The sequence below is a fragment of the Chryseobacterium capnotolerans genome, assembly GCF_021278965.1.
In the GTDB taxonomy this organism is placed as follows: Bacteria; Bacteroidota; Bacteroidia; order Flavobacteriales; family Weeksellaceae; genus Chryseobacterium; species Chryseobacterium capnotolerans.
Genome location: NZ_CP065589.1, coordinates 235,686 through 351,028, shown reverse-complemented (window position 1 = coordinate 351,028; position 115,343 = coordinate 235,686). Strand labels below are relative to the sequence as shown.

The following is a 115,343-nucleotide window of genomic DNA, read 5'->3' as shown; positions in this document are numbered from 1 at the left end:
TCTCTTAAAATTGCTGCTGTAAAAGCTCCAGGATTCGGAGACAGAAGAAAAGCAATGTTAGAAGATATCGCGATCCTTACAGGTGGACAGGTGATTTCTGAAGAGCAAGGTTTCACTATGGAAAACATCTCTTTAGATATGCTTGGAACTGCTGAAAAAGTAACGATCGACAAAGACAACACAACGGTTGTAAACGGTGGTGGTGACGAAGCGAAAATCAAAGGAAGAGTAGCTCAGATCAAAGCTCAGATGGAAACTACAACTTCTGACTACGACAGAGAAAAACTTCAGGAAAGATTAGCTAAGTTAGCTGGTGGTGTTGCTGTACTTTACGTAGGTGCTGCTTCTGAAGTTGAAATGAAAGAGAAAAAAGACAGAGTTGATGATGCCCTTCACGCTACAAGAGCAGCTGTTGAAGAAGGTATTGTTGCAGGTGGTGGTGTTGCTTTAGTAAGAGCAATCTCAGCTTTAGATAACCTTACAGGAATCAATTCTGATGAAACTACAGGGATCAAAATCGTTAAGAGAGCTATCGAGGAGCCATTAAGACAAATCGTTGCTAACGCAGGAGGTGAAGGTTCTGTAATCGTTGCTAAAGTAGCAGAAGGAACAGGTGACTTCGGATACAATGCGAAAACTGACGAGTATGTAAACATGCTTGAAGCAGGAATCATTGACCCAACTAAAGTAACAAGAGTTGCCCTTGAAAACGCAGCTTCTGTATCTGGAATGCTTCTTACAACTGAATGTGTAATCACTGAAGTGAAGAGCGCGGAACCAGCTATGCCAATGGGTGGTGGAATGCCAGGAATGATGTAACAACGTGTCGTTGAGACAAATTTAATATACTAACCGTTCTGCTTTTGTAGAGCGGTTTTTTTGTTTAATTCTGATTTTATTAGTAAAATAGTATATTTAGATTTTTAATTAATAACCAAAAAAATAGATAGAATCTAAACAAGATTAGCACAATTGTATATTATGCAATCTGTAATTTGAATGCTATCTGCAATTTTACCAGAATGAAACGTATACTACAATTTACATTATTGATTAGCTCAATTAGCTTATTTTCTCAAAATTTAGAGAAAAAAATTTCAAACGAAATTTGTACCTGTTTAGGGGATGTAGAGAAACTAAAAGATCCCGAAAAGAAATTGGATGAGTGTTTCCGAAAAAGTTTTAAAAATAATGATACTGAAATCATTCAAAAATTTAATTCTCCTCAGAATACAAGTACAAAAGACTTTGAAGATTATTACGTTTCTATCGAAGGACTTTTATTAAGTAATTGTAAAAGTTTTTTAGATTACAGAAAAAAAGAATTTATCCGCGAAAAACAAGAAAGCATCTCTAATTGTGACGATATTAAAACAGGAATTTACTATTATGAAACGCTGCAAAAAAGAGAAAAATCGTATCTGACATTTACAAAAAATGAAGTTATCGAAACAAGAAAAAATAATGTTTATACAATTAATAAAATTGAATGGACTGATAAATGTACCTACAAATTAAATCTGCTGGAAACAAATAGTAATTATGATGAAACATATCTCAAAAATAAATCACTAATTTTCAATGTAATTGAAAATTCTCCAACATACTTTGTTGTACAAACTGAATATTTTGAAAATGGAGGCTTAAATAATGTGAAAATTTTTAAACTTCCTTTTACCAATGAATAAAAACTACTTAGCATTAGCAAAATACAGAGCCACTGGTGAGTATGTTCAAATGCTTGAAGCAGGAATCATTAATCCAACTAAAGTAACAAAAGTTGCCCTTGAAAACGCACCTTCTGTATCTGGAAAGCTTTTAACAACTGAAGTTAAGAGTGCTGAAGTTAAGAGCGCTGAACCAGCTATGTCAATGGGTGGAGGAATGCCAGGAATGATGTAATAGCTAGTCACGAAGACAAATTTAATATATAAACCGTTCTGCTTTTGTGGAGCGGTTTTTTGTTTGAAATTCAGCAACTCATTATAAAAATTTTATTTATTTGTATTAAGGTTGTTTTTATATATTTGTGAGTTAGCATAAGCATCTCAAAAACAAACCATTGAATGAAATTTTTTAAAACTCTATTTTTGTTAATTATAATTTTCGCCGGAATTTTAATAAGTACAAAGTTAAAATTAACTGTTGAAAGTGCTGAATTTAATGCAAATTATGAAAACATGTATCCCCCAAACTGCTTCATAAAATTTGAAAACAAAAAATACCTTATTACACAAAAATATAAATACAAGTATAAAATACTTAGTGAATATTGGTTTGTAGCCAGCGAAGGTTTTGCTGTTCAAAAATTTCAATTTCCTTTTGAAATGAATTATAGTAATGATCAAAAAGGAGATATCATATTAAAATACTTTGAAAACGAAGAATTCATTAAATTCAATTCACGAAAATATAATATTACGGAAAAAAGGAATGATACAATTATTTCAAAAACAGCTGATGGCAAACTTATTATATTTATTAACGAATAAGGAAAGTACTATTATTCAAAATCTTACGGGTTATCAATTCCACAATTAAAGTAACAAGAGTAGCCCTTGAAAACGCAGCTTCTGTATCTGAAATGCTTCTTACTACTGAATGTGTTATCACTGAAGTAAAGAGCGCTGAACCAGCTATGCCAATGGGTAGTGGAATGCCAGGAATGATGTAATAGCAAGTCGCTAAGACAAATTTAATATATAACCCGTTCTGCTTTTGTAGAGCGGTTTTTTATTTTGTAAATAACTCCTTTGTTTATAATTTATTATATACTATTGCGTTTATCCAAAAACAACTAAAAATAAACCGCTGTTTAACAAGCAATTGTACAATACACATATGAAATAAGCGCAATAATATATATGTGATATTTGCGCAATACGTAAATTTGGATGTTAGCAGAAATTTTAAACCAATAATGCGTAATGAAACAAATTTTACAAATTTTAATCTTATTAATTATTTTTTCTTGTAACAAAATTGGAGTTTCTAAAACTGAAGTTGAAGCGGTTGATAAAGTTCTTCAATTTTATGGTGGGCAAGTAAATCGTTCAATAGGATTTAAAATCGCAAATGGAAAAAAAGCAAATTATTTTGAATTGCAAGTAAGTAAAAGTGATTTATTGAATAATGAACAAAGATATCTAACAGAGCAAGCTGGAAATATTGCTTATATATTTTACACCAATTTAAAAGATGAGAAGTCAAATTATAATGAAATACAAGTTAAAATCGATTTAGATAATGGAACTTCTCAAGAATATAATTTTTCCACCACAGAATTGAAAGAAATTGAAGAGTTATATCCTGAAATTGAAAAAACAAATAATTTTATTAGAGATGCTGATTATAAATCTCTTATTAGAGATGCTGATTATAAATCTCTTGCAACTCAAAATGGAGAAATTGGTGTTACTGAAAATTCATTAAAAAATGTCTTTGATCAACGAATATCAGAATTTGGAGATATTAAACAAATTCAAAATCAAGGATTTAGTTTCCATAAATCTGAATATCGTGGAGATTTTATAAATGTAAAAGAAGTATTACTTTTTGACAAAAAAGTAGTAACAATGATTTTAAGTTATGATCGTAAAACAAAAAAATTAATTGCAATCCATTAACCATAAAAAAAACTTCTGCTAACGTTGTATTGGCAAAATGCGGGGTTCAACCAAATTGAAAGAGTTGCCCTTGAAAACGCAGCTTCTGTATCTGGAATGCTTTTAACAACTGAATGTGTTATCACTGAAGTAAAGAGCGCTGAACCAGCTATGCCAATGGGTGGTGGAATGCCAGAAATGATGTAGTAGCAAGTCGCTAAGACAAATTTAATATATAAACCGTTCTGCTTTTTGTGGAGCGGTTTTTTTGTCTTTATGGTTTTCCGTAAAGAAATGTTATTAATTTATCAATATATTTAATGATATAAAATCATAGAGTAAATAAAGGTAATTTACTCCTTTAAACTTTTAATCAACTATAGACCATAAATGAAAACTGAAATTAGCAAAATTATTAAAGACGAGAATCTTAAAGGTTTAGTGACTGATATTAATGAAGTTTTTTTAGACTCATTCTTAGAAAGTGGTATAATAAAAGATATTCCAATTTTGGGATTAGTATCTAAGGTAATTAATATCGGCAATACAATTCAAGAAAGACTTTATACAAAGAAATTATTAACATTCTTAAAACAGCTTGAAGATACAAAGCCAGAAGATAGAGAAAAAGAAATTAATAAAATAGATGAAAATGAAAACTATAAAACTAAAGTAGGTGAAAAACTATTATATATTATTAATGAAACTGATGACTGTGAAAAAGCTGAATATATTGGAATTTTGTTCAAATGGTTTTTAGAACAGGAACTTGAATATGTAGATTTTATTAGATGTGTAGATTGTATTAATAAAACTAATATTATTGATTTAAATTTTTTTATTAAAGAATCTTTTATTGAAAGTTATATCAATTCCAACATTGAAAATTATTTAAATACTGGATTAATCAATCAAGAATATAAAAATCCATTAAATGAAATTAATAAAAATAGATTAATCACTCATGAAAAAGCACAAATAAAATATAGTATTTCTAGATCTGGAATCTATATTAGAAAATATTTAAAATAAATAAATAATTCACAATTTCATAAACTTCTGAAAGCAAATTACCTATAAGTTTTAATATTATCTATGAATTTATCTGACAATATTTTAAATAATTTACAAAACCTCAAAAGCAAATGTTTTTTATGTTTTTGTACTTTAGACAAATCCAATTCTTCAAAGGAACATGTAATACCTAAATGGTTATTTAAAAAATTTAATCACGATGATGATGGAATGAAACTTGGAAACCATACAAATTTAAGATATAAGCAACTTACAATCCCAGCGTGTAAGAATTGTAATAATTCTATACTGAGCCAAATTGAGGAAACTTTCATTTCAATTTTAGATAATTCTTTTAAAAATTTATCGCTAGCAGAAGAATTAATAATTGCCCAATGGACATTGAAAATAATGCTTGGTACTATTTTGAAAGAAATGTCACTTGAAAAAGACATTAAAAAAGTAGGTGAAAAAATACTTTCATTTGATCAAGTTAAAGAATTATTACCCCTATTTATTTTACTTCATTCTATTTTCTATGAAACTGAATTAAAAAATAGAAAACCTTGGTCTTTGTTTATAACAAGTTTTGAAACTGAAAATTATGATTATCACTCACACTCATTTTTTAAAACAGCGAGTTTTAAATTCGGAAAAATAGGCTTCATTATAACATTTGATGATAGTTCATTTTATCAAGTAGCTGCTCAAAATTTTGAATTTAATAAATTAAGTGATATGCAATTTATTGAATTAACATATACTTTTTTTGCTCTAAGAAATTCTGAGACTAAAATTCTAATATCGAAAAAAGAATTGATTGCTAATAAATTAATAATTTCAAGTAAAAAACACTATCACAAACCAAAAATAACCTATAATACAAAGTATAAAAATACACTAAATTATTTGTTAAATGTTCACAAAATGAGATTTAACAAATAAATTCTAAATCTCCGCTGTTCAAAGTTTTCCGACTTTGATCCAATAAAACTAAGCTCCGAAGTCTTTAGACTTCGGAGCTTAGTTTTATTCTATTTTAAAATCAAACAATTCTTGAGGATGAACTTCTAAGCCTTTAGCTAGTTCCTGAATTGTTGAAATTCTTAAATCAACTTCTCCTTTTTCGATTTTGCTGATATTGCTATGGTCTACATCACATTTCTGAGCTAACTCCCGATAGCTTAATCCCATCTTCTTTCTAAATTTTTCAACTCTTTTACCAAAAGCGATTCTAAATTCAATTCTATCCATTGCAATACCATTATCAGAGCAATTTGGAAAGTTTACAATAAAAAACTGTAGTTGAATTAACCTACAATTCAAAAATTATATTATATTTGTACAATAAGCTACAATAAATGTAGCTTTGCGATACTTCAAAAAAATATAGAAGCTATTGCTTAGAATCTCGACTTGAAAACTGGTAATTTAAAAGCAACGAGAAGATAAGCAAGAAGCTCACGACCTAGGCGTGGGCTCTCTTATCTGTTGCACGGTATACCAGTACCTCAAGTCGGATATTGTAGAGTCTCATGCCGTTTTTATTTTCATGCTGATCTGTTTTTCTACAATCATCTTTTTCTAAGCCTGCTTTACAACATAAAGTATCATGATACGGTACAATGGGGTGTACAATCCATTGCGGCTTTCGGGCTTTTAGAAAAACACAAATTCTATCCTATTCATTCGGCTTTTATAGACAGGAAGTTCAGGCATTGCAGGGCTTACTTCTTTACTGTCGGGTAAAATCGTACAACAAAAAATACACACTCATGAAAAAAAACAGAACAAACTTTCAATCCCGGCTTGGGAAAGGCCGGAAGAAGCATTACGAGTTACAGCAGATAGAAACATTTTTTCAGCTCAATGACTTGATAGCTACCAAAGAGCTTTTAAACATCATTATGAGCTATGCCCTTAAAAGAAATAGCCGGATAAAAGAAGAACCTTCTGTCATTTATCATTTTCATCAGGCGATGCGTTCATTTGTCTGTGCAGGCTACTTTTTAATGCTGAAGGAAAAGAAATTGTTTATCAATACTCAGTTGGAAGATGTTTCACCATTGGTTCTTGGTTTGCTTTCTGAGAAAGAATACCAAAATCCGCTGCTGGTCTTTAAAAAAGCTTTCAAAGAATACAGCGTCAAAGAATTTGATTATTTTATTTCCGGGATGGTCTACTTCTCAATGGGTATCTATGACAAGCTTCCGGAAAGGAACATGATCAGCCCCTATATACATTTGATTAAAATGCTGGATGCAGCGTATCTTATTGTTGAAAGGAGAAGGAAGAAATAAAAAACTTCCCAGCTACGCAAGGTTTCCCGACTTTGAGCCGATAACATAAAAATAGACCTTAAAAAAGCTCCAAAGTCAGGAGACTTCGGAGAGCAAAGTCGTCTACGTGATTACATGTTGTGTTGTTAATTCGGATTGAACTGAATATTAAAATACTTTAAATAATCCTCTATTGGTTCCAATCCCATTTCTTTTCTTCTTTCGTTTACAGTTTCAGGATTTTCTAATTTATACAATTTACCATTTTCTATTTGTGAACCATATATTTGGGGTTTTCCTTCGTCCATTAACATCCTATCTTTCATCAATGCATATTGCTGTTTAGATAAGTCTCCATTTTTTACCGCTTTCTCTATTTGTGGAAAATACTTTTTTCTGATTTCTTTAGTACTATGTTGCAGACCCAACCAGATTGCATCCATGTGTTTTTGATCCACCTCCTTTAATGTAGGCATACCACACTTTTCAATAATGCTAATCACTAATTCCTGATTCCTGTGATCTTCTTTAGCGTATTTGATGAGTTCATTTGATTTTCTAATCCTTTGGTCACTTTCAAAAACTTCGCTCAAGATTTGATTTTTTTTGCTGCAATCTACTTCAATAATATCTACTGAACCTACATAGACAAATTTATCCCTATTCATATAAAGGAATATTGATATCATTACAACAAGAGCGGTTAATATGCTAAATAATATTTTTTTTATTTTCATTTCTATTTTTGTGTCATAATCCAAAATAGATTGACCATTTTTGGTTAAAAATTAATTGTAAAAATAAGAAAAAATAGAGCCCTCAAAATCAAAAAAAATGATCTGATATAAACTCAGCTTCTTAATGATATAAAAATCACTTCTCCTTTATTTTCTTTCTATGCTTCAAACCAAAATTAATTAAAGCATTAACCACATCTTCGGTTTCTTCGGCATGTGTGGTAAGTGCATACGAAACGGTAACAGGTTTGGTGTTATTAACCGTTCGGGTGATCAGTAAATTATCTTCCAGTTCCAGCAGCACTTTGGATAAAACTTTTGGACTTATTCCCTGAGCTGTTTCCTGCAAATCTTTGAACCGCATTGTTTCGTAATGATACAAATTATGCAGAATACAGAATTTCCATTTGCCGCCCAATAATTCAATGGCATCTTTAAGGGCCAAGATCTGTTCTTTACTGATGTCATTTTTTTTAGTACTCATACAATTGTTACTTTCCAAAAGGTAACGGATAGTAAAGGTAAAGTTTCTTTCAGATAATTTTACACGGTAAAAAAATTAAAAATGAAAGTAACCGTAATTGCCAACATTTCAGCTAATGGTAAAGTATTATTATCCGACAATCCACACCATCAATTACCACCAGAGGCAATGGAGTTTTATTTAACATTCGCAAAAAAAGTGGGGAACCTTGTCATAGGCTTTAAAACCTTTGAAAATTTTTTAACCTTCCCACAGGAAGTCAGAGACCATTTCAGCGGAATAGAAATCGTAATACTCTCTGAAAAACCTTCCGCATCAAAAGACTACAAGACGGTTAAAAGTCCTGAAGAAGCTATTGAATATATGGCAGAAAAAGGCTGGCACGAAATGGCAGTTGGCGGTGGAACAGGTGCTTTTAATGCTTTTATAGACAAAGATTTAGTAACGGACATTTATTTTAATATTCATCCACTCATCACAGGAGTTGGCGGTATTTTAGGAAGCAGCAGTGAACTGAATTCAAAATTTAAACATAAAGACTATCAACTTAAAGAAGGTTTCATTCAACTGCATCTAAGCAAAGAAGACTAAATAACAATAAGCTAAAAAGGTGAATACATTCTAGATGTATTCTGGATGAAAAAAATATGAATAGCAAAACCAATAAAGCCCCTACCAAGTAACAAACAGGACTAAAATAAAATTTACACAATTGTATATTGACACAATGCGTAAATTTGGATGTTAGCATTATCATAAAGCCAATCGCAACCATAGACAAACAAGAATTAATGACAGAGAAATTTCCGACTATAAACAGTACCCTTTCCCCCAATGAACTTGGCCAACTTATTCAACAAAAATATAAACTAAGCGACAAAACCGAATGCAGCATTTTCCGATTGGCGATGAACCATTTGTATATCGTTCAGGATGTCGAACAGAAATATGTTTTCAGAGTTTACACCCACAATTGGCGGACAAAATCAGAAATTGAAGAAGAATTAAGATTATTGGTTCACTTAAAAGAAAATGACAGGCAGATTGCTTATCCAATTACCAACAAATCGGGCGAATATGTACAAGAAATTGAAGCACCTGAAGGAAAAAGATTTGGTGTTTTGTTTTCATACGCCAAAGGAGTAAAGACTGCAAAATTTTCACCTCAAACAAGTTTTCTCATTGGACAGGCATTAGCCAAAGTTCATCAATCGACAAAAGGTTTTGAACTCAAAAGAATGTCTTACAATAGTCAGAACCTTCTTACAAAACCTGTTTTAAGAATAAAAGAATTCTTTAATAGAAACACCAGCGAAATTGAATTTTTAGAAAAACTATCTGCTTTTTTAACTCTGAAAATTGACAATATTGACCAACAGAACATGAGATATGGAAGTGTACATCTTGATGTTTGGTTTGACAATCTGCACATTGAAGGTGAAAATGAAATAACATTTTTTGATTTTGATTTTTGTGGCAACGGCTATTTATGTTTTGATATTTCTTATTTCCTGTTTCAGTTACTGACAACCCATTTAAACGAAGAAGAGTATCAAGAAAAAGCAGAAAGTTTTTTGAAAGGTTACGAAACGATAACTGAAATCAGTACTGAAGAAAAACAGTTTTTACCTTTTGCCTGTTTAGCCATTATGACCTATTATATCAGTGTACAGTGCGATAGATTTGATTATTGGACCAATATTTTTATGAACGAAGACCATTTAAAAAGAATGGTTGGAAACTTGAAACGATGGATTATTTACAACAAAATTGAGATTGGATAATAAACCTACAATGAGAAAATAACAAACGGCTAACAAAAGTCGTGAAACCAAATATAAATTATATCTTTTACCCAAACACATCCTATGCATTTCAGAGGTATTTTAAAATTTTATTTATTATTTTTTTTCGTGGCTTGCTTCGAAAATAAATCTAAAACTGAATATTCAAAACCAGTTACAGAAACCATTTCGCAGCAAGATAATAGAAAATTTGAAAAATATCCCGCACAATATGAATTACAAGACAGCATACACCTCACTTATATTAAAAATGAGTTTTATAGAAACCAATTTGGATTTCTCTATGAAAAAACGACTGCGCAAAGAGATATTAACGGACAATTAAAAGATGTTGAATATTTTAATGGTGTTATTTCACAGGAAATTGATCCAGATTCATTTTAACAGATCGGAAACTCTTGGTTTGCAAAAGACTATAAAAATGTATACTATTCCAGACCTACAAGTGGGGGAAGAGAGATTACAAAAGTAGAGCATGCAGATGTCAATACCTTTAAAATTATTGATGGAAACTATAAATATGCTGTTGACAAAGGTAATTTCTTTAATGCCACTGAAAAAATTGAAGGTTTCATTCCTTTAAAAACTGAACAGATAAAAAACAAAGAAGGAAAAGTGATTGAGTTAAAAATGAAAAATAAAAATTTGATCTTGAACCTTAAAAAAGTTCACACAACAAGAGATAAATAATACAGATTGAAACTATAATAGAGTTTAATCCGGTTAAAAAAGAGTTATAGTGCGAAACCTGAGCTGATCACAGATACTTTTTCAGAGGCAATATTCCTTTTACACTCAAACGCAGCTATTTTATATTGATACAAATGAGTACATATCACGCGATTATATTAATTCTTTTTAGTAATATTACCATGGAAACTAATTTTATTTAATGAGTTACAGATTGTATGTTTTTAACAACAGACCTATTAGATCCTGACAGACAAAATACCATTCAAAATATTGATCAGAACCTTGTAGACTTTTTACCCAAAGACTATCTGCATTTTCTACTTGAATATGGAACAGGAACCTATTGTGACGAAGTTTATATAACTTATCCAGATGACAAAAATATTTCTTTGACCTTCAGCAGCTATACAGACCTATGGAAATTGAATGATTTATACAATGAAAATGATTTACTACAATCTGTTCAGATTGGCTCAACGGCCAACGGAGATATTATTTGCGTAACACAAAACAAAAAAGGTAAAATATTTGTTCTGCCCAGGCATTCCACGGAGATTATATCATTTATGGCTTTTGATGAAACCATAAAATACTTTGTTCCAAAAATTTCAAAAACTTATTTCGATCCGATATTTGACAGCAAAACGGAATGCATAAACCTAATAAAATCTGAGAAGGAATTAATTGATATTTTTCCCATCCATGAAGAGTTTTTACGAACATTCACTTTTGATTTTGTAATAAACGAAACAACCCAACCCAAATATTTTTTAAAAGTTTCGGCGGTTGGATTACTTTTGATCTCATTTACAAAAACAGAATTTATATCAAATTTCAAAACCGTTTTATTGAAAATATTCTTTCTATTATGAACTTTTTTAAAAATTATTGAAAAGTATTTTACAACTTCAAAGTCTCCTACTTTGCACTAATAAAATAGATCATCCAAAGTCATCAGATTTCAGTAGTAAAGTTTCTACCCTCTTCAACTTTTTTCTATCTTTAAACCACGATTATTATATTCAAGGCCTAGTATTAAGAAATAAACCTGAATTACTGAAGAAAATCAAATAGAAACAAACACTAAATCTCTTACCATTGAAGACAAAATTATTATTCCTTTCATTCTTGGGCACACTACTAGCCCACGCACAAACCCTTGATTTTAAAAATCTCGTCAATATGTCTGTAGGCAGAGGTGCTGCAACCAGTGTAATCGTAGATGATAATATCTATGTGAGCAACGGATATCAGGACAAAGGTGGTAACTCCAATTATATTGAGAAATATAATATTACGGATAACAAGTGGAGTGTTCTCAATACTGCTCTACTCACCAAAAAATTTGCTAATTCTGAGACTTACGATAATAAAATCTATATTTTTAATGGTTGGGGAAACAGTCATCTTGAAATTGTAGATCTCACAACCAATACCATAACGAAAGGGGCTGTTAATCGTTCCTATACAGGAAATGCAGGTTCTGCGATCCATAATGGCAAAATATATGTATTTGGCGGCAGCGGATTAAACGGGGCCAAAAGCACTGTATTCTCTGATAAATTCCAGTATTATGATATTGCTTCCAATACATGGCATCCATTACCCGACATGCCCACAGCCAGAGAAACAAGGGGCAAAATTGTGAATGATAAGCTTTATGTCATTGGTGGATTTAACGGTACCTCATCCCGCCTGATCAATGTCTACGACCTCAACTCTAATCTCTGGATCAAACAATATACAATGCCTGCTGGTATATCCGGACATTCATTAGCGGTATCCGGTGATAAGATTTTTATTGCAGGAGGCTATAATAATCAAACTTTTCTGGCCTATTTTGATACCACAACCAATAAATTACATCAACTATCATCCAATATGATTCCCAGAAGGCATGCTGTAGCGGAAGTATATAACAATAAACTATACATCATCGGCGGAAGTACAACATCTGCAACCAGCTCAGCTATTAAAAGTATACAGGTGGCAGATATCAGCGAAAGTGTACTTACTGCAAATACAACAAATGATAATAAGGCATTGGAGAAAAAAGTGTATACCAATGCAGCCAAAGATGGCTTTGTAATCAGTAATAAAAATAACAGCAATCAATTTGAATATACTGTTTACTCCACAGATGGCAGCCAGATCAGCAAAGGTTTTGCCTATTATAATAAGACGATAGATTTATCAAGAGTAAAGCGCGGAACTTATATTTTTATGTATAAAGACGAAAAAGGACTTTTGCAGCAGATTAAAATTTTCAGATAGTAATAACAACTTGCAATCCCTGCTACCGTACGATTGTATCATGGCATTAGCTTTTGATTACATCATTAGAATGTTTAATTTATAATACTATATTTCTCATCAATGCAAATATATACATATTATATTGATATAAATCACCTATATATAAGGATTTCCGTAAGGTAAGCTCTGCCGCATGTTTTATTTTTGGCTTTCAATTTTGATTATTAAAAATAAAACAATGAAAAGATTAGTCTTATTATTTACCCTCCTGATTTTTGGAAGTTCATATGCTCAAAACACGCCAATATTTGAAAATGATACCCTCACCACCTCAACAGGCTTCAAGGTATATGAAGGTTTAGACCTGAAAATCGGGACAGGTTCTATGAATGATGGCGATTTTAAGTTTATCAGGACCAATGCCTCTTCCCTATTCAATTATACTTCAACCACAGGATATCAGGGACTGGCCAATCAGGCAAATTCATTTAGAAGAAGTAACTCCGGACTGTCATTCAAAGTAAAAAAAATAATGTCGAGAGGGAATAAAAAAAATGGCTTTGTGTATTATGCTAAAATCGGAAGCGGTCTCATAAATTATGAAATAGATCTTGAAAATGCCATCAGATCAGGTGAGCTGATTGTTCCGGATGAATTTTTACCTAAAGAAAAATCTCAGCGTGTGAATTCGGAAACGAAATATGACAGGCTGAAAAAAATTAAAGAACTAAAAGACTCCGGAGTGCTATCCGAAGAAGAGTTCCAGAAAGAAAAAGATAAAATAATGGCTGAAAAATAGCTTTCATGGATAACCGTTCTGTTTTCAGAGCGGTTTTTATTTTTTGAACTTAATATCTCCCTTCATTATTCAAAGATTTATGGGTAGATTTGTGACATCAATTATGATCCATGAACACTCAAGAAAAGGTAACTATTCTATAGAGTGCAATGAATTTATTTTTTTAAAGAATGAAAACTAAATTTACCATAAAAGCATTTTTACCACTGATACTCTTAATAGTTATTCCCACCTTATTCATAAAAACCGTATTTCTGATCTTTAATGATTCTTATTATGATGGTACTATATTCCCTAAAATTTTTCTTCCCGGAATCCTCATTCTATCTTTTTTAGCCATATTTTTTGGGGAAATTAAACAGAAGTTCATCAGCGTAGAATTTACACCACATGAAATTATTATGAAGCGCTTCATGGGTCTTCAAACAAAATCATATAAAGTTTCTACAATAGAAGGATGGAAATACAGTTATATAAGTACTAGAGGAGGATCTTACGAATATTTATACCTGTATAAAGATGGCCAAAAAGTAGTAAAATTATCTCAGTTTTATCACAAAAACTATGATGAAGTGAAGTATTATGTAAGAACCCTATTCAAAAATTTAGGATATGAAAAATTTTCTTACAAAGATGAGTTTAAAGAAGCTTTCAAATAATAAAAAGCTACTGAGTTTTCTAAATTTTAAAACTGAACATATTTAAGGATGAGATAATGAAAAAAAGTAAATTGTTATTATACCTATAAATTCTACACAAAACCAAAGTTTTGTATATTTAAGAGCTCGCAAAGATATTATAAACAATGCCATGTATAAACATTTCATAATACTTTTTTTAATCATTTCAAGTATTGCAAAATCACAGATTAACATTCAAGAATTGCCAAATGAATGGATAAAAACTAAAATGAGAATGCTTGATGGAAGCAAAGATGTATCAGAACCATTTTTAGAATCAAAGTATCACCGTTGGAAATTCAATGGACAAAAATTATGTACAAGCTCTAATCCAATTACTAGAATTAACGAAAATTGCGTAGAGTATAAAACTGAAAAGAATTTCATTAAGACTTCTGATGAATCCGGCTATGAGATTCTAAAATTAACGCAAGACTCGCTAATCCTAATACAAAGAATTAATAACATCGTTGAGAAAGATAAAGTAAGAAAATATTGGTTTGTAAAATCCTCTATCATTAGAAATAAACTTCTTGATACATTCAAAAAAGATTCTGTTATAATAGCAATCGAATCTTTTTCACCAGTATTTAATGGAAATTTATCCGCAGATATTTCAAAAGAATTTCGTAGTAAGAACAGATTTCCGGCCTTTAATCTGATAGGTAATATTGTTTTTTTTCCTAAAAAAGAAAAACTGGAATTTGAAATTGCTAATACTCGTGAAACACAAGTTATTGAGAATCAAAAAAACATTGATTTCATTAAAGAAACTTTTGGTAAGGCCTATAAAAATTGGAATCTTAATGATTTTAAAATTTTTGATAAAGTCTATTTACCTTTCATAATAAAATGTAATAATGAACAATTTGGTAATGGTTTAAGAGTAACAGGATGCTCAATTTATTATCACATGAACACTGTTGATGATATTAATAAAACTTACAGTATAAGTCTTCAAGATCTCGAATTATCTAATGAAAATTTTCTAAAAGGGCTTAAAGCCATTCAAAATAATAAATATGATAAAGCAATACAATATTTCAATAAATCATACGAAATAGATCATAGAAAGATTGATGCATTATACAATATTGCCAATATTTATTCCTTTCAAAAAGACAATATTAATGAATGTAAATATTTACAGAAATTAAAAGACCTTGAACAAACTGAAGGAATCAATAATTATAACTTAAAATGTTCTGCATTATAAAATCCCACTACGCATAATATAATGACTGAAAAATAGCTTTCATGGATAATCGTTCTGTTTTCAGAGCGGTTTTTATTTTTTTAAATTAATCATATCATCTATGACACCAAATCACGAAAACGGGTAATTGATTCATTAGTTGATCTACAATAACTTTAGGTATTATAATTTTTAAAATTAACTAAAACCAATGGCCATGAAATTCAATTTAATAAAGCTATCAAAAACAAATACAGCCCCTTTTTTAATCGTAAGCTTGCTGTATGTCGTATTGCTTGGATCTCCTTTCATTTATTTTTCAATATTAAAAGGAAATCCACATTCTTCTGTGTCTGCAGAAATTAAAAGCCCTGCCCTTAATGCAGGAAATGCGGATGAAGAAGGATCAGAAATCACGGATGAAGATACAGATGTATCAGATGAGGAGTCTACTTCCCAAACTCCTATTAATATTACAAACTGGGAGACAAATGCGGATTCGAGAGGGTTCATCATGCTTACAAGACTGGCTATATTCAGTTCCATATTAGCCATGGGAGCTCTGGGAGCTGCCGTGAGTTTAATTACAAGAACAAAAAACAATGCTTTACTCACCCATGATGTTACCATTTTTGAAATTGTATCCATTCAAACTGTTGGAGCTATTTTTGCCTTAATCCTTGGATTTATTTTTATGGGAAACCTAATTTCAGGAACCTTGTTTCCTAATCCTATTATTTTCTATCGTATCATATACGTCCCTGCTGCATTTGCCAAACTACTTGTATGGTCTTTTATCGCTGGTTTTTCAGAGCGGCTTGTTCCTCAGCTATTGAATAATCTGATTAATAAATCAAAAACCGATGAGATCAATAATGAAAGTTAAATACTATATAACCCAACCTTAAGCCTCTTTGATTTTTCAAAGGGGTTTTTATTTAGAAAAAACTGATGTAACTTCGGACCACCAATTGATCCAGACAGACAACCTCCAACATTTGTAAAATACTATGAAAAAAACACTTGAATTCCTTACCCAATTAGCAAAAAATAACAACCGCGAATGGTTTACCAAACATAAAACTGAATACGACCTGGTTACTAAAGAAAACAAAGTATTTTTCAATCAGATATATACTGAACTTCAGGAACATGATAATTTAAAAGGGATTCATATTTTCAGGATTTACAGAGATGTTCGTTTTTCCAAAGATCAGACCCCCTATAAAAACAATTTTGGGGTTGGATACTCCCGTTCAAAGCCAATGCTGAGAGGTGGATATTATATTCAACTGGAACCTGGAAATAGTTTTGTTGGTGGTGGATTTTGGGGACCTGAAGCCAAGGATTTACTTCGTATCCGCAAAGAATTTGAAATCAGCACTACGGAAATTGAAAAAATTACTTCTGATAAAACCTTTGTAAAATATTTTGGAGAACTTAAAGGTGAGTCTGTAAAAACAGCTCCACGAGGCTTTGATAAAAACCATCCCGCCATAGACCTCATCAGAAAAAAACAATACATCGTCATGCGGAAATTTACGGATAAAGAAGTTCTTTCTGATCATTTTCAAAAGGAAGTAGTTTTAACCTTACTGGCTATGCGCCCATTCTTTGATTATATGAGTGAAGTTTTGACAACGGATCTTAACGGTGAGCCGTTATTTTAAAATGGGGAGCAATATTATTCAAATTGTTTTATATCAGCCATGAAACTATACCCAATTATTATAATAGTTTGCTTCTTAATGGTTTCCTGCCATAAAAAGGTTAATGACACCGTTGAGCTTGAGAAAAAAATATTTGATGATATTTTCCTCTCAACTGTTGACTCTACGTTGATTGATCTGAGAACTTATACAAAATTTCAATATTCAGAAAAGCAACGGGATTCCATTCAGAAAGATACATTACACCGGGTTGTTGCATTTAATATTTACAATTACAGAGCTTCAGATGATTTTCTGGAAAACATTGATCCAACATATAAATTAGCCAATGATTCTGCCTGGAGTTTTAAATTAGAAAAATACAATTCTTCGAAATACGATTTTAAAAATAGTAATGAACTACCTTTTACAGATAACCTAACTGAATGGAAAAATAAATATCCTAAATTTTCCGGCGGTTTAAGTTTCTCTAAAATTTATTTTGATGAAGCTAAGGAAACCGGAATTTTTGAAGTAAACTATTATTGTAGCACAACATGTGGACTTGGATACTCAGTTTACATCAAAAAAGTAAAAAATAAATGGACCATTTTAAAAGTTAAGAAAACTTGGATCTCATAAAAAATAGTAAAATATTTATCAATAAAAACTAAACATGCAATACCATAAACAATTCTTCTTATTTTTCACCACGCTCCTACTTTTAGCCAATTATACATTTGCGCAGACAAAAAACATCGCAAGGATAGACTCTTTAATGAAATCAGCAAACCAATCCGGAGCTTTTAATGGCAATATTTTAGTATCAAAAAACAATAAAATTATTTACAACGTTTCTTTTGGGTATACAGATGCTACAAAAACGAAAAAACTAACTCCCTACTATAAATTTAATATTGGCTCCATTACCAAAGAGTTTAGTGGTGTAGCATTATTGCAATTACAGGAACAGGGAAAATTGAAAATTGAAGATCCTATTTCCAAATATATTCCGGAATTACCAAAATGGGCCAATGAGGTTTCTCTAAAAGATTTATTGCAATACACGAGTGGCATTCCCAATGTAAATTGGAAAAAAATTAAAAGTAATCAGGATGTTTTCGATGATTTAAAATTAATTGACAAGCTTGATTTTGTTCCGGCAGCTCAATACGATTATAACATGAACAATGTTTTCCTGAGACAATTTATTGTTGAAAAAATCACAGGAATGCCTTACAAAGATTATGTACATAAAAATATTTTCAAGCCATGTAAAATGAATTCGGCTGAAATCACGCCTATTGCTGATGAAAAATTGATTGCAAAAGGATTTAATAGCAAATTAATAGAAGATAAGCCGGATTTTTTAGTGGGTGGAACTTTTTTAACGACAAGTGATTTGCTAAAATTCGTGAATTGCCTTCATTCAAAAAAATTAATCAATGAAAATTCTTTGTTTGAATTGGGACAAAACTTTGATTTGCCGGATACTCAATCCTCTTTGGGAGAGGCTACATTTAAAAACAAAAAATTAGTTGCCCACTCTCATGATGGGAGAGCCGGAAATTATGAAGCTCTTTTGGTTTCTGACCTGAATGAAAATTCTACTATTATTTTGTTGGGAAACAGTTATAATGGAAAATTATTTGAAATTGCTGATGCTATTACAGCCATATTGAAAAAGAGAAACAAATAATAAATACAGATGTTTAAAATCAAAGATAAATTATTTGACATACAGCATGCTTACTTGGATGCTTTTATAAATTCTGATCATCAATTAATTTTTGGATTGCAGATTAAAGCTGTAGGAAAAGATAAAGTTCCTGATAACCAAGATGAAGATCCCGCTGATTTATTTTTTCCGGATGATGAATTATTTTTTAATTCAGAGATATTATTAAAAATTAACCCCAATGAAATAGAAAACTGGAAGGATATTGCCGGAAGAAAAATTGAATGGCAAAATTATCCGGAAGATGAACAGGAACCACATGCGTTATTTTATGTTTATGAACACAATGCAGTCTATAACGCAAAGATTGAATTTAAAAAATCAGGCGAGAAAATAATAGTAAATATCCAAGCTCTTTGTGATATTAATGCTGGAGAAGTATTTTCCGATAATTTACCTTTAGAAGTTGAAACTGAAGTCGACTTTTACGGAATACTTTGTGGCAAAGGTACTACCGAAGAACAATGCAGAATTAAAATAGCTCCTTACCTAAACGGAGATACTTTACAATATGCACGGAATAAGTACGGAGTATCTGTTATGGTTCCACATCATACAAATATGGAAACCAATATGCTCCTATTAGGAGACTATTAATTTTGTTGCACTAGCATAATTTAAAGTGGTATATTTAATCAATACTCATAATCATACAGAATATGGCTCTCAGACGTAAATTCATCGTTATTCTCTCTTTCGTTAGTCAGTTGTTTTTCTCACAGAATAGCAAGAAATATATTGACTCCGTGAGACAGGCATTTCACATTCCTGAGGTAAGCTATGCCGTTATCAATGAAAAAGACATAAAAAGTATAGGCAGCCTTGGTCTTCATGCTGTAAATCTTAAAGATTCGGCTAGTTTGAATGACCGATTCCATATAGGATCCAATACAAAGGCAATGACTGCTTATATGATTGCAAAATATGTAGAAAAAGGAAAAATCAAATGGAGCACAAAATTTTTTGATCTTTTCCCGGAATGGAAAAAGACTTCCCAAAAAGAATATTACAACATTACATTAGAAGAACTCCTTTCCCACCGTGCATTAATTCAGCCTTTCCAGGGAGAAAATGATCCGCAGATTCCTAAGTTTAAAGGAGATCAAGCCTTAAAAAGAAAACAATTTGGAAGATTTGTTCTCACCTTAGTTCCGGCAAACCCAGGTACTGACCATGCCTATGTTTACTCGAATGCAGGTTATACATTAGCTGCTTTAATGATAGAAAAAGTGACTAAAAAAACATGGGAACAATTAATAGATAAGGTTTTTAATGCTGATCTGAATTTAAATATTAAGTTTTCATGGCCCGAAAATCAGAAAGCAAAAGACACCTGGGGACATTCTTTTGAAAATGGACAGCTTGTTCCTGTTCCTTCCACAACAGACTATCACCTTGATTATACTGAACCTGCGGGAGACCTTAATATCAAACTTCCAGATTATATAAAATTCATTCAGATGAATCTGAAAGGATTGAAAGGTGAAAATAACTATTTAAAGGCTTCTACCTATCAGTATATACATGATCATTTTCCACAGTATTCTATGGGCTGGTACAATATATCTGAAAACAACATACAATGGTCTAATCATTCGGGAACTGCCGGAACTTACTATACTTTGGTTCATATTGATAAAACAAATGGTATTGCTTACATTATTTTTACAAATTCTTTCAATGAAGAAACTACTAATGGCGTAAGACTGATAATGCGTTATCTAAAAAAACAATTAAATAGACATGAATAATAAAAACTATGCTACTGAAACAGATCAGAATGAATCTCCAAATAGCAGGCAGGTTACACAACCGGTAATGATTGATAAACTAGCCTGGATCGAATTAAAAAATAAATCTATTCTCTCCACCAAAAGCTACGGAAAAGACAAGTATTATATTCCCGGTGGGAAAAGAGAACCCGGTGAAACAGACGAACAAGCTTTGATCCGCGAAATCCGTGAAGAATTAAGCGTTATAATTGACCCTAAAACACTTCATTATTTCGGAACTTTTGAGGCTCAGGCTCACGGACATACAGAAGGTATCCTTGTAAAAATGACCTGTTATTCAGGAGAATATTCCGGATCACTAAAAACCAACGCTGAAATTGAAGAAATGAAATGGCTTCATTATTCAGACAAAGATAAAATATCAGAAGTGGATCAGTTAATTTTTGATTATTTGCACCAAAATAATTTATTGGATTAATATTATTCTTAGCCCGATTATGGATAGAATATCCGTCTAATTATCTAATTTTGAAGACTACGGCATCCCATTATGATTGATTTAAATCACGTTCAGAAACTCATTGAAAAAGAAATAAGTATTATTTTGAAATTTGTGAGGATTAGAATCTATTTGAAAAAAAATCGATGTAAATTTTAAAAAAAACATACACTACAACAAAACCATGAAACAAAATTTTTTCGCACTATTTTTTTTATTGTCCTTTTGGGCGTTCGGGCAGAAAGTCAATTTCAATATTAAATATTCTGAGCAGTTGGCCGTTTTTGTTTTTGTACAAAACCTTTCTGATCATTATCCGGAAAATGTTTTTAAGACAGCATTCACTCAATCAAAGTATCATACCCAAAAGTATAAGGACCTTATTGTAAAGTTCGAACGGCTTCCTATTGATTACAGTTATTCATTTGATGAATACCCTTATGGCTCAAAAATACCAATGCAGTCCAGGGACATTTTGAAAAAAAATCTTATTGAAACAAATAATTTAAATGATTTTAAGCTCCGTTCCATCGGAATTCTTCCTAATGCTACTCTGCAGAGTCTCTCTGAAATCATTACAATATTTACCCCCATTTACAATGAACTTATTTATGTTCCGAACAAAGCCCAGTTTGAGCCACAGCTAAAGGAAATCAGCAGATATGCCAGTGAAAAAAACATGGAACATTATTTCCAGACAGGTTTATTGTTTTATAATACCCATTGGGATGCTTCTATTCCTTTTGAAATAGCCATGTACCCTTTACCTAATGCAATGGGATTCACAGCACAGGCCTTTTATAATAACTTTATAAGTGCCGTTCAAACCAATTTAAAAGACTATACAGGTTTTTTCAGTGTGATGCTGCATGAAACGTATCACATTCTTAATGACGAACAGTCTCTTGCAGTGAAAAAAGAGATTGCAAAGAACTTTAAAGATAATCCGTCAAAATACAGCAACTATGCCTATCAATTAATGAATGAAGCGCTGGCAACCGCTCTTGGAAACGGATACGTCTATGAAAGCCTTAATGGAAAAACGGACACCAATGATTGGTATTACAGCCAATACATTAATCTGATGGCCAGAAAAATATATCTGACAGTAAAGGAATATATCGCTCAAAAAAAACCTATTGATAAGAATTTTATTGATACCTATATCAAGATTTATGAGGAAAATTTCCCTGGATGGATCAATGAGCTTGACCATATTATGACCTACAGATATATCCTGTCTGAGAATAAAAAAGATTTTAATAAGATAGGCCAAATGTATCCTATGCGTTCAAGTGAGGAATCTGAAACACCCATTACCATGCTCAGTCTTGAAAAAATGAAGAAGACCCCATTAACGAAAATAATCATTATCTCTAAAGATCATAACGAAAAACTTAATCTTGTTAAAAGCCAGTTCAAGGAATTGAGCCAATGGCACTTTAATCCGGACCAAGAATTTAAGTACAAGGTTCTTTTGGATGACAAAAGCCAGCTTTTGATCATCAATCAACAAAAATCGGCCCTGGAGACTTTTTTTGCAAATTCTAAATAAAAAGCAAAAACATGAACATCCATAAACAGATCAGCGAATATATTACAACACAATCTGAACCCAAACGTTCCGATATGCAGGAACTTCATCATCTCATACTGGAACTTATGCCTGAGGGTAAGTTATGGTTTTTGGATGGAAAAAATGATGATGGTAAAACAGTTTCCAATCCCAATATAGGTTACGGATCTCATAGTATGCAATATGCTGATGGAAAAACCAAAGAATTCTACCGGATCGGAATGAGCGCCAATACCACCGGAATATCTGTTTATATTATGGGAATCGATGATAAAACTTATTTAAGCAGAACCTTTGGAAAAGAAATAGGGAAAGCCAGCGTAACCGGATATTGTATTAAATTTAAAGCTTTGAAAGATATCAATATTGAAATCCTTAAAGCGGCTATACAATCTGGCTACAGCCAAAAATTTTAATTTTACTGCAATTTTCATTAACATAAACCATGGAATCTTCAAATAGAATAGCTAATAAACTTACCTTATTTTTCATTTTAGGAATATTAACTCTTCTTATCGGATTGTTTTTCTCCTATACAGCGTTGACCAGTGTTTCTGCAGCAGATGGTCTGGCAGGAATGTATATATTATTAGGATTAATTCCGGTTGTTCTCATCATCATTATAGACAGGATTTGTGTCTGGAAATTTGGTTCCAAAAAAGTGAATAAAATACAGTTCTATATCGCAGGAATATTTGCCTTACTTTTTATCCTGAACTGGATAAGGCTGCAAGCTCAACAATAAACAGATTAAAAAAATGAATAGTAAACATGAAAAAAATATTTAAAATTATAGGAATCACTCTTGGAATCCTTGTATTATTTCTCATAGCCAGCAATTTTATACAGATCAATGAAAGAGAAAACCTTCTTTATAAAATCCAGCAGTATGTAACGTATCATGAAGAAGACTGGAAAAATTATGAAACCAATCAGAAATACCTGGCAGAAAGTCCTACACAGGTCTCTACTACGGTGGTTGCTGAATCCGTAAAAGATTTACACCCTTATAATCTTGATCTTTTAACAGAAAGTGCTAAAGAAGAAGAGTTAAAAAAGATTGAGAATGCTCATTTTGAAAAATTGGTACCCGCGAAAAAAAGCCCGGATGATGAAGATGCCCAGATTGCTCTGATTAAATTAACAGACAGACGTTTGACAGATGTTATCATCAATCAAAAACTAAATATCAAAATCGGTAAATGCTATGAAAATCCTGATAAGGGTGAGAACTACAGCTGTGTAAGCTGTATGATCCTGCTATACAACAGAGAGAAAAAAATTGGCAGGAAGCCCCGGATGGCGAGAACTTTCTTGCCAACTCTTATGATTTTTATCAGGCAGCTGAGGGCGGAGAATGGCAAGCTAAAGATTTATCCATGTTCATCCCTTATGATAATGCTCTTTTTAAAAAATATGAAAAGAAGTAAACTATACCCGTTTCATTATTCTTACACTAAAAAAATTAAGACCATTCTACTCCACAGAATGGTTTTTTGCTTTCATTCCATATTTTTTTGTAGTTTTCCCTTACTAAAAAACGACAGCCATGAAATACTACAAATTTGAAACATTAGTCTATCATTCAAAAACACTCTTTAATTCTGAATCTATCATAGTTTCCAACAGTTTGACACACTTTATTCATTAACCTATATTTTATACAGAATGTCCAGAGAACGGGTTATCAGTACTTTAAAAAAATATTTTACAGATTTTGTATTAATATTTATCAGTGTTATTCTCGCATTTATTTTAACAGAATGGAGTGCTAACCAAGGGGAAAAGGTTTCTCAGTCAAAAATACTTACAGAGATCCATAATGGGCTACAATCTGATACCAAAGATTTTAAAGCCAATAGGGATAATCACAAAATAAGTATTCGGGGAGTTCAGGTTTTTAGAAACTGGACATCGGGAAAACCCGTTCCACAAGATTCCATTGCATTGTATTATTATGCCCTCTTCAGAAACTACACGCCTATCATCAACAAAACGGGGTATGAATCCTTAAAAGCCAACAATTTAAAAACAATAACGAATGATTCGCTTCGGTTTGGTATTATTTCTCTTTATGATTACCATTATCAGATCATAGAAAAACTTGAAAACTCCAATTCGGAGATGCAGGATTTTACTAATTATTTTAAAGCGACCAATGATATTATTCATCCCTATTTAATTTTTGACGAAAAAGGCAATACGAAAGGGCTGCAGCTAACCCATAAACTTTCTGAAAATCAAAAAAAAGAACTGATGAGCTACTTTTGGAGAATGGAACTCAATAAGAAGTTCAAAGTGATGCGATATAATGAAGTTATTAAAAAACAAAATGAACTTCAGAAATCTATAAGTGAAGAATTGAAAAAGGATTAATAATGTACATTCATCATACATTTGAACTAGATAAACATTATTTTTAAGTTCTTATTTTTCAGGTCCAATTTTATATAATTTCACAGCAATATACAATCCCATGAGAACCTTTGTAATCGGAGACATTCACGGATGCTATGATGAGCTTATCGCTCTGACAAAATCCATTAACTTAAAAGATGAAGACCTTCTTGTTTCTTTAGGAGATATTGTAGACAGAGGTAATAAATCTAAAGAGGTATACGAATATTTTAAAAATCGTCCGAATTCAATTGTCCTGATGGGAAACCATGAGAGAAAGCATCTGAATGGAATTTTAAGCTATGCCCAGGAGATTGTAAAAGTACAGTTCGGAGAACAATATGCTGAATTTATTGATTGGCTAAAAACTCTAAACTACTATCACGAAACCGATGATGCCCTTATCATTCATGCCTTTTTTGAACATGATAAAAAAATACAGGAACAAAAAGAAGAAGTTCTCTCTGGTTCCACGTCCGGAGATCGGTATCTAGAGAAAAAATATGCTGAAAACACCTATTGGAATGAATATTATAGAGGCAAGAAACCTATTATTTATGGACATCATGTGGTAGGAGATCATCCCAAAATAATAAACAATACCTATGGAATAGATACAGGAAGCTGTCATGGAAATTATTTAACCGCTATTGAACTCCCGTTATTTCAAATCCATCAGGTAAAAGCACAGAAAGATTATTGGATTGAAGAACAGAAAAAATGGCAGATTCCGGTTCTAAAAAATAAAAACTGGAACGAAATGACCTTCATCGAAATTGATAAACAGCTTACAAAACTGGCTTATATTGAAGATGAAGAAATTATCCGCTTTCTCAATGATTTACGTGAATGGAAAAATCAATTACAAAAGTCATTGAAAAATATCAAAGAAATGATTGATACTATTACTGAATCTATTATGAAATATTCTCCTGATGCATTCAATGTTGAAGCAAAGAAATATTCCTTTAACCGATATATGTATAAAAGCAGATCCAACCGTTTAGAAGTAAAAGATCTGGAAAAATATATTGATACCCCACAAAAGATTTTGGATTTGCAAATAGAGCTTAAAAATATTAAATAAATCATTGGATTTATACATCATGAAATATACATTCCTTCTCTTATCTCTTTTTCTTCCATTACACGTTTTTGCCTGTAAATGTGCTGCTGAACCTAACATAAAAGATTCATTTGAAAATGCTTCTCTTGTTTTTATAGGAGAAATTTATGATGTTTCAGAAGTTCCTAATGGCTTCAAAACATCTCAAAATACGATGAGTAAGGTAAAAATTAATACAATCTATAAGGCAGATCAATTTGAGGATTTTTATAATAAAAATGCAACACTTTTTCATTCTCCACTCCGCTCATGTGATATTTTGTATGCAGAAAAAGGAAAATATCTGATATTTGCCCACATTGATCAAGATACCGGGCTCCTATATTCCGAACATTGCTTCGTACAAAAAAGGCTGGATCAGGTCACCCAGGAAGAATTAAAAGAATTGCACAAACTGAACAATGATTACCTGACTCAATTAAAAACTCCGAATACACCAACAATAACTGCTGACCTTATTGATGAAGATATTAATGTATCTGAAAATATGATAGGAAAGCATATGAAAGAACTTTCCGATATCCGCAGTGAAAATAAAACACTAAAAAAGATAGCCGTTTTTTTTCTCATTGTTATTCTCATACTTTTAATTATAGTTTTGTTGCTGCGTAAAAGAATAAGTTTACTAAAAATTGAAATAAAAAACTGATAATTCATTATCCGATGCTTACAAAACATAAATATCTTTTATTTCCCCTTCTACTCCTTCTTTTCATCTCCTGTAAAGAAAAAATACAGGATGAAACCAACTTTGTTATGTATCAGGTAAATCCTAAAAGACAGGAGGTAAAATTATACTGGAAGAACAGTCAGAATGAAATTCTGAAAAGCATTCGTAACCTTAAATATGAAACAGAATCAGGGAATAAAAAATTACTTTTCGCGATGAACGGCGGAATGTTTGAAGCAGATAATACCCCCAAAGGATTGTATATTGAAAACTTCAAAATCCTTAAACCTATTGACACATTGCAGGGATCCGGAAACTTTTATCTTCAGCCTAATGGAATATTTTATTTAACCCAAAACAATCAACCTGGAATTTCTGAAACTAAAAAATATAAACAAAATCCTTCCATCAAATTTGCGACTCAGTCTGGGCCGATGTTATTGATAGATGGAAAGATCAATAACATCTTTCAAAAAGATTCTAAAAATCTGAATATCAGAAACGGTGTTGGTGTTCTGGACAATGGAGAAATTATTTTTGCCATGTCTAAAAAAGAAGTAAACTTCTATAGTCTAGCTCAGCTTTTTAAAGAAATGGGCTGTAAAAAAGCGTTGTATCTTGACGGTTTTGTTTCCAGGACTTATCTTCCTGAGAAAAGCTGGATTCAGACTGATGGTAACTTCGGAGTGATAATAGGAGTTACAGAATCTAAATAAAACACTTATTTATTAGCTTTTCAAAAACCTAAAAATAGACTATCTTTCATTGTTTTTGAAAAATATCAAAGCATTTACTATTACTATGAAAAAAATTATTCTGGATTTAGCAACCACTTTGGACGGATTTATTGAGGGGCCTAATGGAGAAATCGATTGGTGCATTATGGATGATGATATGAATTTTGAGGGTTTTATATCCGGAATCGATACTATTTTCTATGGGAGAGTAAGCTATGATGCATGGGGAAATTATCAGCCTGATGAAAGCGCTGCACCGGAAGAAATAGAATTCTGGAAAACCATTCATGCAAAGGATAAGTTTGTCTTCTCCAGCCAAAAACGGGAAGATGAGAAAGCCACATTTATTCACTCTGATCTTGTAGAAAAGGTTTCAGAGATCAAAAAACAGGGCGGAAAAGATATCTGGCTCTATGGTGGGGCAAGTCTTATTAAAACCTTTATTCAAAATAACCTGATTGACGTTTACAGAATATCTGTACATCCTGTCGCTTTAGGAAACGGTAAACCACTTTTTGAAGATTTAAAAGAAAGGGTAAATTTAAAACTTGTTAAAACGAATGTCTTTAAATCCGGTGTGGTACAACTTATTTATCAGCCATAATCTGCAAAGCAAGATAATATTCCTTTCAGAAAGCATCTGCCATGCTGTAAAATTAAAGTAAGAACATTAACAAAACTATCTGAATAACAACACAGTGAAGTTCAATATACTTCTGTTTTTGAGTTCGTTTTTTTATTACCTTAGTTGATCATTCTTATTCCTCTTTGATCAATTATTCATCTATTAAACAATCTGGAAAATATGAAATATTACAGTATCTTTCTTCTGCTCTTTTTAATCAGCCAATGGATACCGGCTCAAACAAAACAGGATACGTTGAGCATCAAACAGGCGGTTCTTGATTATATAGAATCCCAGCACTCACTTTCTCCCAGCAGAATGGAGCGTGCTCTTCATCCCCGTATGGTAAAACGTACCTTTTGGAAAGATAAAGCTACAGGCAAAGAATATCTCAGAGAGACCAATACAGAATCTATGATTTTACTGGCTGAAAGTTATAATAAAAAAGGGGATAAATTTCCGGCATCTCCCCAAAAAGAAATTAAACTGCTTGATATTTCCGACAAAACAGCCTCTGTAAAATTAATTGCAGATGAATGGATAGATTATATGCATCTTGCTAAATTAAACGGATCATGGAAAATTGTTAATGTTCTCTGGCAGTACCATGACAGTAAACGCCATGAATAATTGTGGGATTATCTGTTGCTTTAAATAAATTCTAACCATGAATATAAAATTAGACTCCATTATCCTGTATGTACAGAATATCGCATTACTCAAAAACTTTTATGTTGATAATTTTAATTTAAAAGTAATTGAAGAAGATTCCATTTGGGTTTTGATGAATGCCGGCACAGTCAATATCGGACTTCATAAAATCGGAGATCAATACCTGGAGAAAATGGAGACAGGATATCAATTCGATAACAATACTAAACTAGTTTTTGAAGTAGATACAGATATTGAATCAGCAAGAAATGAATTGCTATCGAAAAAAGTTGAGATGAGAGCCATTAAAACTTTTGAAAACTATGATTTCTGGTTATGTGACGGCACAGATCCTGAAGGAAATGTATTTCAGCTAAAATGCAAAAAATAACCTGCTAATTTATATTGAATACCATGAACATAAAGAAAATACTTGGATTTGCATGTTTACTCGCTGCTCAGTTTGTATTGGGCCAAAATATTTCCGTCATTGAAAAACAGCTAAACGAATCCTTTCAAAAAATTAATTATTGGTCTTCCGAAGGCAGAGATCATCAAAGTTCTTATGATTCTTTAGCGGCCGCCAATACAAACTTTGAAAAATTATTAGTCCGGTATACCTCTTCCCAACCTCAAACCATCAGCCATGATTTCAAATCTCTGGAAAAAAATGGACTTATTGTAACAACTTCAGAAGATGGTAAATTCCGGATCTATTCTTGGGATACGTGGACAGGAGGAACTATGCATTTTTTCAGGAATGTATTTCAGCATGAAGCTGGTAAAAAAGTATATTCTAAAGCCGTAGAAATCCAAGGTGAGGGTGATCCCGGATATTATTATTATCAGATCAATGATATTATTTCAGAAAACAAAAAATATTATCTTACTCAAAGTAAAGCGATACTAAGCTCCGGAATGAGCTATCATAATATCAAAGCTTTTTCCATTGATAATGAACAATTGAATGATAAAGCCCAGTTCATCAAAACCCAAAGCGGAATAAAAAATCAGCTGGGTTATGAAGTTGATCTCACAGCTTCTGCCAACAGACAATATGAAGGCCGGGATTACGAGATTGAGTATGACACTAAAAATAAAATCATCAGCATTCCCTTAATACAGGCAGATTCTAAAGTTACCTCTAAGAAAATAAGGTATCAGTTTAAGGGAAAGTATTTTGAGAAAATATAACAACTTTTTAGCTGTAATTAATATTTTCTTTATTTACATCAATTCTTCAAAAAAGATTAAAAAAAATGTCAGAGATTATTAAAATAAAAAATAGAACGAATTGGTTGATAGCCTTTATTATGGGGTTAGCATTAATAGTATGTCTTTTTATTATTTTAATTATAGTTCCTTTGATGTCAGCTGAAGAAAGTTATTTCTTATCTATATTCAGCTATATCACTAAAGTCATTCCTTTTGCAGGATTTTTTACCCTTTTATTATATTTCTGGCTCTGGAACACCTTTGGAAAAACCATTCTTAGTATTGAAACAGATTTCATTACCGTAAAATATAAAAACAAATTATTTACTCGTCCAAAAACATTTCTAAAACAGGAAATTAAAGATATCCAGACAAAAGATCTTACCTTCGAAGAATATAAAAACGGTATTCGTTATCATTTTTCATGGACAGGCTCTACCTACTCTGTTGTACTGGTAAATAAGGATGGTGAAAAAGAATTGTAGATTGGATCACTAGAGAGAAAGCAGATGATATCATTGATAAAATAAAAAAAGTATGGTATTAAAAAATATCAAGCCATGAAAAATATTTTTAGACAGCCAGCAGAACCTTTTTCTTTATTCAGTTATTCTGATTTTCTAATTCTGAGCATAATGTTTCTTATAATCTATTGGATACTCGAAAAGAGAATACTTAGATGGAATGCAATGACTAAAGTAATTTTGGGAATATCCTTATTCCTCATAATTCCCGTTCTGTCCTGTCAGATTGAACTCAATAACGTTCACAATAAATTTGAATTTGTAGAAGCATTCAATGTTTTATATGTATATCTTAAGTTTCCGATATGGTGGATGATCGGATTATTTACTATTCTTTTCATCAGAAAAAAAATGATAAAATCTATATAAATATTCCTCGTATGTCTGCTAAAATCCTTTTATCTGCTTTTATTATGATATCAACTTTTAGTTTTTCCCAGGAAATAAAGGAAAGTGAAAATTTATATATTTTCATTGGTAAAAAAATTAGCGTTGAAGAATTTAATCCCAATACAAAACAAGGAGAAAAAAGAACAAAGGAAGTAGATTCGGAAACAGGAGATACCCTAACTGTTATACATCAATCATATGTAATGGACAATGCATTTCATTGCAAATATTCTGTGATGAAAAATTTAATGAACCGACTTCCGAAAGAAACTGTTGAGTTTAATGCCTATGATCACTATGGGCGCCCAGGTTTTGAAGAATATGAAAATGTAATCCTGTACATTTCTAAAAATAAAAACGGTAATTTTTTCCATCAGAAATACATCTATGATCCGGTTTATAAAATTGATGGCAAATGGGTAGGTTTATTAGTCTCCCCTAATGGCCATAAAAAATTGAAGACATTCGATATCAACAAAGATGATATAATAAAAATAGCATTGGGGAGTTGTGATAAAATATGTCAGAAGATGTATTATCCTTCTCCTTATTTCAAAATTAAAAATGGGTTTGCTTATCCTAAAAAAGCTTTAGAAATCAATGATATCGTTTCCTATAGAAAAACAATTACATTCAAAATTAAAGAGAAAGGAGATCAAAAATAATCACTTATTAATAAAGTCCTTCGCTCGGATTTAAATTTCCTGAATCAAAAACCTTATCTCAATATTGAATCTAATAATAATTTTATTTTGTAAATCAATTTATATTAGAAGTCTAAAATGATTACCATGAAAAAGTTATTTTACATCTTAATTTTAATCATATTGAGCAGCAGTCTAACTGCCCAGACTGAAAACTACAGCCACAGCATCGACCACTTTCGGAAGAACTTTAATACCGGAAAATATGATAAAATTTTTAAAAGTTTTTCTGCTGAAATGAAACAATCATTGCCCAACGAAAAGAATAAAAAGTTTTTCACTGATCTGAAAACGCAAGTCGGAAATATGAAAAATGCGGAATTCATAAGTTATCAACAATCGACTTACGCAGCTTATAAAACACAATTTGATAAAGGAATTCTGGTGGTTAATATTTCATTAGATTCTCAAAATAAAATCAACGGTCTATTTATTAAGCCATATGAAGATCCGGGAAAAATAACCAATGCCCTCACCTCCTATCCAAAAGAAATAGCAGAAACTATTTATTCTACAGCCGTCAAATTTCCTGAAAATACTCAACTCTCTATTGCAATTATTCAAAACGGGAAAACAGATTATTATGGTGTTATAAAAGACCATGACTCTATAAAGCCTGTTGAAAATCAAAATAAGATTTTTGAAATCGGTTCCATTTCAAAAGTATTTACCTCTACTGTTCTCGCTTCCCTGGTAGAAACTAATAAGATAAAGCTTACAGATCCTATCAATTCATATTATTCATTCCCTTTTAAGGACAATAAAAAAATCAGCTTTGAAGAGCTTGCCAATCATACCTCAGGGCTCCCTCGTTTACCTCAAAACCTGGATTTATCAGATCTAAAGAATCCTTATTTAAAATATCATACAAAAGACCTTGAGGATTATCTTAAAAACTTAATGACAATTGAGCATAAAACCTCTAAAGAATCTTCTTACTCTAACCTTGGTGCAGGATTATTGGGTTATACATTAGGACTGTCCCAAAAAACTACATTTCAAAACTTATTGCAAAAAACAGTTTTTGATCAATATGGAATGTCTCAGTCTTTTACCTCTTCTCAACATTTGGGCGATGCACTTATCAAAGGACGTAATATCAATGGAGATCTTGTTTCGAACTGGGACTGGGATGTCCTTTTCGGAGCGGGTGGTATTTTATCCACAACCGGAGACCTTGTAAAGTTTGCAAATGCACAATTTAATCCAAAAAATAAAGAACTGGCTTTAACCAGAAAGCCTACGTTTACAGTAAATGATAAAACAAAAATCGGTTTGGGCTGGCATATTATTACCACCAAAAACAATAAGAAAGTCTTTTTCCACAATGGCGGAACCGGTGGATATTCTTCTTCAATGACTCTTAATATGGAGGATCACACAGCGGTCATTATTCTTTCCAATGTTTCTTCAATCAATGAATCGATTGATCAATTGTGCTTTGAGCTATTAACCCAAACAACAAAAAAATAACTATTCGTTTTTCTTACCGTCGGATGTAACATTATCCCAGAAACAATTGTCTTATAATAAAAATTACATGAGATCTATTCTAACCTGCCTTATGGTACTACTGGCAGCCAATCCTGTTTTTTCACAAAAGACTAAGCAACTTGAACAATTATTAGCGGCTTATGACCAAGCTGGTAAATTCAGTGGAACCATTCTGGTTGCTGAAAAAGGAAAAATTATTTTCGAAAAAAGTTATGGCTATAAAAACGGTCCTAAAAAAGAAAAAAATACCAATAACAGTCTTTATCGGATCTTTTCTACCACAAAAATGTTTACAGCTACAGTTATTCTGAAGCTGGAAGAGGAAGGAAAATTATCGATCAACGACAAGCTTTCCAAATATTATCCTAATTTTCCCAAAGGAGACAGCATCACCATCGCAAACCTTCTTTCTCATACTTCAGGAATTCCCAATGACACCAATTCAGAAAATACGGTAAATGAAGAAACATTCATAAAATTTATTTCTGCAAAACCCCTGAATTTTTCACCCGGTAAACAATGGGATTACTCCAACTCCGGATATTATATTCTTGGATATATTATCAAGAAAGCCTCAGGAATGGATTACGATAAAGCTATTGAAAGCTATATCCTGAAACCGCTGCAGATGAATCATACCGGATTCCATTTTAACAAGGTTACCGATGAAAATAAAGCGCTGGGTTATGATTTTTTATCAGATAACACGTCCAACGAAGCCTTTCGTTTTAAAACAGATCATCCTTTTGCTGCAGGAGCCATGTATTCTACTGTTGAGGATCTCTTCAAATTCAATGAATCTTTTAAAAGCAATACCATTCTAAAAAAGGGAACCATTGAAAAAATGTTTACCCCTTATCTTAATGACCATTACGGATTAGGCAGTGATGTCTTACTTGTTGATGGTAAAAAAAGAATTGGACATGGCGGCGGCGGACCAGGTTACCGAAGCATCTATTACAGAATTCTGGAGGATGATATTTGCTTCATTGCGATGTCAAATTCTACTTTATCCCATACAGATCTCATTGTACCGAAAATTGAAAACATAGTATACAATAAACCGAATAAGATGCCTGCTGTTCCAAAAGTTAATTCACAAGAGTTGAAAAAGCTAGAGGGAATTTATTCTACAGGAGACACTAAATTCTACGTAACCGTTATAGATGGGCAAGTCCTTTTCAGAGAGAAAGGCTATCCAATATGTTCATTATTCCCTATCAGTAATACTTCATTTCAATTGGATGAAAACTTTGCATTTACCTTTAAACCGGATGCAACCGGAAAAAATAACACTGTAATGGTCAAACTTCGCGATGGAAGTATAAAAACAGGAACAAAGACCGCTAATCATTATTTATGGGGAATCATTGGAAATGCCACACCAGGCGGATGGGACGGAAAAGACACCCCATTGCAAGAAGATCTTCAAAACCCAAATCATTATTTTCTTAAAAACTTCCATCTGAAAAAAGGGAATTTAAAATTCAGAGTAGATAACGATTGGGGCTATAATCTGGGGTTAAATAGTGATGGAAAAACCGTTGCTCTTAATGCTTATGATTTTCCGATAGCGGAAGACGGCCAGTATGATATTATTCTGGATATGTCTGATCCTATAAAACCTCAGTATAGTATTACAAAATCAGCATTATAAAAATTAATACAATAAAAACCGTTCAAAATAGAGCGGTTTTTTATTTGAAAATGGATTCATATTTTTCTTATTTTTACATGACAAAAATCACATCACCAAACATTTCATATGCCTCATTTCATTATAGAATGCTCACAGGATATTCTCCAGCAAAGAACTCCGGATGAAATCATGGATGCGGTATACAGTGTGGCAGAGTCAACTGGTTTATTTGCTGTAAATGATATTAAAATAAGGCTGCAGCCCTATCAATATTATCAGCTGGGAGAGCATAAAAAAACTTTCTCCATGTCTTCGGATACATTATGCAGGGACGCAGTACTGAACAAAAAGCTAATCTTTCAAAGCAAATATCAATACGGCTTACAGAATTACTTTCTGACATTTCATTCCTATCAGTTAATATCAGGGAATTTGAAACTGCAACTTATAGCAATAAAGCCCTTATCAATCCTGAAAATAAAAATCATGATCGACATTTCGGACTTTGATTCTCATTGTTAAACCACAAAATATTAATACTATGAGCTTAAAAACTTTAATCAACAAAACCGTTCAGTACAACAACTGGGTAGTCAATAAATACATTGACTGGCTATCCACAAAATCTGATGAACAACTTAACCAGGAAGTAATTTCCAGCTTTCCGACGATCCTGAAAACCTTGCATCATATCTGGCAGACCCAAGAATATTGGTGGAGTTATATTTCTGAAAACAACGATTTCGATTTTGCCAAAACCGCCGCTGAAACCAGTAAAGAAGAAGTGTTCAACAACATAAAAAATAACTCGCAAAAGCTGGTTGATTATGTGGAAAGCTTATCTGAAGAAGATCTATCCGAAAATGTAAAGATAGAATCCCAATGGTTTCAATGTGATTTTTCAAAATATGAATATATCCAACATGTCATTCTTCATGGAACTTACCATAGAGGCCAAATCGTTACAATGGGCCGTAATGTAGGAATCACAGATGCTCCTATGACCGACTTTAACTTCTGGAATATTTACAAAGACAAAGAATAAATCATTTTCATTACAGCTTTTCTGGTATATAACACCATAACATCTGCCTGAATAGCTTATTAAAAAATAGAAGAAATCTTAGAACTTATTTCCGATCATGCCCTTGAAAAACTTGATGAATATTACACAGAATGCCACGTCTGTGGAAAGTATGATGTGGATTTATTTCCTTACCAAGGAAAAGTTATCTTGAAAATGGTGAGATTGATGATGATATTTATGCTGACTGCCAAGATTGCTTATAATCTAAACCCATGACGCATACTTGTAATTTTCTGTATGAAGATACTATTGAAAGGTACCTGCATTTACTTAACCTTTCTTATGTTCAAACTAACGAAGTCAAAATGGTGTTAACAGAAAAATATAACCGTACACTGGATATCCTATTATTTATGCAAAAACCTGATATTCCTTTCTGTTGTGAAAACATTACGGAATTTACAGGTTATCCACAAAATGAAGATGAGCTCTATGAAATCAGTATTCATTATATGTATTGAGAAAACAGCATCAAAGAAAAAAATAAATATTATAATTTTAAAACCTATGGTACCCCAGAGAGTTTAAGAGAAATAGCCACTTTCCAGTGCTCACATTGCAAAAAAATACTTTATCTTTCAATTTACTTAATCCATTTTCTAAACAATTGAATCAATTCATTCAACAAAGATTTCCAACTTTTATAGTTTTCAAAGCTTTATCAATTACCATTCAGAAATAAAAATCAACCATTCGGTCTCTAAAATTTTTTTCCATTCATTTTTTATAATATATTGGTTTAAAAATAACCCATGAAAAAAATTTTCAAATTCTTCAAATACTTTTTACTATCTGTATTGGGTATCATTTTAATTTCTATTCTTTATGTTTTTATTAGTAATACAATTTTTATTGGCGGAAAAGATTCCGAATTTACAGGCTATCTGAAAAACAATCAGGTGTCCGTTAATGATAAAATAGATGATAAATTATTTGATGATAACTTCTATACTTCACAGGTTATCCTTTTGGGTGAAATCCATGGATATGCAGATAATCAGAAGCTGGACCTTAATTTTCTGAAATTTCTAAATCAAAAAACGGGTGTCAAATACTATATAGCTGAGATGGACAGCATTTATTCACATAAGCTAAATCTCTTCCTACATGGAAATACAAAGGACCAAAACCTGCTTAAAGAAGTTGTAGTCGCTGTAAAGAAGAGAATTCCACAACAATCCAGCAAAGAATTAATGGAAAAATGGAATGCTATCTATGATTACAATCAAACCCTAAAAGATTCTTTGAAAATATCCGTCATTGGAATTGATACAGATTTCAATGATAATTCCCGTAAGATCTACAGAGATTCTGCCATGATCGTAAATTTTAAAAACGCAGTAAAAAAACAGCACATTGAACATGAGAAATTCTATGGACTTTTCGGATTTTATCATGTACTTCAGCACGGCGTAAAAAAGATAAGAAACCTTTTGCAGAAGAACTTAAAAACTCTGGTTTTAAAACTTCAAGTATTGTAAGTTATCCTTTAGACAGTGAAATGTATCTTCCAAAAACCACACAATTCCCTACTCCGGAGGATGAGAAAATAGACTGGATCAATGCTGATGGACCATTCATGCTGGTAAAAGGAATTAATGATTTCAAAGATTGGGCCCGCCCCAATGCTATAACATTATTCAAACTCAATGCTAATCATTCTCCTTATCAACAGGCTGATAAATTAATATCCATAAAATCAAGAATGTTTGGAGAAAGCTTCGCACCACAACCCAACACCCATACATTGGATTATTTTCAATATGTTGCGATTACAAGAAATTCAAAAGCACTGACACCAATACAATAATCGTTTAATAATCGGAAACTCATTCAATGAAAAAAATTATTCCATTTTTATCAGCATTTGTCATATTCTCTTGTTCTACAAGGCCTTCATCCTCTATTGTTGATAAAAATTTTGAGTATAACAGATTAGAAAAGGTTGCTGATAGTGTAAAAGTTGAAAACATTGTAATCAACAATCTCTTTAAGCATCAGCTTCTTGCTCATAAAAATCATCAATACGACTCCACAAGGATTGTTAAAAATGTTTATCTGCCTCATAAAAAATTATGGGACAGCTGCTATGCAGTTATTTTTGGGGAAGAGAATGCTCATCTATTCAACAATCCTAAAGGCATGATAGCCTGGAACAAAATCTTTTATGAAAAAAATAAACCGGAGTTGGAAGATAAGGCCAATATTATTTTAAGTATTGATCTTAAAAAACATTTTCAAAATACTCTTACTCAATTCAACAAGCTGGTTCCTTATCAGCCAAAGGCTAAAATAAGTTTACTCTTCACTCCGATCACAGGAATTTCGTTTGGCGGATGCAATGCTGAACAATTTGCCTTAGAACTTAATAATAAAGAGGTAGATATTCTCCACACCCTTGAAAAAGGACTCCCTCATGAATTGAATCATCTGGTGTATGAACACTTCAGAAATGCAGACAGCAACAGAGGATCTGCTTTGGGCCAGACAATAGACGAAGGTTTTGCCTGCTACTTTACCTATGTGTTTTTTAACCGCAAAATGGAGAAATATGAAGCTGTAGAACATATGACAAAAGAGAATTGGAATTGGTATCTCAGAAACGAGAAAGAAATATTTACAAAATTAAAATCTTATTTTTCCGACCGTTCAGGGAATAATCCATTATTAAGAAATGATAAATTCAAGCTATTTCCAGATGCTCCAAAATCTATGAACTATTGGCTGGGATTCAGAATCATTGAAAAATATGTTGAAAAAAATGGTCTGGATTCATGGAAGGACATTTATCATTTAAGTCCTAATGACCTTCTGGAAAAAAGCGGTTATGAAAACTATATAGAAAGCCTGTAGAAGCATACAATTTCAAAATAAACAAGAATTTCCACTTTTATTGCTATTCTTCACATCGGAGGAATACAAAGATTCATGGTTTATGAGTTGATGAATAAAACATGTGGATAACTTTTCATCAGTCAAGCCCATGTCATTAATCAATGTGGATAACTTTTAAACAACAAATATAAATAAATCGCAAAAACATAATAATCAATTATTTAAACACAATAAATATCCACATAAAGTTATTTACATTTATTTTTATTTGTTAATAACTTTATGTGGATAACTTTTTCAGAAACCTCTTATCAGCCTTATTTAGTGTATAAATCATTTATTTTTCCACTAAAAAAACACCACAATTAATTAATCATAAACATTTATAACTGTTTTTTTTGTAATTTTAAAAAACCAATCAAATCACTATGAAAAGAAATACAAAAACAATCAAGTTCCATTTCAAAAAATAAGGAAAACAAAGATTTTCTAGTTAGAAGTACACCACCAGCAATACTTTCCCTTATTATTCTCAATCCGGTGTACAGAGAGATAATGTCAATATCCCGTTGACCATGATCAGTCGCTCACAGCTATTATTGCTGAAAAAGTTATCCACAAAAAATGAAAACAATTTAATACCCTCATTCAATGACAACAACCGACATTCAAAAAAGCATCATCCCTTACATTGGGGAAACAATTCCTTACATTACAATTCCGGAAAATATTATTTTCAATAGGCATACCATAGAAACAGAAATATCCGGTCAGGACTTCAGCCATGAAAATCTTACTCACCTGCTAAAGATATTGGCTTCACTGGGAAGCTGTAGTCTTTACAAATTGTTAAATGACTCTTCTAAAGAAAAAATTTATTTTCTGGGAGAAAAATTAAGGATCAGAAAACTATCCTATAACCCCATCCCTGATACCATTTCCATTACCGGAGGAAGTTATCTGCACTCTACAAGAAAAGGTAAATCCTGTCTTAATGCAAAAGACAAGCAATCGGGAGAAACATTATATTCCTTCGAATTGGATTATTACATTATCAATCAGGATTCATTCAGGTCTTTTTATAAAGATTTTTTCAATGATACCCCTATTGAAAATTATGATGAAAAACTCCCCGAAGGGAAAATAAATAGAACAGACAACCACCATCAGTTTACTATATCCATTATGCCTTTTACTCCGAACCAATGTAAAGGCCATTTTGAAAATTACCCCATTGTTCCTTTTGTTTTCATCACCAATTGTGTGCTGCGAGAAATCTTTAACTTTCTAGGAAACCAAAATATTTATGAAATTGACAGCCTGGAAGGATACGTATCCAAAGCAATGCCTACCGGAACAGAATTTTTAGTGGAAGTTTTTCAGCAAAGATTTTTAAAGAATCTCATCTATTTTAAATGTGAAATAAAAGATACTTCAGGAAATTCTTACGGAGTAATAATTATTAATATTAAATCTGAAACACAGAAATAAAGACAGCCATAACTCTTATACTGTCCCTGAAAAGCGTCAATTTTTTCAGGGATTTTTTTATGATTCGTTCTGTCCAGAAATCTGAATTTATAAGAAAGCACAAAAACAATCGTGGATGAGTTTCTTTAATGAATTTATGAATTGGATGAAAAAAATAACTTCTACTTAATTTCCATCAGTTAATATTTTGTAATTTAAACTTCAGAATATCAATTAAAAACATCCCTAAAAAAACAATGAGAATTATTAAAAACTTATTCATCATCTTATTTTCTTTTGTCATCTTAAGTTGCGGTTCTCAACACTCAAATAACTTTACAGCAAAGGAAATATATACATCTAAAAACCTCATCATTACACAAATTTCAGAAAACGCATTTATCCACACATCCTTTAAACAAACTAATGATTTCGGGAATGTTCCCTGCAATGGGCTTATTGTAAAAAACAGTGGAGAAACAATTGTTTTTGATACTCCTACCAATGACAAAAGTTCAGAAGAATTGATACAATGGATCAATAAAACACTTCATGCAAAGATCAACGCTATTATTCCTACCCATTTTCACGATGATAGTTTAGGTGGTTTACAAGCCTTTCATAATCATAGTATACCTTCATATTCATATTCTAAAACGATTGAATTAGCCAGAGAAAATAATTTTGTCATTCCTCAAAACAGCTTTAACGATTCATTGATATTAAAAGTTGGGAATGAAAAAACAATTAGCAAATTCTTTGGGGAAGGCCATACAAAAGATAATATTGTAGGTTATTTCCCCAAAGAAAATATAGTATTCGGAGGCTGTCTCCTAAAAGAACTGGAAGCCAGCAAAGGATATTTGGGAGATGCCAATGTTTCAACATGGTCTGCCACTGTAGAAAATGTAAAAAAAGAATATCCTAATGTAAAAATTGTGGTTCCGGGGCATGGCGAATATGGAGATCAAAAATTGCTCGACTATACGATTAAACTATTCAAAACTCAATAAAAATACAGAGTTAAAAGGCCCTACAGAAATGAATCTTTTTACTTTCTACCAGCTTTTTGTACCTTAGTTTCTTTAAAATTATTCACACACCAACATAAAATAGAAGTTCTATGGAAAAATACGCAGTTTCTTCAGATAATCAGAAAATTCATTACAAAGAATCCGGAAACGGAAATACAGCGATCATTCTCATCCATGGCTGGCTTGGAAATGCCGAGTGGTGGAGTGACCAACAAAAATATTTCACCCCAAAGCATCATATTATCCAAATAGATCTTGCCGGGCATGGAAAGTCTGATTCTGCCAGAAAAAACTGGACCAGTTCCCAATATGCTGATGATATAAAAGCAGTAGCTGATGCGATAGATGCCCAGGAAATTATCCTTGTTGGACATTCAATGAGTGGTGCTTATGTTCTAGAAGCCTCTTTAAAAATCCCAAAAGTAAAAGCTTTGGTTTTGATAGACACATTGAAAAACCTGGATGAAGCTTTTACCAAGGAACAGGTAGAACAAATATTATCCACTTATCGTTCTGACTTTAAATATGCTGTGGAAAATATTCTTCCCCAATATCTTTTTGCAGAACAAACTCCGCCTGCCGTAAAAGAAAGAGTACAACAAGAGTTCCTTCAAAATGAACCGGAAAAAGCCATCAATGCACTCAAACCTTTATATCAGACAGATTTTAGAAATATTGCGAAGCAGGTTCAGGTTCCCGTACTTGCTATTAACTCTGACGCATCCCCTACCCATCTTGAAAACAACCGTAAGTATCTTAAGGACTACAACTATGTAACGATTACAGGAGTTGGACATTATCCTATGCTTGAAAAACCAGAAGAATTCAATACGATTCTTGAGGAAGTATTACAAAAATTAATCTAAGCACCGGATACAAAGCCATGCAGAATACAAAAATCTTTACAACAGCTTTTGCCAGTGTTTATCCACATTATATTCAAAAAGCAGAAAAAAAGGGGCGGACAAAATCAGAAGTTCATGAGATTATCCATTGGCTGACCGGCTATGATGAACAAGCCATTCAGGAACAGCTGAACAATAGAAATGATTTTAAAACTTTCTTTGAACAAGCTCCTCAGATGAATCCTAAGACATCATTAATCAAAGGAGTGATCTGTGGATACCGTATTGAAGAAATAGAAGATGAACTGATGAGAAATATCCGGTATCTTGATAAACTGATTGATGAACTGGCCAAAGGAAAAAAAGATGGAAAAGATATTAAGGGAATAATTTTAGCTACTCTTCCTTCATCACTCAATAATATTTTAAACTTAGAATCACATCCAATACAAATGACCAGAAAAGAAAGAACAGAGGACATTCTTAAAAAAGAAGGCATTAAAATCAATGTTAACCTTCCTCATATAGAATCTGAAGAGGAAACCCAACTGAGAACACCCAAAGAAATAGCTGCACGCGTGGCTATACTCGCCATTACTAATTTTGTAGCTTTTAATACTATAGATTCAGAAACTGCAACGGATTATATGATAGAATATGATCTTTGGGAATATGTAACCCCTAAAGAAAAAGACTTTCTCTCTGATCCTACGGAAGACAAAAAATTTCAGGAAACCTGGAAATGTGAATGCATCTGGGTTTTACTATGGGCTTTAAAAATAGTAGATACCTTGCCATTTCCTAATGAGTTGTGTGATCTCAATAATATACCTCTTGAAAAATATCCTGTGGGGGGTGACAGGGATCCTAATGACTTTATTAACGCTCATCATGAAATTCGCTCCAAATCCCAAATCCTTGATGCCAGTGACCTATACTACAGATACGATTGGGCTTGTGTAGATGCCAGAATCAACAACAGGGAAATGACTCAGGTACATCCTGGAATCGTCTATGAGAGACACTATGCTTTAAACTGGTTGACAAACTATATGGATCAGGAATGGGACCATATTTCCTGCGATACCTAATGAATTTGAATTCTATACAATAAATGATTAACTATTCATTAGCACAGCAACCGACTGTCAACACCTTATACACTTTAAATGAAAAATATACAGAGAGAAGACATTCAAATTCTCAGCCGGCACAGCAATCTGAGTGAAGAAGATATCAATACTTTACTTAAAGATAATATATACAACAGTAAAGAAGCCTGGCAAAAATTTCTTAAATTATTTTTAATCAGCCTGGGAATTGGGTTTACCGTATCGGGAATCATTTTCTTTTTGCCTATAACTGGGCAGAATTACCAAAGTTTGTAAAAATTGGGTTAACGGAGGCTTTAATAATAGTTACTACAATTTTAGCATTACTTCCCAAAATCAATAACACTATCAGAAATACTATTCTCACCGGAGCTGCTGCCCTTGTGGGAGTTTTGTTTGCCGTTTTCGGGCAGATCTACCAAACCGGTGCAGATGCGTATGACTTCTTTCTCGCATGGACCGTTTTTATAACACTCTGGGTGATCATATCAGATTTTGCTCCTTTATGGCTTCTGTATGTCATTTTAATCAATACCACTCTTGTTCTCTATTCGGAGCAAGTGGCTAAAGACTGGAACGAGAGCATCATTATTCTTTTACTTTTTGCTCTTAATGCAAGCATTTTAATAGGGTCTATTCTTCTTTCCCACTATAAAAAAATAAGCATTCCCAATTGGTTTACCAATATTTTATCTCTGGCTGTTGTGAGTATCTCAACGTTTGGACTTTGTCTTGATTTTGTGGACAGTCACAAGACGTTATTATCCTTTTTAATTCCGCTTAGCATTGCGATCTATACTTTAGGCATCTGGTATGGTTTCAAAACAAAAAACAGCTTTTATTTTGCAATTATTCCGTTGAGCATTGTCATTATTATCTGTTCTTTACTAGTCAGAATGGGAGATCACGAGGCCATACTCTTATTGGTTTTCTTCTTTGTAATCGTAAGCATTACACTGATTATTAAAAACTTAATCAATCTTCAAAAAAAATGGAAAAATGACAAATAGAGAAAATATTAAAAAACTGATGGATTTTCTTCAGGATAAAAGCAGCAGGGAAATTCATTTTGATGAAGAAACCATTATGGCTGCCTATGAAGAAAAAGACACTAATCATCAGTCATTATCTATCAAAATACTATCCATTTTTGGTGGAATAATGGCCTGTCTTGCCTTCTTAGGCTTTATTTTTATGATCCAGATTATCGATTCAGAGATAGGAGCAAGTATATTGGGGGTGATCTGTATTGCAGTATCATCTTTTATCAGTAGAATATCCGGAAAAACAATTGTAGATACTTTGAGTGTCACTTTTTTTATTACCGGTTTTTCACTTCTTGGGATCGGGCTTTCTTCTGAAGGAGATAGTATTTATATAGCATTCATTGCTATTGCACTCTGTACTTTATTTTGGGCTCAAAGCGATATACTCTCTTTTATTTCCATATTGATTATTAACGGAACTATATTCGCATTTGCCCAGAACAATCATATCTTTAACTTAACTTCAGCGATTCTCATATTCCAGGCAGCCGTCAACACTTATTTGTTTTTGCAGGAATCAAAAATAATAACCAAAAATAAAATTTTATCTAAATTGTATGATCCTGTCCGTACAGGAATGGTGTTTTCATTCATACTCACTCTTGCATTTTTAGGATTCGCATCTTTTTTCCGCGTTTCAGAGTATTATTATGATTGGATACCATCTCTTGTGATTGTGATAGCCATACTTTATGTGATATTTCTTCTGTTCAAAACATTACAGATTACCAATACACTTGATCAAATCATTATTTATGGTCTTACAGTTCTGGTTTTATCACCTACTTTATTAACGCCTACTATAGCAGGAGCTATTCTCATTATGCTATTAAGCTTTTATACCAATTATAAAACCGGATTTGTTGTATCCGTCATTGCTTTAATCTCTTTTATCGGAAGGTTTTACTATGATCTTAATTTCACATTACTGACCAAATCTATACTCTTGTTTGCATCAGGAATTATCTTTTTGGCCATTTATTTTTTTACTCACAAAAAACTGACAGCCCATGAAAAAATATAAATGGCTTATCATCATTGTCAATCTTGTTCTCTTATTGATATATTTCAATTATTCTATAGTGGAAAAAGAAACTTTACTAAAGAATGGACAACCTATCTTATTAAAACTGGCTCCTGTTGACCCACGTTCACTGATGCAGGGCGACTATATGACCTTACGCTATGATATTTCCAATAATATAAATGCTGAAAATATCCCAAGTCGTGGTTACTGTGTTATAAAACTTGATACAAATGGCATTGCCCAGCGGGTTCGCTTTCAAAAAAATGCAGTTCCATTGAAAACCGGAGAATACCTCATCAAATATACTTCACCCAACAGCTGGAGGATTAACATCGGAGCAGAATCTTTCTTCTTCCAGGAAGGACATGCTGAAAAATACAGCAAAGCTGCTTATGGCGGAATAAAAACAGACAAAGATGGAAACAGCTTATTAATAGGATTATACGATGATCACTTAAAATTGATCCAATAAAAACCTGTTCATCTTAGAAAAACATACAAAATCCACTCCCAGATGAGAGTGGATTTTTATTTAAAAACCCATCAGCTATTGATAAATCCTATCAAAAAACACTTTCTCATTTCAGAAAACTTTCCGAAATTAGCGACTTGTGCATTAAATGTATTCAATGAAATAAAAAATTTAAATTAATACATACAGTAAAACTTAGTATAAGTTTTCTTCGGGGCAGGGTGAAATTCCCTACCGGCGGTTACAGTCCGCGACTCCTTTCTTTTGAAGGGACTGATTTGGTGAAATTCCAAAACCGACAGTTACAGTCTGGATGGGAGAAGAAAATGAGACATACGGCAAGATCCTTCGTGGGCCCTTGCGGTATTGTATTTCATTTCCATGTACCGAAGACTATTTTAACTTTTAAAAGTAAAATAACATGGAAAAATTATTAGAACAATTCGGAGCAACCTCCAAAGAACGTGTAGAAAAAGCACTTTCAACATTACAACAGGGAAAAGGCATTCTTTTAGTAGACGATGAAAACCGTGAAAACGAGGGTGACATCATCTTTCCCGCTTCCACTATTACAGAACAGGATATGGCACTTTTGATCCGCGAATGCAGCGGCATCGTTTGCTTATGCATTTCCGAAGAAAAAAGTAAGCATCTGAAACTTCGTCCGATGGTGGAAAACAACAATTCAAAAAATCAAACCGCGTTTACCATTTCTATTGAAGCCAGAGAAGGCGTGGAATCCGGAGTTTCGGCTAAAGACCGTGTAACAACCATCAGAACAGCCGTTGCTGAAAATGCACTGGCTGAACACATTGCAAGCCCGGGACACGTATTCCCTCTGATTGCTAAAAAAGATGGAGTATTTGAAAGACGCGGACATACGGAAGGAAGTGTAGACCTTGTAAAAATGGCTAATCTGGGAGACGACGCTGTACTTTGCGAGTTGACCAATGAAGATGGTTCTATGGCAAGACTTCCGGAAATCGTAGACTTTGCCATTAAAAAAGGGATGAGCGTAGTTACCATTGAAGATATCTACGCGTACCGAAAAATGGTAATGAGCAACTAATCTTAAATTCATTTAATGCACAGAATAGCCGCCCGACATTGTTGGGCGGTTTTTTTATTTAATTATTTCGTTAAAAGCCATTTAACATAAAAATTATTTCATTTTTTTAACTAACTTTAATAAAAAATTGGCCATGAAAAAATCGATCCTTCTTCTGTTGGGGGCTTGTGCAATGTTTTCGGCTCAGATTACACTTACAAAAGCTTCCCATGACCCTATCCTCAATGATATTGTCGATAATAGACTCATTACCGGAACTGTGGATAACTCTGCAACCGGAGCCAACGTAACATTTTCAAACGGAAGCCTTACTTTAGGAACGCCCACACTTGTTAGCTATTTAACGCCTTCAGCCAGTGAGATCAGTACTTTTCCCGGCTCTAATATTAAAATGGTTGATGGAGCAACTGCCATACTTTATAAAGCTTCAGCTGCAAAACTAGAGATCACAGGAATTGTAAATCCCCAGGTTACTCTGAATTTAAGCATGGATAACGGGACTTATATCAACTACCCTACTACCTTTGGGCCGGCACAGACAGATACTGCCAAGGGAACATTTATTTCTTCTGTACTCAATGGAATATGTGTGGGTACCACATCTGTTCAAGCGGATGCTTATGGTACATTACTCCTGAATGGGCAGACTTATAATAATGTTCTTAGGGTAAAATTTATCCAGAATTTCACCTTGCATTTACCTATTGACATAACATTTACTAATCCTTTGGGTACTGTTAGCAATACTGTATATTCTTATTATGATGCTGGTCACAGATATCCGTTGCTCAGTTCTACCAACTTAAATATTTCGGTACCTGCCTTAGCAATTAACCAGACAACATCCACTGCCATAGCTTTGAATATGGGAACACTGGCAGTAAGCAATCCTGTCAAAAAAGAAAATTTCAGTGTGTATCCTAATCCCGCTCAGGATTTTATCGGATTCAAAGGAAATACAGAAAATTATTCAAAAGCAAATATTTATAGCTTGGATGGAAGGCTTATTAAGACAGCTGATATAAATTCTGGAAACATACAGGTCTCTGATCTTCCGCCAGCGTCTTATTTTATAGAAATCACTGGAAAAAATTCCGAAACCAAAAAGAATGTAAAATTTATCAAAAAATAATAAAAAATCTCGTTCAAAATTGATGAACGAGATTTTTTTGGTACAATTAATTTAAAGAAGAGCACAAGAAATCCCCTAAAGAACATTCGATCTGTTTTATGCCTTCAAGCATCTTCCAGCCTCCCGCTTCCAACTTCCATCCTCTTAAAATGTCGCAGCCGGAGCTGTATCATTATTCAGCTTTTTCTGAAGTTCAGTTTTCTTACCTTTAGAGAAATCATAGCTTATTCCCAGTATAAACATAGACTTATTGTTCATAATCTGCGTATGAAGCCTGTAATCTACTAAGCTTTCAGACAGACTTTTTGTTTTATATTCCGAAGGCATTCCTATCCAGTACATCCCTGTGGAAAAAGTTAGATTTTTATGTTTATATCGGATAAAAATATTATTTTGATTCTCATTGGTATTCAGGAAAGCGCCGCTAAGACTATATGTTGGAATATTAAACTGATACTGTACAGTAAATTTTTTATATTCTGAAGACAGCACAAAATAATTGGCGAGGTAATTATTTTTAATTACGGTACCGTTACTGGTTTTTACCATTTCGGAAGTAGGTGCTAAATTAGCCTTTATGACCAAAAGATTATTCCCGAAAGGTTTATAAGAACCTGAAAGAAAAGCCCCAACCTGCTGGGAATATTTCCCATTTTCGTAAGTGAGTGCATACCCTCCAAATACATCATCCAATACGTAATATTGATTAATGATCCGATCTGTATACGTATAGAACAGGTTTGCATTAAAATCGAAATATTTATTATTCAGTGAATAAGTAAGGCTATTCGACCATTTCTGCTGGGATTTAAGAAAAGGATTTCCTCTCTGCACAATATTGGGAGCCAGCTGCACAACATTGCTGCTGAGCGCACTACTCCATGGGCTTATGGGCTTATAGCTGCTTGTAAAACGGAGACTTTGATTATTTTTCAGCTGATAAGCCAATACTATTTTGGGAGTAAAAGCCCATTCATCAAAGGTATTTTCTGCACTTTTATTATGGATATTGGTCAACCCTGCCCCAATACGATAGCTGAATTTATCTATTTTTCCTGAAAACTCTGTATAAAGATATTGTTCCAGATAGGTAACCTTATATTGAGAATATCCGGAAAGGTTATTCAGATCATTGGCTATTGAAGATCTGGAAATACGATATCCTGATGAAAGCTTTCCTGCTGCAAAATCATGAATATGCGCCAGTTCACCTACAAAACTAGTCTGTTTCGCCTTCAAAACCATATCATTGTCATACACAGAAACACCAGTTCCCGTCACCCATTCTTTAGCAGTTTCCCAAGTATTGGTAGTATAATCTGAACCTACAACATTGACGCTCAGCTCATCCTTTGTTCCTATTTTTTTAGAATAGTAAAGATCCAACTTAGGAATCACATAATCTGAACCGTTATTCTTAAACATAGAATGCTCCTCACCTGTACCGTCTACCGTAAAAATACTTTGTCCCGCTCCCTTTGAAAACCGGCTGAAAATATCCATATTCAATTTTGCTTGGAAAGCATAATCATCCGGAACCAAACGGGTATATCGCAATGCTACACTCTGAAAAGTATACCCAAAATGATCTTTTCTGTCTTCATTAGAACGATAATGCTGATCATTCAACTGATAATCATAGATACTATTTACCCTTCTGTCTGTGTAATCTCTTAAATTAATGGAATATTCCAATCCGATATCATTCTTACCTTTTGTATAATTAGCATAGGCAGATGCATTCACAAAACCTGTATTGAGCGCTGAAGATCCCTCCGCACCAAAAACATATCCTGTCTCTGTAGATCTTGTGAGAATATTCACCACAATATCTGCCCTTGTTGCCCATCTTGCCGGCGGAATATCATAATATTCCACTTTTACCACTTCACTTGGGGCAACACTTCTGATCTGAAGATCTGTAGCTTCAACTCCGTTGATAAGAAATAAAGTAGTTCCTCCTTTTGTGCTCATAATAGTATTGGAAACTGGGTCCAGCTGCAGTTCAGGAAGGGTCTCAAGCAAATCCTTTGCGTACCGTGCTCTTTCCAATGCTTCCTTATCAAAAGTATACACCGCTTTATCTGCAAACTGCTTCTTACGCTGTGCTTTTACAATGATTTCCTGAAGCTCTTTTGTTTCAGCAGCGCCCACTGTATCATTCTTTATCTCCTGCGAAAAAGTCAGGGTTCCACAGAGAAAGCAAATGGTATATATCGTTTTTTTCATATCAGAACGGATTATACTTTTAGGACAATTCATTCATAAAATCCATTACATTCACTTTAATTTTAAAATTAAAAAATGCCATTATGATTGATATTTTTAATATTTTTTTCTTTAAATCTAAATTATTATGTTAAATTCTGCCCGTTTTTTGCTGTTATTTTTTGACACCACAAAATGTAAGATTATGAAAAAAGTAGTCCTATTCACCTCATGTCTCCTGTTTTCAGTATTTAAGGCACAGGAGAACCAGAACGTTTCCGCTGAGAAGATGAATATCATCAAGACGAATGTTACCGCTTATGCATTCAGGAATATCAACCTGTCTTACGAACGTGCTTTTAACCAATGGTTTTCGCTTAATGTTGGTTTTGGAACTATGCCGGAAGGAAAAGTACCTTTTATCAATGCTTTCCTGAAAGATAAAGATGAAAAAAGATTTGAAAATCTAAAAGTAAAAGCCACCAACTTCACCATTGAACCTAGATTTTATATTGGAAAAGGGTATGGAAAGGGATTCTATTTTGCTCCTTATTATCGTTATTCCGATGTTTCGTCTAATACTTTTGATTTCTACTATGATTATAATGGTCCGGATGGCACCACTTATCAAATTCCATTGAAAGGGCAGGGAAATACCAAAGGAAATAGTGGCGGGCTGATGGTTGGGGTACAGTTCTACCTTACCCGAAGCCAAAATCTGGTTCTTGATTTCTGGATTGCAGGTGCTCATTACGGAAGTGGAAAGGGTGATTTTACCATGACTTCAGACTATATTCTTACTCCGGATATGCAGGCACAATTAAAAAAAGAAATAGAAAATCTGGATATTCCATTTGTAAAGTACTCTGTGGAAACCAATGCCAATGGAGCCAAAATAAAAGTGGACGGACCATGGGCAGGTTTTAGAAGCGGACTTTCTTTGGGATACAGGTTCTAAAGATAACTATGAAAGTAGCAGAGCTGTTCTTTTGGAGGACAGCTTTATTTTTGGTGAAATTTGTATATTGGCGGCATTATAGACCAAGAAAATGATAGAATTGATAGAATTGATCCGGCAAAATAAACTTGCTGAATTTAAACAGGCTCTAAAAGAGCTTGAAGAGCTCCAGATTCATGAATACCTTTATGAAATATTAGATAACAACCCTGTTGAAATCAATGAGGAAAGTTTTTCTCCTTACGGTTATCAGATCGAATTTTTAGAAGGGCTCCAACTTTACAAAGCACTTGAAAAATCTGAAATCAGTTCGGATCATTTAAAGCAATACTCCAATCTTTTGGTTCATCTGGCATTCTTCATGAGTGCTCATATTCAGAATCTTGCTCATGAAGCCATGAGTCAGAATACTTATCTTACGGATCTTAACCATATATACCGTTTTAAAATTTATCCTGAGATCAGAGAAGGCATCCAGGAGCTGATCAATTTACTTAAAGACAGGTCCGGTGAAGAAAAATCCATTGCCAATCTTGCTGCTGCCAAAGCCAAAATAAGCAATTCCATAGACAACATTCTCGAAAAATATCAGATCGGAGAAGATATACTTCAGTTCGCAGAGGCTTTTGAAAAGGTAGGTGAAACTGAAACCGCTGTAAAAATCCATCAGGGAATTATGAACGATTTTGAATGTGAATCGGTAAAATTAAGCTCCGGCATTATTCCTGAAATGACTCATGTAGATGATAGACCTGAAGCCGAAATTGAGATTTTCAATAAAGCTAAAATTAATTTTGAAAGACTAACCGGGCAAAAAGTACAGGAACCCAACCGGATTCATATTACAGAAAGCCGCCAGACTGAAAAAACAGGGGTCTCAACAATCGAAACGGCCCAGTTTGATGAATCCATACATTCTCCTCAGCCTGATCATACTTCTTCTAAGCCATCAGGATTATTGGATAAAGTAAAAAGATTTTTCGGTAAAAACTAATCCTTTTTTATACTTAACATGACCCCATCACCTATTACCACAGGCCAAAGAATTAAAGCCATTGTAGGCGGATCCATCGGAAATCTGGTGGAATGGTATGACTGGTATGCTTATGCGGCGTTTGCCATTTATTTTTCCCATTCCTTCTTTCCGGATTCCGACCTTAATGCACAGCTTATGAATACAGCAGGAATCTTTGCTGTTGGATTTCTCATGCGTCCTATTGGCGGATGGCTGTTTGGAAGCATTGCAGATAAGATTGGAAGAAAAAGAGCCATGACATTATCTGTATTGTTGATGTCGTTCGGTTCACTACTTATCGCCCTCACTCCAACTTATAAATCCATAGGAATTTTTGCTCCGGCATTACTGCTGATTGCCAGGCTGCTCCAAGGATTGAGTGTAGGTGGAGAATATGGAGTTTCGGCGACTTATCTCAGTGAAATGGCAACACAGGACAGAAGAGGTTTTTACTCCAGTTTTCAGTATGTAACATTGATTGGCGGTCAGCTTATCGCATTAGGAATTCAGCTTATTCTGCAAAAATTATTATTAACAGAAGCTCAATTGGAAAATTGGGGCTGGAGAATTCCTTTTGTAATCGGAGCCATGCTTTCTATTATTGCTTTGTACCTCCGTGCTAATCTCCATGAAACCGAAGCTTTTGAAAATAAAAAAGAACTTAATGAAAAAAAGAAAGGAACGGTAAAAGAACTTCTGAAACATCCTAAAGCCTTGCTGACCGTGGTAGGGCTTACATTAGGTGGAACACTTGCCTTTTACACCTATACTACTTATATGCAAAAATTCCTGGTGAATACTGTACATCTTACTAAAGAAGAATCCACTCTTATTTCTTTTATCACATTATTTATATTTGCCTGTCTGCAACCTGTATTTGGTGGATTGTCTGACAAAATCGGAAGACGACCCCTTCTTTTGGGATTCGGTATTCTGGGAACTTTATGTACAGTCCCGCTTTTAACAGCACTTAGTACGACAACTTCCATGTGGAGTGCTTTTTTCCTTATTATGGTGGCACTCATTATTGTAAGTGGATATACTTCTATTAATGCAGTGGTAAAAGCTGAACTTTTTCCTGCTGAGATCAGGGCTCTGGGGGTAGGTCTTCCCTACGCTATTACTGTGGCTGTTTTCGGGGGAACTGCAGAGTATATTGCCCTTTGGTTTAAAAAAATCGGTTCTGAAGAGTATTTCTACTGGTATATTACAGGCTGTATTTTATTTTCTCTGGTAGTGTATATTGGGATGAAGGATACTAAACATACATCAACGCTGGACAAAGATTAGATTTTTTCATCTCTTATTTTCAAGTAAAGATTTAATCACTCTATAAAAAACGTTCGCCGCAGAAAATCTGCGGCGAACGTTATATTTTTAATGATAAGCTTGTTTAAATTTTTCTATCATATTGTCCAGATTATGACGCTGAACATACACAGTCTTCACCTCATCATATCGTGGTGATTTGTAGAAAACTTCATGAAAATCCATGCTTCCGTTTCCTACTTTTACTACTTTCTGTACTTCAATATTAAGTTTTTTCAGTTCGTCTTTAAAGACTTTAAATTCATCTTGGATACTATTACTCATTTATATTTTTTAGTTTTTAGTTAAAAATTCCATTTTTGCCCACCTACCCCATCACTTCCCGGGGTAGCGACTTAAACTTTCAATAAATTTAATAATTATTATCAATATAAACACTATTAAGCCGTTATTTTTTAATTATAAACACTAAAAACACAAAAACTTAATTTATTTCACACCACTAATTAATCACGTATTAGAGAGGAAATATTCTAAAAATTGAGTAAACATCGAACGATTCATGATTTTTATCATATTCTTCCAAGACAAGCTCATTACATAGAAGTTATTTACAAAAAAATTACCCGACGTTTTCCTTTGGTGATAAAGGTTTTCTAATGAGAAAAAATATTTTTTCAAAAAAATAAAAAAAAAACAGTGTAACATTTTAAAAAAGCTCGTCTCTAAAAGACAAATAAACCTTAAAACTTTAGAAATCATGAAAAAATTTACATTCCTTCTTATCATCATGTTATTTTTTGCAGCAGCATGTAATATATTTGGTCAGGAAAAAACATATCCATTTGAGGTAAAAAAAACCGGAAAGGGAAATCAGTCTTTAATTTTGATTCCCGGATTTGCTTCTTCTGGAGATGTATGGAATGAGACTACTGCAAAGTTTGAAAAAGATTTTACCTGTTATACTTTAACTATGGCAGGATTTGCAGGAGCAAAACCTGATGCTGATGCCAGCTTCAAAGATTGGGAAAAAGGAATTGCAGCTTATATAAAAACTCATAAAATTGAAAAACCCATTATCATTGGACATAGTATGGGAGGAGCCCTTGCCCTGGCTATCGCAGCAGATTATCCTGAACTCGTAGGTAAAATTGTTATTGTAGATACTTTACCTTGCCTGGCAGCAATCTCTAATCCTAACTTTAAGTCTAAAGAAAATAACGACTGCTCATCAACCATTAATAAATTGACCACTATGCCTGATGAAGATTTCCGTACAATGCAGACTCAATCTATCCCACGCCTTTTAGCAGATACTTCTATGCAGAGTACAGTGATTGACTGGAGCATGAAATCTGACAGAAAGACATTTGCTAAAATGTACTGTGATTTCTCTAATACCGACCTGAGGGAAACCATCAAAAATATACAATGTCCTTCTCTTATTCTTCTGGAATCTTATTTTGTATTTATGAAACCAGCGATTGAAGCACAATACGCAAATCTTAAAAATGCCAATTTTCAATATTCCACAAAAGGACTGCATTTCATTATGTACGATGATAAAGAGTGGTATTTTAACCAGTTAAACAACTTCTTATCCACAAAATAATGGTATTTGAAGATATTTACGAGCTCTACTGGCAAAAGATATTCCGTTTGTGTATGGGATATGTGAATGATACCGACCTTGCTCAGGATCTTGCCCAGGAAACATTCATTATCGTATGGCAGCAGCTTCCAAAGTTTAGAAATGAATCCAGTATCGGAACATGGATCTTCAGGATTGCTTCCAATAATTGTCTCCGGCAGATTGAAAAGGAAAAAAAATTTTCCAAAGCAGATCTCCCTATCAATCTGGAAGAAAAAAAACAGGAATCTATGGAACCCCAAATCCAACTGCTTTATCAGTTTATTTCAGAGCTGCCGGAAACAGACAGAATTATTATTTCTCTGGAACTGGAAGAAGTAAAGCAGGCAGAAATAGCTCAGATCACAGGCCTTTCGGAAGCCAATATCCGGGTAAAAATTCATAGGATCAAAGAAAAGTTAACACAAAAATTTAAACACAATGAATGCTAATATTGATTTTAAAAATATATGGAAACAACAGACTTCTCCAAAACCTAATATAGAGGAACTTCTTAATAGACTGAAAAAGTTTAAAAATGAAAACCTTCGCAAACTGATCCTCACCAATCTTCTATTGATTGCAACCAGCTTGTGTATTGCTTTTATATGGTATCGTTATCAACCTCAGCTTATCAGCACAAAAATCGGAATCGTACTTGTGATTCTGGCTATGGTTATCTTTTTATTGGCTTACAACCGACTATTGATGGTCTTTTATAAAATTGACAATACCCAATCCAACAGTGAATATCTCAATAATCTATATCTGGTAAAAAATAAGCAGAAGTTTATGCAAACCACCATGCTTAATCTGTATTTTGTGATGCTGTTTCTTGGAATATGCCTATATATGTACGAATATGCTTCGAAAATGTCATCTCTATCCGGAATTTTGGCGTATGTATTAACTTTCCTTTGGATAGCTTTCAACTGGTTTTATATCAGACCTAAAACAATAAAGAAACAACAAGGAAAAGTTGATGAATTAATTAATAAATTTGAAGAAATAAACAATCAGTTAAAGAACTCATGAATTCTGCCACCAATAAAAGCCACTGGGAAAATGTGTATGAAACTAAAAATCCTGACCAGGTAAGCTGGACCCAGGAAAAGCCTCAGACTTCTCTTGATTTTATTCATTCTTTCGGATTGGGAAAAGAAGCGAAAATCATTGATATTGGTGGTGGGGACAGTAATCTGGTTGATTTTCTCCTTGAAGAAGGCTATCAAAACATTACAGTATTAGACATTTCTTCCAAAGCTCTGGAAAAAGCAAAACAAAGATTGGGTGATAATGCTCACAAAGTGAAATGGATTGCTACAGATATTACTACTTTCGAACCTACAGAAACTTACGATATCTGGCATGACAGGGCAGCCTTTCACTTCTTAACAACTCCGGAACAGGTTTCTGCATATATTACTATTGCTGAGAAAAACATAAACAGCTTTATGGTCTTAGGAACATTCTCTAAAAATGGTCCTACCAAGTGTAGTGGGTTGGAAATTCAACAATATGATGAAGAATCGTTATCTGAAAAATTTGACATTGCTTTTGAAAGAATAAAATGCATTACTGAAGACCATATGACCCCTTTTGAGACTACTCAAAATTTTATTTTCTGCAGTTTTAGGAAGCACTGATCGTTATAGTTTTTTTATTTATTTTTGGTGAATAAAAACAACACTTAAATAAATAACTTTGAAAAAACTATTATTTCTGCTTATTACAGCAAGTTTATCTTCTAATTTTTATTCACAGAATGTAGAATTTTTAGAATGCGGAACTGATGAATTAATGAAAAAACATTATGCCAAGTTCCCGAACGAAAAAATCCAGGATGATGCCTTCAATCTGGAATTGTCAAAAATGATTAAAAGCGGCAAACTAGCCGCAAAGAATGGTCAGAATCAGATATACGAAATCCCCATTGTAGTGCATGTTGTAGGTGATGGAAGCCCAATAGGAAACGTTAATAACAAATCTGATGCAGATATTATTGCCTGGGTAAATTATACCAATGGTGTTTTTGCAGGAAATGCATCCAGTGGAATGGCTGCTACAAGTTCTGCCTTGCCTGTGAAATTCGTTTTTGCTAAAATAGATCCTAATTGTAATCCCACTAATGGAATCAATAGAATTGATGCCTCCGGTCTTCCAAAATATGTAAGTGGCGGAGTAAATGACGACAACACGACCAATGCAGTCCCTGCAACAGAAATTACTGCCATGGGGCAATGGGACACCAGCAAGTATTACAATATTTATGTTGTTAAAAAACTGACTTCAAACTCTGGAGGATTAAACGGGTATGCATATTATCCAGGTGGAAACAATGATTACTCTTTTATGGCAACCAGTGCTTCAGCAGTCAATGCACAGACATTGGCTCACGAGTTTGGCCATGCCCTGGGATTAAGACATACCCACGAAGGCTATAATGCTACCACAGGAAACTGCCCTGCCAATACCGACTGTACCTTGAATGGTGATCTGGTTTGTGATACTGAACCTATGAAAAGTCTTTATCACGCTTCTGTTCCCAGAAACTGCCAGACTGGGCAAATCAACCCATGTACCAGCCAGATATATGCTGGCGGAGAAAGAAATGTTATGTCTTATACGTATTGCTTTAGAGACTTGTTCACACAAGGGCAAACAGATCGTGCAACGGCACAACTTCTTCAATACAGACAATCGTTAATCAATTCTCCGGTAGCTTCCAATACAACCATCAATAACAATATATCCCTTACCAATGCTTGTACTCCAACCTCAATAAGCACTCCCGGAAACTATAATATCGGAATTACTGCTGTGAAGTTCGGAAGTATCAGTAATTACTCCAAGAATTACAAAACGGCTTCCAATAATTTCTATGAAGACTTTACAGGAAACTACTGTCTGGGAATTTCGAAAACCGAAATTTACAGCAATACTGCCACTACAATTACTGTTGCACCGGGAACAAGCAATAGTCATACGATAAAAGCCTATATTGATTATAATAATGATGGTCAGTTTAATGAAACTACAGAGCTGATTTTAAACCAAACCGGAGTCACTAATGGTTCATTGGCAACTGCTTCTGTAATTCCACCATCAAATGCTGTCCTTAATACTCCTTTAAGAATGAGGGTCATTGGTGATGCAGGTACTACCATTACATCATGCTATACTCCAAAATATGGCCAAGTGGAAGATTATTCCGTAACCATAGTACCACAGGCTTCATTATCTGTAAATGATATAACTTCAAAGAATAATTCATTCATCACCAAGGATGAAAATTCAATATATGTAAAAGGGGAATCAAAAATTGCGTCATTACATATCTATGATGCATCAGGAAAGCTATTGGTAAACAGAACAGACATCAATGCTTCTGAATTTAGATTTCCTATCAATCAAAAGAGTACCATCATCACAGTGAATGTAGTTCTAAAAGATGGAAAGGTACTGACTAAAAAATTACAATTTTAATTAACTGAAATAAACAAAAAAGAGAGCAACTAGCTCTCTTTTTTTATTTAATATAATCTTATTTAGATTCTTGTTCTTCTTCCATTTCTACTTCATGCCGAAGCTGGGCTTTGTATAGAGTAGCATAATATCCGTTTTTATCCAGAAGATCGAGATGCTTTCCTTCTTCTACAATTTTACCGTGCTCCATTACAATGATCTTATCTGCTTTTTCAATCGTAGAAAGCCTGTGGGCAATAATGATAGAGGTCCTGTTTTTAGTAATTTTTTCTGTAGCTTTCTGAATCAGTTTTTCACTTTCGTGGTCAATGGAGGAAGTGGCTTCATCCAGAATCAGAATTTTAGGATCAGATAAATAAGCTCTCAGGAATGACAATAATTGTCTCTGACCTAAAGAAATTGATGAACCCCTTTCACTCACTACGTAATCATATCCTCCTGGAAGCTGTTCGATAAACTGATCTACTTCAATTTCTTTAGCCCCTGCTTTTATTTTTTCAAGAGTAATACTATCATCACCAAAAGAAAGGTTTTCAAAAATACTTCCGTGGAAAAGGAATACATCCTGCAATACCACTCCGATATGACTTCTGAGGTTATAAAGCTCATAGTCCTTTAAATCTATATCATCAATAAGGATATTACCGGAATTAATATCATATAATCTTGTAATCAAACTGATAATGGTAGACTTCCCTGCCCCTGTTGCTCCCACAATAGCAACCGTTTCGCCAGGATTCACCTTAAAATCAATGCCTTTAAGCACTTCCTGCTTTTCATCATAAGCAAAATGTACTTTCTGGAATTCAATTTTACCGGCAAAGTGATCTTTCTTCACAGTTCCTGTATTGGTCATCGAATTATCTTCATCCATTAATCCCAATACTCTTTCCGCTCCCACAATCCCTCTCTGGATATTATTGAAACGGTCAGCAATCTGCCTTAAAGGGCGAATCAACATGGAGATATACTGAATAAAAGCAATGACCACCCCGGCGCTGATCGTAATATATCCTCCATAAAACAGGATAAATCCTATAAATAATGAAGAAATAAGCTCTACCACCGGAAAGAACAATGAAAAGATGAAAACGGTTCTCAATAATGCTCCTTTCAGGGTAATATTGATATCATCAAATTTTTTAAATTCGGATTCCTGCCTGTTGAATACCTGAATGATCGACATTCCTGCCAGCCTTTCCTGTACAAAAGAGTTTTGGGTAGATGTCCAGTTTCTTTCGTCGCCAAAAGCTTTTTTAAGCCTTTTTTGAAAAAATCTTGTAATAACTACCATTAAAGGCAGTATCGCCAAAGTAATATAACTCAAATGAACATTGGTACTGAACATCATCACCAGCACAAACACGATTCTCAGAATATCCCCGAAAACCATCAGAAATCCGTCAGTATACACTGTTGCAATGGTTTCCACATCCCCTACAGCACGGGTCACCAACTGACCGATTGGAGTTTTATCAAAAAATGATGTTTTAAAATAGATCAGTTTGGAGTATAGTCTTTCACGAATATCACGAATGACATTCTGTGAGATAAAGTTTGAAAAATAAACCAGAAAGAAGTTTAAAACGGTTTCTGCAAACACCAGCCCTACAAGGATATAGATATGTTTCATCATCAAAGCCTTATCCTGAAGCTTGGTGATATCATTATCCACAACCTGCATGGTAAGGTATGGTCTGTAAGTAGAAACTATTGAAAGTATGATGGAGATTACTAAAGTAAGGATGAACCAGGAACGAAACTTCATTCCAATAAAGAACAGCCTTTTTACAATTCCCCAGGTATCTTGTTTTTTCATTATACGAATTGAAGAAAAGAATTAAAATTCTCTGCAAAAATAAGACATTATAAGTTGTTAGCCTTTACAACTTCAACAAATCGTTATAGAAAATATAAGATACCTATCATTTACAGAATGAATATCTTTCGCAGCTACCTTCATTTTTATCGAGTCTGTCGAAAGGTTTATTTTAATTCTGTTATTCTTCCGAACCCTTACCGATCTGTTGAATTTCTATAGAGGGCTTTTGCAGATTCTCTTTCTTATATTTTCTTTCAAGAAGCAGATAAACGCCCCAAACTGCAAGAAGAGAGATTAGCCAACCAATAAGATTAGGGGCAGAAAAACCTGTATAACTTACATTATTCACAGCCTCCGGATCAGTGGAAGCTAAATAAACACCGTAAGACATTCCTAAAATAATCTGGGTTCCCAGGTAAACTCCTATAGCCAGAAGCCCCAGATGCCATTTTACTTTTCCAAATTTTTCTGCTAGGCCTGCATAATATCGGTAAGCACCAATGAGAATAAAAATTGATAACATGATGATAGTTTTTTAGTTTTTTATTTAAAAGTCGTAGCCTACATCCACAAGATACAATCCATGGGCCGGAGCAGAGGTTCCGGCAGCATTACGATTTTTATCTTCAATGACCCTGCGTAAATCTTCAGGTTTTAGTTTTCCTGTACCAATCTCCACCATTGTCCCTACAATGGCACGAACCATATTTCTCAGGAAACGGTTGGCAGAAACCGTAAATTTCAGTTCTGCTCCATTTTGTTCCCATTTTGCAAGATACATTTTGCAGATATTCGTTTTATTATCCGTTTTCAATTTCGCAAAACTGGTAAAATCCTCATATTCAAAAAGGATCTTACAGGCTTCGTTCATTTTATCAATATCTAATGATCTTTTCCAGTGCTGCCAGGCAGATTCCTGGGTAAACGGATTTTTTCCAACGAAATATAATATTCGTAGGTCCTGTAGGTTGCATCAAAGCGGGCATGAAAGTCATCCTTCACCTTGAAAATTCTATCAATGGAAATATCAGGTGGGAGAAAACTGTTCAGCCTTCGTGGGAGCTCGGGACTCAACTCCTGCTCCGTATCAAAATGAGCAAATATTTTTTTAGCATGAACACCGGTATCTGTCCTTCCGGCTCCTGTGGTTTTAATTTCTTCTCTTAAAATGGTGGAAAGTGCTTTTTCCAATTCTTCCTGCACGGAAATAGCGTCGGGCTGTATCTGATAGCCAAAATAATTCTTTCCGTTGTAAGAAAATTCTATAAAGTATCTCAATGTATTGTAATAACTCCACAAAAATACTTTAATTTAACGAAATATTTGTTGAAAAGTCTTTGAGAATATTACTCTAATGCTTATGAAAATTCCTATTTTTGCAATCGTATGAAAAGATGGTACCTTTATCCTTTTTCCCTTGCTTATCATATGGTAACGGGTATCCGAAACACAATGTATGATTTGGGGATTTTTAAGTCGACAAAATTTAAGACACCGATAATCAATGTCGGGAATCTTTCTGTGGGCGGAAGCGGAAAATCACCAATGGTGATGTATCTCGCTCAATATTTATCCAAACATTACAGAACCGGAGTCCTTTCACGAGGCTACGGAAGGTTAACCAAAGGCTACGAGGTTACGAATTATGAAAGCAACTACAAGATTGTAGGGGATGAAGCCATGCAGCTTTTTGAACGTTTTAAAAACCGTTTTGTTATCGCTGTTTCCGAAGAACGTGTTCCTGGCGCTAAAAAAGTGATCGAAGATATGGATCTTGGCGTGCTGATATTGGATGATGCCATGCAGCATCGTGCTATCAAAGCGGGATTCAATATTCTGATGACCGATTTTAATGAGCCGTTTTTTAAAGACTATCTTCTTCCTGCCGGAGATCTTAGAGAATCCAGAGCGGGCTCAAAGAGAGCAGATATCATTATGGTCAGCAAATGCCCTGATGAACTGACGGAGGAAACCAAAAGATATTATATTTCAAGGATCAGACCTTCTTACAACCAAAAAGTATTCTTTTCATCCATTGGTTATGATGAAAATGTATATGGAAAGGATAAAATGCTTCCGGATAACAATCTGAACTATTACGACATTTTACTGATTACCGGAATTGCCAATCCAAAACCATTATTGGAACATCTGGCAAAATTCTCAAAAAGGGTTACCCATCTGAAATTTAGAGATCATCATAATTTCACGGATGATGATATTAAAAAAATCCTTGCAGAGTATAAAAAATTGGGAGAATATAAACTGATATTAACCACAGAGAAGGATTACGTTCGTCTAAAAACTTTTGACTATCTTAGAGAAATTGTTTACTACTGGCCTATCAATGTCATTATTGATAAAAAGGAAGAATTCAATCAAATCATCTTAGATTATGTTAGAAAAAATTAAAGAGACAGCTGATTTCATCAGAAATATCATTCAGGATACTCCTGATTTTGCTGTTGTTTTAGGATCCGGACTTGGAAAACTGCAGAATGAAGTAGAACCGATCCATGTTTTAGAGTACAAAGATATTCCTCATTTTCCACAGACCACAGTGGTAGGACATACCGGAAAACTTATCTATGGAATATTAGAAGGGAAAAAAGTGTTGATGATGAGTGGCCGCTTTCATTACTATGAAGGACATTCTATGGAAACGGTGACCTTTCCTGTAAGAGTTTTTCATCTATTAGGCATTAAAAATCTTATTCTTTCCAATGCTTGTGGTGGAGTAAATCCAGCTTACAGCATTGCAGATATCGTTATTTTAAAAGATCATATCAATATGATGCCTGAACATCCGCTTCGAGGCCAAAATATTGATGAGCTTGGACCACGATTTGTGGATATGAGTGAGCCTTACAGCAAAAAAATGATTGCTGTGGCGGAACAAACTGCTGCAGATAACAATATTAAAGCCCATCAGGGAATCTACGTTGCCCTTCAGGGGCCCACTTTTGAAACTCCTGCTGAATATGGAATGATTAAAGCCATTGGCGGAGATATGGTAGGAATGAGTACCGTGCCAGAGGTCATTGTTGCCAGACACATGGGAATGGATGTATTCTGCATGTCTGTTATTACAGATCTTGGCGGACCGGATATTGCTTTTGCTGTTTCTCATGAAGAAGTTTTAAATGCAGCAAATAAAGCAATGCCGAATGTAATTACCATAGTGAAAGGCTTGATTAAAAACTATCACTAGAGACCACTGTGTCAATCTAAAAAAATATAGCTTACTCTCAGAGGTAATTTATCCTCATCAATATCTATACAAGATCCATAGAAATTGTCAATAATATAAATTTTTCCCATTTCATAAAAAAAACAATCCTGAATTGGCATTCATTGCTTAGTTTTGTGTAAATGAAATTGTAGAATGAGAAAGTTGTTATTAATTTTTATGGTAGGTTTGTTCGGCTTAAGCTATGCACAGAAAACGCCTACTATTCTTAAGACCGGATTTTCCAAAGAAGCCTTACAGCAAAAACTGGAAGATGAGGATGGAAAAACCATTACCATTCAGGAAATTCTTGATCAGCATAAAGGAAAAGTTTTAGTGATTGATTTTTGGGCAGGATGGTGCAGAGATTGTCTTCAGGCACTTCCAAAAGCCGAAATATTAGAAAAAAACAATCCTAATGTTGACTTTGTTTTCCTATCACTGGAAAGATCTAAAGAAGGATTTGACAAGAGTCTTGTAAGATTCAATATGAAAGATAAAGATAATTACTGGTTTGCATCAGGCTGGAAAAATGATTTCAATAATTATGTAGATCTGAACTGGATTCCCAGATATATGATTATTGATCAGAAATCAGCGATTGCAAAATATTATGCGATTTCTCCGGAAGATCCAGAAATCCAACAGACCATTGATAATCTTTTAAAATAATTTTAAAACATCAAAAACCTTGAAGTTTAAACACTCTACTTTTTTATGGAGTGTTTAAACTTCACTTATTTTTTACACCATGACTACAAGAGAAGCTACAGCACAAGATTTAGAAATCCTTTTAACCTTTGAACAGGGAATTGTTTCAGCGGAAAGACCTTTCAACAGTACATTAATTGATGGCGAAATTCATTATTACGATCTGAATGAATTCATACAATCACCTGATGCCACATTAATTGTTGTAGAAAACGATGACGAAATTATTGCTTCAGGGTATGCCCTGATCAAAAAATCAGAGAAAGATTATAATCAATTTAAAAGCTATGCGTACTTAGGCTTTATGTATGTAAAACCAGAATACAGAGGGAAAGGCATCAATAAAATAATTACTGATGAACTTATCAACTGGTCAAAATCCAAAGGAATTTCAGAAATAAGACTGGATGTTTACGCTGAAAATGCATCTGCTGTAAAAGCGTATGAAAAAGCTGGTTTCGAACCTCATCTTCTTACGATGAGACTGAAGCCGTAAAATGCGGGAGGCGGGAAGATGGAGGCAGGAAGTAATTGGAGCCTTATAGACTATTTGTTTTCTTTTTAATTACTTTTCAGTCAATTGACAGAAAGTTGTCTTATGGTCCTCGTTAACTTCCCTCTTCCAGCTTCCTTTCCATAAATACTTCACCATCAATACAGGAATCCATATCTTTGTGATATGGATTTTTCTTTGCCGCTTCGTAAAATTATTCACGTGGATATGGACGCATTTTATGCTTCTGTAGAGCAGCATGACAATCCTTCACTGAAAGGGAAACCTATTGCAGTGGGAGGCCAGCACCGTGGTGTAGTGGCAGCAGCAAGCTATGAAGCCAGAAAATATGGAGTTCGTTCCGCCATGCCTAGTAAAACGGCAAAGGAAAAATGTCCTGACCTGATATTTGTACCTCCTAGATTTACTCGATATAAAGAAATTTCGAAGATGATCCGTGAGATCTTCTATGAATATACCGATCTTGTGGAACCACTTTCCCTGGATGAAGCTTACCTGGATGTCACCGAAAATAAAAAAGAAATAGAATCTGCCAACCAGATCGCCAGAGAAATTCGTCAGAAAATATTTGAGAAGACAGGTTTAACGGCTTCTGCAGGAATTTCTGTGAATAAATTCCTGGCCAAAGTAGCTTCTGACATTAATAAACCTAATGGTCAGAAAACCATTCATCCAGATAAAGTGGAAGGTTTTCTGGAAGAATTACCTGTGGAAAAATTTTATGGTGTAGGAAAGGTTACCGCTAACAAAATGTTTAGTTTAGGCATTTATAAAGGAAAAGATTTAAAGAAAAGACCTTTGGAAGACCTGGTAAGAATCTTTGGAAAATCAGGAAAGCATTATTACAATGTCGTTCGTGGTATTCATACTTCTGAAGTAAAACCTCACCGGATTCAGAAAAGTGTGGCAGTGGAAAGAACTTTTTTTGAAGATCTTTTTGATGAACAGCAGATCAATGAAAAGCTGGAAAGCCTGAGTCAGGAACTTCATCAACGTTTACAAAAAAACAATATTCTAGGACGAACTTTAACCTTAAAAATTAAGTATAAAGATTTTTCTCTTTTTACCAGAAGTATAACCAGAGAAGAATACTTCACATCTCCTGAAGAGTATTTTACTACTGGGAAAAAACTCTGGGAACTTCGCCCTTTTGATAAAGCAGTCCGTTTACTTGGATTGTCACTTTCTCAACTGAATACGGAAGAAAAAAAACTGGTTTCCGTTCAACTAAAAATTCCGTTTAAAGAATTCGAAAATTAACAGGTTATATTTTTTTTGCTAACTTGTATACACCAAATAAGCAAAATTATATGAACCCAACAATGATTCAGTTTTTCCACTGGTACTCTGAAGGTGATGGAAAGCTATGGAAAGAAGCTGAGAAACAGTCTAAATATCTAGCTAAGCTGGGAATAACTTCTGTCTGGTTTCCGCCTGCCTATAAAGGGACAAATGGCGGATATTCGGTAGGATATGACTCCTATGATCTTTATGATCTTGGAGAGTTTGATCAGAAAGGAACTATCCCAACCAAATATGGCACTAAAAAGGAATATTTAAAAGCGATCAAAGCTTTAAAAAAACAAAATATTGAAGTCATTGTAGACATTGTATTGGGACACAAAGCAGGTGGTGATGAACTAGAAAAATTCAATGTTGTAAAAGTGGATGAAGACAACAGGGAAAAAGTAATCTCAGATACATTTGAAATAGAATCCTATACAAAATTCACTTTTCCCGGAAGAGAAAAAAGATATTCAGATTTTGAATGGAATTTCACATGTTTCAGCGGTGTAGATTATGCAGAAGGTATGGAGTCTCATATTTATAAAATACAGTCTGAATATGGTGACAACTGGGAAGAGATGATCCATGATGAAAAGGGGAATTATGATTATCTCATGTATAATGACATTGAGCACAGAAATCCTTTTGTGAGAGAAGAACTCAACAATTGGGCAAAGTGGTATTTTGACGAAACAGATTTTGATGGCGTCCGTCTTGATGCCTTAAAGCATATTTCCTTTGATTTTTATAAAGAATGGCTTACTCTACTTCGCTCCAACACTGGAAAAAATATTTTTGCCGTAGGGGAATACTGGGCTCCGGGATATCTTCATCTGCTTCAAAAATATATTGAAGTAACTGAAGGCTGCATGAGTCTTTTTGACAGTTCATTACAGAATAATTTTCATAATGCATCCAAAGAAGGTGCTTCCTATGATCTCAGAAAAATCTTTGATGAAACACTCACCCAGACAGATCCTTTGCATTCCGTAAGCCTGGTGGCTAATCATGACACACAGCCTCTTCAGGACCTGGAAGCTCCTGTTGAATCATGGTTTAAGCCTATTGCTTATGCTTTGATCTTATTGCGAAAAGATGGTTATCCATGTGTTTTTTATCCGGACTTGTATGGTGCACATTATATCGACAAAGACAGAGCAGGAAATGATCAGGAAATCTTTATACCGAAAATAGATGGTATTGAAGAGCTTCTGAAAGCCAGAAAGGAGTATGCTTATGGGGAACAACGGGACTATTTTGAAGATGCCAATTGTATTGGATGGATCCGTGAAGGAGATGACCATCATACAGGCTGTGCTGTAGTGCTGAGTAATAAAGATTCTTACAACAAACCAATGGAAATGGGAAAACGTTATGCCGGTAAAAAATTTAAAGACCTTTTGAAAAGATTTAAAAATAAAGTAACCATTGATGAAAATGGTTGGGGAGATTTTCCTGTACCTGCCGGAAATGTAAGCGTTTGGATTTCAGAATAAATAAAAAAGCGTACTTCATTAAAAAGTACGCTTTATATTTTATATTTAGGTATTAGCATTTGATACCTCTACAACTCCATAGATCAGGAGCCCACTCACAACAGAAATTATCTTCGTTATAAAAGCAGCAGGTATTGCCTCTGATGATGATTCCGCCATTTACATTTTTAAGTTCCTGACGATCCATTTTTCGTGCACTGAAAGATTTCTTGATTTTCATAATTATTATTTTTTTGAATTTGTAACTCAAATATAAACAATATATTACAATTATTATTCAATATAATCTACCAACACCTTAATATCATCTACCTAATAATCAAATCATAAACAGCAGGAAATAGAATCGTTGAAATATTAAATTCTATGGTTCAATTAAACCTCAACTTTTCTGAGTTCCAGAATTTCTGGACGTTCTGACGAGTCGGATATGTGTCCTGTTCTTGCAAATTCTGCCCAAAGTGCTCTTAGTTTCTTTCCATTGTCGTGAATACGCTCCCAAGGGATATTTTTCAGTAGTTCAGAAGATTTCCAGGCAGATTCATTTCCAAAAATAAGTGGAAGATCAATACAGTGCGGTGCTCCAATATGATTATCTTCTAATCTGGAATACATCCTGAATAGATAAACATTTCCACCGCCTCTGGCATAATTTTCTGCAAATTGTCTGGCCGGAGCACCATAGATCATGTCTGTCGTTTTTTCAACGGTTTTATCCAAGATCTTTAATCCCAATCCTTTCCCTAAATATTTATTTAAAGCTTCTGAAGTTTTGAGATAAAATGCAGTCTCATCATTATTCAAGCCAATCAGAACATCATATTTTTTAGCATTTTCACGCCATTTCTCAACGGACTCTTCTTCTTTGCATAATGGCTGATATCCATATTGGGTCCCAAAAGGCATTGCTGCTTTCAAACCATATTTTATAACAGATGGAACAAACTTTCCGTACTCTTCCATCATTTTATAAACATCTGTCTCATCTTTAATCTCTTCTGTCTTCTTTAAAAATTCAGCAGACATTTTCTGTCTTTTATGCCGTAATCCCAAAGGCGCACTCTGAATAATTACCCGTTGAAATAAATCATCGGCTCCTTCTGATATCATCAGATGTGCTATTGCATCTCCTCCTGAAGACTGCCCAAACAGGGTAACATTTTCCGGATCTCCGCCAAAGTCTGCAATATTACTTTTGATCCATTTTAACGCTTCAATTATATCCAACAGACCTAGATTAGGAGGTCTTTTTTCATCCCCGCCTAAAAAACCAAAGAGCCCCAAGCGATAGGAAACTGTCACCACAATGATATTTTGTTCTTTTACCCATTCTGCAGGATCAGCGGTAGGCAGATCTCCGCACCCAATCTCATGAGAACCGCCATGGATCCAGACGATCACAGCAAGTTTTCCGTTTTCAAGGAATTTATCAGGACGAATTACTGAAAGATATTGGGTAGATTCTTCAGGTTCAAATTCTTCAACCGGTGTTGTTCCTATCATTTTTTCCACAAGCGGACTAAGTTTCTGTGGGCAAACCGGAACTTTATATTCAAGCCTGCTATCAAAAATAAAATGCTCAACCGGAACGGGTTTTTGAAACCTTTTGGAACGGGCATAACGAATACTTTTAGCTCTTATTACTCCCTCTTGCTTCCATCCAGTAATAATGCCAAAACGCGTATTGAATATATGGGTTTCTTTCTGTGGTGATTTCATTTTGAAATGGTGAATGCTTTTACCCTTAAAGATAACCTTGTTTTTCGAAAAAAGAAAATTTATACAGCTAATTAAAACTCAAGATATTAATACAAACACAAAATATTATAATGATATTTCTAATGTGATCTTATATCAATTCAGCGTTTTGTATTGACTTGGAGAAATTCCTACTTTCGTTTTGAATAATCGTGTAAAGTGCTGTGGGTATTTAAAGCCTAAATCATAAGAAATTTCACTGATCGATTTTCCTTGATCCAGTATCTGTTCTTTGGCTATATCTATGAGTTTATTGTGGATCAATTCCTGGGGAGAAATTCCTAATTCTTTTTTTATAAGGTCTCCAAAATAATTTGCTGAAAGGTTCAGTTTTTCTGCAAAGTAATTTACCATAGGAAAACCTATATTTTTTGGATGATCTGATTTTAAATACTCATCAACAAGGTTTTCAAATTTCCCGATCAGTCCCTGATTGATATGGTCTCTGGTAATAAACTGACGGTCATAAAAACGCATGCAGTAATTTAGAAACAGTTCAATATTATTTACAATTAATGATTTACTGTGTTTATCTATTGACTGGCCAAGTTCATGCTTTATATTTTTAAAGCAGTCCAGGATAATCTCTCTTTCTTTTTCCGAAAGGTGTAATGCTTCATGCACATCATAGGAAAAGAAATTATAATCTTTTATATTTTTTCCAAGATTGGTTCCTTTTAAAAGGTCAGGATGAAAAATTAAAGCAAAGCCTGCCGGCTGAATAGATTTCTCTCTATTATAAATCCCGTATGTCTGACCTGGGGCAATGAAAACCAATGTCCCTTCCTGATAGTCGTAACTATGTTTTCCATACTGCATGTCTCCACACATCACATCTTTCAGGAAAACGGTATAAAAGCCAAATTTTCTTCTATATTGACAAATGGGATCTGATTTGGAGAAATCAATCACACTTACCAACGGGTGTAGTGTTTCATGATTTGCCATTTTATTATACTCCGAGACTGTATTATAGATCTCAATCTCCTGATTTTCCATGAAGTCTATTTTTTTCACAATTCAAAATTACCAATTTCTGATATAATAGATATCGTGTCTGTAAAATTGGTAAGTAATCCCGTAATCTGTATAAGTCAGATGTACAGAAAAGTTTCGACTTTTGTACCGTTATGGAAACTTTTAATACAAACATTTTTCCGAAGGGAGAGAAAGCTCCAACGGACTATTTCTCAGGAGGAACTGCCTGGGTTCAAATCCTTAAACCTAATGAAAATCAGCTGAATTGTCAGATCGGAAATGTTACTTTTGAACCAGGATGCAGAAACAACTGGCATTTTCATGGGGGCGGACAAATTTTAATCGTAACTTCAGGAATCGGTTTTTATCAGGAAAAGGGAAAATCTGCACAAATTTTACACCCCGGAGACATCGTAAATATATTACCCAATGTAATCCACTGGCATGGGGCTGCACCTGATAGTGAATTCACGCACATCGCCATTAATACCAACACGCAAAACGGTATTGTGGAATGGCTGAATCCGGTAACAGATGAAGAGTATCATAATCTATAATACCAACGTATCAATCCAAATAAAATAAATAATCAAATGAACACATTTACAGTAAAAGCTTATGGGGCAGAGTCCACCACAGCAGACCTGAAAGAAATGAATATTGAAAGAAGAGAGATTACTTCCAAAGATGTAGAAATTGAAATTCTATACTGCGGAGTATGCCATTCTGATCTTCATACAGCAAGAAACGATTGGGGTGGAACCCTATACCCTGCTGTACCTGGACATGAAATTGTAGGAAGAATTACAAAAGTGGGAAGTGAAGTGTCCAAATTTAAAGTAGGTGATCTTGCAGGAGTAGGATGCATCGTAGATTCATGCGGGCATTGTAACAGCTGTCAGCATGATCTTGAACAATATTGTGAAAATGGATTCACAGGAACTTATAATGGAAAAGATAAGCATTCGGGAGGTCATACTTTTGGAGGGTATTCTCAAAAAGTGGTGGTAGATTCTCATCATGTGCTAAAGGTTCCTGAAAATCTTGACCTTGCTGCCGTTGCACCGCTTCTTTGTGCAGGTATTACAACATGGTCTCCTCTAAGACACTGGAATGTAGGGCCAAATTCTAAAGTAGCTGTTGTAGGACTAGGCGGATTAGGACATATGGCCATTAAGCTAGCCAAAGGGTTAGGTGCCGAAGTTACCTTATTTTCAAGAACCCCAGGAAAAACTGAGGATGCTAAGCAATTGGGGGCGGATCATGTTATTATTTCCACAGACGAAGAACAGATGAAGTCGGTAAAAGGAAAATTTGATGTGATCATTGATACGGTTCCTTATGTACATGATGTAAATCCTTATATAACGACTTTAAATATCAGCGGAACGCATGTTCTTGTGGGATATTTAGGAGGTCTGGAACCTATTTTGAATACCGTTCCTATGATCTTGGGAAGAAAATCTGTGGCAGGATCTGTGATCGGAGGTATTGCAGAGACTCAGGAATTACTAGATTTCTGCGGGGAGCATAATATTGTTTCAGAGATTGAAATGATCAAAATGCAGGATATCAATGAAGCCTATGAAAGAATGTTGAAAAGTGATGTGAGATATCGTTTTGTAATTGATATGCAATCGTTATAATTCTTTCTGTAAAATAATAAACAAGGGTATTCAAATTGAATACCCTTGTTTATTATTTTAGGTTGTTACTAAAGACATTCTGATTTTTATCAACCCGATATCTGTTTCCTTCAGCACATTGATGATCATTCCTTTCCATATCCTGAAATGCCCACTCTGCCATAGCATCAATAACAGGAGCCAGTTTGTTTCCAGCTTCACTTAATTTATAAGTGACATGAGGTGGAACTACAGGCTTTGCAGTTCTTATAATCAATCCGTCTGCTTCAAGCTGTTTCAGATGTTGAATTAGCATTTTTTCTGTAACAGCAGGAATTGCTTTCTTCAGTTCACTATACCTTTTCTCTCCTGTAGAAAGGTTGAATAGGATAATAGGTTTCCAAAAACCTCCAATCCTTTCCATAACATACATTACAGGACAATCCTGCACTATCTTTCTGTTTTCCTGAATGGTTGAACTTTCTTTAATTGCTGCCATGATGACACATACTTTAGGGTAAGTACTTGTATAAAAGTAAGTACAAATATAACTTTGTCTCATGAAATAAAAAAATATTTATCTATGAAATCGCAGTCATTTGATCAAATTGATCAGGACGAGTCAGTACTCAGCAATGCCATGGTCATTAAAAACAATAAAAAATCTACATATGAAAATTATTATCACAGGATCACTAGGAAACGTTGCCCAACCATTAGCAAAGCAATTGGTAGAAGAAGGACACGACATCACTGTTATCAGCAGCAGTGAAGGAAGAAAACAAGATATTGAATCTTTAGGAGCGAAACCTGCTATCGGCTCTATTACAGATGTTGATTTCTTAACCCGGACTTTTACCGGAGCAGATGCTGTATTTGTGATGACACCACCTGCCATCAGTGCCGAAAATATCGTTCAGAATACAATCAATGCCGGAAAGAATTATGCGGAAGCATTAAAGAAAACCGGGGTAAAAAGAGCGGTCATGTTAAGCAGTGTGGGAGCAGCATCACCTGTAGAAAACGGTCCTATCAAAGGACTTCACCATATCGAAAAGCTTTATAATGAAATTGAAAACACATCATTTACCTTTTTAAGAGCAGGTTATTTTTATACAAATTTCTTCAATGATATCCCATTGATTAAAAACGCAGGAATTATGGGTGGAAATTATTCTGAAAACACAGAAATTCCTGTAGTACATCCAACAGATATTGCCAAGGCAGCTGCAAAGGAATTGGTAAAAAGTGAGAGAGGTAAAAATATCAGATATATTGTAAGCGACTCCCGAAAAGCATCTGATTTTGCTAAAGTATTAGGAGCATCAGTTGAAAAACCTGAACTTCCCTGGGTGGAATTCTCAGATGAAGATTCTTTCAACGGAATGCTTCAGGCTGGTTTGCCACAAGACATGGCCAAACTCTATGTTGAAATGGGGCAGGGAATGAAAACAGGAACTGTACAAAAAGATTTTATTGACCACGGATCTCCAGTAAACGGAAGTGTTAAACTGGAAGATTTCGCTAAGGAATTTGCTGCTAAGTTTTAGGCTGAAATTGAAGGATAAAACCGAAATTTGCTAGTATAAAATAAAAGACCCTCCTGTCTGGAAGGTCTTTTATTTTTTTTAAAAACAAGCAAACCTGTAAAGTACAGCCTGCAAAAAATAAGGGTAATAATTAGTTTTTAATTAATTTCAATGCCTTATTCTCTGTACCTGTTTTTATAAGTACCAGATAAAGACCTTTTGTCAAACCTTTAACGTTCATTTCAATTTTTGGTCCCTTCTGCTTCTTCAGTGACATTACTTGTCTTCCGGAAGCATCATATACATAAACATCTACATCTCCTTTATTATTAGATGGAAGCATAATCCCCGTAACATCGTCTGCCGGATTAGGGACTAGTCTAATTCCTTCTTCCGATTTCACTATATCTTTTACTCCAAGAGAAGAAGTAGGAACGATAGATTTAATAAGCCATCCATAAGAAGCAACCTCCGGATCACTTACCAAACGGAGTCTTACAGCAATTTCATCTCCAGAAGCAAATGCCCCTAAATTTAAAGAACTATTCTGGAATAATGTTTCGTTTACATTGGCTGCAGAAAGAGCTGCCCCTCCATTATTCCAGTTACTGAATGACGCTTCATCATAAACACCCATTGTAGTCCAATTCACAAGATCTTTAGATCCTTCCACATAAGCAAAATCGTATCCTGCCTCAGTAAGAGCCATATGTCTCATTGTCATTGCTGAAGCTTGTCCTACAATAACAGGTGTTTTGATATAGGTTTGATAGGTAGTATTGTTTGCGTATGGATGTCCAATATTATTCAATACATTATAAGTGAATTTATTAGATACATTATCTACTACAAATTTACCTGAACCAACATATATATCATTGGAAGTAAAGGCCGGGACATTAATTGCGGCAGCTCCACTATTAAAATTGATAATATCAAAAGACTTTGTATCCTTGATAGTTTCCTTTGTTCCGTTAGCATATATTCCGGTTACTGAAACAGAATGAATTCCTTCCGATAAAGTTGAAGTGGTCGTAAATGTATAATCTGTATTAGGCTGAGTACTCGATATTGTTGACACATAAGCATTGTCAACATAAACCTTCAGGCTTGTAATTTGCGGATTTGTATAATTAAAGACAGCCTTAGCTTTCATATCGTGAATAGCTACCTGATTTGCACTCTTGATTATTGGACGTGAAACATATTCAGGAAGTACATAGGTTGCCAATTCAGGAATAGTAGCTGTCCAGACTCCTCTACCATGAGTAGCAAGAACCACCTGGTCATTTACAATTTTCATCTGCCAGATAGAAACCGGCGGCATTGTAGTTACCAGAGACCAAGTTGCACCCCCATCTACTGTTTCAAATATTCCTATATCTGTTCCTGCCCAAAGAATTCTGTCGTCAAAAGGCATCTCAATTAAGCTATGTACCGGTACATCTGGGAAACCTGTAGATGTAGATCCTGTGCTGTATCCTGAAATATCCGTCCATGTTGCTCCAAAATCATTGGTTTTTACCACTTTCGGCTGAGCTGCTACAGAAAACAGCACATATGCTCTGGCTTCCGTTGTATTTGATGGTGAAATTCCACTGATATAGTAATTGCCTGTCGTTGGGAGATTACCTGTTGTTTTTACAAAAGTAGATCCATTATCTTTTGAAACATTAATTTTATATGTTGTTCCTGTTCCTCCTGAGGCAGCAGATCCAGCCCAAATAACATCAGGATTTGCTACTGATACTTTTACAGTGGCAAATGAAGCATTTCCGTTCCATGTTCCGTTGTTTGCTGCCGTAAAAGTTGTCAAGCCCCATGTTCTTCCAAAATCCGGGGACTTCCAAACTCCTTTAGAAGATACCGTAAATATAACATCCGGATTATTATTAGCATTGGCTAGTTTAGAATAGAACGGAGATGATGCTGATCCATAGTCTGCATTTCTGGCTGTAAAGCGACCGTTAAGGCTTACCCCTTGTTCTGTTCTTACAAAGTTATTGTATTGTGAACCAAATATCATTTCGTTAGGCTTATTATAGTTCCAAAGGGCTTCAAACCCATCTCCACCTAATAAAGATAAGTAGTTTGAAGTGCTTGATGACGGAGCTGTAAGGGTAGCTGATGAACCATTATCCTGAGCTCCTGTGACATAAACATCTGCACCATTCTTTTTGTCTGCACCGTAAAACTGTGTGGTATTAAGTCCTGTAACAGGATTACTCCAATCTCCCTGAGTTTCCCCCGGGTTTGTTTTATATTGTGTAGAATATACTCCGCCGTCATTCGTAAGCAGTAACCTGAACTGGGCAGGATTTGCAGGATCTACCTGACAAACAATACCATGTTGATCAGGATGCACTGCTGTGTTCAGATATGCTGTATTATACCCGCTTGCAATAGAAAGTACATTGTACGAGTTATCTGTAGTATCTACAGTAACTTTTGCAACAGAAACTCCGCCTATATAAATAATATTTTCATTAAAAGGATGTGCTGCAATAGCATTGTCATACCATCCCTGATCACCCAAAATCTCCTTACTGTTCCCAGTTTTATAGGTTAATGCTTGAAAACTGCCTCCTGCATTGGCAGACATATACACTGCTGTAGTTGATCCTTCCTGGCAGCTTAAGTAAATTTTATTCTGATTAACCGGAGATACAGCGATTTCCATTCTTTTTATTGCTTTATTAAGTGCCAGAGCATCAAATACTTTTGTCCAGGTTGCCCCACCATCTGTAGATTTAAGAACCCCTAAAGTATTAACAGAAGCATATATTGCACTGAAATCGCTGGTTGCTACAAGGTCTTGTGTAGAAGTATAAGTGGTACCACCTACCGTTGATCCTGTAAATGTCTGATTCCAGGTTGTTCCACCGTCCTGGGTTACATAGATTCCTTTTGAAGTAGCTGCTAATAGGTGATTTGCGTTGGTAGGACTCACCAATAATCTTCCTACATCCCCAAAAGCAGCAGTATTCAGTAATCTTGTCCAATGTTCTCCTGCATCTGTAGATTTTATAAGCCCTGTTCCTGTAATTTTATCTAAATTCCCAAAAGGTTCTCCTGTTCCTGCATACACAACATTAGCATTCTGAGGAGAAATGGCAATAGTAGAAGTAGCCAGGTTAGGAACCGCAAAATCTGTTGTATTTTTCCAGGTTGTTCCCGCATTATCAGTAATCCAGACGCCACCTCCTACTGATCCTACATACCATTTATTAGGATCCTGAGGCGAAACTACAATACTTCTGTCCCTCCCCGGAATATTATTAGGACCTCTTTCGGTAAACACAACATTGTTAATAGAATAAGCTCCATTTTTAGCGGCAATAGAAGATTTTTGCTTAGCTTGTTTAAGAGTAGCACTATTGAGAGCCTTATTATACTCCTTCAGTAAATTTCCATCTTCATAAAGCATTTTGTTTGTACCAATAGGCATTGTAATCTGACGTCTATATTCTGCCATCTCCTCAATCCCTTTTTTCTCTTTGGCTCCAGCTTCCTGCTCTCTTAATTTTTTATCCGCACGGTGTCCCAATACCATTTCACCAGGTTTTGCCATACTCATCAGCAACTCCTTTCTAAGCTGGATTTCTTCAGTTCCATCACCAAAGTTTTCAAAAACTTTACTAAACTTTGGATCATTGTAAGCAAGTATTTTTTTCAGGCTTTGCTCTTTTTGTACCTGAGCATAGACTTTTTTTTTCATCCGAAACTTTAATGTTATCCTGTTCCGTGGATTCTTTTTCTTTCTTTTTCACCATCCCGTCAGTGGTTGATGATGACGGCGGGCGGCTGGTGTCTGCTTGTGTATTGAAATGCTGGCAGGCATTCAATAAAAAAACAGCGCTTATTACCATTACTCCGTTTCTGATGTAGTTTTTTTTCATGTCGTGGTTATTTTATAGGTATTACAATTTGATTGTCACTTTCTTTTTGTCTACTTCCAGCTCAGATTTTATCATTTTACGATAAGGTATTATGACCAGCATATTGTCTGCTTTCCAATAAATAGAATCTGCAAGTAACTTTGTTTTTTCTTTTTTAAGAATATTCGTTTTGGCCTCTGTTACATAATAAGTAAGCCATCTGCCCGGTTCAAGAGGGTTATCTTCGAATTGGTAAAAGAGAATAAACCTGTTGTCAGGACTCAGTTTTGTGGAGTACTTATTTTCCATGTCATTACTTAAATAACTTGTTTGAGCAGAGGGTTTACAGCAAATCAGGAACATTATTATGATACTGGCAAAAATTTTCATAAACTTCGAAATAATTCACTTTTAAATATATAAAAATACAATGTAGAAATTATAAAAAAAAATCACAAAAAACAACAATTCTACAATCTATATTTATTTTAAATAATATTTATGCATATATTTTATGTGTTTATTGTATTAAAATCAGTTTCGGCGCACCTTTGGTGCGCCGAAACTGATTAAGGAATTAATAAAAAATCGCAATACATTCTTGCATTGCGATTCTATTAAATTAAAATCTATTTTTTATCTTTTAAAATCTTTTCTAAAACGTTCAACTTTCCATCGATCGGCTGATCAATTTTTAATCCTAAAACCTCAGCAACTAAAGGATAAACATTGACATTAGCAAATTCATCAATCTTTACATTATTTTTGAATTCCGGTCCCCATGCGTAAAAAGTTGCCTTCATTTCAGGAACTGTTCTTGGATTGTACCCATGTTTCCCTACAGAAGTTTTCTTGCCTTTTTCCAGAAATATTTTCGGAGCTTTCGGAAGGAGAAGAATCTGTCCTATTCTATTGTATTGATCATCTCTTGTTGCAAAGTGCAGATATTTTGGTAATTTTTTATCTAAATACACATCGTAGTCCCCTGTTTTATGAGCTTTTAATTCTTTATAAACAGCTTTTACCTCATCTGGATTTTTAACATACACTCTCAATAGCGTCTGCGAGTTGTAAAAATCAAATCTGTTTTTATCAAAAAGAAGAGCCGGAATTTCCAATGGTGTTCCGCCATCTACTTTAATCATCCCGTGGTCTGAAACAAAAACAAAGTTGACATTTTTTAACCCTAAATCATTGACTTTTTTCACTAAGTCTCCTATTGCCTGATCAATCAGGTGAACGGCTACCTCTGTTTCTTTGGTATCTGGACCAAAATGATGTCCGCTTCCATCTACTTCCGGGAAATACAGTGAAATAAAGTGCGGTCTTCTATCTTCCGGTAATTTTAGCCAGTTCACTACTTTTTCTACTTTCTCAGAGGGAGTAAATTTTTCATGATACGGATAGTAATAAGAAGGTCTCGTTCCTCCTGCATCACTGGCAGATCCTACCCACATTAAAGATGCTGATACCATTCCCTGCTTTTCCGCTAATCCCCAAAGAGGAGCTCCGCCGTACCAGCTCCCATCTTCTGCATTTTTTTATTGCTCATCGCGTAGGTTTCTTTTCTCTTATAATCATAGAAAAAGTTATCTATTAAACCATGATGAGATGGATAAAGTCCGGTAATAAGACTCCAGTGATTGGGAAAAGTAATACTTGGATAACTTGGAATCATAGCTTCTGCTTTCACTCCATTCTCAGAAAGTTTCAACAGATTTTCAGCATTGTATTTTTTAGCGTAATCATATCGAAAACCATCTGTGGAAATCATGATAACATAAGGTTTTGACTGATTTTCAATGCTATTATGACGGCCAGGCACTACTACTTGAGCAGTATCTGCAATTCCTTGCTGGCCAAAAATAGTGAAAGAAATAAACAGCAGTAAAAAATGGATTCCTCGCTTCATTATTTTAAAATTTTCGGCAAAGTTACATTCTCTACTGCTCCCTGAAAAGTTTATGGGATTAAAAGTATATTAAAACCTTTTAATTTTTTAATTGAAATAAAAAAGTACCTGATTAAATGTTACGCTTCATTTCAAACTGTGATAACCAATTTTGAAGGCCTATCTTTTTCTCAAGAAATACAGCCGTTTTATTGGACGCTTCATCTACATTATTGATAGCAATGGGCTGTCCGTCTGCTATAGCTGCAAAAAGTCCAGCACCTACCCCCTGGTTTCTATACTCTTTATGCACTGCAATCTGATGTACTTTTCCAGAGGTAGGATTGTAAATGATGTAACCTACCAGATTCTCACCAGCATAGGCTCCTAAAGCTTTAAAGTTTTCCGGCATGGGATTCAGTAAAAAAATAGCACCTTGCCATGAAGGTTCTATATCCCAGAAAGACTGAAGTTCTTCCCATTGGAAATCTTTCATTTCTTTGATCGTAACATCGATTTTCACTTCCCCGGAATTGATATTTCCTTTAAAACAAAGTAATCTCCTGATCTTTGTAAATCCTAAGTTTTCATATGCTCTGATTGCGCCCTCATTTCCTTCAATCACTTCCAGCAGTAATACATCTGCATTTTTTTCTTTTAGAACAGGAATGATAAAATCATACATTTTTCTTACCAACCCTTTCCCTCTGCTTTCTGGTATTACTCCGGTTCCACCATTGTAAATAATCTTCTGTCCGTCTTCCATTTTTTCTGCCTGAAGAATGAAGCTTACTAGTTGATCATTTTCAAAAGCACCTACTGATAGATTCATATCTAATTTTTCAGTGGCAATTTTAGCAATAAGTACTTCTTTGGTCAAATGAAAAGGAACAATATAATCAGAAAAAGAATGATTAAATACGGCTAAAAGCTCTTCTATATCTACATTTGCTAAAGTTTTAAACTCCATGGATCTTTATTTTTTAATTTATTGATTCTACAACTACCATTCTCTTCCAAGGTCTTCTTTCCAATCATAAGGCATCAATTCTTTTAAAGTCACAAAAATATCATTCTTAACTTCTATGACAGCATTAAGGTTTTCTTTAGATAACTGGCTCATTAATTCTCTGCAGCGTCCACAGGGCGGAATGGCATTTCCATCACTTCCCACCGCTACTACTGCTTTAATATAATGCTCTCCATTCTTCAACATTTCCGCTACAGCACTATGTTCGGCACAAAATCCCATAGAACATGCTGTATCAATACTGATTCCCGTATATATATTTCCATCTGCTGTTTCAATAGCAGCGGCCACTCCTCCATATTCTATAAAATCATTTAATGTTTTGGATTTCGCCAACTGGCTGGCTATTTCCTTTAAATCTCTCATGGGTAAAGTATAAAGTTTCTTATTATTTAAATACCATTGGACGGCTTTCTTTTCTTCTCTTTTGATAAACGGATCTTTTCCTTCATTGTAATCATTACCATCAAACCATTCCATGGTACTGAGCTTTTCTTTTAACTGCTGATATTCCTCTCTTATCTCAGGATGAGTACGAAGATAGTCCCGAAACGCAATATGGCGAAGCCAATGTTCTGATGAAACAGGAATTGTATGAATGTGAGCTATGCGATGACGATGATTGTGAAGTTCTTCAGGAATTTCAGATTCTGAATAAATAACTTCCGGAAATCCCAGATTATGAGGTTGATCTGTAAGCTTAATGAAGAAACGACGATACGGCATATCTTCATTGTACTTTTGATAATACACATAATCTTTTCCTTGTAGTAATGGGGGAACTTTATCGAGTTCTGATTCATCTTTCACCCCAATCATAATATCTATAATGGGTTTGGCTGATAATCCTTCTACTGACGTACTTCCAATATGCTCTATGATTGGATGCAACAAGCCAATATTCTTCTCCAGTTCACTTTTAATAGATTCAAACTGTTCTTTCCAGAAAGGATTGTATTTTTCAAAGATAATTTTCATGAGATTCCAGTTGTACACAAATATATGGAAATTCAATGAGTCCCTTTAGAATAAAGCATTTCAATAGTTTTCAAACTGATCAATAAAAAAATACCTCCGAAAAATCAGAGGTATTCTTTTGAATATTTAGGTGTGTTTTTTTACGATTATTCTTTAATAAGTTTTTCGTAAGATGTACTTCCGTCTTTCAACAGCATTTCAAAATAATAAATTCCGGATTTCAGATCTTCAATATTTATTTTTTCTTGGCTTGGTCTTAATGATCTTACTTTTCTTCCTGTACTTTCATAAATATCAATAGATTTTACGCTATCGAAATTCTTAAGGCTTACCGATGTTTTGGCAGGGTTAGGATAAAGAATCATTTTTTTAGACTCTGCTACCGTTTCATTTACAGATAAAGTACTGGCTGTCATTGTTAATACTGCGTATCCTCTGCCTGCATCATGATAGCCCAAAGCAGAGCCCCCGCTTTTACGAGAGTAAAAGATATTGATTGTTCCTGCGGCATTAGCAATTGCAAAATCTCCCGGCCCTCCCGAAAGTGATCTCGTAGCAACAATTGTTCTGGTACTTCCTGAAACGGTATTGGATGTTTCAGTCCAGTCCTGTACAGGATCGGGATTAGGGGTCGTCTTTCCTATAAATGTATAGTCTCTGCTGGCAGAAGCATTGTAAATAAATCCATCTGACCCCGATGCCATACCACCGGTATCTACACCGTTTCCTCCAAAACCAATTCCTAACATAGAATTGCTGTCACCTGTTACTGTCATGGTTAATCCCGATGGGGTAGTATCTAATTTCACCGTCATACCGGTAGCCGAAAGAGGTACCGTTCCTGACGAAAACTGAGCCCAGGCAAAGTTTGCAAGGACCATACTGAGTGTAAGTAAAGTTTTTTTCATATCAATTTTTTAATAGATTTATAATTTCTTTATTGTCTGCCTTTAAAGCATATTCGAAGGGAGTCATTCCCATTGAATCCTTTAGTGTCTTATCTGCCTTGTATTTCAGCAGTAGCTCTGCCAACTCTTTATTACCGAATTTTACAGCCCAGAACAAAGGGGTAAATCCTGTGGGGTCTGCAATATTGGGATCTGCATTTTTCTTTAATAAATCTTCTACCAGCTTTTTGTTATATTTTACAGACAGTCCTGCCAAAGCAGTTCCTTCTTTGCTTTTATAGTTGACATCTTTAACATGATTAATCAGAAATTCTGCTACTTCTACATTTCCTCTGTAACAAGCCAAAATAAGGGGTGAGAAACCATTTTCATTAATCTGGTTGATGATATCCGGATTCTGTTTCATCAGGTCTTTTACTTCTGTGACTGTTCCGCTTCTGGCAATATCAAATATTGATTTTTCTTTTCCCTGTCCCCACAATAAAGAGTTCAGAAATATGCTTACTATAATGATCAGACTTTTCATTTTATCAGTATATAGTTATATTCAACATTTACATTTTCAGCAATTTTTTTAGTAACCACCTTAGGTATTGTTACTTTATAATCTGCCGGTTTTGCCACAAAGCTTCCCTGCATATAAATCTTTCCTTCTTTTGTATATATTGAGGCGGCAGAGGCTATTGTTTTATCTACACCATGGAAGTTTAAAGTTCCCTGAACTGTATATTTTTGCGGGCTGGCTGTCAATTTTGATTTGTCAAATCCTACAATTTTTCCTTTAAATGTAGTTTTAGGAAATTTAGCAGACTCCGCATAACTTTCATTGAAGTGTTCTTCCATCAACTTCGTTTTAAAATGGAAGTTTTTAACGACAGAAACAGATGCCATTTCTCCTGTATCAGCATTAAGAATGACCGTATTATTATCATCTTGGGCATAGATATCATCAAATAGAGGTACTGATGCTTCAAATGTTAGTTTACCGGTTTTTGAACTGTATTTCTGGGCTGAAGCATATCCGGCAAAAAGCAGAACTGCAGTCAATAATGTTAGTTTTTTCATATCAAATATTTAGTTTTCGGTTAATCCATCAGCTTTCCATTTAATAAATATATTAATCTGAGTTGCAGATAATGAACCTCCTTTAGGCATTTTTCCTGGGTCTCCGTTTGGTCTTTGAATGCGATCCAAAATTCCGTCTATATTACTTTTAACTTGGTCATAAGTGGCTAAAGGTTTAAAACTTCCTGCAGAATGGCAACCTATACAGTTGTTATCCATAATCGGCTTTATATCTGTTGTATATTTTACAGGTAAGATGATGGGCTTATTTTCTGAAACTTCTTCGTAAGTTCTGCTTTCACAGGCAATGATCACCACAGCCAATGATAGGGTCAGTATGTATTTTGCTCTTTTCATATTAAAAAACTCTGTAAAGATTAAACCCAAAGAAAATATGTCCTTTCCCCCAATTTCCGGTTGCATTCGTAAGATATCCTATATCTGAATTGATCTGGGAATTTGTGAATAAAAGCTGGAAAACATGTCCTCCGGTTTCTATATCCATCCCTAAAGACAAAGGATTTTTATAGAAACTGTGATTATCGAAATTCACAAAATATTCTGCATTTATAGAAATTCTTTTTGAAATTTTATAGCGTCCGCCAAGACCTGCTAAAAACTGATTTTTATCTTCAGTAGAAGGTTCGTAAAGATTCTTATGTACATATGAAGGAGTAAGCTGCAATGAAAACTTATCACTAAACCTTCTGGAAATTAAAGCCTGTGTAAGATAAGATAACCTGTCACTAAACGTAAGGTGGGGATATGTATCTTTATCAAGGGCTGTATTTACCCCCATCACATTGTAGCCGACAATATCTACCGGGAAGTTTTCGTTTTGTCTTACTAATTTATATTTTATGCCGCCTTCAAAGGTTTTCATATTCGTTTCTCTGGAAAGACTTAGGGATATGGCATCTGTAACACCATAGATTACTCCAAGTTTAGTAGAAGCATTATCCAGCCCAAAAAAATCTTTAAAACCTGCACTTACATCACCAAACCGGTGTGCAACAACCATATACCATTCTTTTTTGGCAGCAAGTTTAGTGGATTGCCCCGTTACAATCTGCAACGCCTTGAATGCAGGCTGCGAGGTATCCGAATTGGTTTTAATAGTATCAATATCTTTCAGCAGATCTTCCTGTGCAAAGGCAAAAACTGATGAAAATACTGATAAAAATAAGAGAGTTTTTGTCATATAACAATTTGTATTAAATTATGATATGACAAATCTATCGTCTTATCAATTCAAAAATGTGTGATAAAAGTCACCAAGAAGATTGTTTTTATCAATCATAAGGTAAAAAGTTCTAAAACAATATAAATTAGATCAATCTAACATTTTCGTTTATTGCGACTTTGATTCCTTCTTTAGTTTGTAGAATCTCTCCATCACTTTCAATTTTTTTCAACACCCTGCTTACCACTTCTCTGGAAGTTCCAAGATTATTAGCAATCTCTCTGTGGGTAATTTTTATGGGATTATTTCCGGTAGCGGAAATTTGTTGTTTGATATAATTAAGAACTCTTTTATCCAGACGATGAAAAACAGCATCGTTCACCATGCTCATTACTTCAGAAAAACGTCTGTCATATTCATGATAAAACAATTTATTGATCTCAGGAAATCGCAGCAACCAATTATGCATAATGGACACAGGAATAAGCAACGCTTCTGAATCTTCCTCCGCGACAGCGTATACTCTGCTTATGTAATCTGTAAAAATAGAAGAAAAAGTCATCAGGCAACTATCACTTTCTTTGATATAGTAATAGATCAATTCTCTCCCATCATTAAGCGTAAAAACTTTTATGGATCCTTTAATTAAAAAAGGTACATATTTATTCTTTTGTCCTTCTCTTATAATTTCGGTTTTAGACTTTATTTCTATTAAAACAGCATGCCTCTGAAGCTCATCCATAAAGTCGTTTCCCAGAAAACCGAATTTCTGAATAATAAATTGATTGCTCATATCCTTTCTGTCAATATTTTATAACAAATATAAACATTAGAATAAACCATCCATCAATAAAATAAAATTTTACAATTATCAATAGAAAAACAACATAAAAAGGTACAATATCATAAATACTTTACTAAAAAACAATCAAAAACATTAAGAATATATAACAAAAAAACTGTTCCATAAAAATGAAACAGTTTTTATCAGAATTCTTATTTAAGATCAGAACCTGTATTTAAGATTTACTCCATAAAAGAAGTACGCTTTGTTAGGCCCTGGATTAAGATCTGTGGCTACTCCTTTAGGATACCCACTTCCTGTATCGGAATCATTAATATTATTCCCTAAGAATAAAAAGGTATAATTGATCTGATTAGTAAGATTATTACCCATTACATAAACATCGACATCCAGTTTATTAAAGGATTTCTTAAAGCCTAATTTTGAGTTTAGCAACCCAAAACCTTTTACAAGATTGGAATTTCCGAAATCTGAGTATACATTTCCAAGATAATTATAGGTATTTACAAGATAGAATCCTGGTTTCGTAAAGATATCTAACCCTACCGCGTATTTATTCCTTGGAACTCCTACCACAGTCTTATGATCATATACCATTAATTTTCCTACCGTCTTTCCTGTAACAGGGTCTATATATTTCGGATCATACATGGAAAAGTCTTTATACTTTGTATCATAATAAGAAAGGTTTACAAACGGAACAATTCTTTCAACAAAAGAATTTTCTGTTTTGTACTGATATCCTACACTAACTTCCAAACCTGTATTTTTCTGGCTTCCGGTATTAGCCCAATACGTCTGATTAGCTGCATTTCCCGGAATTAACAACTGAGTAAGTTTATCTGAATAGTCTATTCTGAATGCTGAAATACGATAATCTATTTTAGTATTCATTAAAAGCCCATGCACACTGAAATCTATCATTCTCGCACGCTCAGGTTTTAAATCATCATTCGTCATATTAGTACCGGTGATATATGATGAAGCTGCTGTAGGAGAATTATACCCTTCACTATAGCTCAAATTAAAGATCTGATGTTTCCATTCTTTCTGTAAAGCAAAGTGAGGCGTGTACGCCATGTCATATTTTTTGTTGAATGATTGGTCCTTACGCCCGGCAATCAAGCCTGGCAATGCATAAAGATCTTTTCTATCATAATTTGTTCTATTAGCGCTTACACCTGCCAACAAGGTAAGTCCCCAGGGTTTATATGTAAGATAATCAATCACAAAGTATGTGGATTGATTGTTATTATATTTAAAATAAGAAGCTCCACTCATCCCCGTTGTCTGCAAAGGCTCAGTTTCAGAACCTGTAAATCGGTAGCTTGAAGTAGTAGATACTGAATTTTGAATTTCTGCTCCAAAGTCTAAACGGTTTTCAAAATCTTTAAACTCATTCTTTAATGTAAAGGTGGAACGTAATCCTACATTCGGAGCGCTTGTAATTCCATAGGCTCCAGCTGAAACACTTTCCGTATTTGCATTATAATAAAACAGGGTAGTATAATTTCTTAAATTGGAAGTAAGACTTACCATATTACTTAATCCTACTCTTGTTGATTTTATTTTCGTTCCTGAATTTTTTCGGATGTAAGCCGGATTTCCATTATCGATTCCTGCATAATAATCATCATAGGAAATCTGCCCAGAAGTATGCTCATAGGAGTACGCCTGGCTTGCAAAGAAACTTAACTGGTCTTTTTTCCCAGCTTAACGGTACCATTTACATTAAAGAAATTCTTCAATCCACCGCCATTAGGTCTATATCCATCTGTTTCAAGATGTCCGTATGCTGCACTTACAGAATAATTTTCATCAGCAACATTCAACTGCGTTCTCGATTGAAATGTTTTAAAAGCTCCAAACATAGCATTTTCTGAAACAGAGACTCCTTTTGTAAAATCAGGACGGGTGTAAAAACGGACTGCTCCTCCAACTCCGCCGCCATACATGGTTGCTGCAGGGCCTTTGATAACTTCAACATTGGTTACATAGGCGAAATCAACGTCATCAAGAACAGTTACCCCTTCAGCGTTGGTCAATGGCATATTGTTCCAATAAGCCTTCACTCCCCAGTTATTAAATTTCTGGTCATTTCCATATCCACGAAGAACGAGTCTCTGCCCACCAAAATTAGTTCGTTTATCTACCTGAAGTCCTGGCATTGTTGACAATGTCTGGTCAATGGCAGCAGGATTATTTCTGTTAAGATCTTCTTCAGAAAGCGTTTCTACAGATTGCCCGTGTCTTTTGAATTCTGCGCGTTCTTGTTTTATTTTCTTTCTACCAAGGATATTAACTTCATCAATTGATCCTTCCTGCACCTGTTGGGCATGAGCTATAGCGCAGCCTAACATTGCTGCTATGCATATATATTTTTTCATTATTTAAAAATTAGTTATCATTAATATTATATTCACTTTAGACAAAGTGCTGCTCCGGAGGCGGAATACTAATGGATAAATAATGAGTACTTTCTAATAGGTAATAGTGAATGGGTATTGTATTTAGATCCGGCATTAAAAGAAGAGGAAACTCTTTTCCATTAAGAATGGTAAAACGGGATGTTTTGAGCAAAACCTTCCTATGCCCCGGGAGATCGATCTGAGTTCTCAGGTTTCTTTTTTTAACGGTTAATTTTTTAGAGAAATCCACCAATGAATTAATGATGATATCTTTTTTATCAAGGTAACAGAAATAGATTTTTTTTCCATTTATTCTATTCACATGAACCACATCATAAGAAAATCCATTGAGCACAAATTCTTGATCTTCTTTCCATTCTGCTTTGGTAAGATCTTCTTCTGTAAAGCATACCGTTTTTGATTTCTTCAAAGGATGCCGGGCAATATTATATTGTGTATGTTCATATAATTTTCTTTTTACATGAGAAACAACCGTATAAGCAACATTATTAAATAACATGATGACCGGAATACATAAAAAGATAAAAAATAATTTTTTATTCAAAAATGAGTAATGTTTTAAGGAGCCAGTTCTTCCTTCATTTCTACTGAAATGAACTTTGGAATACTGATTCTATAGGACTTATTAGAATTTTTCAAGGTGTATTCTATCCAACTTTCTTTGAAGTTGGCCTTCAGCCTCGTACTTTCTACTGAGGCTCCTGCCGGTAAATCTTCAACATTTGCATCATTATTGTTTTTATATTGCAGACTGCCTTGTATGATAATACTATTCCCCGAGATATTCTGACTAAATGAAATTTTGTTTCCTTCTGCCATCAGGGATTTTATCACAACATTATTTTTTTTACTCAGTTTTACGGTATACATCATCCCCTTTACTCCGGCTCTTCCACCAGACCATTCTGTTTTTTCAGCAGAAATGATGGATACTGATTGATCCTGAAAATTGGATACTGGCATTCCACAAGAAGCCAGTACCCCAAATAATATTAATAATAATGGATAATTCATTTTTTTAATCATCATCACCTCCGGTACGGCCGATTACTAAAAAGTTACCGCTATACACAATTTCACCTTTATCTTCAGCTTTCAGAATATAATTACCCGGAATCATTTTCTGACCGAATTCTTCATCAGACTTCACATTCTTCTTGCTGTATACTAGTCTTCCAGCCTTATCAAATATGCTGATATCTACAGTACTATGATTAGTATTGCTAAATCTTAAACGGGCAATTCCCTTGGATGGATTAGGATAAACTCTGTTCGCCGTTCTTGGAGATACTGCTGTAGTTTCTGAAGTCGCCAGATTAGTATTGGTATTTTGAGTTGTCCAGGCTCCTCTCCCATAAGTAGAAACCAAAACTGTTTTTGTAGAAGGTCTGTAATCCAGACTTGTTACTCTTACGTTCCCAATATTTCCTGTTACTGATGACCATGTAGGTGCTCCGGAAAGGAAATTTCCTGTTCCCCATACTCCCAACTCTGTACCTACTAACACTTCATTAGGATCATCCGGATTTCTTAGAATAGTTCTTACTGGCATATCCGGCAGATTACCTTCTTTATTCTGCCATGATGTTCCGCCATCTGTTGAATAGAATACGCTAATCTGATTATAATTAGATAAGGTGAGTAAAATTTCATTTTCATTAGCTCCAAATTCTATATCTGAAATTGTCCCTGCAGCGGGTGATGTTAAAGCTGTAGATGTGTATGATGGTGTGTTGGCATTGGTAATTTTAAAAAGCCTTCCCAGGTTAGTTCCTACAAAGAGTGTAGAGGATGCTGTTGTATGAGGAGAAATTTTAAGCCATGAAACTTGCTCACCAGTCTGTGCTGTTCCTACATTAACCTGATCATTAGTGAATGTAGTCGCGGTACTGCTAAGCCCGGCTGTTCTGAAAAGCGTAAGCCCTGAACGGTAAGAATAAAAAACATCATTCATTCTATCCAGTGCAATTTCGTTTACGAAATGCCCCATACTTCTGTTAGCAGAAGTTGTAATCAGATAATTGGCATATGGTGTTGAATTCAGCAAATAATGACTATTATTGGTATAGCTGGAAATTTCATAATTATCCTGATCATCATATTCAGGGTACATTCCGTCTCCTCCGGTAGCAGCTTGTGTAGTTAAGAAATTATTAGCTTGAGGTACACCATACAGCCACCATGATCCGTTATCCTGCGCTCCAGCCAATAATTCTTCATTAGCAGGTGTTTTTGTAGGGTTAAGTACAGCCCCATAGAACTGAGTTACATTGTATCTTGTATTCCTTGCAACCATACCTCCAACAGCACCAATACTTTCTTTATTCGCAGCAAAAAAGATTCCCCCATCATTTCCAAACATCATTTGCCCTGTACTGTAATTATTGAATGGGTTAAATACTATAGCGTGCTGATCGGCGTGTACTGTAGAAACAGCCAGGTTGGCCATAGCATTATTATTAGACCATTTTGAAATCTGTGCCCAGTTCATTCCACCATCTGTGGATTTGAATAAATCAATACCTCCAATGTACAGTGTATTATCATTCAGAGGATCTGTTGTTATAACCAGATCGTAAAAAGATTGTCCTCGTGTAAAGTCATTGGCTGGAATACTGGTATCTGTAGCTTTAGGCAATTTAATAACCTGTGGTACATCAGAAGTAGACTGCCATGTAGCTCCACCATCAGCCGTTTTCACAATTCTGATAGGCTCTGCAGTTCCTACTCCCTGCATAAAAGCATAAGCTTTATTGGCATCCGTTTTCGAAAGCGTAAAATTAACTCTTGAGCCAGTATTTCCTACATTATAGATTTGATTAAAAGTATTTCCATCAGTAGATTTAAAAATTCTACCTCCTGAATCTATATTTGAAAAACGCGAACTTCTTGTGGAAAGCCATATCGAATTATCAGCGCCTATTTCTATTTGCTGGATCGAATATCCTGTTGTACTTACTACATTCGTTGTTGTATTCATGGCTAGCAGATTGGCATTCTTAGTAAAAGTAGTTCCGCCATCTACTGATTTATATAATCCGGCCTGGCTTAATCCCTGCCATCCGTCATTAAATGAAATTCCAACATATGAACCGCTTACTCCTGCATATATTTCTGAAACACCGTTATTATTCCTTACTTTAATATCATTGATATAAAAATTTCCATTTCTTACTCCATTAGAAGCATAAGTAACCGGAACAGTGAAAATCTGCGTCCATGTAGCTCCGCCGTCTGTAGTTTTCCAGATTCCTGAGCCCACTACGTCGGTTGTGGATGATTCTCCCGTACCTACATAAAATGTCTGAGAATTATTGGGATCATAAGTAATACATACTACGGAAGTATTTGCCCAGAATGTGCTTAAAGGCTGCCATTCGTTTGTACTCACGGAAGGATCCTGATTCACCCAAAGGCCTCCTGAAACTCCACCTGCAAAAACTCTTTTACCTGTAGGATCATTAGGATCATACATAATTGCTCTTGTTCTTCCTCCTACATTATAAGGTCCTCTTTCAATCCAGGGCTCATTGATTATTTTCCCTGCTGCAGATCCTTGGTTACCGGCAATAAAAGACATTGGCTGAGCAGCTTTGTACTGCCCCATCAAAATTTCCTTATTTACTTTTGCTAATCTTTCAAAATTAACATTCCCTGTAACAGGATCCATGGTTCTTTTATAATCCTCCTCGTTATATAAATCCGGAGGAGTTCCCATTAGCTTCGCATTCTTACGGGCTTTCTTAATATCTTTTTCATATTTAGCATAAAGCTCCTGCAAGTGCTTCTGATTAGCCTGAGGTTTATTTTGCTGCTGAGCATACATATTTATGCATAGTAAAGCAGCTGCAATAGGATAAAGTTTCATTCCTTTCAATTTTCAGCAAATTTAATTAAGAAAAACAAAATACTTTAACCTATATTAACTAAATATCTTTAATTTGTATTTAAAATTAATAAAGCTAATTGCTATTATATTTTAAACATTTTATAAGTCTATATGAATAGTAGAATTATGAATTCTGTAAACACTTGTAAAAAGGAACAGTTTTGTGAATTAATTACAAGAAATATATTAATATCAGCCACTTATTTTCATTATAACAGAATATAAACTTTATTAATCAGAGTCTTTAATTTCCAATTCTTAGTCTATCAAACAAAAAATGCCCTGGTAAAAAACCAGGGCATTCTTATTTTATTGTAAGAAAAAAATCTTAAGCTTGTACGTTGTTTCCTCCTAATACGAAAGGCTCAACTTCTTTGATTTCTCCAAACTGCTGCTCGTAGTTAGCGATGTTCTGTTGAAGAGCATTTAATACTCTTTTAGCGTGAAGTGGAGCAAGAATAACTCTTGATCTTACTTTAGCCTGCTGAACACCTGGCATCAACTGAATAAAGTCTACTACAAATTCAGATGGAGAGTGGTTTACTAAAGCTAGGTTAGCATAGATACCAGCAGCTACCATTTCGTTTAATTCGATGTTGATGTTTCCGTCTTGTGGATTTTGATTGTTGTCCATTGTTATAAATTATGTTTTTAAAATTCGAAATTTGAGATTGTGAAAATATAAAAATAATTTCAAATCCCAAATTTCAAATCATTAATTTTAGTTAAGGTCTTCGAATTCTTTCTTAGAACCTACGATAACATTCTGATATTCTTTAAGACCTGTACCTGCAGGAATTCTGTGTCCTACAATTACATTTTCTTTAAGACCGTTAAGATCATCAATCTTACCAGCAACTGCTGCTTCGTTAAGTACTTTAGTTGTTTCCTGGAACGATGCTGCAGACATGAACGATTTCGTTTGAAGTGCCGCTCTTGTAATACCTTGTAATACAGGAGTTGCTGTAGCAGGAAGAGCTTCTCTTACTTCTACTAACGCTAAATCTTCACGCTTCAACTTAGAGTTTTCATCTCTTAATTCTCTTGCAGTAATCATCTGACCTGGCTTGAATTCTTTAGAATCACCAGCTTCTACTACTACTTTAAGACCGAATACTCTGTTGTTTTCTTCAAGGAAGTCATACTTGTGCTCAAGAGCTCCTTCAAGGAATTGAGTATCACCTCCATCCACGATAGATACTTTTGTCATCATCTGTCTTACGATGATTTCGAAGTGCTTGTCGTCGATTTTTACCCCCTGTAGACGGTAAACTTCCTGGATCTCGTTTACTAAGTATTCCTGAACAGCTGTTGGACCTTTAATTCTTAAGATATCGTCTGGAGTGATTGAACCGTCAGAAAGTGGCGAACCAGCTCTCACGAAGTCATTCTCCTGTACTAAGATCTGGTTAGATAATTTAACTAAGTAAATTTTTCTTTCTCCAGTTTTAGCCTCAACGATCAATTCACGGTTACCTCTCTTAATTTTTCCGTAAGAAACTACCCCGTCGATTTCAGTAACAACCGCTGGGTTTGAAGGGTTTCTTGCTTCGAATAATTCGGTAACTCTCGGAAGACCTCCGGTGATATCCCCTGCTTTTGCAGATTTTCTTGGGATCTTGATTAGGACTTTACCAGCCTTAATTTTCTCACCATCGTTTACCATTAAGTGGGCTCCTACCGGTAAGTTGTAAGCTTTTTGCTCAACTCCTTTAGAGTCTACCACTTTCAGGGTAGGTACGGCTTTCTTATTTCTAGATTCAGAGATTACTTTCTCTTCGAATCCTGTCTGTTCGTCAATTTCAAGTTGGAATGAAATACCCTGGATGATATCCTCGTATTCTACCTTACCTGAAGTTTCAGCAATGATAACCGCGTTATACGGATCCCATCTACAGATTGTATCTCCTTTCTTCACTTTATCACCTGGTTTCACAGATAAGATAGATCCGTAAGGTACGTTAGCTACCATTAATGGAGTTCTAGATTCATTATCAGCAACTAATCTGAATTCTGTTGAACGAGAAACTACAACCTCAGCTGTATTACCGTTTTCATCTTCAGAAGTAATAGTTCTTACTTCGTCCATTTCTACGATACCATCTCTTCTTGCAACAATAGATGGGTTTTCTGATACGTTACCTGCAGTACCCCCTTGGTGGAAGGTTCTCAGCGTAAGCTGAGTACCTGGTTCCCCAATTGACTGTGCTGCAATTACACCTACCGCTTCACCCATATGGATCACTTTACCTGTTGCTAAGTTTCTACCGTAACATTTCGCACAGATACCTTTTTTAGCTTCACAAGTAAGTGGAGAACGAACTTCAACAGCTTCTAAACCTGCTTCTTCAATTCTCTTAGCTAATTCTTCAATGATTACCTGATCTGCACTAGCAATTAGCTCATCAGATTCAGGATCATAAATATTATGAAGAGATACTCTACCTAAGATTCTTTCAGAGATTCTTTCAACGATCTCGTCATTTTTCTTAAGTGCAGTAACTTCTGTTCCTCTTAGAGTTCCACAGTCATCTTCTGTAACGATAACGTCCTGTGCAACGTCTACCAATCTTCTGGTTAGGTAACCAGCATCGGCAGTTTTAAGAGCGGTATCCGCAAGACCCTTACGAGCACCGTGGGTAGAGATAAAGTATTCTAAGATGGAAAGACCTTCCTTAAAGTTTGCAAGGATCGGGTTTTCGATGATCTCCGCACCGGTAGAACCAGCTTTTTGCGGTTTCGCCATCAAACCTCTCATCCCTGATAACTGACGGATCTGTTCCTTAGAACCCCTCGCTCCAGAATCAAGCATCATGTATACAGAGTTGAAACCACCTTGGTCAGTTTTCATTCTGCTCATGATCATTTCAGTTAATCCAGCGTTGGTATTAGTCCAAACGTCGATTACCTGGTTATAACGTTCTGTATCGGTAATTAGACCCATGTTATAGTTAGCTCTAATTTCGTCTACAGTTTCAATTGAAGTAGCAATCATCTGCTTTTTCTCCACAGGAACTACGATATCTCCAAGAGAGAATGATAGACCTCCTTTGAATGCGTTTGAATACCCTAGATCTTTCATGGCATCCAAGAACTTCACCGTTGTAGGGAAGTCTGTATCAGCAAGGATCTTACCGATAACGTTTCTCAATGATTTCTTAGTAAGAAGTTCATTGATATATCCTACCTGCTTAGGTACAATTTGGTTGAATAAGATTCTACCTACAGAAGTTTCGATCAATCTTGTTACGATTACACCGTCTTCTTTGATTGGTAGTCTACATCTTACCTTAGCATTTAATGAAACTCTACCTTCTGCATAAGCGATTTCCGCTTCTTCAGGAGAATAGAAAGCAAGACCTTCACCTTTTACTTTCATATCTTCAGTAGAACTTAATTCTTTAGTCATGAAATAAAGACCAAGAACCATGTCCTGAGAAGGTACTGTAATTGGAGAACCGTTTGCCGGGTTCAAGATGTTTTGAGAACCTAACATCAATAACTGAGCTTCAAGGATCGCTTCTGGTCCTAACGGTAAGTGTACCGCCATCTGGTCACCATCGAAATCGGCGTTGAAGGCCGTAGTTACTAACGGGTGTAGCTGGATAGCTTTACCTTCGATCATCTTAGGTTGGAAAGCCTGAATACCAAGTCTGTGAAGAGTAGGTGCTCTGTTCAATAGAACAGGGTGACCTTTCATCACGTTTTCTAGGATATCATAAACTACTGGTTCTTTTCTATCGATAATTCTCTTCGCAGATTTTACTGTTTTTACAATACCTCTCTCGATTAGTTTTCTAATGATGAATGGTTTGTAAAGTTCAGCTGCCATATCTTTAGGAATACCACATTCGTGAAGCTGTAAGTTTGGACCTACAACAATTACCGAACGTGCAGAGTAGTCAACCCTTTTCCCTAGTAAGTTCTGACGGAAACGACCTTGCTTACCTTTCAATGAATCAGAAAGTGATTTCAATGGTCTGTTTGATTCAGATTTTACTGCAGAAGATTTTCTTGTGTTATCGAATAATGAATCTACTGATTCCTGAAGCATACGCTTCTCGTTTCTCAAGATTACTTCAGGAGCTTTAATCTCCAATAATCTCTTCAAACGGTTATTTCTGATAATAACTCTTCTATAAAGGTCATTTAAGTCAGAAGTTGCGAAACGTCCTCCATCCAATGGAACTAATGGTCTTAGTTCTGGTGGAATAACTGGAAGCACACGCATAATCATCCACTCTGGTCTGTTGATCATTCTTGTATTAGCACCTCTTAATGCTTCTACAACGTTCAATCTCTTAAGAGCTTCAGTTCTTCTTTGCTTAGATCCTTCATTGTGAGCTTTGTGTCTCAAGTCGAAAGACAATGCATCAAGATCAATTCTCTTTAACAATTCTTCAACAGCTTCAGCACCCATTTTAGCGATGAATTTGTTTGGATCAGAATCATCAAGATATTGGTTCTCGATTGGAAGAGTTTCCATGATATCAAGGTACTCTTCTTCTGTAAGGAATTCCATGTTCTCGAAATCAGAACCGTCTAATTTCTTAGCAATACCTTGTTGAATCACTACATATCTTTCATAGTAGATGATCATATCTAATTTCTTAGAAGGAATTCCAAGAAGGTATCCGATTTTGTTTGGTAAAGAACGGAAATACCAGATGTGCGCAATTGGAACTACAAGGTTGATGTGCCCGATTCTCTCTCTTCTTACTTTTTTCTCAGTAACTTCTACTCCACAACGGTCACAAACGATCCCTTTGTAACGAATTCTCTTGTATTTACCACAAGCACATTCGTAATCCTTTACAGGACCAAAGATTTTCTCACAGAATAACCCGTCTCTTTCAGGCTTGTGAGTTCTGTAGTTAATTGTTTCCGGCTTTAAAACTTCCCCTCTTGAGTCTTGTAAAATAGACTCCGGTGAAGCTAAACCGATGGTTATTTTATTAAATCTACTTGATTTATTTTTATTTGACATAATTTTTTTTAGATTTTAGATTTCAGATTTCAGATTTCAGACGAAATCATCATTCCAAATTCAAGGATTATAAAATTCTTAGAGTGTCATAGTCTGACATCTTGTGTCTGACATCTGATATCTTACTCCTCTAATCTTACGTCTAATCCAAGACCTTGTAACTCGTGAAGTAATACGTTGAATGATTCTGGAATACCTGGTTCAGGCATAGATTCACCTTTTGCAATTGCTTCATAAGTTTTTGCTCTACCAATCACGTCATCCGACTTCACAGTAAGGATCTCTCTAAGGATGTTAGATGCACCGAATGCCTCAAGTGCCCAAACCTCCATCTCTCCGAATCTCTGACCACCGAACTGAGCTTTACCTCCTAACGGCTGCTGAGTAATCAATGAGTAAGGACCAATAGAACGTGCGTGCATCTTATCATCAACCATGTGTCCTAGTTTCAGCATGTAGATAACACCCACTGTAGCTGCCTGTGTAAATCTTTCTCCGGTACCACCATCATAAAGGTGAGTGTGACCGAATTTAGGAAGACCTGCTTTCTCAGTGTACTCAGTAATCTGATCAAGAGTTGCTCCATCGAAGATCGGTGTAGCGAACTTCATTCCTAATTTCTGACCAGCCCATCCAAGAACTGTTTCATAAATCTGTCCGATGTTCATACGAGAAGGTACCCCTAGTGGATTCAATACGATATCTACTGGTGTTCCGTCTTCCAGGAATGGCATATCTTCTTCACGAACGATTCTTGATACGATACCTTTGTTACCGTGACGTCCTGCCATTTTATCCCCTACATTCAGTTTACGTTTCTTAGCGATGTAAACTTTAGCCAACTTCATGATACCTGCTGGAAGCTCATCTCCGATTGAAATTGCGAATTTCTCACGGTTTTTAACCCCCTGGATGTCGTTATATTTGATTTTGTAATTGTGAATCAATTGTTTGATCAATTCATTCTTGTCAGCGTCTACTGTCCAGTCTGAACCGCTAACGTTTACATAATCTTCTACTGAAGTTAATAACTTGTGAGTAAACTTCACCCCTTTACCGATGATTTCTTCGTCAAGGTCATTTTGTACCCCTTGAGAAGTTTTACCGCTTACCAGTGTATTTAATTTTTCAATTAAAGTGTTTCTCAACTCGTCAAACTTAGCCTTGTAAGTGTTTTCAATCTCTTCAAGCTTAAGTTTTTCTTCAGTTCTTTTCTTTTTGTCTTTAATGTTTCTAGAGAACAATTTCTTGTTGATAACAACTCCTCTTAATGAAGAGTCAGCTTTCAATGATGCATCTTTTACATCACCAGCTTTATCACCGAAGATTGCTCTAAGAAGTTTTTCTTCAGGAGTCGGGTCAGATTCACCTTTTGGAGTAATTTTACCAATCATGATATCTCCAGGCTTCACTTCAGCACCGATTCTGATCATACCGTTCTCGTCAAGATCTTTAGTAGCTTCTTCAGATACGTTTGGAATATCAGCAGTAAGTTCTTCCATACCTAATTTAGTATCACGAACTTCTAACGAATATTCATCTACGTGGATTGAAGTAAACCAGTCTTCACGTACAACTTTTTCGTTGATTACGATCGCATCCTCGAAGTTGTACCCTTTCCAAGGCATGAACGCTACTACCAAGTTTCTACCAAGAGCTAATTCTCCTTTTTCAGTAGCATAACCGTCGCAAAGTACCTGTCCTTTTTCCACTACATCACCTACTCTTACGTTTGGTCTTAGGGTAATAGTTGTACTCTGGTTAGTTTTTCTAAACTTAGTAAGGTTATATGTTTTAGTAGCAGACTCGAATTGTACTAAATCTTCGTCTTCGCTTCTTTCGTATTTAATAACGATTCTGTCAGCATCTACGTACTCTACAGTACCTGTACCTTCAGCGTTAATTAAGATTCTTGAATCTCTTGCAACTTGCTGCTCAAGCCCTGTACCTACAACTGGAGCCTGTGGCTTCAATAAAGGAACGGCCTGACGCATCATGTTAGATCCCATCAATGCACGGTTCGCATCATCATGCTCCAAGAATGGAATTAGAGAAGCGGAAATACCAGAGATCTGGTTAGGTGCAACGTCGATAAGGTTAACCTGAGCTGGCTCAACTACCGGGTAGTCACCATCTAGTCTTGCAATAATTCTGTCTGTTAAGAAATCACCATTATCACTCAATTCAACGTTTGCCTGAGCAATTACTTTGTCTTCTTCGTCTTCTGCATTCAGATAAATAGGATCAGCGTTAAGATTAATCTTACCATCTTCTACTTTTCTATATGGAGTTTCGATGAAACCAAGGTTGTTGATTTTTGCATAAATACCTAAAGATGAAATCAAACCGATGTTTGGTCCTTCCGGAGTTTCAATCGGGCAAATTCTTCCGTAGTGAGTATGGTGAACGTCACGAACCTCGAAACCTGCTCTTTCTCTTGATAAACCACCAGGCCCTAGTGCAGATAATCTTCTCTTGTGAGTGATCTCTGATAGAGGGTTGGTTTGGTCCATGAACTGAGATAGCTGGTTGGTACCGAAGAATGAGTTAATAACAGATGTTAAAGTTTTAGCATTTACAAGGTCAAGTGGAGTAAAGATTTCGTTATCTCTAACGTTCATTCTCTCCTTGATTGTTCTTGCAATTCTTGAAAGACCTACTCCGAACTGTCCTGCTAATTGCTCACCAACAGTTTTAATTCTTCTGTTTGATAAGTGGTCAATATCATCAACCTCAGCTTTAGAGTTTACAAGCTCGATTAAGTGTCTTACGATTGCAATAATATCTTCTTTTGTAAGAACTTCAGTGGTAGTTGGAATGTTAAGACCTAACTTTTTGTTTAGTCTGTAACGTCCTACTTCACCTAAAGAGTATCTCTGCTCAGAGAAGAATAATTTTTCAATAATTCCTCTTGCAGTTTCTTCATCTGGTGGATCTGCGTTTCTTAACTGACGATAGATGTACTCTACTGCTTCTTTCTCAGAGTTCGTAGGGTCTTTTTGTAATGTATTCTGGATGATAGAGAATTCATTGCTGTTTTCTTTGTGAATCAAGATTGATTTCACACCCGCATCCAAGATAAGATCTAAGTGTTCTTTTTCAAGGATCGTTTCTCTATCTAAGATGATTTCGTTTCTTTCGATAGAAACTACTTCACCTGTATCTTCGTCTACGAAGTCTTCGAACCAAGTGTTCAATACTCTCGCAGCCAATGTTCTCCCTTCCACTTTTTTAAGGGCAGCTTTAGAAACTTTCACTTCTTCAGCAAGGTCGAAGATCTGAAGGATATCCTTATCAGATTCGTAACCGATAGCTCTTAATAAAGTTGTTAATGGTAACTTTTTCTTACGGTCGATATACGCGTACATTACGCTGTTGATATCTGTTGTAAATTCCATCCAAGATCCTTTGAAAGGGATAATTCTTGAATAGTAAAGTTTGGTTCCGTTAGCGTGGTAAGTCTGTCCGAAGAATACACCCGGAGATCTGTGTAACTGAGTTACGATTACACGCTCTGCTCCATTGATAATGAATGAACCAGAAGGAGTCATATAAGGAACCGGACCTAAATATACATCCTGAACCACTGTTTGGAAATCTTCATGTTCCGGGTCAGTACAGTACAGTTTAAGTCTTGCTTTTAGAGGAACTGAATAAGTAAGTCCTCTTTCCACACACTCATCGATTGAATAACGTGGAGAATCTACCAGATAGTCTAAGAATTCTAATACGAATTGGTTTCTTGAATCCGTAATTGGGAAATTCTCTTGGAAAGTCTTGTAAAGAGCTTCTGTCTTTCTGGCTTCAGGAAGTGTATCAAGCTGGAAAAATTCTCTGAAAGACTCGATTTGGATGTCCAAGAAGTCTGGAGTTACAATTTTTCCTTTCGCTGATGAGAAATTAATTCTCGGATTTCCTTGAGTTGTTGATTTTGTTTTACTCATAAAACTTTTAAGAAAGGGTTAAAAAATATTTTGATTCATTTAAAAATATCAGAAAAGGGCAAGAAACAAGGTAAAAGTAAAAGGTAAAAGTGTTTTTGGCGCTCACGAAGGACCTTAGAGTCTTTTAACTTTGCACTTGGCTCTTTCTAACTGCAACACTGGTATATCTTTTCACAGCGTAATGCAAAATATTTTTCTTACTTTTGAGACGGTATTACCCGTAATATCTATAAACACAAAATCCCCTTCATGCTATTACACAATGAAAGAGTTGATTTTCAGTATTTTATAAATTTACAAACAATTTTTCGCGCCAAAAGAGGTGCAAAGTTACAAAAAGTTATCCACAATAACAAATAAATCATCTCATTTTTAAGCTGTTAAAATAAAAAAGGCTGCCACAAACGGGCAGCCTTCACCTTATTATGAAGCTATAAGTTTATTTCACAATAACCTTATAAGATTTCACTGTTGATTTAGTTTCTACATTAATAATATAAATTCCTGTAGGCAACGCAGAGGTATCAATACCTGTACGTGCAGAGAATTTACCAGACTTCACAACCTTTCCTTCTGCAGAGAATAAAGTATAAGTTCCTTCTTCAGCCGATGTAACCATAAGGCTTTCTCCAGCTTTTACAGGGTTAGGATAGATCTTTATATCATTTGCAGTCTCTCTTATTTCTGAAGTTCCGTTCATTTTTGAAGAACTATTCAAGCCATTTTTAAGCAATGAAGCATACGGAGAAAGCGGAGAATTTGGAGCTCCTCTTTTTACAAGATCTGTATCTACTACAGCCTGAATACCATCCTTATCACTATCATTAATTGTAGAGATAAATCCTCCACCTAATGTATCAAGGTTACCTTTCCCTATCTGATAGAGATCAAAGTCTGAACCATTCGAAGTAATATCAAGGAAGTCAGGTAAATTATCTCCATCTGTATTTTTGATTGGATATTTCAACGTGCCAGAGTCTGGGTACGTTTCCAAAATATCAGCTAACCCATTTTTCCCAACTGCAACACCACTATCAATAATACCATTATGATCTGCATCAATCTGATTAATTACAGAGATTGGAATACCCGATTCAAACAGATCTAAAATTCCATCATTGTCAGAATCAAGATCACGATAATTTGGAATAGCATCTCCCAAAATAGGAGTAATCAAGATATCTCCTTCCAAGTCATCATCTTCAAATTTTGTGTTTTTATCAAAATCTTCTATAGAATCTGGAATACCATCATTATCTGAATCAAAATCACATGCATCAACAATTCCATCTCCATCTGTATCCAATGTTGGCGACTTATCATTCACTACCGTACATCCTTCTGCACAATCAGGAATACCATTTCCATTATTGTCTATACTATCATCACCATTAGGGCAACGGTCGAAACAATTCGGAACACCATCATTATCATCATCTTTACTAGCAAACGCATTATAGATATAATAGCTCTGAGGAAAACGAACAGCCGTACCACTGTTGAAAGTAATCTTCATTCTGTTAAAAGGCTTTGTAGCTTTTCCACCTACATAAAATTTATTAGAATTGGTGGTAAAGAAATTTCCACTGATAAGGCTTCCAGAGCTTGTAAAGGTATCTGTTACAGAATTTCCGTTATACAATGTTACCGTAATATTTTCGAGCACACTTACTCCCAAAAGGTTTCCAGCCTTTTCTACAGTGAATCCAGCCATTGTGTTAGCAGGAAGCGTACTATTGCTGCTTACTGTAGCAAATGCCGAGAAAATACTGAAAAGAGAAGCAGCAGGAACTGTTGCTGTTGCATAATTAGATGGATTGTTATCCACAATGGCTTCCGGGCTTGTCATTTTAGCCAAAATAAGCCCCAAGAACCCAGGTCCTGATGTCCAGCTTGATCCTGTAACTAAATTTCCAGGAACTGCTGAGCCGCTGGTTTGAATTTTATCATCACATTCACAAGAGATCGGCTCCTCAAAAGCATAATACACTTTAAGCGCTCCAAGATTGAATCCTACTGTCTGAGTAATTTTTAATCTCACTTCATTGAAAGGCTTAGAAGTTGTTAAAGTCACTTTTTGTTTCCCTGAACCATATCCAAGAACTTTAATATTAATCAAACCTCCACCATCTGAAAGTTGTTTAGAATCCTGAAGCTGTCCGAACAAGTACGTTTCAATAGTAATATTTTTTAAGAACTCAGCACTTAATAATTTTCCCTGATCATCAGGTTCAATGACAAATCCGGTTCTGTTTCCTGCAGGATATATCTGGTTCTTATCCAAAACTCCTACTGAATAAGATCCTAACAATCCTATAGGAAGAACAATTTTCCCGAAAGAGTTTTTATTCCCGTCTCCGATATTCTCTTTATTCTGAACATAGGAAAGCGGAGCAAGGAAACTGCTGCCTCCAGATACATTACCATCTACACCACTTCCTGCAATGATATCATCACAAATTCCATTATTATCTACCGGTACTCTGGCAGGATCAAATGCAAATGCATAATACACATTCATTGCACTAAATACGGAAAGGACATTAGTTTGATATAATCTTACTTCATTAAATTCTTTAGAAGTCTTAAAGTGTAAGAATATCCTATTCTTGCTCCCTCCGAATGCCGGTACTGATAAAAGTGTACTACTTGTTGTTGTCTCCTGAAGCACTCCATTTTTATATGTACTGATTCTTAAAGAGCTTAAAAGATCAATCGTAATAAAGCTTGTTCCAAGATCTACATTAAATCCTGTAATATATCCTGCCGGATAATTGGTATTGTTATTTTTCACAGAAATTCCGTTTCCACTTATTAAAGAGGCGAAATTCCCCATATTCACACTATTATCCAGATTAGCATCCACTACCGGATTCATACTTCCGTTATAACATGCAAGGCAAATCCCAGAGTTATTTACAGGCTTTGCTTCTACTCCCATCCCTCGGATAGGCTCGTAACCCTGTTGGGCAAAAACTACAGCAGACATTATCAATGTCATAAGAGCTGCAGTTAATTTCTCGAATAATTTTTTGGTCATTTTTTTATTGTATAAAGTTTGTGTTTATTTAAATTAGTATAAAGCTTTCCATGCTGTACCATTACATCCTTCATGTACTTTGGCAGTAGAGTTATAACGGATCGCGCCTTCTTCTTTACTGGAGCAGGTAGTTCCTGACGTAGCGATACCTTTCAGCTGAAGAGCAGCTCCTGTTGCAGTATCAGCTGTTGGGATCATATTAATTCCTAGAATTGTATCCGTTCCGTTCGTTACATTAAAAAATACATGTGATTTATTAGCATATACTGATTGTCCAGAAGCTGCTGTTCCTGAAAAACCGATAGCCATAGCCTGCCCACCAGTCGCTGAACTCGCAGAACCTACTGCAATACTGTTTAAATCTACTGTATTGCCACTCCCTATAGCAATGCCTCCTTTGTTGTTATGTAGATTACCTAATGTAAGCCCTGCTGTCCCTGTAACAGTATTAGAATTTCCAAATACGAGATGATTGGCTCCTGATGCACTGTTAGAGTTTCCAATTATTTTAGCACCACTCGTCGCTGAGTTATTAGCACCAATGGCAACTGATGGAAAATTAGCATTGATAGCAGTTGCTGTATTATTTCTTCCCATTGCAACATTGGAAGAGGTGGAATTGGTTGTATTATTTGATCCCCATGAGAAAGCCGCATAGGCCCCGGTTGCATTGTTAGAATTCCCACCTTGCAGTGTTCCGTTTACATCAAGTATTGCTTTTACATTTTTTTGTGTAGCCAATACCAGATTCTGCCCATCACTTGTTCCCAAATAGTTTCCAGCAGAAATATCTGTTCCCAACGTTGAAGAAGTAGCTGTTGTACCACTGTTCCCTACGGTACGCCAATCTGCATTTAGATTCCCCCATTTTATACCGTCAAAATAATAATAACCAGGTACAATAACATCTACAGTTTGCCCCGTAGGAGCTGTTTCAGCAGAAGTAACATATACTATCGCTCCGGTTTGAGCAGTCGTATAATTCTTTGCTTTCAGCTGTACTCCTGTAAGTCTTGGAGCGATAACCCCATCAAGTTTATTAGCATCTGATGGAAAACCCATCACATCAAGACTAGCCTGGGGCTGTCCTGTATTGATCCCAACCTGTGCAGACAAAGAAAATCCGACAGATAAAAGTGCTAGTGTGAATAATTTGCTTTTCATTCTTAGTGATATTTGTTGTTTTTTTTGTGTTTGTTTTTATAAAAATGGACAATCCGATGGCTATTTCATTTAAAATGATAAATGAAACGAGTTAAAAAACTATTTAGAATCGGAAAAGTCAGAGATATATTAAGAAATAACGTTCAGTTTATCAGGGATTTTAATGATAAACTTAAAACCATCAATCAATTTGACAGAATTAATGTAAAACCTTTTTACTTTTTTTTACTACATTCAATACATCAGTATGGCCAGCAAAATTTACTTTTCGCCATTTATTGCATACAGAAACAAAATTTATTTTTTTGGCAGAGAGAAGAAAACAATCTCTGTCATTTGCAATGGGCAAATTACTTTGTAAAGAGTGTTCGAAAACAGTATATTGAAAATCATCATTTTTTTCTGTATGATGATGAGAACCGCATACAGCACCAATCACAGTTTTCTGTGAAAAAGTATCAGATAAGTATGGGGAGTGATCAGTATCTTTTATATCTGTACAGCGCATCAATTCAGACCTACCTACTGCAGAAGATATAATTCTTCCGTTTAGTTTTCCTATAATCGACAGCAAAAGAATAAGTGCTACTTGACTATAGGAAAGAAAATAATTTCTATCCAATTGTTGTGTTTTTTATTAGTACAAATATAATACTTTTTCAAACAAAACAACATTTTAATAAAAAAATTCATCAAAAATATTCAATATAAGAATTTTAAACAAAACATTATGTTAATCATTAATAAATATTCAATAATAATAAAATATAATACAATATGCTGTAAGAATATTTAAATACACTTATAGATAAAATGTGTTTTATTTAGTTAATGATTAAAAAAAAAGCCTGAGCATAGGCTCAGGCTTCTTATATTTATAATAAAATTGAAATTATTTCAATTCTACTTCAGCACCAGCTTCTTCTAATTGCTTCTTAAGAGCTTCAGCTTCGTCTTTAGAAACACCTTCTTTGATTGCAGAAGGAGCACCGTCTACGATATCTTTAGCTTCTTTAAGACCAGCACCAGTTAAATCTTTTACTAATTTAACGATAGCTAATTTAGAAGCACCTGCAGACTTAAGAATTACGTCGAATTCAGTCTTTTCTTCAGCAGCTTCACCTGCACCACCTGCAGCAACTACTACAGCAGCAGCAGCTGGCTCAATTCCGTACTCATCCTTAAGGATAGTAGCTAATTCGTTTACGTCTTTTACAGTTAGGTTTACTAGCGTTTCAGCTAAATTTTTTAAATCTGACATTGTTGTAATGTTTTTGTTGATTATTTATTTAATTTTTTGAGTATAATTATTCAGCACTTGTTTCTTCAGTGCTTTCTGCAGCAGCTTCTGGAGCTTCAGCAGCAGGAGTTTCTTCAACTACAGGAGCAGCTTCTTCAGCTTTAGCTTCTACAGTTTCAGGTTTGTTTTGAAGAGCAGAAACAACTCTCTGGATTGGAGACTGAAGTAATCCGATGATTTCACCGATCATTTCTTCTCTAGACTTGATGTTAGCCAACATGTCTAGGTTGTTGTCACCTAAGTAGAAAGTTTCTTGAACAAAAGCAGACTTTAAAGCTGGCTTCTCTTCTTTCTTTCTGAATCCTTGGATTAACTTAGCAGGAGCGTTTGCTGTATCAGCAATCATCAACGCTGAGTTTCCTTTGAAAGTAGGGAACATTTCAGAGTAATCTACTCCTTCGATTTGCTCCATTGCTTTCTGTAAAAGTGTATTTTTTACAACTTTCACTTTGATGTTTTGCTTGAAAGCTTGTCTTCTGAAATCTGAAGATTTACCAGCGTTCAAACCGTCTAAATCTGCTACGTATACTACTTTTGCATCCTGAAGCAAATCTTTGATCTCTTGTATTGCTACAACTTTTTGGTCTTTTGTCATTGTCTTAAGGATTATTATTAGTTAACAGATTTAGTATCAATTGCAATACCTGGGCTCATTGTAGAAGACAAATAGATTGACTTCACATAAGTTCCTTTAGCAGCAGTTGGCTTCATTTTGATCAATGTAGAGATCAATTCCTGCGCATTTTCTTTGATCTTAGCAGCATCGAAAGATACTTTACCAATACCAGCGTGGATGATACCATACTTGTCTACTTTGAAATCAATTTTACCTGCTTTCACTTCAGTTACTGCTTTACCAATTTCCATAGTTACAGTTCCTGATTTAGGGTTTGGCATTAAACCTCTTGGACCTAATACTCTACCTAATGGACCTAATTTACCCATTACAGCTGGCATCGTAACGATAACGTCAACGTCTGTCCAACCTTCTTTAATTTTTTGTAAATATTCGTCAAGACCTACATAGTCAGCACCAGCAGCTTTAGCTTCTGCTTCTTTATCTGGAGTTACTAAAGCCAAAACTTTAACATCTTTACCAGTACCATGAGGAAGAGATACAACACCTCTTACCATTTGGTTTGCTTTTCTTGGGTCTACACCTAATCTTACAGCGATATCTACAGAAGCATCAAACTTTGCAGTGTTCACTTCTTTTACAAGAGCTGAACCTTCTTCAAGGTTATAGATTCTTCCTTTTTCTACTTTGCTTAAAGCTTCCTTTTGCTTTTTAGTCAATTTTGCCATTTCTAATAGTTTTAAGCGTTAAAAGTTGGTTTAGTTCCTGTTACTCTTAATCCCATAGATCTAGCAGTACCTGCAACCATAGAAACAGCAGAGTCCATTGTAAAACAGTTAAGATCCGCCATTTTATCTTCAGCGATTTTCTTTACTTGTTCCCAAGTTACAGCACCTACTTTGTTTCTGTTTGGTTCACCAGAACCTCCCTTGATCTTAGCCGCATCCATTAACTGAATTGCTGCAGGTGGAGTTTTAATAACGAATTCAAAAGATTTGTCTTCGTATACTGTAATTACTACAGGTAAAACTTGCCCTGGCTTATCTTGGGTTCTTCCGTTAAATTGCTTACAAAACTCCATGATGTTCACACCTGCAGAACCCAATGCTGGACCTACTGGTGGAGAAGGGTTAGCTGCGCCACCTTTCACCTGAAGCTTTACCATTTTAAAGACTTTCTTAGCCATTGTTTGTTTTTTAAATTTGAATAATTAATGAGTTTGGAAGCATTTATTATTCAGCAGGTTATCGCACTCACTTATGATAAGCCTACTTTTTGGACTGCAAAAGTATAAAATATTTTTGAAACTACAAACGGATATTGCTGATTTTTAAAAAGTTTAAAAAAAATAATTGATATTGAGAAATTCATATTTCAGATTTTCATACTGATATATAGTATAACATCCAAATAATAGAAAGGAGAACAGATCCTGCTCTCCTTCTTTCTAATTGAACTATTGCTATTATGGAAAATTACTTCTTGATAACCTTTATATTTTCTTCTTTTTCTTTTAGCTTTAGAATATAGGTGCCTTTCATCAGATCTCTAACATCTATCACTCCATGTTTCATTAATCCAGATTTCGCCAGCTGTCCAGCCATAGTATAAATTTGGAAATTCTGATCTTTCAATCCTTCTATATGAATAAGATCTACTGCCGGATTCGGGTAAATTTTAATATTGTTCTTCTTTCCTGAAATATCATCTGTCCCCATCGTCCCGTTCGGCAAAACTAGATTCTGTGCATAAATTCCTGTTGGAGCCCCCTCTGTATTTTTGGCTTCCTGAAAAACAATGACTCCTTGTCCATTGATGGGTTTCAATAAAGTTGTATATCCTTTAGATGCAGGGAAGGTTGCCATTGGAAGATAGTGCTGAGGCCACTCAAAATCACCATTGTCTTTTAGAAGAACAGCATTCAGAGATACATTCAACGCCGAACCTTCTTTTTTCTGTACCACAAAATAGGGTTTGTCATTGACCAATTGCAGATTACTATAATGGAACATTGATATATTATCTACCGGAAATACCTGCTTGGCATTATCCGTAAACAATCTGGATCCGGTATTTTTATCAAACTTCTGCACAAATTCACCATTTTCTCCCTGAGATGAAGAACTGTAATTTGCAATTGACCATATATAAGGAGAACCCTGTTCAAAAGCAATCTTCATATCTTTTTCAAAATAAGTCTGATTGGTATCAAAATCTACTCCGAACACTCCCCATGGAAGAGATCCATCGGTATTCACTCTTTGAAGGTATCCGTCAAACCTCATATTCTCCCCGGTACTATATCCATAATACACTGTATTTCCATCTACAGCTCCTGTATATTTTGCGTTATAAGCAGTAGATTTAGTAGTAATCTGCTGGGCTCTTTCCCAAAGCAGCCCACCATTGGTCAGGTTTAGCTTTTGAGCAAACAAATAGCTTGTAGTTCCAAAGGATAATTGCTTATGAAAAATAATTTCACACTCATCTCCATCCAGTTTAAAAAGATCAGCAGGAACTGTATTTTTGACAGGATCATTCGAAATAATCTGAACCGGATTTATCCATAACGGTTGCCCGACTGTATTAAACTTTTGAACTTTAGTATATTTCTGGCTTGGAGGAAAGTATGCCACTACGATATTCCCATCAGATAATGGCAGAATTGTAGGTAAATAAGCTTCTCCCAAACTGATTCCGGATGGCCATTCTGATGTTCCTTGGGGAGTAATTTTAAAAACATATCCTGGAGTTCCGGTACCTGTTCCGGTTACACCGATATAAAGGTTATCCGATGCATCTACTGCCGTTTTTTCCATTACTGTATAAGTTCCCATTGGAATCTGATCTGAAACTTTAATTCCATTGGGACCTAATTGCTTATTCCCATTTTGATCCAGAATCTGAACCCAGAGTTCAAAATTCACTGGAGCCGGTACACTTTTCCAGAATCCAATATACGTTTTCCCATCACTCATTGTTTCAGCAAAAGAGCTTCCTCCTGCACTTGTTACCAAAAGGTTCTGATCTAAAATCGGAGTCCATTGTGCTTTTCCCATAAAGCCTATAGAAAGACCTATAAAAAGAGTAAGTAATTTTTTCATTGTGGTATTGTTTTAATAAGGGACAAAGGAATACAAAGTCACCTCACCTTGTTAAAAATACCACACATAATTACCACACAAGATACAGAAAACACCACATTATCTCCACACACCAAAACACAAAATACTGAAATACAGAAAATTACAATTCATTCAAATATTGAGCAAGATCTTCTTTTGTATTCGTAAGATTCATTTTTTTTCTTAAACGTGTTCTTGAATTTTCAATTGTTTTTGGGGTTACATTCAAGAGGTTTGAAATTTCTTTTGTTGATAATTTGAGTTTCAACATTGCCGCGAGTCGTTTATCATAATTGGTTAGTCCAGGATGTTTTCGATCCAGATTTTTGTAAAAGGATTCGTGGATATTCAGAAAATGGTATTCAAAATCTCCCCATGAATCATTCTTTGTATTCAGTTTAATTTCATTGATAATTCTGGAGACCTCATTGATCTCACTGTCTTTAAGTTTAGACTTCAAAACATTTATCTGCTCCAGTAATGATTTGAAGATCTCTTCTATTTTGGATTGCTCCATAGATTTATAAACCAGCAATTTTTCTTTCATCTGGTTATCTATTTCAAGCTGCTTTTCACGATTTTCAATCAATTTCTTTTCAAGACGGAGCTTTTCAGCTTTGTTTCTGAAATTAATAAGCAACAAAACACTAATAGCCACAAGCAGCAAAAGAATTATAGCTATAACTATATACAGCATGTTCTTTTTATCCTGCTCTATTTTATCCAGCCTTTTCTGAAGTTCGTAATCATGCTGCACCTTCAATCTTTCTACGTTTACAGCTTTTTCTTCAATATTCAACAAATCCCGGATAGAATCATATTTTTTAAAGGTTTCTACAGCATGCTTATAATCCTTATTCAGCTGATAAGCTTTGTATAGGGTCCTTAAATAATTGGTATTATCAAAGTTTACTCCATCAGATGTCATATACTTACCCACATTTTGAGCATATACCAAAGCTTTTCCTGGATTTTGTGTTTCTATATAAAAGTTGGCCAGATTGTAATTAACCTGATAATTTGATTTGTGATCATCAATAGTATTTTTCTTTAAAATAGCATTGGCTTCAAGCAGATAATCTTCTGCCTTGATCGTATTGCCTTCCAAAAAATTAAGCTTACCAAAATTTGAAAACACAAATGCCTTTAAAACAGGATTATCAAATGTTTCAAAAGATTTCAAACCTTCTTCAAAATAATATCTTGATGAATCCAGTTTTGACAGTACCAAATAAGCATTCCCTAAATTATTAAGCGCCTTGATGGTTTCTGTATGTTGTTTTTTCTTTTGATAAAAGCTCAAAAGCTTTTTATAATAAGTAACAGCTTTCTTTGTATCATTAAGTTGAGAGTAGGTATAAGCGAAAATTCCATCTATTTTAGCTGTTTTCTCTTCATCTTTTCCCCAAAATAAATGATATGCCTTATTTGAGTAATCCAATGCCAGATCAAAATAGTTTACATCACTGTAAATTTTTGCGGCCTCCAGATAAAAATCTCCCAAATCATTATCAGGAACACTATTCCTTGCCCGCTGTATATTAGCTTCTGCCTTTTTCCAATCCTTAAACTTAAGCTCATCAGCAGTATTCATATATTGCTCATATTCTTTCTTCTGTCCAAAGCACAGGACAAGTGAAAATAATAACAACCCTATAAAAGGTAATCGTTTCCCCATTTTATATATAATTCCATATAAAATTATAAAATCATTTGAAAAAACAATAAATAATCCACTACTCCACAATCAAAATAATAATGTATTCAAAATATTATACAAAAAAAGCAAAAGACCATCTGTAATAAATGGTCTTTTTGGTTATCCTGAAAAATTCTTTTAAAAGTCTCTGCTTATTCTTTAATAATTTTATGCGTTGAGCTTTTGTTATCATATAGTAATGTGATATAATACACTCCACTCGGGTGGGGAAGCTTAACTTTTATTTTGCTGCTGTTTGAAAAAGTCTGCTTTTTCATTACTTTTCCATCAGCTGCTGTAATATGAACATCTATCGATCCATAGCTTTTGTCAAGATCAATATTCACATCATTTTTCGTTGGATTTGGATAATATTTTATAATATTCTGATCTAAATTTATTTCTGACGTTTTTAAAGTTCCATTATCAATCTTCCAGATATCATTACTAGCTCCGATTACAGAACCAGCAGCATTCAATTTACTTCCAACTATATAAAGTTCGTTATTAAAACTAATAAGATAGCCGCGTTTATTCTCATAAAACTGGGGTATTGGCCCATAAAATGCCATAGTAAAGTCCCAATTAGTAATAGCAGTTGTAAAATTAGTAAATGTATTTAACAGAACTAAAGCATTGCTGTTTTCAGAATACTTATATAGGTTGGTATTAATTCCACCACCTGAAATACTATAAGATTTAACCAGATACAGCTCGTTATTGATCTCACACATTCCCGAATAGTAGTCCATAAGATTAAAATTACTTTCATCTATAATTTCCGGTGGATTATTACCATCATATTTATACAAATAATACTTATTGTTATAATGACATGTGAAGTACATTTTATTGTTTACGACAGTTAATAAATTGGGATATGATGATCCTGCTCCCGGATTGATATCCAAACACGTCTCAATATTACCATCATATTGGAATATTTCTACTCCGGTATTATCTTTCTTATTGATATAATATAGTTTATTTGAAAAAACAGTTTTACCATTTGGATAAAGACTTATTGTTGTAGCAGTACTAGCAATAACTTGAGAGGTATTGGTACCAAAGTTGTACTTTTTGATCTCCATCCCAGTATACTCATCGTTTATTGCTGTAAAATAAAAGTTACCATTTAATTCAGCATTACTAAAATAACGTCCTCCATAGCTAAAATTTCCATCTCTGACATTCGTAAATAGCTGTATGGAAGCATTTGTAGAAGGATTATAAAAGCAGTTTTCGTTAATATTAGACTGATAAACAATACCATTATTATATTTTGCCAGTGACTCAAAATCTTTGCAATTATAAGGGAAGTTATCACTTACAACCTTTGATAAATAGGTAGATGATACATTAGGGTCAAACACATATAGTCCAGTTTTAGAATTATCTGCTGCGATACAGTTCAGGTATACTTTTCCATTTACTTTAAGGATATCATTATCTTTTAAATTACGTAAACTGGTAAAATCATTTCCATCAGGAAACTTAAGCCTATAAGGTGCATTTATTCCGTCATAGGCCCAAATCTTAAATGGTGCACCTTCAGGAGCTGTTGAATAGCAATCACCCGGAGTACGATACAATAAAAGATTTCCTATTTCTTCAAAATTGGTATAATTAATTGAAGTTCCGGTTACATTAGGATTTGTACAATAATTAGTAATATTGACCAGACTCATTTGTGCAAATACTATATTTACACAAAAAAAGAAGAAGAGTAAATAATTTTTCATCTTTAAAATTTGTATTTGGTTTATATTTCTAATTTACATATTCTGCACATATTATACAATCAGTTTTCTGTTAATTAAGAATATATTCAACTGAATTTCAGCAATTAGTTTCATTCAGAACATCCATGCGATGATATATTACCATAAAAAACCAGACTATTGAGATATAGTCTGGTTTTTCCTTTATACATATTTTTGTGTTTACTATTTAAAAACCGGCTGGTTTATTAATGGTTTGCGTAGAGCCATTAGCTCCTCCCAGATCAGCATTAACATCACTGATATTATGCTTTGTGATAAGTCTTTTATAGGCCATCAGATAAAGATCTACCGTAAAGTTGTTATACGTTCTGGATGGACCACCTGAAATATTGGCAATAATTCTACTGTCTGTAAATTTTGCTCTGATGTGCCAGGTTCCCCCACTTTTAAATGCTACTACATCAGGAGATCCCTGTTTGTTATCATTCACTCCATTATTACCATAATCAAGCATAACATTAGTATTACCATTGCTAAGTTTAAAAGAGTAGTTGTGAAGTACAACAAGGAAGTTATTGACATCTATTTTAGTATCATAATCTGCAATCCCTTCGCCTGAAACATTAGTAAGGGTAAGTTTGATATAATTGAATAATCCACTGCTTTCTAAATTCGGGTCATAAATCTGCAATGCATTTTCTGATGTTGCCAGAAAGCTACCTCCTGTCATAGTAGGTTCTCCCGGATTTCTCAGATATAGAGAGTTGGTATATGTTTTTCCGTTTACATCAAGTGTTTCCGTAGGTTTATCTGTTTTGATTCCTACTTTACCGGTCTGAGCATTCAAAAATATACCCAAACCTATCATCATTGTAATATAAATTTTTCTTATCATGTTTTTGTTATTGAAGCCCAAGAGGCGTATTAGTTGATACTCCGGAAAAAGACGCTGCGGCAGATACCGATCCGTCAAATGTTCCCCAGTCCTTTATCAGAGATTTTTCAAATACATTTAATGTTAGTGTCCAGGTTCCGTTTTGTGAAGAAACCGTACTTGCCCCTTTAAAACTTAGGTTAATAGCCTGATAATTTTTTCCTCCTTTTTGCACCTTCGTTACTTCAGTAGAATAAGCTCCGTATAATCTCGAAGTAGATGTTGTTGTTGCAGAAACCGCTCCACTAAAAACAGCTCCTGTAATTGCTACAACATATTTATCAGCATCCAATCCTGTATTTAGGTTGACAACTTCATCCTGTTTAACGTTTTTTAAAACTACAGTATACATATTTACTGGTGCTACATTACGAAGCGTAATATCAAGAAGCTTTACTTTTCCTACGGGAGAAGTATCTTTTGAACGGGTAAGCAATAAGTAATTTCCTCTTGCCGTCACATTTTCTGTGTCAATAAGATAAGATTCTACTAAAGTCTCCCCTTCTACATCAAGAGTTCCTTTTGGATTGGCTGTATTAATTCCTACTTGCGCTTTCAGGCCTAAAGAAGCTAACGCGACAAAGAATAATGTTATAATTTTTTTCATTTTAATGTTTTATTGAATTAAAGGAGCTACGGCAGCACCTGTTGTAGAAGATTTTAAATCCTGAGTTGAGTTGATTTCTTTTGCATAAGATCTGTCATAAACCAACAAATTAAGGGTCCATTCTCCGGTTGGCAGATTAGAAGTTGGGGAAAATCCTTCATAATCCGCTTTTAATTTCCAGGTGCTTCCTGTTGAATAAGCAAATATCTGAGGAACCGGGGTCAGCCAGTCTGCAGTACTTGTTCTTACAGGCTGTGTAAATCCAAAGGAAGAAATTACCACTAGAAATTTTTTAGAATTAATCTTGGTATCAAATTCATTTACCCAATCCTTATCTGAGGGATCACAGGTAATTTTAAACTGAATGATATTGATTGGTGCCGGAGAATTCGGTACAAAACTATCATTGTAAGCCGTAATTTTATTTTCCGGTGCGGGGGATTTAATAATAAATGTATAATTTTCATCAGCGCCCAATTTCTCCATAGGCTTTTTGAAAACAATACCGGATGTCTTCATCGTACCATTTACTGTTAATTCTTTTTCAGGTTTTGCAGTATTAATTCCTACTTGTGCGCTCGTCAAAACTGCTGAACCTATTAAAAGGATCATCGAAATAATTTTTGTC

At 34.6% G+C, this 115,343-nt stretch carries 118 protein-coding genes, 3 pseudogenes and 1 riboswitch (1 of these 122 only partly in view); of the genes and pseudogenes, 75 read left to right on the top strand and 46 right to left on the bottom strand.

Annotation, left to right across the window (positions count from 1 at the left end; all coding sequences use genetic code 11):
- The 8 genes and pseudogenes from groL to H5J24_RS01605 all read left to right on the top strand — a co-directional run.
- Positions 1–819, top strand: the 3' portion of a protein-coding gene (gene groL, locus H5J24_RS01640) for a chaperonin GroEL (protein ID WP_068944683.1). Its footprint begins 807 nt before the window's first position; the window shows 819 of its 1,626 coding nt (coding positions 808–1,626); its start codon lies beyond the left edge, outside the window; it ends in the stop codon at positions 817–819.
- 203 nt (positions 820–1,022) lie between these two features.
- Positions 1,023–1,688 carry a hypothetical protein gene (locus H5J24_RS01635; protein WP_068944684.1) on the top strand — a complete coding sequence of 222 codons (666 nt, stop codon included), beginning with the start codon at positions 1,023–1,025 and terminating at the stop codon, positions 1,686–1,688.
- A 34-nt stretch (positions 1,689–1,722) separates the two neighbouring features.
- A pseudogene (gene groEL / locus H5J24_RS01630) lies at positions 1,723–1,902 on the top strand (chaperonin GroEL); the annotation flags it as partial.
- 164 nt (positions 1,903–2,066) lie between these two features.
- Positions 2,067–2,492: a hypothetical protein gene (locus H5J24_RS26100; RefSeq protein ID WP_068944686.1), complete on the top strand. Its 426-nt coding sequence runs from the start codon at positions 2,067–2,069 to the stop codon at positions 2,490–2,492.
- Between the two features lie 435 nt (positions 2,493–2,927).
- Positions 2,928–3,626, top strand: coding sequence for a hypothetical protein (locus tag H5J24_RS01620; protein WP_068944687.1), 699 nt, complete (start codon positions 2,928–2,930; stop codon positions 3,624–3,626).
- Positions 3,627–3,650: 24 nt separating this feature from the next.
- Positions 3,651–3,812 (top strand): hypothetical protein, encoded by a 162-nt coding sequence (locus H5J24_RS01615; RefSeq protein WP_167386976.1) that lies wholly within the window; start codon positions 3,651–3,653, stop codon positions 3,810–3,812.
- Between the two features lie 183 nt (positions 3,813–3,995).
- The gene (locus H5J24_RS01610; RefSeq protein ID WP_068944688.1) at positions 3,996–4,637 is read left to right on the top strand and encodes a hypothetical protein; all 642 of its coding nucleotides are present in this window, start codon (positions 3,996–3,998) and stop codon (positions 4,635–4,637) included.
- Positions 4,638–4,700: 63 nt separating this feature from the next.
- Positions 4,701–5,564 carry a hypothetical protein gene (locus tag H5J24_RS01605; RefSeq protein ID WP_068944689.1) on the top strand — a complete coding sequence of 288 codons (864 nt, stop codon included), beginning with the start codon at positions 4,701–4,703 and terminating at the stop codon, positions 5,562–5,564.
- An 84-nt stretch (positions 5,565–5,648) separates the two neighbouring features.
- On the opposite strand, the gene H5J24_RS01600 is transcribed toward H5J24_RS01605, so the two are convergent.
- Entirely contained in the window at positions 5,649–5,873 is a 225-nt protein-coding gene (locus H5J24_RS01600) for a helix-turn-helix domain-containing protein (RefSeq protein WP_068944690.1), read from the bottom strand.
- Between the two features lie 521 nt (positions 5,874–6,394).
- Here H5J24_RS01600 and H5J24_RS01595 point away from each other — a divergent pair.
- Positions 6,395–6,919 carry a hypothetical protein gene (locus tag H5J24_RS01595; RefSeq protein WP_068944691.1) on the top strand — a complete coding sequence of 175 codons (525 nt, stop codon included), beginning with the start codon at positions 6,395–6,397 and terminating at the stop codon, positions 6,917–6,919.
- Positions 6,920–7,044: 125 nt separating this feature from the next.
- On the opposite strand, the gene H5J24_RS01590 is transcribed toward H5J24_RS01595, so the two are convergent.
- Complete coding sequence (locus H5J24_RS01590; protein ID WP_068944692.1) at positions 7,045–7,635, bottom strand: DUF6624 domain-containing protein; 591 nt, start codon at positions 7,633–7,635, stop codon at positions 7,045–7,047.
- Between the two features lie 136 nt (positions 7,636–7,771).
- Complete coding sequence (locus tag H5J24_RS01585; protein WP_068944693.1) at positions 7,772–8,119, bottom strand: winged helix-turn-helix transcriptional regulator; 348 nt, start codon at positions 8,117–8,119, stop codon at positions 7,772–7,774.
- An 81-nt stretch (positions 8,120–8,200) separates the two neighbouring features.
- Here H5J24_RS01585 and H5J24_RS01580 point away from each other — a divergent pair, with 81 nt between their 5' ends.
- The 49 genes and pseudogenes from H5J24_RS01580 to H5J24_RS01345 all read left to right on the top strand — a co-directional run bounded on the left by H5J24_RS01580 (position 8,201) and on the right by H5J24_RS01345 (position 48,043).
- On the top strand, positions 8,201–8,710 hold the full coding sequence (locus tag H5J24_RS01580) for a dihydrofolate reductase family protein (RefSeq protein WP_068944694.1): 510 nt from the start codon (positions 8,201–8,203) through the stop codon (positions 8,708–8,710).
- Positions 8,711–8,910: 200 nt separating this feature from the next.
- Positions 8,911–9,903, top strand: coding sequence for a phosphotransferase (locus H5J24_RS01575; RefSeq protein ID WP_068944695.1), 993 nt, complete (start codon positions 8,911–8,913; stop codon positions 9,901–9,903).
- A 129-nt stretch (positions 9,904–10,032) separates the two neighbouring features.
- Positions 10,033–10,308, top strand: a complete 276-nt coding sequence (locus H5J24_RS01570) for a hypothetical protein (protein ID WP_141395730.1) — start codon at positions 10,033–10,035, stop codon at positions 10,306–10,308.
- Between the two features lie 3 nt (positions 10,309–10,311).
- The gene (locus H5J24_RS26095; RefSeq protein WP_082811358.1) at positions 10,312–10,614 is read left to right on the top strand and encodes a DKNYY domain-containing protein; all 303 of its coding nucleotides are present in this window, start codon (positions 10,312–10,314) and stop codon (positions 10,612–10,614) included.
- Positions 10,615–10,832: 218 nt separating this feature from the next.
- Positions 10,833–11,489 (top strand): SMI1/KNR4 family protein, encoded by a 657-nt coding sequence (locus tag H5J24_RS01565; RefSeq protein WP_232815986.1) that lies wholly within the window; start codon positions 10,833–10,835, stop codon positions 11,487–11,489.
- Between the two features lie 226 nt (positions 11,490–11,715).
- Positions 11,716–12,891, top strand: a complete 1,176-nt coding sequence (locus H5J24_RS01560) for a T9SS C-terminal target domain-containing protein (protein ID WP_141395731.1) — start codon at positions 11,716–11,718, stop codon at positions 12,889–12,891.
- A gap of 220 nt (positions 12,892–13,111) precedes the next feature.
- Entirely contained in the window at positions 13,112–13,672 is a 561-nt protein-coding gene (locus H5J24_RS01555; protein WP_167387036.1) for an SHOCT domain-containing protein, read from the top strand.
- A 170-nt stretch (positions 13,673–13,842) separates the two neighbouring features.
- Entirely contained in the window at positions 13,843–14,331 is a 489-nt protein-coding gene (locus H5J24_RS01550) for a hypothetical protein (protein ID WP_068944700.1), read from the top strand.
- 151 nt (positions 14,332–14,482) lie between these two features.
- A complete protein-coding gene (locus H5J24_RS01545; protein WP_068944701.1) occupies positions 14,483–15,568 on the top strand; it encodes a tetratricopeptide repeat protein in 1,086 nt (361 codons plus the stop codon).
- A gap of 196 nt (positions 15,569–15,764) precedes the next feature.
- A complete protein-coding gene (locus H5J24_RS01540; protein ID WP_141395732.1) occupies positions 15,765–16,433 on the top strand; it encodes a hypothetical protein in 669 nt (222 codons plus the stop codon).
- A gap of 124 nt (positions 16,434–16,557) precedes the next feature.
- On the top strand, positions 16,558–17,217 hold the full coding sequence (locus tag H5J24_RS01535) for a DUF2461 domain-containing protein (protein ID WP_068944703.1): 660 nt from the start codon (positions 16,558–16,560) through the stop codon (positions 17,215–17,217).
- A 39-nt stretch (positions 17,218–17,256) separates the two neighbouring features.
- Complete coding sequence (locus tag H5J24_RS01530; protein WP_141395733.1) at positions 17,257–17,838, top strand: hypothetical protein; 582 nt, start codon at positions 17,257–17,259, stop codon at positions 17,836–17,838.
- 34 nt (positions 17,839–17,872) lie between these two features.
- The gene (locus H5J24_RS01525; RefSeq protein WP_068944705.1) at positions 17,873–18,895 is read left to right on the top strand and encodes a serine hydrolase domain-containing protein; all 1,023 of its coding nucleotides are present in this window, start codon (positions 17,873–17,875) and stop codon (positions 18,893–18,895) included.
- 9 nt (positions 18,896–18,904) lie between these two features.
- Positions 18,905–19,531 (top strand): hypothetical protein, encoded by a 627-nt coding sequence (locus H5J24_RS01520; RefSeq protein ID WP_068944706.1) that lies wholly within the window; start codon positions 18,905–18,907, stop codon positions 19,529–19,531.
- Positions 19,532–19,593: 62 nt separating this feature from the next.
- Positions 19,594–20,685, top strand: a complete 1,092-nt coding sequence (locus tag H5J24_RS01515) for a serine hydrolase domain-containing protein (RefSeq protein WP_068944707.1) — start codon at positions 19,594–19,596, stop codon at positions 20,683–20,685.
- A gap of 67 nt (positions 20,686–20,752) precedes the next feature.
- The gene (locus tag H5J24_RS01510) at positions 20,753–21,145 is read left to right on the top strand and encodes an NUDIX hydrolase (RefSeq protein WP_068945205.1); all 393 of its coding nucleotides are present in this window, start codon (positions 20,753–20,755) and stop codon (positions 21,143–21,145) included.
- A 205-nt stretch (positions 21,146–21,350) separates the two neighbouring features.
- Complete coding sequence (locus H5J24_RS01505) at positions 21,351–22,721, top strand: hypothetical protein (protein ID WP_068944708.1); 1,371 nt, start codon at positions 21,351–21,353, stop codon at positions 22,719–22,721.
- Between the two features lie 11 nt (positions 22,722–22,732).
- On the top strand, positions 22,733–23,158 hold the full coding sequence (locus H5J24_RS01500) for a DUF1801 domain-containing protein (protein ID WP_068944709.1): 426 nt from the start codon (positions 22,733–22,735) through the stop codon (positions 23,156–23,158).
- Positions 23,159–23,187: 29 nt separating this feature from the next.
- A complete protein-coding gene (locus H5J24_RS01495; protein WP_068944710.1) occupies positions 23,188–23,487 on the top strand; it encodes a hypothetical protein in 300 nt (99 codons plus the stop codon).
- Positions 23,488–23,513: 26 nt separating this feature from the next.
- A complete protein-coding gene (locus H5J24_RS01490) occupies positions 23,514–24,311 on the top strand; it encodes a hypothetical protein (RefSeq protein ID WP_232815985.1) in 798 nt (265 codons plus the stop codon).
- Between the two features lie 99 nt (positions 24,312–24,410).
- Positions 24,411–25,118: a hypothetical protein gene (locus tag H5J24_RS01485; protein ID WP_068944712.1), complete on the top strand. Its 708-nt coding sequence runs from the start codon at positions 24,411–24,413 to the stop codon at positions 25,116–25,118.
- Between the two features lie 100 nt (positions 25,119–25,218).
- Positions 25,219–26,226 carry a metallophosphoesterase gene (locus tag H5J24_RS01480; RefSeq protein WP_068944713.1) on the top strand — a complete coding sequence of 336 codons (1,008 nt, stop codon included), beginning with the start codon at positions 25,219–25,221 and terminating at the stop codon, positions 26,224–26,226.
- Between the two features lie 19 nt (positions 26,227–26,245).
- Positions 26,246–26,914 (top strand): hypothetical protein, encoded by a 669-nt coding sequence (locus H5J24_RS01475; protein WP_068944714.1) that lies wholly within the window; start codon positions 26,246–26,248, stop codon positions 26,912–26,914.
- Between the two features lie 107 nt (positions 26,915–27,021).
- A complete protein-coding gene (locus tag H5J24_RS01470; protein WP_232815984.1) occupies positions 27,022–27,651 on the top strand; it encodes a phosphodiester glycosidase family protein in 630 nt (209 codons plus the stop codon).
- 85 nt (positions 27,652–27,736) lie between these two features.
- Positions 27,737–28,276, top strand: a complete 540-nt coding sequence (locus H5J24_RS01465; RefSeq protein WP_096788333.1) for a dihydrofolate reductase family protein — start codon at positions 27,737–27,739, stop codon at positions 28,274–28,276.
- A gap of 201 nt (positions 28,277–28,477) precedes the next feature.
- The gene (locus H5J24_RS01460) at positions 28,478–28,927 is read left to right on the top strand and encodes a nuclear transport factor 2 family protein (RefSeq protein ID WP_068944716.1); all 450 of its coding nucleotides are present in this window, start codon (positions 28,478–28,480) and stop codon (positions 28,925–28,927) included.
- 37 nt (positions 28,928–28,964) lie between these two features.
- Entirely contained in the window at positions 28,965–29,339 is a 375-nt protein-coding gene (locus H5J24_RS01455) for a VOC family protein (RefSeq protein WP_068944717.1), read from the top strand.
- A 23-nt stretch (positions 29,340–29,362) separates the two neighbouring features.
- Complete coding sequence (locus H5J24_RS01450) at positions 29,363–30,142, top strand: helix-turn-helix domain-containing protein (RefSeq protein ID WP_068944718.1); 780 nt, start codon at positions 29,363–29,365, stop codon at positions 30,140–30,142.
- A gap of 65 nt (positions 30,143–30,207) precedes the next feature.
- Complete coding sequence (locus H5J24_RS01445; RefSeq protein ID WP_232815983.1) at positions 30,208–30,648, top strand: hypothetical protein; 441 nt, start codon at positions 30,208–30,210, stop codon at positions 30,646–30,648.
- A 419-nt stretch (positions 30,649–31,067) separates the two neighbouring features.
- On the top strand, positions 31,068–31,742 hold the full coding sequence (locus H5J24_RS01440) for a hypothetical protein (RefSeq protein WP_141395735.1): 675 nt from the start codon (positions 31,068–31,070) through the stop codon (positions 31,740–31,742).
- Positions 31,743–31,868: 126 nt separating this feature from the next.
- On the top strand, positions 31,869–33,254 hold the full coding sequence (locus H5J24_RS01435; RefSeq protein ID WP_082811360.1) for a serine hydrolase: 1,386 nt from the start codon (positions 31,869–31,871) through the stop codon (positions 33,252–33,254).
- A gap of 67 nt (positions 33,255–33,321) precedes the next feature.
- Complete coding sequence (locus H5J24_RS01430; protein WP_068944721.1) at positions 33,322–34,932, top strand: serine hydrolase; 1,611 nt, start codon at positions 33,322–33,324, stop codon at positions 34,930–34,932.
- Positions 34,933–35,040: 108 nt separating this feature from the next.
- Positions 35,041–35,436 carry a tautomerase family protein gene (locus tag H5J24_RS01425; RefSeq protein ID WP_232815982.1) on the top strand — a complete coding sequence of 132 codons (396 nt, stop codon included), beginning with the start codon at positions 35,041–35,043 and terminating at the stop codon, positions 35,434–35,436.
- Between the two features lie 19 nt (positions 35,437–35,455).
- Positions 35,456–35,959, top strand: a complete 504-nt coding sequence (locus H5J24_RS01420; protein WP_068944723.1) for a DinB family protein — start codon at positions 35,456–35,458, stop codon at positions 35,957–35,959.
- Between the two features lie 254 nt (positions 35,960–36,213).
- Positions 36,214–36,462: a hypothetical protein gene (locus H5J24_RS01415; RefSeq protein WP_228407676.1), complete on the top strand. Its 249-nt coding sequence runs from the start codon at positions 36,214–36,216 to the stop codon at positions 36,460–36,462.
- 291 nt (positions 36,463–36,753) lie between these two features.
- Complete coding sequence (locus H5J24_RS01410; protein WP_232815981.1) at positions 36,754–37,482, top strand: hypothetical protein; 729 nt, start codon at positions 36,754–36,756, stop codon at positions 37,480–37,482.
- Between the two features lie 20 nt (positions 37,483–37,502).
- Positions 37,503–37,811, top strand: coding sequence for a hypothetical protein (locus H5J24_RS01405; RefSeq protein WP_232815980.1), 309 nt, complete (start codon positions 37,503–37,505; stop codon positions 37,809–37,811).
- Positions 37,812–37,837: 26 nt separating this feature from the next.
- Positions 37,838–38,854: a gliding motility protein GldB-related protein gene (locus H5J24_RS01400; RefSeq protein WP_068944725.1), complete on the top strand. Its 1,017-nt coding sequence runs from the start codon at positions 37,838–37,840 to the stop codon at positions 38,852–38,854.
- Positions 38,855–39,487: 633 nt separating this feature from the next.
- Positions 39,488–40,327, top strand: coding sequence for a hypothetical protein (locus H5J24_RS01395; protein ID WP_068944726.1), 840 nt, complete (start codon positions 39,488–39,490; stop codon positions 40,325–40,327).
- Between the two features lie 236 nt (positions 40,328–40,563).
- Positions 40,564–41,319 (top strand): CHM family subclass B1 metallo-beta-lactamase, encoded by a 756-nt coding sequence (blaCHM, locus tag H5J24_RS01390; RefSeq protein ID WP_068944727.1) that lies wholly within the window; start codon positions 40,564–40,566, stop codon positions 41,317–41,319.
- A gap of 110 nt (positions 41,320–41,429) precedes the next feature.
- Positions 41,430–42,206 (top strand): alpha/beta fold hydrolase, encoded by a 777-nt coding sequence (locus H5J24_RS01385; RefSeq protein WP_068944728.1) that lies wholly within the window; start codon positions 41,430–41,432, stop codon positions 42,204–42,206.
- A gap of 17 nt (positions 42,207–42,223) precedes the next feature.
- Positions 42,224–42,575, top strand: a pseudogene (locus H5J24_RS01380) (DUF2200 domain-containing protein).
- Positions 42,576–42,637: 62 nt separating this feature from the next.
- The gene (locus tag H5J24_RS01375; protein WP_068944730.1) at positions 42,638–43,276 is read left to right on the top strand and encodes a DUF4272 domain-containing protein; all 639 of its coding nucleotides are present in this window, start codon (positions 42,638–42,640) and stop codon (positions 43,274–43,276) included.
- Positions 43,277–43,354: 78 nt separating this feature from the next.
- On the top strand, positions 43,355–43,573 hold the full coding sequence (locus H5J24_RS01370) for a hypothetical protein (RefSeq protein ID WP_232815979.1): 219 nt from the start codon (positions 43,355–43,357) through the stop codon (positions 43,571–43,573).
- Positions 43,483–44,307, top strand: a complete 825-nt coding sequence (locus H5J24_RS01365; RefSeq protein WP_346729982.1) for a DUF2157 domain-containing protein — start codon at positions 43,483–43,485, stop codon at positions 44,305–44,307. The genes H5J24_RS01370 and H5J24_RS01365 overlap by 91 nt, the downstream gene beginning before the upstream one ends.
- Positions 44,297–45,367, top strand: coding sequence for a DUF4401 domain-containing protein (locus H5J24_RS01360; RefSeq protein ID WP_068944732.1), 1,071 nt, complete (start codon positions 44,297–44,299; stop codon positions 45,365–45,367). The genes H5J24_RS01365 and H5J24_RS01360 overlap by 11 nt, the downstream gene beginning before the upstream one ends.
- Positions 45,354–45,842 carry a GDYXXLXY domain-containing protein gene (locus H5J24_RS01355; RefSeq protein WP_068944733.1) on the top strand — a complete coding sequence of 163 codons (489 nt, stop codon included), beginning with the start codon at positions 45,354–45,356 and terminating at the stop codon, positions 45,840–45,842. Before H5J24_RS01360 ends, H5J24_RS01355 begins: the two co-directional genes overlap by 14 nt.
- A gap of 203 nt (positions 45,843–46,045) precedes the next feature.
- Positions 46,046–46,171: riboswitch (FMN riboswitch) on the top strand.
- A gap of 92 nt (positions 46,172–46,263) precedes the next feature.
- Positions 46,264–46,911: a 3,4-dihydroxy-2-butanone-4-phosphate synthase gene (ribB, locus tag H5J24_RS01350; RefSeq protein WP_068944734.1), complete on the top strand. Its 648-nt coding sequence runs from the start codon at positions 46,264–46,266 to the stop codon at positions 46,909–46,911.
- A gap of 133 nt (positions 46,912–47,044) precedes the next feature.
- A complete protein-coding gene (locus tag H5J24_RS01345; RefSeq protein ID WP_068944735.1) occupies positions 47,045–48,043 on the top strand; it encodes a T9SS type A sorting domain-containing protein in 999 nt (332 codons plus the stop codon).
- Positions 48,044–48,187: 144 nt separating this feature from the next.
- Here H5J24_RS01345 and H5J24_RS01340 read toward each other — a convergent pair whose 3' ends face one another.
- Complete coding sequence (locus tag H5J24_RS01340; RefSeq protein ID WP_068945208.1) at positions 48,188–50,272, bottom strand: TonB-dependent receptor plug domain-containing protein; 2,085 nt, start codon at positions 50,270–50,272, stop codon at positions 48,188–48,190.
- Between the two features lie 184 nt (positions 50,273–50,456).
- Between H5J24_RS01340 and H5J24_RS01335 the strand changes: the two genes are divergently transcribed.
- The 3 genes from H5J24_RS01335 to H5J24_RS01325 all read left to right on the top strand — a co-directional run bounded on the left by H5J24_RS01335 (position 50,457) and on the right by H5J24_RS01325 (position 53,514).
- On the top strand, positions 50,457–51,209 hold the full coding sequence (locus tag H5J24_RS01335; RefSeq protein WP_228407677.1) for a DUF3575 domain-containing protein: 753 nt from the start codon (positions 50,457–50,459) through the stop codon (positions 51,207–51,209).
- A gap of 91 nt (positions 51,210–51,300) precedes the next feature.
- Positions 51,301–52,203: a hypothetical protein gene (locus H5J24_RS01330; protein WP_068944737.1), complete on the top strand. Its 903-nt coding sequence runs from the start codon at positions 51,301–51,303 to the stop codon at positions 52,201–52,203.
- A gap of 18 nt (positions 52,204–52,221) precedes the next feature.
- Positions 52,222–53,514, top strand: coding sequence for an MFS transporter (locus H5J24_RS01325; RefSeq protein ID WP_068944738.1), 1,293 nt, complete (start codon positions 52,222–52,224; stop codon positions 53,512–53,514).
- 87 nt (positions 53,515–53,601) lie between these two features.
- On the opposite strand, the gene H5J24_RS01320 is transcribed toward H5J24_RS01325, so the two are convergent.
- On the bottom strand, positions 53,602–53,817 hold the full coding sequence (locus H5J24_RS01320; protein WP_068944739.1) for a hypothetical protein: 216 nt from the start codon (positions 53,815–53,817) through the stop codon (positions 53,602–53,604).
- A gap of 436 nt (positions 53,818–54,253) precedes the next feature.
- Between H5J24_RS01320 and H5J24_RS01315 the strand changes: the two genes are divergently transcribed.
- From H5J24_RS01315 to H5J24_RS01295, 5 genes are read left to right on the top strand one after another with little or no spacing between them, the layout of a single operon-like run.
- Positions 54,254–55,105 carry an alpha/beta fold hydrolase gene (locus H5J24_RS01315; protein ID WP_068945209.1) on the top strand — a complete coding sequence of 284 codons (852 nt, stop codon included), beginning with the start codon at positions 54,254–54,256 and terminating at the stop codon, positions 55,103–55,105.
- Positions 55,105–55,575, top strand: coding sequence for an RNA polymerase sigma factor (locus H5J24_RS01310; protein ID WP_068944740.1), 471 nt, complete (start codon positions 55,105–55,107; stop codon positions 55,573–55,575). The genes H5J24_RS01315 and H5J24_RS01310 overlap by 1 nt, the downstream gene beginning before the upstream one ends.
- A complete protein-coding gene (locus H5J24_RS01305; RefSeq protein ID WP_068944741.1) occupies positions 55,565–56,158 on the top strand; it encodes a hypothetical protein in 594 nt (197 codons plus the stop codon). The genes H5J24_RS01310 and H5J24_RS01305 overlap by 11 nt, the downstream gene beginning before the upstream one ends.
- Positions 56,155–56,769 carry a class I SAM-dependent methyltransferase gene (locus tag H5J24_RS01300; protein ID WP_068944742.1) on the top strand — a complete coding sequence of 205 codons (615 nt, stop codon included), beginning with the start codon at positions 56,155–56,157 and terminating at the stop codon, positions 56,767–56,769. Before H5J24_RS01305 ends, H5J24_RS01300 begins: the two co-directional genes overlap by 4 nt.
- Positions 56,770–56,827: 58 nt before the next feature.
- The gene (locus H5J24_RS01295; RefSeq protein ID WP_068944743.1) at positions 56,828–58,609 is read left to right on the top strand and encodes a GEVED domain-containing protein; all 1,782 of its coding nucleotides are present in this window, start codon (positions 56,828–56,830) and stop codon (positions 58,607–58,609) included.
- 58 nt (positions 58,610–58,667) lie between these two features.
- Here the strand turns inward: H5J24_RS01295 and H5J24_RS01290 are convergent, their stop codons facing one another.
- The 3 genes and pseudogenes from H5J24_RS01290 to truA all read right to left on the bottom strand — a co-directional run bounded on the left by H5J24_RS01290 (position 58,668) and on the right by truA (position 61,709).
- Complete coding sequence (locus H5J24_RS01290) at positions 58,668–60,428, bottom strand: ABC transporter ATP-binding protein (protein ID WP_068944744.1); 1,761 nt, start codon at positions 60,426–60,428, stop codon at positions 58,668–58,670.
- A 181-nt stretch (positions 60,429–60,609) separates the two neighbouring features.
- Positions 60,610–60,954, bottom strand: a complete 345-nt coding sequence (locus H5J24_RS01285; protein WP_068944745.1) for a hypothetical protein — start codon at positions 60,952–60,954, stop codon at positions 60,610–60,612.
- A 24-nt stretch (positions 60,955–60,978) separates the two neighbouring features.
- Positions 60,979–61,709: pseudogene (gene truA / locus H5J24_RS01280) on the bottom strand (tRNA pseudouridine(38-40) synthase TruA).
- Positions 61,710–61,817: 108 nt separating this feature from the next.
- On the opposite strand from truA, the gene lpxK reads away from it, so the two are divergent.
- From lpxK to H5J24_RS01250, 6 genes are all read left to right on the top strand, one after another.
- The gene (gene lpxK, locus H5J24_RS01275; RefSeq protein ID WP_068944747.1) at positions 61,818–62,843 is read left to right on the top strand and encodes a tetraacyldisaccharide 4'-kinase; all 1,026 of its coding nucleotides are present in this window, start codon (positions 61,818–61,820) and stop codon (positions 62,841–62,843) included.
- Positions 62,827–63,642, top strand: coding sequence for a purine-nucleoside phosphorylase (locus H5J24_RS01270; RefSeq protein WP_068944748.1), 816 nt, complete (start codon positions 62,827–62,829; stop codon positions 63,640–63,642). The genes lpxK and H5J24_RS01270 overlap by 17 nt, the downstream gene beginning before the upstream one ends.
- A gap of 174 nt (positions 63,643–63,816) precedes the next feature.
- The gene (locus tag H5J24_RS01265) at positions 63,817–64,332 is read left to right on the top strand and encodes a TlpA family protein disulfide reductase (RefSeq protein ID WP_068944749.1); all 516 of its coding nucleotides are present in this window, start codon (positions 63,817–63,819) and stop codon (positions 64,330–64,332) included.
- A 79-nt stretch (positions 64,333–64,411) separates the two neighbouring features.
- Positions 64,412–64,867, top strand: coding sequence for a GNAT family N-acetyltransferase (locus tag H5J24_RS01260; protein WP_068944750.1), 456 nt, complete (start codon positions 64,412–64,414; stop codon positions 64,865–64,867).
- Positions 64,868–65,050: 183 nt separating this feature from the next.
- Complete coding sequence (dinB, locus tag H5J24_RS01255) at positions 65,051–66,145, top strand: DNA polymerase IV (RefSeq protein WP_068944751.1); 1,095 nt, start codon at positions 65,051–65,053, stop codon at positions 66,143–66,145.
- Between the two features lie 50 nt (positions 66,146–66,195).
- Positions 66,196–67,668 (top strand): alpha-amylase, encoded by a 1,473-nt coding sequence (locus H5J24_RS01250; protein WP_068944752.1) that lies wholly within the window; start codon positions 66,196–66,198, stop codon positions 67,666–67,668.
- A 52-nt stretch (positions 67,669–67,720) separates the two neighbouring features.
- On the opposite strand, the gene H5J24_RS01245 is transcribed toward H5J24_RS01250, so the two are convergent.
- The 3 genes from H5J24_RS01245 to H5J24_RS01235 form a co-directional block, all read right to left on the bottom strand.
- Positions 67,721–67,888 (bottom strand): hypothetical protein, encoded by a 168-nt coding sequence (locus H5J24_RS01245; protein WP_167387037.1) that lies wholly within the window; start codon positions 67,886–67,888, stop codon positions 67,721–67,723.
- Positions 67,889–68,043: 155 nt separating this feature from the next.
- On the bottom strand, positions 68,044–69,387 hold the full coding sequence (locus H5J24_RS01240; protein ID WP_082811284.1) for a carboxylesterase family protein: 1,344 nt from the start codon (positions 69,385–69,387) through the stop codon (positions 68,044–68,046).
- A 135-nt stretch (positions 69,388–69,522) separates the two neighbouring features.
- Complete coding sequence (locus H5J24_RS01235) at positions 69,523–70,425, bottom strand: helix-turn-helix domain-containing protein (protein ID WP_068944753.1); 903 nt, start codon at positions 70,423–70,425, stop codon at positions 69,523–69,525.
- A 131-nt stretch (positions 70,426–70,556) separates the two neighbouring features.
- Here H5J24_RS01235 and H5J24_RS01230 point away from each other — a divergent pair, with 131 nt between their 5' ends.
- Together H5J24_RS01230 and H5J24_RS01225 are read left to right on the top strand one after the other, a co-directional pair.
- Complete coding sequence (locus H5J24_RS01230) at positions 70,557–70,961, top strand: cupin domain-containing protein (protein WP_068944754.1); 405 nt, start codon at positions 70,557–70,559, stop codon at positions 70,959–70,961.
- Between the two features lie 36 nt (positions 70,962–70,997).
- Entirely contained in the window at positions 70,998–72,050 is a 1,053-nt protein-coding gene (locus H5J24_RS01225) for an NAD(P)-dependent alcohol dehydrogenase (protein WP_082811285.1), read from the top strand.
- Positions 72,051–72,102: 52 nt separating this feature from the next.
- On the opposite strand, the gene H5J24_RS01220 is transcribed toward H5J24_RS01225, so the two are convergent.
- Positions 72,103–72,528 carry a winged helix-turn-helix transcriptional regulator gene (locus tag H5J24_RS01220; RefSeq protein WP_082811286.1) on the bottom strand — a complete coding sequence of 142 codons (426 nt, stop codon included), beginning with the start codon at positions 72,526–72,528 and terminating at the stop codon, positions 72,103–72,105.
- 172 nt (positions 72,529–72,700) lie between these two features.
- Here H5J24_RS01220 and H5J24_RS01215 point away from each other — a divergent pair, with 172 nt between their 5' ends.
- Positions 72,701–73,579 (top strand): NAD(P)H-binding protein, encoded by an 879-nt coding sequence (locus H5J24_RS01215; protein ID WP_068945212.1) that lies wholly within the window; start codon positions 72,701–72,703, stop codon positions 73,577–73,579.
- Between the two features lie 130 nt (positions 73,580–73,709).
- Here the strand turns inward: H5J24_RS01215 and H5J24_RS01210 are convergent, their stop codons facing one another.
- The 34 genes from H5J24_RS01210 to H5J24_RS01050 all read right to left on the bottom strand — a co-directional run bounded on the left by H5J24_RS01210 (position 73,710) and on the right by H5J24_RS01050 (position 115,327).
- A complete protein-coding gene (locus H5J24_RS01210) occupies positions 73,710–77,276 on the bottom strand; it encodes a WD40/YVTN/BNR-like repeat-containing protein (protein WP_232815978.1) in 3,567 nt (1,188 codons plus the stop codon).
- Complete coding sequence (locus H5J24_RS01205) at positions 77,209–77,457, bottom strand: hypothetical protein (RefSeq protein ID WP_232815977.1); 249 nt, start codon at positions 77,455–77,457, stop codon at positions 77,209–77,211. Before H5J24_RS01205 ends, H5J24_RS01210 begins: the two co-directional genes overlap by 68 nt.
- A gap of 21 nt (positions 77,458–77,478) precedes the next feature.
- On the bottom strand, positions 77,479–77,745 hold the full coding sequence (locus H5J24_RS01200) for a hypothetical protein (protein ID WP_232815976.1): 267 nt from the start codon (positions 77,743–77,745) through the stop codon (positions 77,479–77,481).
- A 320-nt stretch (positions 77,746–78,065) separates the two neighbouring features.
- On the bottom strand, positions 78,066–78,911 hold the full coding sequence (locus tag H5J24_RS01195) for an alkaline phosphatase family protein (protein WP_283250756.1): 846 nt from the start codon (positions 78,909–78,911) through the stop codon (positions 78,066–78,068).
- Positions 78,912–78,925: 14 nt separating this feature from the next.
- Positions 78,926–79,348 carry an alkaline phosphatase family protein gene (locus H5J24_RS25445; protein WP_283250755.1) on the bottom strand — a complete coding sequence of 141 codons (423 nt, stop codon included), beginning with the start codon at positions 79,346–79,348 and terminating at the stop codon, positions 78,926–78,928.
- A 112-nt stretch (positions 79,349–79,460) separates the two neighbouring features.
- Complete coding sequence (locus H5J24_RS01190; protein ID WP_068944758.1) at positions 79,461–80,297, bottom strand: GNAT family N-acetyltransferase; 837 nt, start codon at positions 80,295–80,297, stop codon at positions 79,461–79,463.
- A 33-nt stretch (positions 80,298–80,330) separates the two neighbouring features.
- Positions 80,331–81,335 carry a GrpB family protein gene (locus tag H5J24_RS01185; RefSeq protein ID WP_228407679.1) on the bottom strand — a complete coding sequence of 335 codons (1,005 nt, stop codon included), beginning with the start codon at positions 81,333–81,335 and terminating at the stop codon, positions 80,331–80,333.
- Positions 81,336–81,481: 146 nt separating this feature from the next.
- Positions 81,482–82,243 (bottom strand): DOMON domain-containing protein, encoded by a 762-nt coding sequence (locus H5J24_RS01180; protein WP_068944759.1) that lies wholly within the window; start codon positions 82,241–82,243, stop codon positions 81,482–81,484.
- A 1-nt stretch (position 82,244) separates the two neighbouring features.
- The gene (locus tag H5J24_RS01175) at positions 82,245–82,769 is read right to left on the bottom strand and encodes an ankyrin repeat domain-containing protein (RefSeq protein ID WP_082811287.1); all 525 of its coding nucleotides are present in this window, start codon (positions 82,767–82,769) and stop codon (positions 82,245–82,247) included.
- On the bottom strand, positions 82,766–83,308 hold the full coding sequence (locus tag H5J24_RS01170; RefSeq protein ID WP_068944760.1) for a YceI family protein: 543 nt from the start codon (positions 83,306–83,308) through the stop codon (positions 82,766–82,768). The genes H5J24_RS01175 and H5J24_RS01170 overlap by 4 nt, the downstream gene beginning before the upstream one ends.
- Positions 83,309–83,317: 9 nt before the next feature.
- Positions 83,318–83,665: a hypothetical protein gene (locus H5J24_RS01165; RefSeq protein WP_068944761.1), complete on the bottom strand. Its 348-nt coding sequence runs from the start codon at positions 83,663–83,665 to the stop codon at positions 83,318–83,320.
- A gap of 1 nt (position 83,666) precedes the next feature.
- Positions 83,667–84,509 carry a DUF5777 family beta-barrel protein gene (locus H5J24_RS01160; protein WP_068944762.1) on the bottom strand — a complete coding sequence of 281 codons (843 nt, stop codon included), beginning with the start codon at positions 84,507–84,509 and terminating at the stop codon, positions 83,667–83,669.
- A gap of 127 nt (positions 84,510–84,636) precedes the next feature.
- Positions 84,637–85,284, bottom strand: a complete 648-nt coding sequence (locus H5J24_RS01155; RefSeq protein ID WP_068944763.1) for a Crp/Fnr family transcriptional regulator — start codon at positions 85,282–85,284, stop codon at positions 84,637–84,639.
- A 213-nt stretch (positions 85,285–85,497) separates the two neighbouring features.
- Positions 85,498–86,940, bottom strand: coding sequence for a TonB-dependent receptor domain-containing protein (locus H5J24_RS01150; protein WP_346729981.1), 1,443 nt, complete (start codon positions 86,938–86,940; stop codon positions 85,498–85,500).
- Between the two features lie 47 nt (positions 86,941–86,987).
- Positions 86,988–87,683, bottom strand: coding sequence for a TonB-dependent receptor plug domain-containing protein (locus H5J24_RS01145; protein ID WP_232815974.1), 696 nt, complete (start codon positions 87,681–87,683; stop codon positions 86,988–86,990).
- Between the two features lie 37 nt (positions 87,684–87,720).
- Positions 87,721–88,269 carry a hypothetical protein gene (locus H5J24_RS01140; protein ID WP_232815973.1) on the bottom strand — a complete coding sequence of 183 codons (549 nt, stop codon included), beginning with the start codon at positions 88,267–88,269 and terminating at the stop codon, positions 87,721–87,723.
- 14 nt (positions 88,270–88,283) lie between these two features.
- Positions 88,284–88,739, bottom strand: coding sequence for a hypothetical protein (locus tag H5J24_RS01135; protein ID WP_141395737.1), 456 nt, complete (start codon positions 88,737–88,739; stop codon positions 88,284–88,286).
- A gap of 4 nt (positions 88,740–88,743) precedes the next feature.
- Positions 88,744–91,593 (bottom strand): T9SS type A sorting domain-containing protein, encoded by a 2,850-nt coding sequence (locus H5J24_RS01130; protein WP_068944767.1) that lies wholly within the window; start codon positions 91,591–91,593, stop codon positions 88,744–88,746.
- 349 nt (positions 91,594–91,942) lie between these two features.
- Positions 91,943–92,248 carry a DUF3467 domain-containing protein gene (locus H5J24_RS01125; protein ID WP_002976436.1) on the bottom strand — a complete coding sequence of 102 codons (306 nt, stop codon included), beginning with the start codon at positions 92,246–92,248 and terminating at the stop codon, positions 91,943–91,945.
- An 87-nt stretch (positions 92,249–92,335) separates the two neighbouring features.
- The gene (rpoC, locus tag H5J24_RS01120) at positions 92,336–96,601 is read right to left on the bottom strand and encodes a DNA-directed RNA polymerase subunit beta' (protein ID WP_068944768.1); all 4,266 of its coding nucleotides are present in this window, start codon (positions 96,599–96,601) and stop codon (positions 92,336–92,338) included.
- A 122-nt stretch (positions 96,602–96,723) separates the two neighbouring features.
- Positions 96,724–100,545, bottom strand: coding sequence for a DNA-directed RNA polymerase subunit beta (gene rpoB, locus H5J24_RS01115; protein WP_068944769.1), 3,822 nt, complete (start codon positions 100,543–100,545; stop codon positions 96,724–96,726).
- 439 nt (positions 100,546–100,984) lie between these two features.
- A complete protein-coding gene (locus H5J24_RS01110; RefSeq protein ID WP_068944770.1) occupies positions 100,985–103,585 on the bottom strand; it encodes a T9SS type A sorting domain-containing protein in 2,601 nt (866 codons plus the stop codon).
- A gap of 33 nt (positions 103,586–103,618) precedes the next feature.
- Positions 103,619–104,749 (bottom strand): hypothetical protein, encoded by a 1,131-nt coding sequence (locus tag H5J24_RS01105; RefSeq protein ID WP_068944771.1) that lies wholly within the window; start codon positions 104,747–104,749, stop codon positions 103,619–103,621.
- Between the two features lie 199 nt (positions 104,750–104,948).
- Entirely contained in the window at positions 104,949–105,371 is a 423-nt protein-coding gene (locus H5J24_RS01100) for a hypothetical protein (RefSeq protein WP_232815972.1), read from the bottom strand.
- A gap of 270 nt (positions 105,372–105,641) precedes the next feature.
- Positions 105,642–106,010, bottom strand: a complete 369-nt coding sequence (gene rplL, locus H5J24_RS01095) for a 50S ribosomal protein L7/L12 (protein ID WP_045501110.1) — start codon at positions 106,008–106,010, stop codon at positions 105,642–105,644.
- A gap of 46 nt (positions 106,011–106,056) precedes the next feature.
- Positions 106,057–106,644 carry a 50S ribosomal protein L10 gene (gene rplJ / locus H5J24_RS01090; RefSeq protein ID WP_045501111.1) on the bottom strand — a complete coding sequence of 196 codons (588 nt, stop codon included), beginning with the start codon at positions 106,642–106,644 and terminating at the stop codon, positions 106,057–106,059.
- A 17-nt stretch (positions 106,645–106,661) separates the two neighbouring features.
- Positions 106,662–107,354, bottom strand: coding sequence for a 50S ribosomal protein L1 (gene rplA / locus H5J24_RS01085; protein ID WP_068944773.1), 693 nt, complete (start codon positions 107,352–107,354; stop codon positions 106,662–106,664).
- An 11-nt stretch (positions 107,355–107,365) separates the two neighbouring features.
- Positions 107,366–107,812, bottom strand: a complete 447-nt coding sequence (gene rplK / locus H5J24_RS01080; RefSeq protein ID WP_045501113.1) for a 50S ribosomal protein L11 — start codon at positions 107,810–107,812, stop codon at positions 107,366–107,368.
- 289 nt (positions 107,813–108,101) lie between these two features.
- Entirely contained in the window at positions 108,102–109,730 is a 1,629-nt protein-coding gene (locus tag H5J24_RS01075) for a T9SS type A sorting domain-containing protein (protein ID WP_068944774.1), read from the bottom strand.
- A gap of 142 nt (positions 109,731–109,872) precedes the next feature.
- Positions 109,873–111,429 carry a tetratricopeptide repeat protein gene (locus H5J24_RS01070; RefSeq protein WP_082811289.1) on the bottom strand — a complete coding sequence of 519 codons (1,557 nt, stop codon included), beginning with the start codon at positions 111,427–111,429 and terminating at the stop codon, positions 109,873–109,875.
- A gap of 173 nt (positions 111,430–111,602) precedes the next feature.
- Complete coding sequence (locus H5J24_RS01065; RefSeq protein WP_082811290.1) at positions 111,603–113,192, bottom strand: T9SS type A sorting domain-containing protein; 1,590 nt, start codon at positions 113,190–113,192, stop codon at positions 111,603–111,605.
- A gap of 208 nt (positions 113,193–113,400) precedes the next feature.
- A complete protein-coding gene (locus H5J24_RS01060; RefSeq protein ID WP_068945215.1) occupies positions 113,401–114,069 on the bottom strand; it encodes a hypothetical protein in 669 nt (222 codons plus the stop codon).
- Between the two features lie 7 nt (positions 114,070–114,076).
- The gene (locus H5J24_RS01055; RefSeq protein ID WP_068944777.1) at positions 114,077–114,715 is read right to left on the bottom strand and encodes a hypothetical protein; all 639 of its coding nucleotides are present in this window, start codon (positions 114,713–114,715) and stop codon (positions 114,077–114,079) included.
- 9 nt (positions 114,716–114,724) lie between these two features.
- Entirely contained in the window at positions 114,725–115,327 is a 603-nt protein-coding gene (locus H5J24_RS01050; protein WP_228407680.1) for a hypothetical protein, read from the bottom strand.
- Between the last annotated feature and the right edge of the window lie 16 nt (positions 115,328–115,343).

Coding starts and splice junctions, on each gene's coding strand:
- H5J24_RS01205 (WP_232815977.1), bottom strand. CDS start 77,457: ATGAAAAAAAACTACATCAGAAACGGAGTAATGGTAATAAGCGCTGTT.
- H5J24_RS01555 (WP_167387036.1), top strand. CDS start 13,112: ATGAAAAGATTAGTCTTATTATTTACCCTCCTGATTTTTGGAAGTTCA.
- H5J24_RS01235 (WP_068944753.1), bottom strand. CDS start 70,425: ATGGAAAATCAGGAGATTGAGATCTATAATACAGTCTCGGAGTATAAT.
- H5J24_RS01170 (WP_068944760.1), bottom strand. CDS start 83,308: ATGAAAAAACTAACATTATTGACTGCAGTTCTGCTTTTTGCCGGATAT.
- H5J24_RS01145 (WP_232815974.1), bottom strand. CDS start 87,683: ATGAAAAAATATATATGCATAGCAGCAATGTTAGGCTGCGCTATAGCT.
- H5J24_RS01160 (WP_068944762.1), bottom strand. CDS start 84,509: ATGACAAAAACTCTCTTATTTTTATCAGTATTTTCATCAGTTTTTGCC.
- H5J24_RS01110 (WP_068944770.1), bottom strand. CDS start 103,585: ATGACCAAAAAATTATTCGAGAAATTAACTGCAGCTCTTATGACATTG.
- H5J24_RS01305 (WP_068944741.1), top strand. CDS start 55,565: ATGAATGCTAATATTGATTTTAAAAATATATGGAAACAACAGACTTCT.
- H5J24_RS01410 (WP_232815981.1), top strand. CDS start 36,754: ATGAAAAAAATTTTCAAATTCTTCAAATACTTTTTACTATCTGTATTG.
- rpoC (WP_068944768.1), bottom strand. CDS start 96,601: ATGTCAAATAAAAATAAATCAAGTAGATTTAATAAAATAACCATCGGT.
- H5J24_RS01270 (WP_068944748.1), top strand. CDS start 62,827: ATGTTAGAAAAAATTAAAGAGACAGCTGATTTCATCAGAAATATCATT.
- H5J24_RS01130 (WP_068944767.1), bottom strand. CDS start 91,593: ATGAAACTTTATCCTATTGCAGCTGCTTTACTATGCATAAATATGTAT.
- H5J24_RS01340 (WP_068945208.1), bottom strand. CDS start 50,272: ATGAAAAAAACGATATATACCATTTGCTTTCTCTGTGGAACCCTGACT.
- H5J24_RS01510 (WP_068945205.1), top strand. CDS start 20,753: ATGATTGATAAACTAGCCTGGATCGAATTAAAAAATAAATCTATTCTC.
- H5J24_RS01525 (WP_068944705.1), top strand. CDS start 17,873: ATGCAATACCATAAACAATTCTTCTTATTTTTCACCACGCTCCTACTT.
- H5J24_RS01135 (WP_141395737.1), bottom strand. CDS start 88,739: ATGAATTATCCATTATTATTAATATTATTTGGGGTACTGGCTTCTTGT.
- H5J24_RS01565 (WP_232815986.1), top strand. CDS start 10,833: ATGTTTTTAACAACAGACCTATTAGATCCTGACAGACAAAATACCATT.
- H5J24_RS01575 (WP_068944695.1), top strand. CDS start 8,911: ATGACAGAGAAATTTCCGACTATAAACAGTACCCTTTCCCCCAATGAA.
- H5J24_RS01470 (WP_232815984.1), top strand. CDS start 27,022: ATGTATCAGGTAAATCCTAAAAGACAGGAGGTAAAATTATACTGGAAG.
- H5J24_RS01225 (WP_082811285.1), top strand. CDS start 70,998: ATGAACACATTTACAGTAAAAGCTTATGGGGCAGAGTCCACCACAGCA.
- H5J24_RS01055 (WP_068944777.1), bottom strand. CDS start 114,715: ATGAAAAAAATTATAACATTATTCTTTGTCGCGTTAGCTTCTTTAGGC.
- rplK (WP_045501113.1), bottom strand. CDS start 107,812: ATGGCTAAGAAAGTCTTTAAAATGGTAAAGCTTCAGGTGAAAGGTGGC.
- H5J24_RS01190 (WP_068944758.1), bottom strand. CDS start 80,297: ATGGAGTTTAAAACTTTAGCAAATGTAGATATAGAAGAGCTTTTAGCC.
- H5J24_RS01445 (WP_232815983.1), top strand. CDS start 30,208: ATGTCAGAGATTATTAAAATAAAAAATAGAACGAATTGGTTGATAGCC.
- H5J24_RS01450 (WP_068944718.1), top strand. CDS start 29,363: ATGAACATAAAGAAAATACTTGGATTTGCATGTTTACTCGCTGCTCAG.
- H5J24_RS01315 (WP_068945209.1), top strand. CDS start 54,254: ATGAAAAAATTTACATTCCTTCTTATCATCATGTTATTTTTTGCAGCA.
- H5J24_RS01395 (WP_068944726.1), top strand. CDS start 39,488: ATGACAACAACCGACATTCAAAAAAGCATCATCCCTTACATTGGGGAA.
- H5J24_RS01185 (WP_228407679.1), bottom strand. CDS start 81,335: ATGAAAATTATCTTTGAAAAATACAATCCTTTCTGGAAAGAACAGTTT.
- H5J24_RS01155 (WP_068944763.1), bottom strand. CDS start 85,284: ATGAGCAATCAATTTATTATTCAGAAATTCGGTTTTCTGGGAAACGAC.
- H5J24_RS01595 (WP_068944691.1), top strand. CDS start 6,395: ATGAAAAAAAACAGAACAAACTTTCAATCCCGGCTTGGGAAAGGCCGG.
- H5J24_RS01530 (WP_141395733.1), top strand. CDS start 17,257: ATGAAACTATACCCAATTATTATAATAGTTTGCTTCTTAATGGTTTCC.
- H5J24_RS01370 (WP_232815979.1), top strand. CDS start 43,355: ATGAAAAATATACAGAGAGAAGACATTCAAATTCTCAGCCGGCACAGC.
- H5J24_RS01610 (WP_068944688.1), top strand. CDS start 3,996: ATGAAAACTGAAATTAGCAAAATTATTAAAGACGAGAATCTTAAAGGT.
- rplJ (WP_045501111.1), bottom strand. CDS start 106,644: ATGACAAAAGACCAAAAAGTTGTAGCAATACAAGAGATCAAAGATTTG.
- H5J24_RS01590 (WP_068944692.1), bottom strand. CDS start 7,635: ATGAAAATAAAAAAAATATTATTTAGCATATTAACCGCTCTTGTTGTA.
- H5J24_RS01400 (WP_068944725.1), top strand. CDS start 37,838: ATGAAAAAAATTATTCCATTTTTATCAGCATTTGTCATATTCTCTTGT.
- H5J24_RS01290 (WP_068944744.1), bottom strand. CDS start 60,428: ATGAAAAAACAAGATACCTGGGGAATTGTAAAAAGGCTGTTCTTTATT.
- H5J24_RS01580 (WP_068944694.1), top strand. CDS start 8,201: ATGAAAGTAACCGTAATTGCCAACATTTCAGCTAATGGTAAAGTATTA.
- H5J24_RS01440 (WP_141395735.1), top strand. CDS start 31,068: ATGTCTGCTAAAATCCTTTTATCTGCTTTTATTATGATATCAACTTTT.
- H5J24_RS01505 (WP_068944708.1), top strand. CDS start 21,351: ATGAAACAAAATTTTTTCGCACTATTTTTTTTATTGTCCTTTTGGGCG.
- H5J24_RS01480 (WP_068944713.1), top strand. CDS start 25,219: ATGAGAACCTTTGTAATCGGAGACATTCACGGATGCTATGATGAGCTT.
- H5J24_RS01260 (WP_068944750.1), top strand. CDS start 64,412: ATGACTACAAGAGAAGCTACAGCACAAGATTTAGAAATCCTTTTAACC.
- H5J24_RS01515 (WP_068944707.1), top strand. CDS start 19,594: ATGGCTCTCAGACGTAAATTCATCGTTATTCTCTCTTTCGTTAGTCAG.
- H5J24_RS01265 (WP_068944749.1), top strand. CDS start 63,817: ATGAGAAAGTTGTTATTAATTTTTATGGTAGGTTTGTTCGGCTTAAGC.
- rpoB (WP_068944769.1), bottom strand. CDS start 100,545: ATGAGTAAAACAAAATCAACAACTCAAGGAAATCCGAGAATTAATTTC.
- H5J24_RS01455 (WP_068944717.1), top strand. CDS start 28,965: ATGAATATAAAATTAGACTCCATTATCCTGTATGTACAGAATATCGCA.
- H5J24_RS01605 (WP_068944689.1), top strand. CDS start 4,701: ATGAATTTATCTGACAATATTTTAAATAATTTACAAAACCTCAAAAGC.
- H5J24_RS01355 (WP_068944733.1), top strand. CDS start 45,354: ATGAAAAAATATAAATGGCTTATCATCATTGTCAATCTTGTTCTCTTA.
- H5J24_RS01500 (WP_068944709.1), top strand. CDS start 22,733: ATGAACATCCATAAACAGATCAGCGAATATATTACAACACAATCTGAA.
- H5J24_RS01635 (WP_068944684.1), top strand. CDS start 1,023: ATGAAACGTATACTACAATTTACATTATTGATTAGCTCAATTAGCTTA.
- H5J24_RS01385 (WP_068944728.1), top strand. CDS start 41,430: ATGGAAAAATACGCAGTTTCTTCAGATAATCAGAAAATTCATTACAAA.
- H5J24_RS01075 (WP_068944774.1), bottom strand. CDS start 109,730: ATGAAAAAATTACTTACTCTTTTTATAGGTCTTTCTATAGGCTTTATG.
- H5J24_RS01335 (WP_228407677.1), top strand. CDS start 50,457: ATGAAAAAAGTAGTCCTATTCACCTCATGTCTCCTGTTTTCAGTATTT.
- ribB (WP_068944734.1), top strand. CDS start 46,264: ATGGAAAAATTATTAGAACAATTCGGAGCAACCTCCAAAGAACGTGTA.
- H5J24_RS01325 (WP_068944738.1), top strand. CDS start 52,222: ATGACCCCATCACCTATTACCACAGGCCAAAGAATTAAAGCCATTGTA.
- dinB (WP_068944751.1), top strand. CDS start 65,051: ATGGATTTTTCTTTGCCGCTTCGTAAAATTATTCACGTGGATATGGAC.
- rplL (WP_045501110.1), bottom strand. CDS start 106,010: ATGTCAGATTTAAAAAATTTAGCTGAAACGCTAGTAAACCTAACTGTA.
- H5J24_RS01240 (WP_082811284.1), bottom strand. CDS start 69,387: ATGAAATCACCACAGAAAGAAACCCATATATTCAATACGCGTTTTGGC.
- H5J24_RS01550 (WP_068944700.1), top strand. CDS start 13,843: ATGAAAACTAAATTTACCATAAAAGCATTTTTACCACTGATACTCTTA.
- blaCHM (WP_068944727.1), top strand. CDS start 40,564: ATGAGAATTATTAAAAACTTATTCATCATCTTATTTTCTTTTGTCATC.
- H5J24_RS01620 (WP_068944687.1), top strand. CDS start 2,928: ATGAAACAAATTTTACAAATTTTAATCTTATTAATTATTTTTTCTTGT.
- H5J24_RS01125 (WP_002976436.1), bottom strand. CDS start 92,248: ATGGACAACAATCAAAATCCACAAGACGGAAACATCAACATCGAATTA.
- H5J24_RS01195 (WP_283250756.1), bottom strand. CDS start 78,911: ATGGTATCAGCATCTTTAATGTGGGTAGGATCTGCCAGTGATGCAGGA.
- H5J24_RS01285 (WP_068944745.1), bottom strand. CDS start 60,954: ATGTTATCAATTTTTATTCTCATTGGTGCTTACCGATATTATGCAGGC.
- H5J24_RS01485 (WP_068944712.1), top strand. CDS start 24,411: ATGTCCAGAGAACGGGTTATCAGTACTTTAAAAAAATATTTTACAGAT.
- H5J24_RS01060 (WP_068945215.1), bottom strand. CDS start 114,069: ATGATAAGAAAAATTTATATTACAATGATGATAGGTTTGGGTATATTT.
- H5J24_RS01475 (WP_068944714.1), top strand. CDS start 26,246: ATGAAATATACATTCCTTCTCTTATCTCTTTTTCTTCCATTACACGTT.
- H5J24_RS01600 (WP_068944690.1), bottom strand. CDS start 5,873: ATGGATAGAATTGAATTTAGAATCGCTTTTGGTAAAAGAGTTGAAAAA.
- H5J24_RS01065 (WP_082811290.1), bottom strand. CDS start 113,192: ATGAAAAATTATTTACTCTTCTTCTTTTTTTGTGTAAATATAGTATTT.
- H5J24_RS01210 (WP_232815978.1), bottom strand. CDS start 77,276: ATGAAAAAAAAAGTCTATGCTCAGGTACAAAAAGAGCAAAGCCTGAAA.
- H5J24_RS01405 (WP_232815980.1), top strand. CDS start 37,503: ATGTATCTTCCAAAAACCACACAATTCCCTACTCCGGAGGATGAGAAA.
- H5J24_RS25445 (WP_283250755.1), bottom strand. CDS start 79,348: ATGAAGCGAGGAATCCATTTTTTACTGCTGTTTATTTCTTTCACTATT.
- H5J24_RS01585 (WP_068944693.1), bottom strand. CDS start 8,119: ATGAGTACTAAAAAAAATGACATCAGTAAAGAACAGATCTTGGCCCTT.
- H5J24_RS01360 (WP_068944732.1), top strand. CDS start 44,297: ATGACAAATAGAGAAAATATTAAAAAACTGATGGATTTTCTTCAGGAT.
- H5J24_RS01535 (WP_068944703.1), top strand. CDS start 16,558: ATGAAAAAAACACTTGAATTCCTTACCCAATTAGCAAAAAATAACAAC.
- H5J24_RS01105 (WP_068944771.1), bottom strand. CDS start 104,749: ATGAAAAGCAAATTATTCACACTAGCACTTTTATCTGTCGGATTTTCT.
- H5J24_RS01165 (WP_068944761.1), bottom strand. CDS start 83,665: ATGAAAAGAGCAAAATACATACTGACCCTATCATTGGCTGTGGTGATC.
- H5J24_RS01180 (WP_068944759.1), bottom strand. CDS start 82,243: ATGAAAAAAACTTTACTTACACTCAGTATGGTCCTTGCAAACTTTGCC.
- H5J24_RS01300 (WP_068944742.1), top strand. CDS start 56,155: ATGAATTCTGCCACCAATAAAAGCCACTGGGAAAATGTGTATGAAACT.
- H5J24_RS01425 (WP_232815982.1), top strand. CDS start 35,041: ATGCCTCATTTCATTATAGAATGCTCACAGGATATTCTCCAGCAAAGA.
- H5J24_RS01200 (WP_232815976.1), bottom strand. CDS start 77,745: ATGGAAAATAAGTACTCCACAAAACTGAGTCCTGACAACAGGTTTATT.
- H5J24_RS01520 (WP_068944706.1), top strand. CDS start 18,905: ATGTTTAAAATCAAAGATAAATTATTTGACATACAGCATGCTTACTTG.
- H5J24_RS01320 (WP_068944739.1), bottom strand. CDS start 53,817: ATGAGTAATAGTATCCAAGATGAATTTAAAGTCTTTAAAGACGAACTG.
- rplA (WP_068944773.1), bottom strand. CDS start 107,354: ATGGCAAAATTGACTAAAAAGCAAAAGGAAGCTTTAAGCAAAGTAGAA.
- H5J24_RS01070 (WP_082811289.1), bottom strand. CDS start 111,429: ATGGGGAAACGATTACCTTTTATAGGGTTGTTATTATTTTCACTTGTC.
- H5J24_RS01220 (WP_082811286.1), bottom strand. CDS start 72,528: ATGGCAGCAATTAAAGAAAGTTCAACCATTCAGGAAAACAGAAAGATA.
- H5J24_RS01375 (WP_068944730.1), top strand. CDS start 42,638: ATGACCAGAAAAGAAAGAACAGAGGACATTCTTAAAAAAGAAGGCATT.
- H5J24_RS01345 (WP_068944735.1), top strand. CDS start 47,045: ATGAAAAAATCGATCCTTCTTCTGTTGGGGGCTTGTGCAATGTTTTCG.
- H5J24_RS01230 (WP_068944754.1), top strand. CDS start 70,557: ATGGAAACTTTTAATACAAACATTTTTCCGAAGGGAGAGAAAGCTCCA.
- H5J24_RS01310 (WP_068944740.1), top strand. CDS start 55,105: ATGGTATTTGAAGATATTTACGAGCTCTACTGGCAAAAGATATTCCGT.
- H5J24_RS01330 (WP_068944737.1), top strand. CDS start 51,301: ATGATAGAATTGATAGAATTGATCCGGCAAAATAAACTTGCTGAATTT.
- H5J24_RS01415 (WP_228407676.1), top strand. CDS start 36,214: ATGACGCATACTTGTAATTTTCTGTATGAAGATACTATTGAAAGGTAC.
- H5J24_RS01540 (WP_141395732.1), top strand. CDS start 15,765: ATGAAATTCAATTTAATAAAGCTATCAAAAACAAATACAGCCCCTTTT.
- H5J24_RS01245 (WP_167387037.1), bottom strand. CDS start 67,888: ATGAAAATCAAGAAATCTTTCAGTGCACGAAAAATGGATCGTCAGGAA.
- H5J24_RS01420 (WP_068944723.1), top strand. CDS start 35,456: ATGAGCTTAAAAACTTTAATCAACAAAACCGTTCAGTACAACAACTGG.
- H5J24_RS01490 (WP_232815985.1), top strand. CDS start 23,514: ATGAAAAAAATATTTAAAATTATAGGAATCACTCTTGGAATCCTTGTA.
- H5J24_RS01175 (WP_082811287.1), bottom strand. CDS start 82,769: ATGAAAAGTCTGATCATTATAGTAAGCATATTTCTGAACTCTTTATTG.
- lpxK (WP_068944747.1), top strand. CDS start 61,818: ATGAAAAGATGGTACCTTTATCCTTTTTCCCTTGCTTATCATATGGTA.
- H5J24_RS01250 (WP_068944752.1), top strand. CDS start 66,196: ATGAACCCAACAATGATTCAGTTTTTCCACTGGTACTCTGAAGGTGAT.
- H5J24_RS01430 (WP_068944721.1), top strand. CDS start 33,322: ATGAGATCTATTCTAACCTGCCTTATGGTACTACTGGCAGCCAATCCT.
- H5J24_RS26100 (WP_068944686.1), top strand. CDS start 2,067: ATGAAATTTTTTAAAACTCTATTTTTGTTAATTATAATTTTCGCCGGA.
- H5J24_RS01435 (WP_082811360.1), top strand. CDS start 31,869: ATGAAAAAGTTATTTTACATCTTAATTTTAATCATATTGAGCAGCAGT.
- H5J24_RS01545 (WP_068944701.1), top strand. CDS start 14,483: ATGTATAAACATTTCATAATACTTTTTTTAATCATTTCAAGTATTGCA.
- H5J24_RS01050 (WP_228407680.1), bottom strand. CDS start 115,327: ATGATCCTTTTAATAGGTTCAGCAGTTTTGACGAGCGCACAAGTAGGA.
- H5J24_RS01460 (WP_068944716.1), top strand. CDS start 28,478: ATGAAATATTACAGTATCTTTCTTCTGCTCTTTTTAATCAGCCAATGG.
- H5J24_RS01465 (WP_096788333.1), top strand. CDS start 27,737: ATGAAAAAAATTATTCTGGATTTAGCAACCACTTTGGACGGATTTATT.
- H5J24_RS01495 (WP_068944710.1), top strand. CDS start 23,188: ATGGAATCTTCAAATAGAATAGCTAATAAACTTACCTTATTTTTCATT.
- H5J24_RS01215 (WP_068945212.1), top strand. CDS start 72,701: ATGAAAATTATTATCACAGGATCACTAGGAAACGTTGCCCAACCATTA.